Below are 114057 nucleotides of genomic sequence, written 5' to 3'. Positions count from 1 at the left end.
AGGTCCTTCGCTTCCTGCTCGGCCGAAAGCTTTTCGAAAACCGCGTATTCGGCACTGACGCCGGTCTCGAGCGCCTGCCGCTGGCGCCGGTTTTCCGCCAGCCGCGCCGAAAGCTCGCCATGTATGGTGAACTGCCGCTGGTCTTCCTCGGTCAACCGCTCGATTTCCAGATCGGCTGCAACCCGTTCGAAATCGGCGAGCTGGACACGAAGCTCGGCCTCGGCCTTGCCATCCGCCTGTTGGCGGAAACGATCGCGGCTCTCGACCAACCGTGCATTCAAGCGAGTGCGCTCGCGCAGCCGCGACAGTAGAGCGGGAAGATCTGTAGCCCCTGGCAGATCCGCGGTCAGATGATCCAGATCGGCCAATATGATCGTGAGAGCTTCCTCGTGGCGCGCGACCAATCCTTCCGCGTGCTGCCGATCCTCTTCAATGCCGTCGCGCCTCTTCAACTCGCCGCGCATGGCGTTGGCGCGCATATGCAGCGCTTCGGCTGCGGCATCCGGCGGCAGATGATCAAGCTCATAGCCTGCGCTGGCAGCGAGGGTTGCGAGCCGGCGCTCGAAATCCGCCATGTCGCGACGCATGCCATTGACGCGGCGCAGCCGGTTGTCGCGCTCCGCCAAAGCATCGGGCAGCTCTTCCCATGCCTTCAGGGCCACAGACGCCATTTCCAGCGTCGCATCCGTCGGCAGGCCAAGGGGCAGAACGGCCTTGCCGAACGCCTCGCGCCAATCGACATGCCGTCGTTCCAGCGCCTGCCGCTGCTCGTCAAACCGTGCCAGCCGGTCGCGCGCCGAGCTTATCTCGCCCTCCCGCGTGCGACTTTCGCTCCAGCGCTCAGCAGCCAGGCGCAGGTGCTTCCGCAATCCTTCGGCCATCGCCACGGGCGGCAGGCGGCTGCTCTTGTAGCCGGTCGCCTCCGCAATATCCTGCAGGGCTGGAGACACGCGCGCTTCGGCCAAGACATTCTCGTTCCGCCCATCGAGCAAGTCGCGCAGCGCCTTGCGCTCGCGCAACAACCCTTCGACCCCTCGCCGCCATTCCAACATAATCGACGGATCGAGCGCGGTGACGCCGCAGGCTTCGAAAAGGCGGGCAAAGGATGCCTGGGCATCCGCCAGTGCCTTCTCGTATCCTTGCAGCCGATCGGATACGTCCTCGCGCTCCCGTCTCAGCCGCACTTGACGCAGACGATAATCGGCATGGCGCGCGACGCGATCGGCATCCTTCAACGCGGCATCGGCGAGACGATCAGCCTCGGCAACGCTGACCGTCAGCGCTGCAATCGTCTTGGCGTCGGGAGAGTGACCGGCCGCCAGCATTTCCTGGATGGAAGCCCAGTGCCGATCGCGGCCTTCTCGCGCCGCAGCGATCTGTTCGCGCGTGACGATCGGCCCTGTGCCTTCGGCATCCGCCAGCACCCGTTCGATCTCGTTCAGTTGCTCATCATAACCGCGCAGCTTATCGCCAGCCTCGCGCGTCTTCGTGCGGGCCGCATCGATCGTTTCACGATGGGTGGCAATCTCGGCACTTTCCGGCAAGGGTGCCGCGAAAAGCGCGGCTATGTCACCGACCGGTGGCCGCAACCGCGCGGCCGCCTCGTTGAGATCGGCTTCCGTGCGGCGTATCTGCGTCTCCAGGGCGTCGAGACGGGCCAAGACGGAGAGGTCGCCGGCCAGTGCCTCCAATTGATCGATGTAAGGCCTCGGATCGATCAGGCGCCCGGCAAGGCTATCCTTTTCCAGTGCCGCCAGCTGCTTGCGCTCGCTGTCGGATTGTTCGGCCAGCACCTGCAGCTGACGCGAGAGCTGCCTGCCCTCCTCCACCAGTTCGGACAGGCGCGCACGATCCACATCGCTCGGCTGGAGCTTTTCCAATCGTTCGACATCGGGAACGCCCAGGCGGCGTGCAAGCTGCGCAAGTGCTGCTTCATAACCGGCGAGCTCCTGATCGACGCGCGGCAGATCCTGGCGCTGGCTGCGATAGTTGCCGGTATCGGCAAAGAGCTGTGTGATATCGCCCGATATCTGCAGCAGCGCGTCATCGACATGGATGCGGGCCAGGTCTTCCTCGGCACGAACGACCGTCTGCCGGGCCCGTCGCAACTCCTCTTCGGCAACCTGCTTGTCGCGCAGCTTGTGTTCGAGCCTGTCGGCAAAGCCATCCGGGATGGCGGAGAGATCGGCAAGGCCATCAAGCGCCATGCCTTCCGCGTCGATCTCGGCGAGCAGAGGCTGCAAGGTTTTCAGCTTCGTGAGCCGGTCCAGGGTCTGTCGCGTGTCATGACGCTCGGCCTGCAAACGCTGCAGCTCAGCCTCGAGGTCGGCTGCCTCCGCCAGCAGCTTCTTCCAGTCGCCGGATTTGAGTTCATGGTCGCGCTCGGCCTTGCGGGCATCTTCATAGCGGTCGAGGGCCTGGTAGAAGCTACGATCCTTCGAGCGCCTGGCCGCATAGACGCCATCGGCTTCCGCTTCCAGCGACTGGCGCAGCCGCGAAAGGCCCGTCAGGCCGGAAGCCGCCGAAAACAGCAGGCTGCCGATCTCGCCGCCGCTGCGCAGCATGGCGGTCGCCCCCTGTCGCAGACGTTGCGAATCAAGGCCGAAGGCGCGTTCGAAGACATCGCGGCTCAAATTGCCGAGGAACGGCGCAAGAACATCCTCGGCAAGCGGCGTCTCCTTTTCGTCGGGTGCAAGAAGTGTGCTCTTGCGCCCACGCCGGCGGCGGAAGGTGAGCCCAGTTCCGTCGCGCGCGCTGATCGCCGCGCCGATCCGCAAGGTGCCGGGCTCATGCAAAAAGCTTTGTTCGGCTGCGGCGGGAAAACCAAACAGCAGATCGGAAATCGCGCTCAGTGCGGACGACTTGCCTGCTTCGTTCGGGCCATAGATGACATGCAGCCTGGCGCCGGCACGGAAATCGAGCGTGCGGTCGGTCAGTGCGCCGTAGCGGAGAATATCGAGCCGGTCGAAACGCATATCAGCCTGCCCCCTGCCCGCGAGCCAGGAGCAATTGTCGCGCCTCTTCGATAAGAGCCCCCACGTCGTCATCCAATGGCTGTGCTGCCGCGCCAAGCCCGCCCGGCAGGCGCACCGCAATCTCATCGATAAGCCGACCCGCTTCTACAGCGATATCCGCGTCACCGGCATGCTCGGCCAGCAATTGGCGGAGATCGAGGGCGCCGTCTACGTCTACGATTTGCGCCACCGGCGGCTCCAGCCGCAGCTCCAGCTTTTCAAGCCAGATATCCTCATGTACGCGATGGCATGCAGCCTCGACCTCGTCGCGCCATTGCTGGCGGTTGGCCACTATCGCGCCGTGCAGCGGCGTGACACCGGAAAGCCGAATGCGTAGCGCCGTCATCCGCCCGGCCATGTCATCGGCGACCGGCTGCACTGCCTGCTCGACGCCGCGCAGGATCGCCGTCTGGTCGTCATCCGGGCCGATGACGATATCGACCTGTGCGAAACGCGCCTCGTCGACGATCAGGCGCTCATGTTCGATTCGGCCGTCTTCGACCCTCACCAGCACCGCGCCTTTGGCGCCGCGTTCGCGGATATTGCGGCCCTGCAGGTTGCCGGGAAAGATCACCAGCGGATCAAGCGCCACCACTTCGTAATCGTGCACATGGCCGAGCGCCCAGTAGTCATAGCCGCGCGAGCGCAGATCATCGACCGAGCAAGGCGCATAGGGCGCATGCGGCTCGCGGCCGGTGAGCGAGGTGTGGAGAATGCCTATGTTGAACCAGCCTGGCACGGGTGCGGGATAGGCGAGCGCCAGATTGTCGTTGGCCGAGCGCTCGGCAAAGCCCTGGCCATGCAGGGCCACCTGCAGCGCATCCAGTTTGACGCTGCCGGGCTTGCCGGTGGGGAATTCATGGACATTGGCCGGCAAGGTGATGGTCTTGGTGATGACGCTTGCCGCATCGTGATTGCCGCGCAGCAGATAGACCGGAATTCCGGCCCGCTCCAGCCGCGCCATCTCGCGGTTGAAGAACAGCCCGATCTTGTTGTCCTTCCAGTCGCCGTCATAGACGTCGCCTGCGATGACGAAGAAATCGACGCGCTTTTCGATTGCCAGCCCCACCAGCGTCGAGAATGCCTTGCGGCTGGCTTCCACGAAGACCGCGGCGACAGCGGCATCCTTCAACGCCAACCCCTGAAAGGGACTGCCAAGATGCAGATCGGCGGCGTGGATGAAGCTGAAAGAGGGCATGGGTTCCGATCGTCGTCAGATATCCGGTCTCCCCTTTTAAGGAAACGAAGGCGTAATGAACACCGCACTGCGCGCTTCATCCAACGGTTTCGTAAGCGGGTGGAAACTGTCATATTCCTCGCTCACGCGATTGCGATCCTGCATTGCCGGTGCACCCTTGTCGCGGGTTCGAGCGGCTGCTACTCCGCTGGCATTTCATGACCAATGAAGAGGAGACATCTCATGAGACATCATGCTTTCGGGCGGACATCCTTCAGCGTGACAGACGTCGGCTTCGGCGCCTGGCAGATCGGCGGCGCATGGGGCGATGTCAGCGAGGCCGACGGCCGTGCGGCGCTGAATGCCGCTCTCGACGCCGGCATGACCTTCATCGACACCGCCGACGTCTATGGCGACGGCCGCTCGGAAAAGATCATTGCCGATGTGCTGAAGGCCCGCGGCGGCCAGCGCCCGATGGTGGCAACCAAGGCCGGCCGCCGGCTGAACCCGCATGTCGCCGACGGCTATACCAAGGCCAATCTCGAAGGTTTCATCGATCGCAGCCTGAGAAACCTCGGCATCGAGAGCCTGGATCTCGTCCAGCTTCATTGCCCGCCGACCGAAGTGCTCTATCGGCCCGAGGTTTTCGCCGGTCTCGACGAGCTGCAGAAGGCCGGAAAGATCAGGGGATACGGCGTCAGCGTCGAAAAGGTCGAGGAGGCGCTGAAGGCGATCGAATATCCGGGCGTGCTCAGCATCCAGATCATCTACAATATCTTCCGCCAGCGCCCCGATCACCTGTTCTTCAAGGAAGCCAAGCGGAAGAACGTCGCGGTCATCGCCCGCGTGCCGCTGGCGTCGTGCCTGCTCTCCGGCAAGATCACCCGCGACACGCAATTTGCCAGCGATGATCACCGCAACTTCAATCGCCATGGCGAGGCCTTCGATGTCGGCGAGACCTTTGCCGGCGTTCCTTTCGAGGTGGGTCTGCAGGCGGTGGAAGAGGTGCGCAAGCTGGTTCCATCAGGCGCCAGCATGGCGGCTTTTGCGCTGCGCTGGATCCTGATGAGCGATGCCGTGACCGTCGTCATCCCCGGCGCACGCAATGCCGAGCAGGCCAAAGCCAACGCAGCCGCGGCCGACCTTGCGCCGCTGTCGGCCGACGTCATGGCGGCTACGCGCGAGATCTATGAGCGCCTCATCGCTCCGCACGTTCACCATCGCTGGTAAGCACAGCGGCTTCGCATAAGGGAGTGGCTGGCCTCATCCCCGGCCACTCCTGATATAAGGTATTTTTCGTCACCGGAGAAACAGAGCGACAGGAGCACCGAATACCAACAGGGTTCAAACCTGTCGGACAATGGTTCCGATCACGTTGGTAAGAATGCGCGCGGCGATGATGGCTGATAAACCGTCAATATCGGCAGGCGGATAGAATTCGACCAGGTCGAAGCCGGCAATCCTGGCGCGCTTGCCCAGACCCGCAATCAGATCGATTACCTGCGTATAGGTCAGGCCACCGGGCGTCCGCGCCGCTACCCCGGGCATAATCGAGGGATCGATGCTGTCGCAATCGAGGGTAACGACAACCTGCGCACCTTCTGGAATATGTTGCAGAGCGGCTTCAACGCCCTCAGCATGCACTTCGCGAGCCGTCACGAAACGACTGCCATAGCGCTGCGCGTCTTCGACTTCGGTAAGACGTGCGCTGCCGACGCTACGAAGAGCGACCTGAACCATGCCGCCAACATGCTGCATCTCGCTCGCCCGACGCATCGGGCTCGAATAGCCGTAGCGCTCGCCATGCAGCTCGTCTCGCCAATCGATGTGAGCATCGATCTGCAGTATCCAGACCGGTCCGCGATCCGCAAATCCGGCGAGGAAGGGGATCGTCACGGAACAATCGCCACCGATCATGATCGGTACGGCCGCTGACGCCAGTATCTCACGCGTCTTCGCCTCGATCAGGGCACGGTTTCCGGCATTGTCGTACATAGTGGTCGGGACGTTGCCGGCGTCGACACAGCACGGAGGCTTGCCGTTGAAAAGCGGTCCGCCGACATCGAAATCCCAGTGCTCGATCAGAGGCGCATCGACCTCGCTCGCAGAACGAATGGCACCAGCAGCCAAGACATAGCCACTGCTGTCCTTACCGGGATAGGTGCTGCCGTGGCCAGCTGCGAAAATGACCGCGCGGGGCATGCCGCCATCGGTTAGTTGATCGGGAAGGCCGAGAAAGGAAGGCGATGCGGTCATTTCTTGATGATCCCAATGGTCATTCGGCTGAAACGTCAACGTCAGGCATTCGAAAATACCCGGTGACGTTTTCTTCGCAAGAGAACGCACGGACCGTCCATCTTATTGGTCAGGGCTAGCGAACGAAATCCGGCCCTTCCCTACCTCAAAACGAAAAAAGGGGCCCGCCAAGCGGACCCCTCATGTTCAACACCCGCAAGGCAAACACCTCGCAGCGGGTGGAAACGAGATTAGCTGTTAACAGCGTCCTTCAGGCCCTTGCCAGGCGTGAACTTCGGCACGTTGCGAGCCGCGATATCAACCTCGGCGCCGGTGGACGGGTTGCGGCCCTTCGTGGCTGCACGGTGAGAAACGGTGAAGCTGCCGAAGCCAGCAAGGCGAATGTCGCCGCCCTTCTTCAGTTCAGCCTGCACGGCATCGAAAACAGCGTCAACAGCGGAAGCAGCGTCAGCCTTCGTGATACCGGCCTTCTCGGCCACTGCGGACACGAGCTCATTCTTGTTCATGTTTCCACCCCTTTCTCTGGTATGAAACGACTTATCTATAGCGGGGCGAAGAATACGAATGCTCTTACCCGCCGCAACCCCAAAAGCCCTGCAAATCAAGGAAAAGCAAGCGTTGCCATACGCTTTTCACAAAAAAAGACCGGCAAATTTGCCGGTCTTTTCGCCTTTTATGTCAATTCGACATAATTGAGGCAACAACGCTCAATGAGCGATCGTCGCGCCCACTTCATCCACGCCGTCAACGGTTGCGATCACTGGCGTTTCGACAGTGCCGTCCCATTCGATCGGCTCGGGCCGGCGAACCAGCGCGTGCTTGATCACCTCGCCCATGCGGGAGACCGGAACGATCTCCATGTTGTTCTTCACGTTGTCCGGAATCTCCGCCAGATCCTTGGCGTTTTCTTCCGGGATCAGAACCTTCTTGATGCCGCCGCGCAGTGCCGCCAGCAACTTTTCCTTCAGGCCGCCGATCGGCAGCACACGGCCGCGCAGCGTGATTTCACCGGTCATGGCGACATCCTTGGAAACCGGGATGCCGGTCATGATCGAGACGATCGCGGTTGCCATCGCGACACCGGCCGACGGGCCATCCTTGGGCGTCGCGCCTTCCGGCACGTGCACGTGGATGTCGCTCTTGTCGAAGAGCGGCGGCTTGACGCCGAAATCGACAGCGCGCGAGCGGACGTAGGATGCCGCCGCCGAGATCGATTCCTTCATGACTTCCTTCAGGTTGCCGGTGACCGTCATGCGGCCCTTGCCCGGCATCATCACGCCTTCGATCGTCAGCAGCTCGCCACCGACTTCCGTCCATGCGAGACCGGTGACGACACCGACCTGATCCTCGCCCTCGGCTTCGCCGTGGCGGAAGCGCGGAACGCCGAGATACTGGTCAATGTTCGCAGCGGTGACCGCAACGGACTTGGTCTTGCCCTTGATGATCTCGGTGACCGCCTTGCGGGCGAGCTTCATCAATTCGCGTTCGAAGTTACGAACACCGGCTTCGCGGGTGTATTGCTGGCTGATTGCCATCAGGGCGTCGTCGCTGACCGAGAATTCCTGCGGCTGCAACGCGTGTTCCTTAATGGCCTTCGGCAGCAGGTGCCGCTTGGCGATCTCGCGCTTTTCATCTTCGGTGTAGCCGGCGATCCGGATGACTTCCATGCGGTCCATAAGCGGCGCAGGGATGTTCAGCGTATTCGCCGTCGTGATGAACATCACGTCTGAGAGGTCATATTCGACTTCCAGGTAGTGATCCATGAAGGTCGAGTTCTGCGCCGGGTCCAGCACTTCCAGCAGGGCCGATGACGGATCGCCACGATAGTCCATGCCGAGCTTGTCGATTTCGTCGAGCAAGAAGAGCGGGTTGGACTTCTTGGCCTTCTTCATCGACTGGATGACCTTGCCGGGCATCGAGCCGATATAGGTGCGGCGGTGGCCGCGGATCTCGGCTTCGTCACGAACGCCGCCGAGTGCCATGCGGACATACTCACGGCCGGTCGCCTTGGCGATCGACTGGGCGAGCGAGGTCTTGCCGACGCCCGGAGGACCTACGAGGCACAGGATCGGGCCCTTGATCTTCGTCGCGCGGGCCTGGACGGCCAGATATTCGACGATGCGCTCCTTGACCTTGTCGAGGCCGAAATGATCCTGTTCGAGGATCTTCTCGGCATTGTTGAGGTCGGCCTTGACCTTCGACTTCTTGTGCCACGGGATACCCAGCAGCCAGTCGAGATAGTTGCGCACCACGGTGGCTTCCGCCGACATCGGGCTCATCTGCCGCAGCTTCTTCAGCTCGGCATCGGCCTTTTCCTTGGCTTCCTTCGACAGCTTGGTCTTGGAGATGCGCTCTTCCAACTCGGCCATCTCGTCGCGGCCTTCTTCGCCGTCGCCGAGCTCCTTCTGGATCGCCTTCATCTGTTCATTCAGATAGTATTCGCGCTGGGTCTTCTCCATCTGGCGCTTGACGCGCGAGCGGATGCGCTTTTCGACCTGCAGAACCGAAATCTCGCCTTCCATGAAGCCGAGCGCCTTTTCGAGGCGGCCCTTGACGCTGGTGGTTTCCAGCATCTCCTGCTTCTCGGTGATCTTGATCGACAGATGCGAGGCAACCGTGTCGGCGAGCTTAGAATAGTCATCGATCTGGCTGGCGGCGCCAACCACTTCCGGCGAAATCTTCTTGTTGAGCTTTACATAGCTCTCGAATTCAGAAACGACCGAGCGGCTCAGCGCTTCGAGCTCGACCTGATCTTCCTCCGGCTCATGCAAGACATGGCCAAGGGCCTCATAGAAGTCCTCGCGGCCGGTATACTCGTCGATCTCCGCACGCGCACGGCCTTCGACCAGCACCTTCACGGTGCCGTCGGGCAGTTTCAGCAGCTGCAGCACATTGGCAACGGTACCAACCCTATGGATCGCGTCCGGCGCAGGATCGTCGTCGCTGGCATTGATCTGCGTGACCAGCATGATCTGCTTGTCAGAGCCCATGACCTCTTCCAGCGCACGAATGGATTTTTCCCGTCCGACGAACAGCGGCACGATCATGTGGGGGAAAACCACGATGTCGCGCAACGGCAATACCGGATAGGCAATGCTCTCATTTGCCGCAGACGTTTTCTTAGTCATGTTATTTCCTTTCCGTCGTCCCGTTCCCGGGCTCTCTGCCGGCCTTAGGGGATTAGCCGGCTCTCTCACTTGGTTAACAAGTGGAGCTTCACATTGCCTATTTCAAGTCGCGCGCGACGCACTGTCGCCAGACAGCGATCCGCATATTTACGAGGAGGAACGCAACAACAAAGCACCGACGCCCGGCCACTCAAACACCGCCGACAAATCAGGATCCGAGGAAAAACGCCGGGCCCAAGCCCTATCCGTCGGATGCTCCAGAATCATGCCATCATGGCTGCAGCAGGCGCTCTTCACAACCGGGTTTGGCGGCGGTCCCACACGCTTATCCCAGACTTTATCAGCAAACTGCACGATTTTTCAAATAGAAAGGGGCCCGTCGACAACGAGCCCCTGATTCACGAACACAAATCGGATCGTTAGGCCGTCGCGTTGGCCTTTTCCTCCTGCCGATCTGCATAGATGTAGAGCGGGCGGGCCGATCCGCGGACCACTTCCTCGGAAATGACCACCTCGCGGACGCCTTCCAGAGCCGGCAGATCGAACATGGTATCGAGCAAGATCTTCTCCATGATCGAGCGCAGACCACGCGCGCCGGTCTTGCGCACGATCGCCCTCTTGGCAATCTCGCGCAATGCGTCCTCGTGGAAGGTCAGTTCAACGTCTTCCATCTCGAACAGGCGCTGGTACTGCTTGACGAGCGCGTTCTTGGGCTCGGACAGGATCTGGATGAGCGCGTCCTCATCCAGGTCTTCCAGCGTCGCCAGCACGGGCAGACGGCCGATGAATTCCGGGATCAGGCCGAACTTGACCAGATCTTCCGGTTCCAGCTCGCGCAGCACTTCGCCGACGCGGCGATCGTCCGGCGCCTTGACAGCAGCGCCAAAGCCGATCGAGGTCTTCTCGCCACGGGCGGAGATGATCTTGTCGAGACCGGCAAAGGCACCGCCGCAGATGAACAGGATGTTGGTCGTGTCGACCTGCAGGAATTCCTGCTGCGGATGCTTGCGTCCACCCTGGGGAGGAACCGAAGCGACCGTGCCTTCCATGATCTTCAGCAATGCCTGCTGCACACCCTCGCCCGATACATCGCGGGTGATCGACGGATTGTCCGACTTGCGGGAAATCTTGTCGACTTCGTCGATGTAGACGATGCCGCGCTGGGCGCGCTCGACGTTGTAGTCGGCAGCCTGCAGCAGCTTGAGAATGATGTTCTCCACGTCCTCGCCGACATAGCCTGCTTCCGTCAGCGTGGTCGCGTCGGCCATAGTGAAGGGCACGTCGATGATGCGGGCGAGCGTCTGAGCCAGATAGGTCTTGCCGCAACCGGTCGGACCGACAAGCATGATGTTCGACTTCGCCAGCTCGACATCGCCGTTCTTGGACGCATGTGCGAGGCGCTTGTAATGGTTGTGAACGGCCACGGACAGGATCTTCTTCGCCTGCCTCTGGCCGATAACGTATTCATCAAGAACCTTGATGATGTCCTGCGGTGTCGGAACGCCGTCACGCGACTTAACCATCGAGGATTTGTTTTCCTCGCGGATAATGTCCATGCATAGTTCAACGCATTCATCGCAGATGAAGACGGTCGGTCCGGCAATCAGCTTCCGGACTTCATGCTGGCTCTTACCGCAGAACGAACAATAAAGCGTGTTCTTCGAGTCGCCGCCGTTGCTGCCGCTGACTTTGCTCATATCACTTTCCTTCCAGCACGCCGTCAATTTCCAAGTTGAAATCGCGGTCCACTCTATGCATCCGCCGGACCTGCACCTCGTTATTAGCAGATCGCGGCGCCCTTCAGGGTACTGAACGCAGGCCCGACAAACGGAACTGCGTGGCAACGATCCCCCTCGAATGCCCGAATGCTATGTCATAAAAACGCTACATAGCACGAATGCCTACTATTACCGCGTTCCGTTCCACATTAAACCCCTATTCGATCACAAATGGGATAGAACTGTGGCGAGGAAGCCACCACCTCAAGGATAATCAAGAGGCGGCTTCACCTTCCATTTCGGTACGCGACGTCAGCACCTTGTCGATCAGACCCCATTCCTTTGCCTCATCGGAGGACATGAAATGGTCACGATCGAGCGTCTGCTCGACTTCTTCATATGTCCGGCCGCAATGCTTCACGTAAACTTCGTTCAGGCGACGCTTCATCTTGATGATGTCGCGCGCATGACGTTCGATGTCCGAAGCCTGCCCCTGGAAACCGCCGGACGGCTGGTGAACCATGATGCGGGAATTCGGCGTGGCGAAGCGCATATCCTTGTCGCCGGCGGCAAGCAGCAGCGAACCCATCGAGGCTGCCTGGCCGATGCACAGCGTCGAAACGGCCGGCTTGATGAACTGCATCGTGTCATATATCGCCATGCCGGCAGTCACGACGCCGCCCGGCGAATTGATGTAGAGCGCAATTTCCTTCTTCGGGTTTTCCGCCTCGAGGAAGAGAAGCTGGGCGCAAACCAACGTGGCCATATGGTCTTCGACAGGCCCGGTCAGGAAGATGATACGTTCCTTCAGCAGGCGGGAATAGATGTCGTAAGACCGTTCCCCACGGTTGGTCTGTTCAACAACCATCGGCACCAGAGCCATAGCTGTATCGACTGGATTTCTCATGTGCGTCCTTTACCAAGCTTGCCCCGGCGGCAAAAGCGCCGGGAATCGAATAAAATCCGTTACCCCTACATAGAGTGTCACTGCCCTGCACTTCAAGACGCACGAAAGCATAACCTCAAAAAGCACTAATGCCCTAGGAAGCGTTGACAAAGCATTTCTAATCGCCGCTTTCGCAATGCCAACCGGCCGGGTGTCGTGCCATGCGCAATTCACCGCTTTTCCCGACCGCAGGGTGAAGGAAGCATAAAGGACGGTGCCGGTACGGTGCAGGCGGCGGAAACGGCCAAAATTTACCAAGACACTTAAGGAACTTACCATCTTATTCGGCAAGGATAGACCAGTCGCAGGAACCGTCCGCTCTTTCGCGCCGACGGGTTGGCCCTGGCAAGGAGAAATGCTGATCGTGCTTAACATGACCACAGGGTTGATCATCTGGTGCTCGGAAGCCATCACCCTGGCGGCCGTATTTCTTCTTGCCTGGTGGCACGATCGCCGATCGCCCGCCTATCTGATGTGGGCGCTGGGCTTTATCGTGAATGCGATTGGATTTGCGCTGGTGGCGGCCCGCGGTTTCATTCCCGACATATTGTCGGTCGAGATCGGCAATGCGATCGCGCTGCTTGGCGAAAGCGCCTGGATTGCCGGCTTTCGATGGCTCGACAAGCGCAAGCTCGAATGGTCGGCCCTGCTGCCACCCGTCATCTGGCTGGTCGGCGTCAGCCTGCCATGGGTCAATGACAGCTTCGTCAATCGCATCATCGTCCATGACCTGGCCGGCGCGGTCGGCGCGACATTGCTCGCCTGTGCGGTCCGCCCCGCCGAAGGTCGGCGGGAACAGGCGCGCGGCCAGTTAGGCTTTGTGTTCATGGCTCTAGCCTGCCTTTGCTTCGTGTCCTCCGTCGGGATGGCACTGTTCGCTCCCACGCAGGAAGAGGCCTTAATCTATCGTGGCTATGTGGCGCTCGGCGATGCGCTGTTCATCACGGTCGCTGTCGCATTGATGGGCAAGTTGCTGATGGAGCGCGCGGAGCGTCGTTGGCGGGCAATTTCCATCACCGATACGCTGACCGGCGTTTTGAACCGCCGCGGCCTTCAAGACAGCTACGAGATTCTTGCTGGAGAGGGACAACGGCAGCCGCAAAAGCTCGCCGCGCTGTTGTTCGATCTCGACCACTTCAAGACGATCAACGATCGTTACGGACACCAGACGGGCGATCTCGTTCTCATCGAATTTGCACGCATCGCCCACCAGTTCGTGCCGCGCGGCGGCGCGTTCGGCCGCATGGGCGGCGAGGAATTCGTCGCCTTCGTCCCCATAGACGATCAGGCACAGGCCGAGGCGCTGGCGGAAACGATCCGCGCCGATTTCTGCCGCGTCCCGCTGCTCGCGGGTCGTTCCCTGGTGCCGGCGACGGTCAGCATCGGCGTGGCAATCATGCCGCGTGACACCGTCAGCTGGGATCGGCTCGTCTCCTCCGCCGACCGCGCGCTCTACGCCGCCAAGCGCGCAGGCCGCAATTGCATCATCGTCTTCGACGAAATGGAAATCGCAAAGACGGTCGACGCGCCGCCAGACACAGATGGCGGCGAACTGGTTCCGACACTCGATGACCAGATTCACGCCCTGCGACGCATGGGCAAGCTCGCCGGCATGTGACGGGCTTTTCCGGCGCGATTTATTCCGATAATCCTTGTCATCATGACCACATCTTCTCTCCTCTCCATCGATTCGGTGGCCCGCCGCGTCTCTCTCGACGCCCGCGATCCCGCCTTCTATACGAATCCCAATGCGGTCTACGCCGCCTTGCATGCTCAATGTCCCACCTTTTACTGGGAGGAGCAGAAACAATGGTATTTCATAGGCTATGACCATGTGAACGGGCTGCTGCGCGACCGCCGCTTCGGCCGCCAGATCCTGCACATCGCCACGCGTGAAGAGCTCGGCATGCCGGCACCTCTGCCGCATCTGAAGAATTTCGATCTTGCCGAACAGTACTCGCTCCTCGAAATCGAACCACCCGAGCACACGCGTCTGCGCACCCTCGTCAACCGCGCCTTCGTGTCCCGCCATGTCGAGAAGATGAAACCGGAACTGGCCGAGTTGGCCACCCGCCTGATCGACGGCTTCGAGAAGGACGGTGAAGTCGAGCTTCTGTCGGCCTTTGCCGACGTCATTCCCGTCACCATGATCGCGCGGATGATCGGCATACCGGAAGAAATGGGGCCACAGCTGCTGAAGTGGTCCCACGCCTACGTCCGCATGTACATGTTCGGCCGTACGGCTGCCGACGAAGACGCGGCGGATCAGGCCGCCAAGGAATTCGCCGACTATGTGAAAACCGTCATCCGCGAGCGCCGCGCCAATCCGCGCGACGATCTTTTGACGCACATGATCACCACCGAGCACAAGGGTCAGTATCTGACCGAAGACGAACTGGTGTCGACGACGATCGTGCTGCTCAATGCCGGCCATGAAGCGACGGTGCATCAGATCGGCAATTCCGTGCGCGTCATTCTGGAAAGCGATTATTCGCCGGCCGAGCTCTTCAAGGACGAGGCGACGACGGAACGAACGGTGGAAGAGACGCTGCGCATCTGCGCGCCCGTGCACATCTTCGACCGCTGGTGCCTGGAGCCGACGGAAATCGACGGGATCTCCTTTCAGCGCGGCGACAAGGTGGCGATGATCCTTGCAGCCGCCAATCTGGATCCGACGAAATTTTCCGATCCCCTCACCTTCAAGCCCGACCGCAACGAAGCACCCATCCTGTCGTTCGGCGCGGGTATCCATTTCTGCATCGGCGCGCCGCTGGCCCGGTTGGAATTGAACGTCGTGCTGCCGATCCTCTTCGAGCGCTTGCCTGGGTTGAAGCTCAAGAGGACGCCCGAGGTCAAGGACGTCTACCAATTCCACGGCCTGGACAAGCTCGAACTGACCTGGTGAGTTCGAGCCGCCCGCCAAAGGCGGGTTTTCGCAGCCCGCGGCGCGGCAACCGGCAAAATTCACGTCATGGCTAAAATGCAAAATGGCGCGTCCGACCGGCGCGCCATCTTAAATCTTGGGTTCAGGCGATGCCCGGACCGTATCAGCCGTAACGACCGGTGATGTAGTCTTCCGTGCGCTTCACCTTCGGCGCCTGGAAGATCTGCTCGGTCGGGCCGTATTCGATCAGGTCGCCGAGATACATGAAGGCGGTACTATCGGAGATGCGGCTCGCCTGCTGCATATTGTGCGTGACGATGACGATCGTGAAATCGCCCTTCAGCTGCGACACCAGTTCTTCGACCTTGGCCGTGGAGATCGGATCGAGAGCCGAAGTCGGCTCGTCCAGAAGCAAGACTTCCGGGCGTAGCGCGATGGCGCGGGCGATGCAGAGACGCTGCTGCTGGCCGCCGGAAAGGCCAAGTCCGCTCTGGTGCAGCTTTTCCTTCACTTCGCTCCACAACGCCGTTTCCGTCAGCGCCGCTTCGACGCGCACGTCCATCTCCGCCTTGGAAATCTTCTCATAGAGCCGGATGCCGAAAGCGACGTTTTCATAGATCGACATCGGGAACGGCGTTGGCTTCTGGAACACCATGCCGACCTTGGCGCGCAAATCGTTCAGATCGACGTCCTTGGTGAGAATATTGCGGCCGTCCAGCAGGATCTCGCCCGAAACCGTCTGGCCCGGATAGAGGTCATACATCCGGTTGAAGGTGCGCAGCAGCGTGGATTTGCCGCAACCCGAAGGGCCGATGAAGGCAGTGACCGCATTTTTGCGGATGTCCATATTCACACCCTTCAGAACGCGATGGCCGTTCTGATAGGTGAAATCGAGGTTCTTCACCTGAAGTTTCGCGAGCATGCCGAGATCCGACTGAGAAACGGCGTCCTTCCCCGGCTGTGCGTTGACGCTCTGGAAATTGTTGTCGCTCATGTTCATGGTTTCATTCCTATCGTTCGGCGGCTGCGTCATTGGCGACGACCACTCAAGACACGGGCAAGGATGTTGAGGGCAAGGATGGCAACAGTGATGATCAATGCACCGGCCCAGGCCAGTTGTTTGAGATCCTCGCCTGCATCGGCGGCGAGCGTGTTGATGGCAACCGGCAGCGTGGCGATTGGACCGGTCAGGTCTGCATTCATGAATTTGCTGTAACCGGCCGTAAAGAGAAGCGGTGCGGTTTCGCCGCTGATGCGGGCGACGGCCAGCAGGATGCCGGTGAGGATGCCCGTCCAGGCGGAACGGTAGACCACCATCATCATGGACTTCCAGCGCGGCGCGCCGAGCGCGGCGGTCGCCTCGCGAAGCGCGTTTGGCACCAGCAACAGCATGTCCTGTGTCGTGCGGTTGACGACCGGAAGGGCGATCAGCGCCAGCGCAAGGATGCCGGCGATGGCAGAGTTGCCGTGCATGGGCACGACCACCGCGCCGTAGACGAACACGCCGATGATGATCGAGGGTGCTGACAGCAAGATGTCGTTGAGGAACTTGGCAGCCTCGGCAAGTTTGCTGCCGTTGGCATATTCCACCAGATAGGTGGCGGCGAGAATGCCGATCGGCGCAGCAATCACGATGGCGAGGCCCGTGACCAGCACGGTGCCGTAGATTGCGTTGATCAGACCACCACGCGAGCCCTGGGCCGGGATCGACATGGTGAACACGTCGAGGCTGAGCGCCGATACACCGCGATAAAGGAGGGTCGCAAGGATTACGCTCAGAAAGAATATGCCGAGGACGGCCGCGATGAAGCACAAGACCATCATCACCCGGTTCTTCCCATAACGCCTCGACACGAGGTTCTGACGAATTGCATTGTCCATGGGTTTTTTCCTCAGAGCGAGTCGCCGCGGCCGATCATCCACCGCGCCGCCGCAAGCACGCAGAAGGAAAGGACGAACAGGAGCAGGCCGAGCGCAATCAGGCTCGACAATTGCAGACCGTCGGCATCGCCGAAGTTGTTCGCGATCTGGGCGGAAATGGTGGTGGACGGCGAAATGATCGACGATTGCAGACGGCTCACCGAGCCTATCACGAAAGTGACGGCCATGGTTTCGCCAAGCGCACGACCGAGGCCGAGCATGATGCCGCCTACGAGGCCGCGACGTGTATAGGGGATCAGGATGTGGCGAGCCACTTCCCATGTGGTCATGCCCATGCCGTAAGCGGATTCACGCAGCATCGGCGGCACGGTGGTGAACACATCGCGGGAGATCGCGGTGATGAACGGCAGGATCATGACGGCCAGCACGAGGCTTGCCGTCAACAGGCCGACGCCCGGCGCCGGCGGCTGGAACAGCAGGCCGATCAACGGCACCTGGCCGACCGTCATCATAAGGAAGGGCAGGATATAGGTCTGCATCAGCGGCACGAGAATGAACAGACCGACGATGCCGTAGATAATGGATGGAACACCGGCCAGAAGCTCGATGGCCGTACTGATCGGACGCCGCAGGCTGCCGGGGCAAAGTTCCGTGAGGAAGATGGCGATGCCGATGCCCAGGGGAATGGCAATCAGCATGGCGATGAACGAACTCACCAGCGTACCGACCACCGCAGGCACAGCACCATAGATATCGGCGGGAGCGCTCCACTTCGTGCCCCAGAGGAACGAAAACCCGAAGGCCTGGAAGGTTGGCAAGGCATCGATGACAAGAACCACAATGATTGCCAGCAGCAGAAGCACGACAAGAGCAGCCGAGCAAAGCGTCATAAAATAGAAAATCCGGTCCTGTCTCCGGAATTTTCTCGTGATGGCGGTGGTATCCAATGCCTGGAAGCCAGCCGTCTGAGTCGCGTCAGCCATCGATTTCCCCTTGTCCTGTCACGAAAGGCGGACAGGGCCAAACCCTGTCCGCCGCACTCTCATCCAGCACAAATTACTTCGTGCCAAAGTCCTTCTTCCAGGACTCTTCGACAACCTTGGCAACAGTTTCCGGAACCGGAAGATAGGACAGGTCGGTCGCGTCCTTCTGGCCCTTTTCATAGGACCACTTGAAGAACTTCAGCGCTGCTTCGTTCTGAGCAGGATCGGCCGGCTTCTTGTAGAGCAGAACCCAGGTCGAAGCTGCAATCGGCCAGCTCTTGTCGCCCGGCTGATTGGTGATGATCAGGTTGAAGTTCTTGGCATGGGCCCAATCGGCGTTGGAAGCTGCAGCCTTGAATGTGTCGAGGCTCGGCTCGATAACCTTGCCGGCCGCATTCTTCATCTTCGCGAAACCGATGTGGTTGGCGACGACGTAGGAATATTCAACGTAAGAGATCGAACCAGCTGTCTGGTTGACAGTGGTGGAAACGCCTTCGGAACCCTTGGCGCCGAAGCCGACCGGCCATTCGACCGCCGTGTTCGAACCAACCTTTTCCTTCCACTCCGGCGAAACCTTCGCCAGGTAGTCGGTGAAGTTGAAGGTCGTGCCCGAGCTGTCGGCGCGATAAACGACGGAGATCGGCCCGGAAGGCAGCTTAATGTCGGGGTTGAGGGCCTTGATGGCCGCATCGTCCCACTTGGCGATCTTGCCGAGGAAGATATCGGCCAGCGTCTTGCCGTCGAGAACGAGTTCGCCCGGCTTTACGCCAGCAACGTTATAGGAAACGACGATGCCGCCGGAGATCATCGGGAACTGGGCAATGCCGTTCTTCTCGAGATCAGCGTCGCTCATCGGCTTGTCCGAAGCGCCGAATACGATGGTCTTGTCGAGGAGCTGCTTGATGCCGGCGCCCGAACCGACGGACTGGTAGTTGACGACATTGTTCGTCGCAGCCTTATAGCCCTCGGCCCACTTGGACAGAACCGGCGCGATGAAGCTCGAGCCGGCGCCCGTGATGTCGGCAGCCATAGCCGAAGCGGCCATGGTGACAACCAGGCCAGCGGTCAGGCAAAGGGAACGGAGTTTCAGATTAAGCATAGTAGACTCACTTCCTCAAGTGAACAAAAGGATGGCGAGCAGAAGACCGGCACGGGGTACTCATTATAGATGACCTCCCCACCTCAATCTCCTGGCGACAAGGATGGCTCTAAAGACGCATTGTTTCAGTTTGATGACAGTTTAATGAAGCGCCAGTGACACAACCTGCAGCAATGATAGTGGCTATCCCGAAAGCACATGGAAAAGCTTGCCGTTCGGCGGAAAACATCGGCCTCCTTGTTTTGATTCAGGGGGCTTTCAGAGACGGATCACATAGTCCTTGCGAGTCGTTTCAATGACTTCCCACGTCCCCTTGAAGCCGGGCCTCAAGATCATGCGGTCGCCGGCGCGCAAATGAAAAGCCTCGCCGTTCTCTGCAGTTACCACCGAATAGCCGGAGAGGATATGAAAGTACTCCCACTCGTCATAGACGATTTTCCATTTGCCCGGCGACGCCTCCCAGATACCCGCGTAAAGGCCGCCATCGGCCTCATCGAGGTTCCAGGTGCGAAAGCTCGGAGTTCCCGAGACGAGCCGATCTGCGGCGGGCGCGCCGGTCTCCGGCTCGACGCCATCGATATTCAATCGCAGATATGCCGTCACAAATGCCTCCTGTCGATGCGCTTCGGCGGCAAAGCCGCAGCAGTCCACTGTCGCTGCCTTGCGATCGCGGGACCGAGACAAGCACGAAACGACGACCCATCAAAGATAGCCGGCAGGCTTTTTCAGCCCTTTATAGACGCGGCCCTCAGACTTTCGCCAGTGCCTGCTCTAGGTCGGCGATGATGTCCTTGACGTCTTCGATGCCCACCGACAGACGCACCACATCGGGGCCGGCGCCGGCGGCGACCTTCTGTTCGTCGGTCAACTGCTTGTGCGTCGTCGAGGCGGGATGGATAACCAGAGAGCGCGTGTCGCCGATGTTGGCGAGATGCGAGAAGAGTTCCAGTCCCTCCACCAGTCCCTTGCCCGCTTCATAGCCGCCTTTCAGTCCGAAGGTGAAGACCGATCCCGCCCCCTTCGGCGAGTAGCGCTGCTGCAGAGCATGGTTCGGATCATCCTCGAGCCCGGCATAGTTCACCCAGGCCACCTTCTCCTGCTCCTTCAGCCACCGCGCGACGGCAAGCGCATTGTCGGAATGGCGCTGCATGCGCAGCGGCAGCGTCTCGATGCCAGTCAGAATGAGGAAGGCGTTGAACGGCGAGATTGCCGGGCCGAGATCGCGCAGACCGAGGACGCGGCACGCAATGGCGAAGGCAAAATTGCCGAACGTCGCGTGCAGCACGACACCATTATATTCCGGCCTCGGCGCCGACAGCATCGGATAGTTGCCGGAAGCCGACCAATCGAAGGTGCCGCCATCGATGATGACACCACCCATGGAATTGCCGTGTCCGCCGAGGAATTTCGTCAGCGAGTGCACGACGATGTCGGCGCCATGTTCCAATGGCCGGATGAGATAGGGACTTGCCATGGTGTTGTCGACGATCAGCGGCAGACCATGCCTGTGGGCAACGGCGGCGATCGCGTCGATATCGACGAAGGTGCCGCCGGGATTGGCGAGGCTCTCGATGAAGATGGCGCGCGTGTGGTCATCGATCTGGGCTTCGAAGGTGGAGGGATCGGCTGAATCGGCCCAACGCACCCGCCAATCGAAATTCTTGAAGGAATTGCCGAACTGATTGATGGAGCCGCCGTAAAGCCTCTTGGCGGCGACGAAATTGTCGCCCGGCCGCATGATGGTGTGGAAGACGAGCATCTGGGCGGCATGACCCGAAGCGACCGCAAGTCCCGCCGTTCCGCCTTCCAGAGCGGCCACCCGCTCCTCGAGCACGGCCTGTGTCGGGTTCATGATGCGCGTATAGATATTGCCGAACTGCTGCAGCCCGAAGAGTGCCGCAGCATGATCGGCATCCTGGAAGACGAAAGATGTCGTCTGATAGATCGGCGTGGCGCGAGCGCCCGTCGTCGGATCCGGCTGCGCGCCTGCGTGGACGGCCAGCGTGTCGAAACCCGGATTGTTCGTCGGCATGATTTTTCCTCCCGCCAGTTTTATCTGTGACGGGGAAATCATAGCGCCTGGCGTATGAAAGTTAACCGCGAACTTTGCTGCACTTTCCGGCCCGCGGGAAAAACGTGCCCGCTTTCAGCCGGATCGCGCGATAAACGGCCACATGCCCGCAACTGCGCTTCCCGTCCGGTCAGGCAACCAGACGCGGATATTCGATGGCCGGGCAGCGGTCCATGACGACCCTGACGCCCGCGGCCTCGGCTCTAGCCGCCGCCGCGTCATCGCGCACGCCGAGCTGGCCCCAGATGACAGGCGGCCTTGGCTCAATCATGATGGTCTCCTCGACCACCGCGCGCAGATATTCGGGCGCCCGGAAAACATCGACCATGTCCACCGGCTCGGGAATATCGGACAGATGCGCATAGACCCACTGCCCGAGGATTTCCTTGCCGGCTTGCCCGGGGTTGACCGGAATGACACGATAACCCCTGTTCAGCAGATAGGCCATGACGCCATTGCTCGGCCGCGCCGGATTGGGCGAAGCGCCGACGAGCGCGATGGTCCTTACGGATAGAAGGATGTCAGCAATATAGGAATCATCATAATTATTATGGTTCATCACCAAGCCTCCCAACTCGATCACACTTGCGTTTTCGCCACAGATATAGAAACCGCGGCGGCAGTTTCCACGTATATATTACATTATAACAACTTCAGGGAGGATTAACCCGATGAAAAAGATCGTACTCCTGGGCCTGCTGATCACATCGGCAGCCTCGCCGGCGATGGCGATTTCGCGATATAACTCCATGTCCATGACCTGCGCCGAAGCCAGGGCGACCATCAGTCGCGAGCGCGCGGTGATCATGCGCTATCCGGCCAAAAGAACACCCAACATGACGCTTTACGATCGCTACGTCGTCAACAGCGATGCGTGCGACCTCGGCTACTATGCCTATCAGGATTATCTGCCGACGAAGGATCGCGCCTCCTGCCCTGTCTATACGTGTCGGCCGACCACTGATCTCGATGACGATGAATTGATTTTCCGGCGCTGATCATCATCAGCCAGGGCTGGTGATTGAATACAACCGTTTTCGATCACACAGACGGGCACGACCCTTGATTGCCTTAAGTATAGCGCGCTGCCGCCATGGCAGTCTGCGATAGCGCATTGATGCGCCTCAATTGGGAGTGTGTTCCAAAGCGCTTTCACCCGCTTTACCCCGGTCAACTCCAGCACGTTCTCATGAAATACAACTTCTGTTCACTATTCATTCATATTCAATTAGTAAAGTCTTATAAAAGAAGACCGAAAATGAGAACCGATTGCGAACACGCAATATATGCAAATTCATTAATTTTCCACAGAATATTTTTTGGTTCTTCGCCGACCTATACCGCAGGAAACATTGCATCAGGAGTTTTATACCTGAAACCATAACCCGCTTTTTCAAAGATTTATACCGTTGCCAACGCCAATCTCTGTAATATTCTTCGATATCTGCAATTTTATCCACAATATTTTGCGTTGCAGCAGGATCGGTCAGCGTTAACGGCCGCTCCATCGGGTCATGGCTGCACTAACAGATTGTGTAGTCATTTTTTTCAACGATGCAATGTGATGTCTCTTCGAGTAAGGCTGGCCTAATTCTACCCTTGCGTTCATATGGCATGTGATACTTGTTCGCGCCTCACACTCCAATAAATTGGTAATATCTAATTTTATAGGCATGCGTCGGAACATACGGCGAACCCATTTACTGACCTCGACAACCCGCCATCTGAACGTGCGGCGGCATGTTTGCGACTAGAACATCCCGTTGCTTTTTGTCGTATTACGGGTCAAATGGCAGTCACCTTCCCACAAAACATCAAGCTTTTGTCGGCCAGCGTTCATTTCAGAGGTTCCTGTGTCTTTCGACGTCATCGCTCTTGTCCTATTCGGTGCCTTACTGCACGCGACATGGAATGCGATTATCAAGGCGGGAACCGATAAGTCGCTGGATGCCGCACTGGTTTCGGCTGGTGGCGCGGTTGCGGCCCTGCCCTTGCTGCCGTTCCTGCCGCTACCGGCCTCCGCGGCCTGGCCGTTCATCGGCGCTTCGGCGATCCTCCAGTTCGCTTATTTCCAGCTTGTTGCGGCGGCCTACCGCGCCGGCGACATCGGCCTCGTCTATCCGCTGATGCGGGGTGTCGCCCCGTTGATCATCGTTTCCACAAGCAGCTTCATTCTCAAGGAGACGCTTTCGGGTGGCGCCCTGATCGGCACGATGACCATCTGCGCCGGGATATTGACGCTTGCCTTCGAGGCACGAAAAGGCAGCAGCCGCGCGATCGTGCTGGCGCTTGCCAACGCCGCTGTCATCGCGACCTATACCTATGTCGACGGCATCGGCGCGCGGATATCCGGCAATTCCATATCCTATACGCTGTGGATGTCGCTCCTGCCGCCGGTCCTTCTGTTTGCATGGGCAATCTCGCAGCGCGGCGTCAATGCCGTCGCCGCCCACATCCGCTACAATTGGTGGCGCGGGCTTATCGGCGGCGGCGGTTCGATCATCTCGTACGGGCTTGCCTTATGGGCGATGACCAAGGCTCCGGTCGCCATGGTTGCCGCCCTGCGCGAGACGTCGATCCTCTTCGCGCTGGTCATCTCAGTCGTCGTTTTGAAGGAGCGCTCGAGCATCTGGCGTTACGTCGCTGGCGCGATTATCGCCGCCGGCGTCCTGGTTTTGCGGCTGGGCTGACGCTCTCTGTATGAGGTATAATTATACCGCATATGTAACTAGTTGATTTCACTTATTTATTTTTGCAGCCGCCAAATTTCGATATGTTGACGTTGGCATCAGTTCGCTTTATAAGCCGCCACAGATCGCAGCCTTTCCGGGCTGCTTTCTTTTTGGCGTGCGTTTACACGCCAAATCAAGCAACAAGAAACGCCCTGACGCCTTCGGGTCCGGGGTCCTAAAAGAGAGTATTCGACATGGCAACCTTCTCCCAGAAGCCTGCAGAGGTGGAGAAGAAGTGGATTCTCATCGACGCCGAAGGGCTCGTCGTTGGTCGTCTCGCTTCTATCATCGCAATGCGTCTGCGTGGCAAGCATAAGGCTACCTTCACGCCGCACGTCGACGACGGCGACAACGTCATCGTCATCAATGCCGACAAGATCGTTTTCACCGGCAAGAAGTACGAAGACAAGGTTTACTACTGGCACACCGGTTATGCCGGCGGCATCAAGGAGCGTACGGCTCGTCAGATCATCGAAGGCCGCTTCCCGGAGCGCGTCGTCGAAAAGGCTGTCGAGCGCATGGTTCCCCGCGGCCCGCTCGGCCGTCGCCAGATGAAGAACCTGCGCGTCTACGCCGGCTCGAACCATCCCCATGAAGCCCAGCAGCCAGTCGTTCTCGACGTGGCCAAGCTCAACAAGAAGAACGTAAGGAGCGCCTGATAATGGCTGATCTCTCTTCCCTGAAGGATCTCGGCACGGTATCGGAAGCAGCTGCTCCCGTTCACGTCCGCAAGGTTGACTCGCTCGGTCGCTCCTACGCGACCGGCAAGCGCAAGGACGCTGTCGCTCGTGTATGGCTCAAGGCCGGCTCGGGCAAGATCATCGTCAACGGCAAGGACTACACGGCCTATTTCGCCCGTCCGGTTCTGCAGATGATCCTGCGCCAGCCGATCTTCGCCGCTGCTCGTGACGGCCAGTTCGACATCATCGCAACCGTTGCCGGCGGTGGTCTCTCCGGCCAGGCCGGCGCCGTTCGTCACGGCCTGTCCAAGGCGCTCACCTACTTCGAACCCGGCCTGCGCCCGGTCCTGAAGAAGGGCGGCTTCCTGACCCGCGACAGCCGCGTCGTCGAACGCAAGAAGTACGGCCGTGCGAAGGCACGTCGTTCGTTCCAGTTCTCCAAGCGTTAATCGCTTACCTGAGATCGGAATTTGGAAAGGCTGGGTGCGAACCCGGCCTTTTTTTTGTTTTTACACGTGCACGGCAAAAGTGCATATCTGTCGAGGCAAGTCATGCCTCCGATGGCATACTCGGGCCTTCTTCATGAGGAGTGCACACATGCTCAGATTCGCTTTGCCCATCTTGTTCGTGTTTGCCGGCATATCGCCAGCCCTTTGCGACGATGCCGGACAGGCATCGCCGCCAGACAAAGCGGCGGAAATGCAGAGCATGAAGGACTTTCTTCAGGCAAACTCCGATTGCCGCGAGTTCACCGATAGCTGTTCCTACTGCGTTGTGACCGATGGTCGCGCCGATTGCTCCACGCCGCAAATCGCCTGCGTGAAAAAGGAATATCAATGCACGGCCAGATCGGGCAAATAGGCGTTCGAGGCCCGCTCCCTCGCGATTCACACCGAAGCTCGCGAATCCCGTTCGCCCCAAGAGGCACGCCATGAGCATAGACAGACCATCGCATTTCGCGGATACGCCGCAGCCGCCCTATTACATCGTTTCCTTTTCCTCCATCCGCACGCCGGGAGACAACGGCTATGGAGCCATGGGCGAACGCATGGAGACGCTCGCACTGGCGCAGGACGGCTGTCTCGGGCTCGAGAGCGCGCGGGGCGCCGACGGCTTCGGCATCACCATCTCCTTCTGGCGGGACGAGGAAAGCATTCTTGCCTGGAAGAATGCCGTGTCGCATCTGGCAGCGCAGAAGCTCGGGCGCGAGCGTTGGTACGAGCAATATAAGGTTCGCATAGCGCGGGTAGAACGGGCCTATGATTTCCATGCGAGCAAAGGAGACGCCCTTGCCGAGCACGTCGATTGACCATGCCTTTACCGCGACAAACCTGACCTCGGCCGCCAGCGACCCGACCTTTGCCGGCGCGCTATCCTTCATGCGCCGCCGCTTTACAAAATCGCTCGAAGAGGTCGATGCCGTGGTCTGGGGCATACCCTTCGATGCCGCGACCTCCAACCGGCCGGGAACGCGCTTCGGGCCGCAGGCGATCCGCCGCGCCTCGGCCATCTTCGACAATGACCCGCAATATCCCTTCAATCGCGATCTCTTTGCCGAGATGTCCGTCATCGACTACGGCGACTGCCTGCTCGATTACGGCAATCATCAGGAAACGCCCGCCGCAATCGAGCGGCAGGCCGCGGCGATCCTCGACAGCGGCGCTTTCATGCTGACGCTGGGCGGCGACCATTTCATCACGTGGCCACTGCTGAAAGCGCATGCGGCCAAGCATGGTCCCCTGGCCCTTGTGCAGTTCGATGCGCATCAGGACACATGGTTTGATGACGGCCGACGGCTCGACCATGGTTCCTTCGTCGCCCGCGCTGTCCGCGATGGCCTCATCGATCCTGATCGCTCCATCCAGATCGGCATACGCACGCATGCGCCTGATGATTTCGGCATCCAGATTCTCTACGGCCATCAGGTGGAAGACATGAACGCCGCCGATATCGCCTCGACGATCATCTCCCACACCATGGGCGCACCCGCCTATCTGACCTTCGATATCGATTGCCTCGACCCCGCCTATGCGCCGGGTACGGGAACGCCGGTAGCCGGTGGCCCCTCCAGCGCGAAGATCCTCTCGACGCTTCAACGCCTGGATCAGCTCGACATCAGAGGCGCGGATGTCGTCGAGGTGTCGCCTGCCTACGACCATGCCGATATCACCGCCATTGCAGGGGCAACAGTAGCGATGTATATGCTCGGTCTCCACGCTGAAAGGCGTGCGGCTGGACGTTAGGGCATGATCCCGAAAAGTGTGAAACGGTTTTCGGATAAGATCATGACCAGACAATTGCAGCCGTTATCATTTTGAATCAACTCCATGGCAAACTGAGTCCGGAAATACTCTGAACCTATTGAAAGAGCAGGAATAAGATGGCACCGAAGATCTTCATCGATGGCGAACACGGAACCACGGGCTTGCAGATCCGCACGCGCATGGCCGACCGCCGTGATGTCGAACTCCTGTCCATTCCTGAAGCCGAACGGCGCAATCCCGCCATGCGCGAGGACATGCTGAACAGCGCCGATATCGCCATTCTCTGCCTGCCCGACGATGCGTCGAAGGAAGCGGTGAAAATGGTCGCGGCCAACAACAATGTCCGCGTCATCGACACGTCCACCGCCTTCCGTATCCATCCGGATTGGGCCTATGGCTTTGCCGAGATGGACAGCAATCAGGGCAACAAGATCAGGGCTGCGCGTTTCGTCGCCAATCCGGGCTGCTATCCCACAGGCGCGATCGGTCTCATCCGGCCGCTGCGCGCCGCCGGCATCATTCCGGCGGGCTATCCTGTGACGGTCAATGCCGTTTCAGGCTATACCGGTGGCGGCAAGCAGATGATCGCCCAGATGGAAAACCCCGATCATCCGGATGCGATCAACGCTCCGCACTTCCTTTACGGCCTGTCGCTGACCCACAAGCACGTGCCTGAGATGACGACCCATGGCCTGCTCGACCGTGCACCGATCTTCTCGCCATCCGTCGGCCGCTTCCCGCAGGGCATGATCGTGCAGGTGCCGCTGTATCTCGGCGATCTGGCTGAGGGTGCTACACTGGAAAGCATTCACGCCGCACTCTCAGCCCATTATGCCGGCCAGGACATCGTTCAGGTCGTCCCGCTCGACGAGAGCCGTGCCCTGCCGCGCGTCAACGCTGTCGAACTGGCGGGCAAGGACACAATGAAGCTCTTCGTGTTCGGTACGCCGGGCGCCGGCCAGGTCAATCTGGTGGCGCTGCTCGACAATCTCGGCAAGGGTGCGTCGGGTGCTGCGGTACAGAATATGGATCTGATGCTGAGCGCCTGAGGCGCCGAACGCCGGCCTACAAGCGGACACTCCAATGCACCCGGCCCGATCATCCCGTCGAGGATAGATCAGGCCGGGCTCCTTCGTGTCATGCAGAGATCCCCGTCAATTCGACAGTCTCCAAGCGCCTGCGGCCACAATTCCGCCTTGTCGCTAAATTAGCAGCCTCTACACAAAAAAGTGATCGGCTGTGATGCGGCGCGACCAATTGTCGGCCGGATTCATTCCTTAACCGCTTCGCTGGCCCGGATGATTGGGCCATCGAAGACACCGCTATTTTCAATCAATATTCAAGAATGAACCAGCGTAAAGGAATTGGTTACCATAATTCGGCATGCTTCCAGACAGTCGGCAGTGTGGTGGTCGTGATGCGGGTTCCGCGTCGAGACGCGTGTGCATCTGTGAGCCGGCATGGTGTCTGTGTAGTTTGGATAACGAGTATCATGGCGTTTGTGACCGATGGCTTCGGTAGCTTCAATTCGCGTTTCGGCTACGCCTCGCGACGGAAAAAATCCTTCAGCATCCGTCCCGGCACATTGGCCACCGGCGTCGCCGTGGTGGCCTTCGCCTGGGTCGCCGCCACGCTGATCACCACGCAATCGATGGTGCTGTCCCTCCCCGGCGCGACCAGCACAGCCAATGATTTTCTGACGCCGCGGGCATCCGCCTTCATCGTGCCGCAAGGCCACATGGCGCACCCTGCCCGCCTCTCCAGCCAGGTCGCATCGCTGAACGAGCGGAGCCGCTTCGGCAGCGCGCCGGCGAACGCACCGGTGGGCGGGGCAACCCATGCGCTGACGAAGGATGACGCAGTTCAGGCGAAGACCGCCAATCGGGACGCCGTGCGCTTGCAGCTGGCGAACGCTCTGGCGCAACAGACATCCGAGATCAAGCTGGCTCAAAGCGAGGCAGCGAGCATCAAGAGCGGCCGTGTCGAAGTGGCAGCCTCGCCGGAGGCAATCGACCATCTGCGCAAGGTGATCGCGGTCAACTTTGCCGCCGCGGTCCAATCACTGGCCCAAGTAAAATACGCCGCCGCCTCCATACCGGCGGTGGGTCCGGCAAACTCCGTTCCGGAGCCGGTCGCCGTTGCGTCGGCAGCCCCCGTTGCAAACCTGCCTGCAATTGCCGAAGCGACACCGCTGCCGGCCAAGGACGCCGATATCGCAATGGCGGAAGCTGTGCTGAGCGTGGTGCCGATGGCCCGTCCCGACCGCGAGCCGGAGGTACAGCGCACCAATATCCCAGCGTCAGCCGCCATCGCCAGGGCAACCATCAAGGATACCCCCGCGCAGCCACCGGCGCGTCTCATGGCCTATGCGAATCCGGACGACAGCTCCGTGCGCAAGACGAAGCCATTCCTCAATCCCTTTGCCGCCATCAGCCCGGGCGAAGGTACGGCCATCTACGACATCGAGGCGAAGACCGTCTATCTGCCGAGCGGCGAGCGTCTGGAAGCTCATTCCGGCCTCGGCTACATGCGTGACAATCCGCGTTATGTCGACCGCAAAAATACCGGCCCGACGCCGCCTGAGACTTATAAGCTGACGTACAGGGAAAGCCCGTTCCATGGCGTACAGGCGCTGCGCCTAACACCCACAGGCGGCTCCCGCGTCTATGGCCGCGACGGCTTGCTGGCTCATACGTACATGCTCAGAGGAGGCCGAGCAGAATCGAATGGCTGCGTGGTCTTTAAGGATTACAATCGCTTCCTCGCCGCCTTCAAGCGCGGTGAAATCAAGCACTTGAAAGTCGTGTCGCGGATGTCGTCGGCGGCAAGTGTCGCCTCAGCACGCTAAGAAGGATTGAATTGAGGCGCGAGGCGCCTCAATCTCCCACGACGATCGACGTCTGGCGCGGCAATTCGCCATAAAAGCCCCGCCAATTGGCGATCGCGAAACCAAAGACGATCAAAGCACCCGCCTGATGCGCCAATGCCAGGTGTAGGGGCACCTGCAGCAGCAGCGTGGTGATGCCGAGTATCGCCTGAATCAGCACAAGCAGGAACAGGACGACCGAGCGGCGTGCATGTGTCGTCTGCGGCGCTGCGCCCAGCGAAATGATCATGTTGATGGCGACGATGATGAACAGCGCATAGGCGCCGAGGCGATGGACGAACTGCACCGTCTTCGGATTTTCGAAGAAATTGATCCAGCCCGGCGACTGTACGAGCAATCCATCCGGGATTATAGCGCCATCCATGAGCGGCCAGGTGTTGTAACTCAGGCCGGCATCCAACCCGGCGACGAGAGCGCCGAGATAGATCTGAAATAGCGCCATAATGGCAATGAGGCCCGCCAGCTTCGCCGAATAGCGGGTCGGCGCCGGTTCGTTCGAATGCGGCGACAGCGCGCGCATGAACCACATGCAGGCGGCAAAGATCAGACAGGCGGTGACGAGATGGATGGCGAGGCGATACTGGCTGACGTCCGTGCGCGCCTCCAGGCCCGATGACACCATCCACCAGCCGATCGCGCCCTGCAGGCCTCCGAGCAGAAAGATACCGGCAAGCGGCAGCCAAAGCTTGCGTTCGACACGGCCGGTCAGGACGAAGAACAGCAGGGGTAGGCCGAAGATGATGCCGATGGCGCGCGCGAGCAGGCGGTGTGCCCATTCCCACCAGAAAATACCCTTGAACTCGCCGACTGTCATGTCCTTGTTCAGGAGCTGGAATTGCGGAATGCGCTTGTAGAGGTCGAATTCCTCCTGCCATTCCTGGGCATTGAGAGGCGGGATGACGCCGTGGATCGGCTGCCACTGGGTGATCGACAGGCCGGAATTGGTCAGGCGCGTCGCACCGCCCACCAGCACCAGGCCGAAGAGAACCAGCAGCACACAGGCAAGCCAGAGGCGGATGGCGCGGCGATTGCGGTCCTGGCGGACCACTTCCTTCAGTATAGCCTGTTCCGACGTGAAATTAGTGGCAGCCATGACGTCTCCCTTCGATCAGGCTGTTGATTTGCCCGATAGGGGCGTGCAAAACAAGTCCCGGGAGTTTGCGGCATGCCGTCGCGGCATGTCGTCGTAAGAGGAGAGACCACCCCGTGCCCCTTCGCCTGCGCAAATTCATAGGCATGATCCTGCTTGTGCTGTTGGTTGCAATCTATGCGATCGTTGCCATGATCGTTGCAGTGCGCACGCTCGGAGATCAACCCGGCTGGGTCCATTTCCTCTACTTCCTGTTCAGCGGCATCATCTGGGTGCTGCCGGCCATGGGGATCATCAAATGGATGGCCGGGCCGCGTCCGCAATAGCCGCTGCATTGGGCAATTTACGCAAGGCTAACCCTGATCCACGGGATATGCGCGCGGATCGTCCCATCTTAAGCCAAAAATAAGCCGCGACCCGCAAGACTGAGTTCGAACGCCGCCAGAGCGGAGAGGATCGGATGCAGACGCAAGAACGGGATATCGCCGTCACGGCCGTTGCCTTGGCAACGGGCGAGCGGAGCATGCCCGTTACAGCGCAGCCGGCTATGGGCGGCGGCTTCCGCATCGACGTCTTCGAAAGCATGGCCGCGCTCGAGGCCGAATGGCGCGCGCTGGAACGAGACGACCTGGCTTCGCTGCACCAGAGCTATGATTGGTGCTCGGCCTGGGTGGAGACCTTTCGGCATCCGCTGGCTATCGTTCGCGGCTCGCTTGGAGATCATACCGCCTTCATCCTGCCGCTGGAGATCATCCACGAACGCGGCGTGCGCCGCGCCGAATTCATCGGCACGCGCCATAGCAACATCAACACCGGCCTGTTCTCCGCCGAATTTCTGCAGGGCGCCGCCGAGGGCCTGACGTCCGCGCAGACGACGGCAGTCGCAGAAGCCCTGCGCGGCAAGGCGGATATCGTCATCCTGCGCAACGTGCCGCTCGACTGGCGCGGCCGCAGAAGCCCGCTTGCCTCGCTACCCGCCGTGGAAAACCAGAACCACGCCTTCCAACTGCCTTTCCTCGGCAGTTTCGAGGCGAGCCTGAAACAGGTGAACGCCAAGCGCCGCCGCAAGAAGTTCAAGCACCAGAGCCGTCTCCTCGATGCCAAGGGCGGCTATGACTATGTGAACGCCGCGCCCGATCAGCAGGATGCGCTGCTCGACCTGTTCTTCGAGCAGAAGGCGACCCGCTTCCGGGAAGCCGGCTTGCCCGACGTCTTTGCCCATGCGCCGACGCAAGCCGCTTTGCGCCGGCTGCTGCGTCATGGGAATGATGGCGTCGATGCCACGCTGCAGATGCATGCCCTCCGGCTCAAGGGCGAACATGAGGGGCACATTGCGGCGGTCGCGGCCCTGTCTCGCAAGGGCGATCACGTCATCTGCCAGTTTGCCTCGATCGACGAGGCGCTGGTTGCCGAGGCGAGCCCCGGCGAGTTGCTGTTCTGGTTGATGATCGAGCGTCTGCATCGCGAGGGCGTCGCCCTCTTCGATTTCGGCATCGGCGACCAGAACTACAAGCGCTCCTGGTGTCCGATGGAGACCACGCAGCATGATCTGTTCCTGCCGATATCCGGCATCGGCCATGTAGCGGCTCTGGCAGAACGAAGCATCACGCGCGCCAAGGCCGCCATCAAGTCCAACCGGCAGCTCTATGGCTTCATCCAGCGGCTGCGGGCCCGGCGGGGCGCGGGTCCGGCTGTGGCCGACGAGAACGACAGGGATTGATCACGCCGCGTCGCGCCGCGTATCCGGATCGAGCTCCTCGCGCCATCCGGACATCAGGATGATGTGCTCATAGCCAGCCTTCTGGAATTCCGCCATCGCTGCAATGAATTGGCCTTCGTCGGGCACCGGCATGGAGAGAATGATCTCCGTATCCTTGCTGCGCGTCAGTCGCGCGACGCCGGAAACATCGGCTGCGCCGCATTCGACAAGAACGATGTCGTAGGCGGACCCCAGCGCATCAAGGATCAGCGACAGCCGGTCGGCGCCGCGCATCGCACGACCAAGGTCGCTCATGCCCTGCGGCACGAGATGGGCGTCGGAGAGCCGATCGGGGTGGATCGTATCCGCAAAGGCGGCCTCGCCGCACAGCAGGTCGGTCACGCCTGAAAGTTCGTCGTGCTCGGCCATGAGCCGGGACGGGCAACCCGTTCCTGTCATGTCGACCAGCACGATACGGCTTCCGGCATCCGCAATCGTCCGTGCCAGCATCACCGTCGCTGTGGATCCGCTGTCACCGTTCGGGGATATGGCAATCGCCAGCCTGGAGCCGTTGGCGATCAGATAGTCGGCGACGGACTGGATGGAGAAATCCTCCTCGTCTTCCACTTCCTGAACCGCCGGCTTCGGCTTGAGCTCCGGATCGACTGACGCCGCCATCTCCTGCGCCAGGGTTTCGTCTGCCGGGACCGAAAGCATGCTTGCCGGCACATCGGCGCGCTTCACCATGGCCAGCGCCGGCGCCGTCTGGATATCAGGCTGAGGACGAGCGGGCATTTCCGGCGAAGCCTTCTCGTCGCGACCGACGGGCCGCAATGCGCGACCGCTGAACAGTTCCGCCAGCATGATGACGATGGCGGTCAGGATGAAGGTCGCCAATGCTGATACCACGACGATCGGGCCGACCTTCGGGAAATATGGATCGACCGGCTCGACCGCCTTCGAAACCACGCGGGCATCGGCCGGGCTCGAATTCTTGTCCACGCGGGAAGCAGCCTCGCGATAGCGGGCGAGATAGGTTTCCAGCAATTGCCGCTCCGCCGCGGCCTCGCGCTCCAGTGCATTGAGGCCGACCTCGTCTTCCCCTGCCCTGGCGCTATCGGCCTTCAGCGTGTTCGATTGCGCCAGCAGTTGCTGCTCGCGCAGCTGCGCCACCTTGGCTTCGTTTTCGATGCTGGCCAGAATCCTCTGGGTCTCGCGATTGATCTGCTGGCGGATGTCGACGAGCTGCGCCCGCAGGCTCCTCAGCCTGGGATGGCCATCCATCAGCGTCGTGGACAGATCCGAGATCTGCGATTCCAGGTTGGACTCCGTCGCTTTCAGCCGCTGGATTGCCTGCGAACCGGCGACATCGGCAAGCGTGTCGGTGGAGCGGCCGCTGGCGAGCGCGTTGCGCACCGCCTGGGCCCGCGCTTCGGCATTGGCCTTATCGCCGCGCACCTGCGCCAGCTGGCCTGAGATATCGCCAAGCTGCTGCGTTGCGAAATTGCCGTTCTGGCTCGTTTGAAGAAGCCCGTTGGCCGAGCGGTAGTCGGCGACCTTCTTTTCGGCCTCGCTGACCTTCTCGCGCAGACTGTTGATCTCCGGTTCCAGCCAGCGCGTCGCCTCGCTATTGGAATCGAGCTTGGCGCCGCTCTGCATCGAGAGATAGACCTGCGCCATCGCGTTCGGCACGCTGGCAGCAAGATCCGGATCGCGGGAGGTGAAGCTTATGCCGATCACGCGCGAACTGTTGATCTGGTAGACCTGCAGCCGGCTGGTGAAGGCATCCAGCATCCGCTCTTCCGGCGCCTTGTCGAGAGCACCGCGCTTCAGATGCAGCATGACGAAAATATCGGAAAGTGCGGAGCTCTTGTTGGCTGCGGCGAATTCCGGGTGCTCGGGGAGCTTGAGATTGGTAATGACCTGCTTGATCAGATCCGCCGACTGCAGGATCTGGACCTGGCTGGCGATGTTAAGCTCGTCGAGCAGAGGTGCCGATCCAGCGTCGTTGCCGGTCGTCGTCGTTGCAAAGGCCGGTGCACGCTGCTCGATCAGAATACGGGTCTCGCTGCGATACTCCGGCGAAACCACCTTGGCGAGGACAAATGCCAGACAGGCGCCTGCCAGCGTAATGACAATGACCCGCAATCGCCGCCGCCATACGGCGCGAAAGAGCTGCGCGAGATCGATGTCCACATCCTGCTGGGTGTTGTTGACACCGGACATATACAAGAACTCCATAATATAAAGCCGAAATTAATCGTAAACGACTATGGTAACCCAAGCGTTAATAGTATTTCGCATGCATCGCTTTCGATATGCCTAATATTTGCGAGAGAATTTTCTTGGCTATTTACCGACCGTTAACCCTAACGGATCGATAACGGCGACAGTGATTTTCCTCTCCTGTGAGCGCGAAATGCCCTTCGCAAAGCCAAAGATTGTTCTGGCACTCGGCATGGCTGCCGTGAGCGCCGCGCTCACCGGCTGCAACACCTATCAGCCTGCGCCGAAGGCCTTCAGCGAAGCCACGATTCAGCCATATACGCTGGATAGCGGCGACCGCCTGCGTGTGACCGTCTTCGATCAGCCAGGCCTGACGAACACCTTTACGGTCGACCAGGCCGGCTATATTGCCTTCCCGCTCATCGGCCAGGTCCCTGCCCGCGGCCGGACGTTGCAGCAGCTCTCCGGCCAGATCGCGCAGAAGCTTCGCCAGGGATATATCCGCGATCCCGACGTGACAATCGATGTCGATCGCTACCGCTCTGTCTATATCATGGGCGAGGTCGGCCAGCCGGGCCAATATTCCTATGTGCCTGGTATGACCGTGCAGAACGCCATAGCGGTCGCCGGCGGCTTCTCCAGCCGCGCCAACCAGGCCAATGCAGACGTCACGCGCAAGATCAACGGCCACGTGATGACCGGGCGCGTCGGCATCTCCGATCCGGTGCTGGCGGGCGATACGATCTATGTCAGAGAACGATTGTTCTGACAGCGCCCGATCATGGCAAAACCGCTCCGTATCCTCCATTGCTTCAGGTCTCCAGTCGGCGGGATCTTCCGCCACGTCCGCGATCTGGCGGAGGAACAGAGCAAAGCGGGACATGAAGTCGGCATCCTTTGCGACAGCCTCACCGGCGGGGAGCATGAGGACCGGCTGTTCGACGACATCGCCCCCTTTCTGGCACTCGGCGTGACCCGTCTGCCGATCCGACGTCAAATCAGCCTCTCCGACGCGACGACGCTTTGGCGCGGTTACAAGAAAATCAAGAGTTTGCGGCCGGATGTGCTGCACGGGCATGGCGCCAAGGGCGGCCTGCTTGCGCGCGTTCTCGGCTCGATCCTGCGGGTGAACAGGTATCGCGTAGCCCGCCTTTATACTGCGCATGGCGGCAGCCTGCATTTCTCGCGCAGCTCGCCACAGGGAATGCTGGTGCACAGCCTGGAGCGGATACTGGAATTTCTGACCGACGGTCTGATCTTCATCTGCGATTTCGAGCGCCGCACCTACGAAAGGAAAGTCGGCAAGCCGCGCACGCGCTCGGTCATGATCTACAACGGCATCAGCGAGAGGGATTTTCGCAATATACCCACACGATCGGACTCCGTGCATTTCGTCTATATCGGCATGATGCGGGACCTGAAGGGTCCCGATCTGTTTATGGACGCTTTCGCAAAGACAGAGCGGCGGATCGGCCGGCCACTATCCGCGCTGATGATCGGCGATGGTCCGGACAGGGACAGATACCGCGCCATGATGATCGAGCAGGGTCTCGGTCACCGTATCGGCATGCTGCCGGCCATGCGTGTACACGAAGCCTTTTCGATGTCTCAAAACGTCGTCGTTCCCTCGCGCGCCGAGGCCATGCCCTACATCGTTCTGGAAGCGCTTGCGGCAGGAAAGACGGTGATCGCTTCGCGCGTCGGCGGCATTCCCGAGGCGCTCGGAGAAAATAGTGCGGCGCTCGCCGAACCCGACGACGCCGACGATCTGGCGCGCGTCATGGCCGAAGCGATCACGGAACCGGGCTGGGGCAGCCGCAACATGCCGAATATCCCGGCGATCCGCTCGGCCTTTTCAGCCTCCGTCATGGCAAGAGATACTTTGCACCTGTATCATAATATACTTGGATTAGACGGAGAACATTAGAATACAAGCAAGTGGTGTAAGCGTTTTTTAGCTGATATCTGCTAGGCCAATTCCGGTAACGACCGGATGAATTGCCATGAACAACATCGACAAGTCCGAGCAGTTTAACTTGGACAATATTCGCAAGCAGGTTTCCGAAATCCGCACACGTGGCGCCGAAGAAGCCCGCAGCGAGCGTCCGGCCGGCGAAATCAATGCCTATGCGCTGCAGATCGCCGAACAATTTCGCGAAGGCAATCAGACGCCGGCCATCATCATAGGGCAATATCGGCTCTTCGAATTCCTGTCGCTGCTTGCCGTCGGCCTGGCGATCCTCTTCTTTGGAATGACGACGGATGGTCATCCCTTCCTCTCGAAAGCCGTGGTGACCGTCGCGCTCAGTGGCCTCGCGATCGTCTTTCTGCAGGTCGCCGACGCATACCAGATCCCGATTTTGCGTGCGCCGCAGCGTTTCCTGCAACGAATTCTCGGGCCATGGGCAGCGGCCTTCATCGTCATGACCCTTGCCCTCCTCCCGTTCGACGTCAACAATATCTATTCGTTCCGCCTTCTCGGCATCTGGTTCGCGACAGGCGCGGTGTTTCTTTTGGTTGCTCGCCTGGTCTTCGCATACGGCATCCGTCATTGGGCCCGCAACGGCGTCATGGAAAGACGCGCCGTCATCGTCGGCGGCGGCGAGCCGGCCAAGGAGCTGATCCGCGCGCTCGAGCATCAGATTGACAATGATATACGCATCTGCGGCATCTTCGATGATCGCGGCGAAAAGCGCTCGCCCGTCATGGTCGCCGGTTATCCGAAGCTGGGCACGGTTTCCGAGTTGGTCGAGTTCGCTCGGCTCACGCGCATAGACATGCTGATCATCGCGCTGCCGATCAGCGCCGAAGAACGCATTCTGCAATTGCTCAAGATGCTCTGGGTGCTGCCCGTCGACATTCGGCTTGCTGCGCATGCCAACAAGCTGCGCTTCCGCCCGCGCGCTTATTCGCATGTGGGCGCCGTGCCGATGCTCGATATCTTCAACAAGCCGATCCGCGATTGGGATGGCGTCGCCAAGCGCATCTTCGATGTCCTCTTCAGCGTGCTGGCGCTTACGCTTCTTTGGCCGATCATGCTCGGCGCGGCGATTGCCGTGAAGACGACGTCGAAAGGGCCCGTATTCTTCATGCAGAAGCGCCACGGCTTCAACAACGAGATCATCAAGGTCTTGAAGTTCCGCTCCATGTATACGCACATGAGCGACCCGACCGCCCGCAACGCCGTCACCAAGAACGATCCTCGCGTCACGCCTGTCGGACGCTTCATCCGCAAGACCTCGATCGATGAGCTGCCGCAGCTCTTCAACGTGTTGCTTGGCAATCTCTCGCTCGTCGGCCCGCGACCGCATGCCGTGCTCGCCGCCAGCCACAATCGCACCTATTCCGATGTCGTCGAAGGTTATTTCGCTCGCCATCGCGTCAAGCCCGGCGTGACCGGCTGGGCACAGATCAACGGTTGGCGGGGCGAAATCGACAGCGACGACAAGATCAAGTTCCGTACCGCATACGACCTCTATTACATCGAGAACTGGTCGCTGGCGTTCGATCTGAAGATCCTCTTCCTGACACCGTTCCGTCTGCTCAATACGGAAAACGCCTATTGACCGCGATCGACCTCCCATCGTCTCGCGTCGCGCAGCCGCAGCTCGCCACAATACGGCTGATCGGAACGGCTGGCGTCGCCTTCGGAGTGTTCCTGTCGGGCTTCGTGATCGCGGAACCCGCCCCCTATGAGCTGTGGCTCGCCTTTCTCATCGGCACCTGGTTCATTCTCGGGCTGAAGATATCCCGCAGCGTCGCGCCGCTTCTGGCCCTGTTTCTGGCCTTCAATGTCGGCGGCATGCTGTCGATCACGCAGATGCGCAATCTCGACGCCAGCGACCATCTCGACGGTCCTGTCTATATCGCCGTCTCCACCTTCCTGGCACTCAGCTCCGTCTTCTATGCTGCCATCATCGAGGACGGTGAAAAGCGGCTGAAGCTGATCTTCAATACCTGGGTCGTGGCAGCGCTGATCACGGCGAGCCTCGGTATTCTCGGCTATTTCCACGCCGTTCCCGGCTTCGATATCTTCACCCGCTACGACCGCGCGATGGGTGCGTTCCAGGATCCGAACGTCTTCGGTCCCTATCTGGTGACACCGAGCATATACCTCATGCACGGTATCTTGATCGGCGATCTGAAGAAGGCGCCGATCAAGGGCATCTGCCTGTTCATTCTGGCCTTCGGCATCTTCCTCTCCTTCTCCCGCGCCGCCTGGGCCCTGTTTGCCTTCGCCTCGGCGATGCTGATCTTCTGTATGCTGCTGAAGCACCGCAGCAACGCATTCCGGCTGCGCATCCTTGTCATGTCGCTGACCGCGATCATTCTCATGGTCGTCCTGCTCGTCGTCGCGCTGCAATTCCATCAGGTCAGCGACCTGTTCTCCACGCGTACCCAACTCGTGCAGGACTATGACGGCGGCCACCTCGGCCGTTTCGAACGTCATCGCATCGGCTTCATGATGTCCATGGAGCGGCCGCTCGGCATAGGGCCACTGGTCTTCGGCAAACTCTTTCGCGAGGACGAGCACAATACCTGGCTGAAGACGCTGACCACCTACGGCTGGCTCGGCTTCTTCTGCTGGGTCAGCATGATCTGCTGGACCATCTATATCGGCTTTCGCAATCTCCTGAAGGAACGGCCCTGGCAGCCCTACGTGATGATCGCCTGGATCGTCATTCTCGGCCATGTCGGCATCGGCAATGTCATCGATACCGACCACTGGCGCCATCTCTACATGTTGATCGGCATCGTCTGGGGCTGCGGCGCCCTCGAGCGGAAGTATCAGCGTAGCTCGAGCCGAAGGGAAGCAGCACCGTGAACATTCATAGTGGCACCAAGCGTCTGTCGCTGCTGCAGGTTCTCGAGCCGAGCGGCGGCGGCTCCGGACGGCATTTCCTCGATCTGTGCCGGGCGATGCAGCGGCGCGGTCATTCGGTGACCGCCGTCTATTCGCCGCTGCGCGCCGAGGCCGCCTTCGTCGCAGAGCTCGAAGGCATGGGCCTCGACAACGTCATTCCGCTTGCCATGCGGCGCGCTCCGGGTCCCTGGGATGTCACCGCATGGTGGCATCTGCGCAAGATCGCAGCCCTTAATGGACCGTTCGATCTGATCCACGGCCATAGCTCGAAGGCCGGGGCATTGACACGATTGCGGCTGCCGGGACGACATGTGCCGGTCCTTTACACGCCGCACGCGTTTCGCACCATGGACCCGACGCTCGGCTCGAGGGGCCGATTGATCTATGGCGGCATCGAGCGCTTTCTCGGCAGCCGGCTGACCGACCGCCTGATCTGCGTCTCCCGCGACGAATATAACCATGCGCTGTCGTTGGGCATTCCCGAAGCGCGTCTGCGCATCGTCGTCAATGGCGTCAGTGCACCGCCAACCAGCCAACGCGCTGCCATCCGCACCCGCTACGGTATCCCTCAGGACGCCCTCCTCTTCGGTTTCGTCGGCCGATTGACCCCGCAGAAAGCGCCGGAGCGGCTTGTCAAAGCTTTTTCCCGCATCGCCCATGGCTTGCCGCAGGCGCATTTGTTGATGATCGGGATCGGGGAACTTGCGGAAGCCGTCAACGACATGATCAGGGCCGCCGGGCTGGCGCACCGCGCCCGCCTTGACGGCAGCATACCGGGCGTTACCGCCATCGATGCGTTCGATGTCGTTGTTATGCCGAGCCGATATGAAGCAATGTCCTATGTAATGCTGGAAGCGGCGTCGGCAGGAAAGCCGCTGGTACTGGCCGATGTCGGCGGCGCGCGCACGGTGCTGGAGCCCGATAGGAACGGTTACATCGTACCGAACAGCGACGATCCCGCGGAACTTGCCGCCGCGATGTCGCACTTTGCCGACCCCAATCTGCTGGCACGCATTGCCGCCGAAGCACGCCGCCGCAAGGACGGCTATACGCTCGACGGTATGGCCGATGCGACCGAGGAGATCTATTGCGACCTGCTCGGCTATCCCGCCCCCGTTCGCCTGGAACGGCAGGAAAAAGTCCCGTTGCCTGAGATCGCCAAAGAGCGGACGAAGAGCGCTGCCGCATTCTAAACTCGAACGCGGTTTCCATCCGAAATGAGTTCCGATTTTCCGGCTTATGCGATACAGTTAAACCATGATTACATCAGCACAATTACGCGGCGCGCGCGCCATGCTCGGACTGACGGCGGAGACGCTCGCCAGCGAGAGCAAGCTTCCGGTGTCGACGATCGAAGCCCTGGAAACGGATGCCAATTCCGCAGATGCCAAGGCGCTTGCCACGGTTCGCTCCGTCCTTGAAACCCGGGGCGTGCTATTCCTTGCCAGCGGCGGCGATGACGCCGGCGGCGCCGGCGTCCGCTTCAAGCATTGGGCCGAGGATGGCAGCATCCGGCCGGAAAACCTGAACGCCACCAATGATGATTGACGGCCGGAGCGGTTATGCGTTTCGCCGAACCGCTCTACGGCATTGTTTTTCAGCAATTCCAGACGGCAAACCGCCGCAATTTTCTTACGGTGGCTCTAGGCCGCTAGCCCCCAGCTCTTGACCAGTTGCTCCGGCGCGGAAACGGCCGCGGCCAGGATGAAGCGCTCGGTATCGTTTGCCGGTTCCCGGCCCTCGATGACCGAACCGACCGGCAAGCCATGGCCGAAATCGTTCAGCGTGACGAGTTCCAGGATCATGTTGCCATAATCGTCGCGCCATTCGCGCCGCTCGCCGCCTTCGAAAAGGCGCAGGCGGCCCTTGGTCTGCGGACGATCGCGCACGGCAAGCCACTGAGCGACCGACGCTTCCGCGTTGGCAAAGGACACGACATCGTCGGCATCGCCATGCCAGATGGAAACAACGGGATAGCTGCGGGCATTCGGAGAGACCTCGCGAACGAGATCGGCCCATTTTTCGGCCGTACGCGTGGAGCCGCGATGCATGACATCCATAGCCGACATGGCATCGCGGGCGGCTCCAAAAGGCAAGCCGCCGATGACGGCACCCGCGGCAAACAGCTCCGGATAGGTCACAAGCAGCGCCGCGGCCATGGCGCCACCGGCAGACAGACCCATGACGAAAATCCTGTTATCGTCGATCTCGTGCAGCCGTCGGCTGGAATCGATCATCTCGCGGATGGAACCGAGCTCGCCACGGTCGCGCGTCACCATGCTCGGGCGAAACCAGTTGAAACACAGATTGGGATTGTTCGACGTCTTCTGCTCGGCGTAAAGCACGGCAAACCCGTGCTGACGAGCTAGAGCCGACCAGCCGCTGGCGCGATCGAAATCCTCGGCATTCTGATGACACCCGTGCAGGACGACGACGAGCGGCATCGGCCCTTTGATGCCCGGCGGCACATATTCGAGCATGCGAAGATCGCCTGGATTGCGACCGAACCACAAGACTTCCGTCAGTTGCTGCGGCACCGGGCGCGTGGAGACGCGACGACGCGGTGGCGGAGATTGCGGCCGTGTCGCCGGAAACATGAGCTGCGGCAGCTCGACGGAATCGACAAGCAGGCGGCGAAGCCGGCTCGGAACTTTGAAATTCATCATGGACCTTTCAGATTCTCCGCGCCCGCCGCTAGTGGTTTTCCTCCGTCGCGGCAGCCGCGCACTGTCCCCAGGGGGCTCAGTGACATCGAGAGACAGACTCTCTTTGTGCAATGCAGCAAATATAGGATGGCGGTGCAGCTTCGAACAGGCACAAAGCATCATTGCTGCTATGTGAAATCAGCTTAAATCGATTAGATTCAGGGCCATAAAAAAACGCGGTTGTGTCAGAAATAAGCCCTTGCAAGCGCAAGAAGCTTGGCGTCGTCCTTCACGCCCTGACGGTAAAGCTGGATGATCAATGCACCCAGACGCTCGGCTTCCGGACTGCGCGGGTTCATGCCACGATCCTGACAGACAGCGTCAAGCACCTTCTCCAGACGGTCGAGATCGTCCGAAAACAAAGGTAAATCCCGTGGATGTATGGGGGTTTCCAACATTTGCGCTGCCTCGTCCTTCGGGCAGAAGCACGCAACAACTTCGCCGGTGCCCGCTAATACCCGACGATACCACTAGACTATGCTCCTTGGCCGCGGGCTTGGCAAGAAAGCTTTTGCGCGATCGCCGCCACTAATGCATTTCTGATTCGCAAACCGGGCGGCAATCCCGCCAACGCTACAATTTTAAGTTACGCCATCACCAAGCCTTCATCCGCATTTGCGACAACGGCGCAAACGGAGAGATGATATGACCAGATTTTTTATCCCGGCCATTGTCGGCCTGTTACTCGCCAGCACGGCCCTGCCGGCCCTTGCACAGAACTTTCAGAACCTTCCCTTGCGCAATCCTCGTCAGCCGCCGGAAGGATATATTTCCGTGCAGTCGGGAATATCGCTTTCCTATTCGGTACCGGACGGCGACAACGAGGAGCAGCAGGAGAAGGCTTTGAAATTCTTCTACAAGATCGCCGCGAGCAGCTGCGCGACCTTGCTCGATACCATTGCCGATGCCTGCGAGATCAGCACGATGTCGAGCAATACCTCGGTCAACAGTCTCGACGGCCGCGGGCCGAGGCTCTCGGTAAACGGACAGGTGACGATGTCGGTCAAACTGAAGCCAGCCACCGCACCAGCGAAATAGGAATCCCTGCTCCCGATAGTCAATGATGCGAAAGCCAACGGATCGGTAAGAAATCGCGGCGATAATCCCCTCGCAATTGAGGGATGGTACCATGGCGAAAGCGAAACGACGCGCTCGGCGCAAGCCGCAATCCAGGGCGGGCAATTCGATGTGGCTGTGGGGTGTCGTCGGCCTGGCGGCCGTGGCCGGCATCTACGCCTATCAGCATCGCAAGGAGATGCCGTCGATGCTCGCCCATGCAGGCGCGGTCGCTGCCATGCCGCATGTGGCACAGGAAGCGCCGGTGCCGGCAACCAGGCCGAAGGTAAAGACCGTCGCGGTCGCTCCGGAACCGCGTGCGACATCCGCCCTGCCCGTGCCGCCAGCCGCCATTCCCGTCGCGATGCCGATCAGCAGGATGTCGATCGAACGGCCAGTGCCCGGCTTACGGGCCCAGACCGGCGGCCGGTTTGTGCTTTGTGGCGCCGGCTCGGGCACGAACTGCGTGGTTGATGGCAACACGTTCTGGCAGGATGGCGTCAGGATCCAGCTGGCCGACATTGACGTGCCATACACCGATGCCGCGCGCTGCCCAAGCGAGAGGCAGAAGGCCGCGGCCGCGAAACTGCGGCTGCAGACCCTCCTCAATGACGGAACCTTCGTACTTTCCGGCAGCAATCGCAGCGATGACCAGAATGGCGGCAAACTGCGCATCGCCATGCGCGCGGGCCGCTCGATCGGCGATCAACTCGTCTCAGAAGGACTCGCGCGGCGCTGGACGGGCCAGCCATCCTCGTGGTGCAGCTAAATCACTGGAAATTCGATTGGGAGCTCAAGGAGATAAATGGTCGGGGCGACAGGATTTGAACCTGCGACCCCTTGACCCCCAGTCAAGTGCGCTACCGGGCTGCGCTACGCCCCGACCTGCCGAAACGGCTTGTTTCGTTTAGAGTTTAGAGTTTCGCGACGCAAGCGAAAAGTGGCGGGCCGCTCAGAAAAAGTTCCGGCTCAACGGCACTCGCGTCTCGGCCCCCGGCTCGGTTGATAGCTATTGTCCGAGGCGCGGTAGGAGCTGTAGCGGCTTGCGCAGGCGCGGGCATGGCCGTCGTAATAGCCTCGGGCGCGTTGCCCGCTGAACAGCGTGCCTGTCACGAAGGATTTGAAGAGCACGCCGCTGTCCGAATTGTCATCATAATAGCTATCGGAACCATGACGCCGATGGCCACCGCTCCAGTGATTATGATTGTGCCAATGGCCATGGCCGTGAACCTGAATGACGTCGGACTTTTCAGGCACCGACAGTGCCGGCATGGTGATGGCACCGGCCGGCATGGCGGCACCAGCCGCCAGCAGCAAACCAAAGCCCATGGCAGTCATCGACCTGGCAATCGTAAACATATGCGCCTCCTTCGAAATCCGGCAGCGGCGCCAAGCACATATGCGTGAGACAGCCTTGTCGCCGAACGCTTCAATATTACCTCTATATAGTGATTTGGACCCAAGCTCACAGATGCCCTTTCGTCTTTATTGCGAGACGGAATTAAGAGAATAAGAAGCGATCGGAAAGTTGAGGCAATGAAACCCCTGATAGCCCTGATGCTATGCGCACCGCTGCTTGCCGCATGCACCACAGCCCAGCCATTGGAGCCGATTCCCGGCAGTATTACCTATCACGGCCAGCCGCACATGAAGCTGACGCAATCGCCGCCCGGCACGCGGCTGCAGCATCACTTCACCAATCAATGGGGTCAGGATGTCTTTGAAACCTACATCATCCAGCCTGACCGCAGCCTGAAGCTGGTCAGCCGGGAGGAGATGACTCAGCCGTTCTAAGAGCGACCGGAAACATGAAAACTCCACCAGCGGGAGAAGCCGGCGGAGTTTTTGTTTCGACATGTGAGCGATCGGGCTATCGCGATGCCTACCAGCAGCGATAGCAGCGACGGTAATACGGGCGGTCATAATAGCCGCGGTGATGGTGATCACTGGCTGCGGCGCCGACAAGAACACCACCGATGATACCGGCGGCGGCAAGAGCGGCTGCCTGATTTTCAGCTTGCTGCGCCTGGACGCGATTTGCCTGGTAAGTGGCGCCGACGCAGCGATTGTAGCGCTGCGAACCGGGGCGGAAACCCTGTGACTGGCACGTCATTTCAGCATTCATCGCAGATTCCTGCGGTGTCTGACAACTCGATAGAATAGTGGTTACGGCGACGAGGCTCGCCGCTACGGTGGCACGTATACGCATATTCCCTCCGACAATTTATAGTACAACCCGGGACAGGGAAATACAGCCAACGGTAAGTCTTAGCAAGCCAATGCCGTCAGGCAACGCGCAAAAAACCGGCAGAATCCCTCAAAATCACGCGCAAAGATGGTATCGTGCTTAACGGGTTCAGCCCGTCAACGGGAGCGGCAAAACAAAAGGCCCCGCCTGGCGGCAGGGCCTTGAGATCCGCTTGCGTCTGCGGCCTTACTCGAAAGGCCGAGACATCCGGTTCATTTCCGATCAGAAATTCCGCTCGAAACGGAGGATACCGGCGACGGTATCGTCGTTGATGAAGTCGTAGTGAACGTAGGTCAATTCCGGCTCGATCAGGAAATCCTTGACCGGGTTGAACTTGAGGTTCGTGGTCGCCTCGAAGATCTTCGATTCGGTATAGGCAAGCTGCAGATTCCACTTCAGCTTGTCGTTGACTGGAACGCCGACGCCACCCCAAACTGCCCAGTCACCCCAGCCGCACTTGGCCGCATTGACCGCACCGCTCGACGTCGTGCAAGCGGAGACGTCCTGGTTGGTGCCGGCATACTTGTTCAGCTTGTCGCCGTCCGTGTTCCAGCCACCCATCAGGAAGGCTTCCACAGCGCCGAATTTGGCATCGATGCGCGCCTTGATGGCGCCTTCTTCGACGATGGAATCATAACCGCCGACGACCTTGAAGCCCCAGTTACCCACCTTGTAGCCGAAGCCGGCGACGGCATCGGGAGCGTAGTGGTTGGACTTGTCGTCCGTCCACCAGCCAGCGCCATAAGATGCACTGCCGTCGGAGGTGGAGTAGCTGTCTTCGAGCGAGACCACAGCCGTGAAGCCGTTGCCCGCATCGTAGTTGTAGGTCAACTGGTTCAGTTCGTACGGGCCGTCATAGATCACGTCGTCGTTGATGACGTCGCCAGCGTAACCAACGTATAGGTTGTACTGCGAATCGAGCTTACCAACCGTGAAGCCGCCGAGGCTGATATTGGCGAACAGCAGCTTGGCGCTGGTCGCATTTCCATCGTTCCACTCCCAACGGAAGATGGTGTTGGTCTTCAGCGGACCGTATTCGGTGTCGGTCGCAGTATCGACATTGAGTTCCACACGCTCATGCCACATCGTGCCGACCCGGCTGTTCGGATTGTAGGCGTCGTACCACTCGCCTTCGGTACGGACCTTGCCGCCGACTTTCAGGCAGGTTTCGGTACCGGGGATATAAAAATAACCGGTGCCGTAGGCATCGCAGATGCGGACATATTCAAGCGGCTCGGGCTCGGCCGCAACGATTGCGTCAGCAGCGTGGGCAGCGCTCGCTGCGGCGATGGCAGCGGCGGAGCCAAGAAGAAGGCTCTTGATGTTCATGATGTCTCCATTCGACTATCCATCAGGGATGGACCTCAAGGCAGATAACATCACACCCCTCCATGGCCTAACTGGCTGTTCCCCTATTAAAGGGCGAAGCACGAGGCTTCGGTTTCAAACTGAACCCGCCGCCAAAGTCGGACAAGTTAATAAGGCTGCCGAACTATTTTTTACAACGCAAAAGGGTAGCAAATGTGACAAAAATATCACGCACTGTAGCTGACTATATGGGCGAGCATCCCGATGCTTTCCCAAAGGTGCGCAACACAAGCATACACATGTTTCGGCTGCACTTCCGTTGAAAAACGCAAGGCATGCCCTTGGACACTCTACCGAGCAACGCTGGCGATGCCGCCGACCGGACTTCGCTCTATCGCACCTGATCGAGCAGACGTTTACACTCCAGCAGGTCATAGAGCGTTTCCTGAAGCAACGCCCGATCCTCCTTGCCGACACTGGACTTGCCGAGCGAGACATCCGGCACGCCGTCCTCCCCGCTGACGAAATTAAAGAAACGACGGCTTATCGGCGCCTTGGCGCGCCCGACAATCTGGTCGTCTTCCGGATTGGTAGAACCGACACGCGGTTCGACCGGAGCAGGCTCCTGCGCCGCCCCGGCAAGTGCCTCGACGCTGGCGAGATCCCCGTGCCCGACGGCGATAACGAACTTGTTGCCGTTGGTTTTCAGAAGCTTCTGAACGCCTTTGATCGTATAGCCGTGATCGTACAGCAGATGGCGGATGCCATTCAGGAGGTCGACATCCTCCGGCCGGTAGTAGCGCCTGCCGCCGCCACGCTTCATCGGCTTGATTTGCAGAAAGCGTGTTTCCCAGAACCGTAGGACATGTTGCGGCAGGTCAAGGTCTTCGGCAACTTCGCTGATCGTGCGAAATGCATCCGGGCTCTTGTCCATCATCATACTCCCACAGCGCAACTACGGCGCCATTCGCGCCAAATCACGCAAGACCTGATATTGGCGCCGCATCCTATCATGATGCGACTCACCATATTTCAACGGTTTGCCAGGAGAAATTCAAGTCATCTCTTCGGCCGCTACACAAGCAAACTGCAAAAAGCCAGAGAAATACATCCAAAAAGCGTCGCATCGCAGGCACCCTGCCGATGGGAAACAAATGGCGTGAACGGATCAGGAGGCCGGATTTACCGGTCTGGCTTTCGCCTTGCGGCTCGCATGAGCCTTGAGGATGCGGGTCTTCAGGACGTTGGATGCCTTGAAAGTCATGACGCGCCGTGGAGAGATCGGAACTTCCTCGCCGGTCTTCGGATTTCGCCCGACGCGTTCATTCTTATCACGCACCTGAAAAGTCGCGAATGAGGAGAGCTTTACGGTTTCTCCACGCACGATGGCGTTGCAAATTTCATCGATAACTGTCTCGACGAGTTCCGCCGACTCCGTCCGGGAGAGACCGACTTTCCGGAATACCGACTCCGCCAGATCTGCGCGCGTCACTGTCTTGCCCGTCATAGCTCCCCGCCCATATTGATAGGTAATCTTATTCAAGCCGTACGAGACTATTGCCCTTGCGCCAAACGGTCAAGCTCTTGTTCGGAATCGGCTTTTAGAGATGAGGCCTACCAGCGCAGCAGCACTGCGCCCCAGGTGAAACCGCCGCCCATGGCTTCCAGCATGACCAGATCGCCCTTCTTGATTCGTCCGTCGCCAGCAGCAACCGCGAGGGCCAGCGGGATCGAAGCGGCCGACGTATTGCCATGGAGATCGACGGTGATCACAACCTTCTCGGGAGCAATTCCGAGCTTTTTGGCGGACCCATCGATGATGCGCCTGTTCGCCTGATGCGGCACCAGCCAGTCAAGGTCGTCAGCCGTCGCGCCGGCGGCCTTAAAGGCAGCCTCGATAACGTCGGTGATCATGCCGACTGCGTGTTTGAACACCTCGCGTCCCGCCATATGCAGCACGCCGACCGTTCCCGTCGAGGAGGGACCGCCGTCGACATAGAGCTTGTCCTTGTGGGCACCATCCGAACGCAGGCTTGCCGTCAGCACGCCGCGGTCACGGTTTGTGCCGCTCCCTTCGCCTGCCTCGAGGATCAGCGCACCGGCGCCGTCACCGAAGAGAACGCAGGTCGTGCGGTCGGTCCAGTCGAGGATGCGGGAGAACGTTTCGGCGCCGATGACAAGCACGCGCTTGGCAAGGCCGCCGCGAATGTAGGCGTCGGCGGTCGTCACGGCATAGACGAACCCGGTACAGACGGCCTGGACGTCGAAGGCGAAGCCATGATGCATGCCGAGCCGGTTCTGGATATTCACCGCTGTGGCGGGAAACGTGTTGTCTGGCGTCGAGGTGGCGACGATGATCAGATCGAGATCGTCGGGCGTCAGCCCGGCGTTGGCGAGGGCGGCGCGTGCCGCCTGCTCACCCAACGAAGCCGTGGTTTCGCCTTCGCCTGCAATGTGGCGCTGGCGAATGCCAGTGCGCTGGACAATCCAGTCGTCGTTGGTGTCGACAACCTGTTCCATCTCTGCATTGGTCATGACACGCTTGGGGAGCGCCGCCCCAAATCCGCGGACAACTGAACGGATCATTCTGCTTATACCCCGTCGCTCATGCCGCTTCCGGCCCGATGGGGGGCAGCCGTTTAGCATGATACTTCTTCAAATCGTTTTCGATTTTCTGCGTAAGCCCGTTCTTGGCCATGTCGTAGCCGACATCGATGGCGGCTGCAAAGGCTTCCGCATTCGCGCCACCGTGGCTCTTGATGACAATGCCGTTGAGGCCGAGGAAAACGCCGCCATTGACCTTGCTGGGGTCCAGCTTCTCGCGCAGCAGGTCGAAAGCTCCCTTGGCGAAGATATAGCCGATGCGGGCCAGCAGCGTGCGCGTCATCGCCGAGCGCAAATAGGAACCGATCTGCTTTGCCGTACCTTCCGCAGCCTTCAGGGCGATGTTGCCGGAGAAGCCTTCCGTGACCACGACATCGACCGTACCCTTGCCGATATCGTCGCCCTCGACGAAGCCGGAATATTCCAGCGATTCGAGATTGGCCTCGCGGATCAGGCGGCCGGCATCCTTGACCTCCTCCTGCCCCTTGATTTCTTCGACGCCTACATTGAGCAGGCCGACGGTCGGGCGCTCGATCTCGAAAAGCGCGCGTGCCATTGCACCGCCCATCAGGGCAAAATCAAGCAGCTGCTGCGCATCCGCGCCAATGGTGGCGCCGACATCGAGCACGATGCTTTCGCCGCGCAGCGTCGGCCAGATTGCGGCGATCGCCGGACGTTCGATATTGGCCATGGTGCGCAAGCAGAATTTCGCCATTGCCATCAGCGCCCCGGTATTGCCGGCAGACACCACGACGTCGGCGGCCCCCACTTTCACCGCTTCGATGGAACGCCACATGCTGGACACGTAGCGGCCGCGGCGCAGCGCCTGGCTCGGCTTCTCGTCCATGCTGATGGCAACATCGCATTCGTGAAAGGCAGATCTTTCCCGAAGCTTCGGATATTTGGCAAGGATCGCCTCGCAGCGATCCTTTTGTCCATACATGAGGAAAGTGATGTCGGGATGCCTATCCAGCGCCTTGGCCGCGCCGGGAACAACAACCTCAGGGCCGAAGTCGCCACCCATTAGGTCAAGAGAAATTCTGATCACGCGTCCCTAGTCCTTTTTGTCCGCCGGGCCTGGCGAATTTGGCGTCAAAATACCGTTTTCTCCCTCGGTTACAACTGAATTGTGCTCAGTTGCCATCGGAGTCTATTCCTTTTTCCAGTCTTTCAGAACGGCGAATGGGGAAGGTTTCCTGTCATTTTCGCCGGCGTCTTCGATGTGTCCTTCGAACTCGACATCGGGCTTGCGCGGATAAGGGTCGATGGCAAGCGCCGCGAACTCCGCAACGACCGCACCGGCATCGATCGTGTCGCCTGTGAACGTGTCGGGAAGGTCCGGTCCATCGGGATCGAGCACCATTTCACCCGCAGCCACCGAGGGCGCGCGCGCCAGCTTGGAATCCTCAGGTACGAAAATATGCTCGAAATTCTCGTCGATGTCAGATTCGACCGGATCAAGCGTGACGACGCACGCCTGGACGAGCTTTGCCCTTACATTGCCCTTGATCCGCACGCCGTCACGCTTCCAGCGCGAGATCTTCAGATCCGCTTCGAGCTTTTCCACGGAAAGGACATCCCAAAGCGCCGCCAAGCCCGCAAGTTCGCGATCATCCGCCTCGACATGCACATCCACCGGATTGGCGGAGATATGGCCAACCTTCACCGGATAGGAAAACGGCGTTTTATCGGAGTTGTGTGTTTTCATTTTTTGCCCCTTAACCTACCTTTTGGCCGAGCTTGCCTGGCTGCGGCAGCGTCGCCGAGCCCGTGGCGATATCGGCCTCCGTCACGGCGGCCAAATGCGCCTCGGCGTCCATCATCCAGTCGGCCAGCGCCGCCATCGAGGCTCCCTCGTCCGTCTTCGGATAGATGTTGCGACGAAGTGCTGCGGCAAGTGCAGCACGATCATTGCCGTCCATGGCCGTCGCATAACTTTCGAGCCGCCCGTAAAACATGCCGGCGAGTTTCTTCATGCGCTTCGGCACGCTGTTGTCACCAATTCCAAGCTCGCGGATCGAATAGTCGATATCCTCGAAAAACGCATCGACGATTTCCTGTGCAAGCTCCTGGCCGCTGGTCGCGGACGATCGCGCCCGCCGGAAAAAAAGGATCATGACAACCGAAAGCAATTCGAAGCGCCCCATCACCGTATCCGGCACGTTGTAGCCGGTATAGAAAACCGGCTCGCGCGCCATCGATGTCAGGGCCTCATATTGCCTGACGACGATGATCTGATTGTGATTTCTTTTGCGGAATAGCCCAAAAATCATGAAAATTCCCGGAATTGGCTCCTTCAGAGCGCCCCGTTTTTGCTTGGCCTTGTTGCATCCACGCCAAAGCTGGTTTACCGAAGCAGGCGCGAATTGCAATGCCGTTTGTGCCCGCTTCAAGGCTCCCGCCCTTACCTTCATCACCCTGTGGATGTCGGTGAAGAAGAGTGACGAACAACACCATTGTAGCTTTTTCCATCGCGGAAAGGCCACAATGATGTGCGCAGCAAGATCATACCGGCCGCTCGGCCATCGGATTGATTCATTAGGGGAGATGAGATGTCGTTGACCAGACGGTATTTCAAGTCTGACATTACTTTCAGCAGCAGTGCCGCCATCGCCCTGGTGATTGCGACCGTAGGACTTACGGCTTGCCAGACCGGCGAGGTCATGAACAACGGCTACATCTTCGATCAGCAGTCGCTCGCCCTTGCGCCTGTCGGCTCGAGCCGCGAGCAGGTGCTGCTGTCGCTCGGTACGCCCTCAACCACAGCGACCTTCGACGGCGAGGTTTTCTACTACATCTCCCAGAAGCGCACGCGCGCCGCCGCCTTCATGAAACCGAAGCTGGTCGACCAGAACATCCTGGCGATCTATTTCGACAAGGACGGTATCGTGAAGCAGGAAGCCAACTATACGCTGAAGGACGGCAGGGTCTTCGACATGATCAGCCGTACGACGCCGACCGGCGGCCGCGATATCACCTTCCTGCAGCAGATCCTGCAGGGCGGCGGCCAGGGCGTGAACGGCGCGAGGAACTTCCTCAACAACCTCAACCCGGGCCAATAGGCCGGGAAGATGCTCCAACGAAAAACCCGCGAGGCATAGCGCCTCGCGGGTTTTCTTTATGCGTTCGGTTTTCTTCGGCTAGAGCGGATGATTTTAGGTCGAACCGACCTAAAATCCGAATCCGCTCCACACTTTTCGGCATCACGCTCTATCCGGCAAGGACGGCCAGCAGCAGCAATGCAACGATATTGGTGATCTTGATCGCCGGATTGACAGCCGGGCCGGCCGTATCCTTATAGGGATCGCCGACGGTATCGCCCGTCACCGACGCCTTATGCGCCTCCGAGCCCTTCAGATGGCGCGTGCCGTCCTTATCGACGAAGCCATCCTCGAAGCTCTTCTTGGCGTTGTCCCAGGCACCGCCGCCTGACGTCATGGAAATGGCGACGAACAGGCCATTGATGATGACGCCGAGCAGCGACGCGCCGAGTGCGGCGAAGGCCGAAGCCTTGGAGCCGGAGATCAGAAGCACGCCGAAATAGACGACGATCGGTGCCAGCACCGGCAGCAGCGACGGAATGATCATCTCGCGGATGGCCGCCTTGGTCAGAAGGTCGACGGCGCGGCCGTAATCGGGGCGTTCGGTGCCCTGCATGATGCCTGGTTTCTCGCGAAACTGCCTGCGCACTTCTTCCACGATCGAACCGGCAGCCCGGCCGACGGCCGTCATGGCGATGCCGCCGAAGAGATAGGGAATCATGCCGCCGAACAGCAACCCGGCAACGACGTAAGGGTTGGAGAGATCGAAGGAGATCGCGCCCACATTGGCGAAATAGGGGAATTGATCGCCATGGGAGGCAAAATATTTCAAGTCGTTCGAATAGGCGGCAAACAGCACCAGCGCGCCGAGACCGGCCGAACCGATGGCATAGCCTTTCGTCACCGCCTTGGTGGTATTGCCGACGGCGTCCAGCGCATCGGTCGACTTGCGCACTTCCGGCGGAAGATGCGACATTTCAGCAATGCCGCCGGCATTGTCGGTCACCGGGCCGAAGGCATCGAGCGCTACGATCATGCCGGCAAGCCCAAGCATGGCCGTCACGGCGATACCCGTGCCGAACAGGCCGCCGAGCTGATAGGTGGCGAGAATGCCGCCGACGATGACGAGCGCCGGCAGTGCCGTCGATTCGAGCGAGACGGCCAAGCCCTGGATGACGTTGGTGCCGTGGCCAGTGACAGACGCCTGAGCGATGGAATTGACCGGCCGCTTGTTGGTGCCGGTGTAGTATTCGGTGATGACGACGATCAGCGCCGTGACGATCAGCCCGACGATGCCGCAGAGGAACAGCTTCGTTCCGGTGATATCGAAACCTGCGACAGTGCCGATCGAACCCCAGCCGATGGTCAGCGACGTGGCGACTGCGAGGCCGACGATCGACAGGAGACCCGTGGCGATCAGCCCCTTGTAGAGCGCGCCCATGATCGAACCGTTGACGCCGAGCTTGACGAAGAAGGTGCCGATGATCGAGGTAATGATGCAGGTGCCGCAGATCGCCAACGGATAGATCATGGCGGAGTCAAGCATCGGCGTGCCGGCGAAGAAGATCGCGGCGAGAACCATAGTAGCGACCACAGAGACCGCATAAGTTTCGAACAGGTCGGCCGCCATGCCGGCGCAATCGCCAACATTGTCGCCGACGTTGTCAGCAATGGTCGCGGGGTTGCGCGGATCGTCCTCTGGGATACCCGCTTCTACCTTGCCGACGAGATCGCCGCCGACATCTGCGCCCTTGGTGAAGATGCCGCCGCCAAGACGGGCGAAGATCGAAATCAGCGACGCGCCGAACCCGAGCGATACCAGAGCGTCGATGACATCGCGCGAGCCCGGCTCATGACCGAGAATATCGGTCAGCACATAGAAGTAGATGGAGACGCCGAGCAATGCGAGGCCGGCAACCAGCATGCCGGTGATGGCGCCCGACTTGAAGGCGATATCGAGACCGGCCGCCAGGCTATGCGACGAGGCTTGAGCCGTGCGGACGTTGGCGCGCACGGAGACGTGCATGCCGATGAAGCCGGCAGCGCCCGAGAGAATCGCGCCGATCAGGAAACCGAAAGCGGCTTCGGCAGACAATAGAAGCCAGGCTGCAATGAAAACAATGACACCGACAATTGCGATGGTTCTATATTGACGCGCCAGATAGGCTTGGGCGCCTTCCCGAATATAACCCGCAATCTCCTGCATGCGCGCATTGCCCTGATCGGCAGCAAGCACCGACCGGGTCGTCCAGATGGCGTAAACCACCGAGAGCAGCCCGCACGCTATAACACCTAAAAGAATTGACATTTCGCTTTTTCCCTCCAAAAAAGCCGGCGGTTCACTCCTCGCCCGGCCGCCTGCGACAACCGTGACCGCCCTCCTCCAAGACGACCGACAGATGTGCAATGCGAGATTGCTGTTGGGAAAACGTCGCGTCAAGACCGCCCGCGGGTAAAACACCCGCTGGAGGTTCAAAAGAATATCCGTAACTGAAATCAGGCGCGAACGAAGGAAACGAAAGTGCAAACCGCAGCGGTCAGCGCCTCCAAGGAAGCCTATTTCTTGGCTTCGCCGCGAACCTGCTTGGCGATTCGGTCGAGCACGGCGTTGACGAGTTTCGGCTCGTCCTCTTCGAAGAAGGCGTGGGCGATCTCGACATATTCGGTGACGATGACCGGAACCGGCACGTCCTTGCGGTCGAGAAGCTCGAATGTGCCGGCGCGCAGGATAGCGCGCACGGTGCTGTCGAGACGCGACAGCGCCCAGTCGTCCTGAAGGGCGGAGCCGATCAGCGGATCGAGCCGGGTCTGCTCGCGCACGACGCCTGATACGATGGAGCGAAACCAGGATGCGTCGGCCTTCAGGTAGGTCTCGCCATCCAGTTCCTGTCCGAGACGGTGTGCCTCGTATTCGGCCACCACCTCCAGCACGCCGGTTCCGCCGATATCCATCTGATAGAGCGCCTGAACGGCGGCAAGGCGAGCTGCCCCTCGCTGGTTCGCGGGCTTTGCCGGTCGCTCGTTATCCTGATTGCTCATGAACTTATGCACCCAACTTTTGTCTCAGCGCGATCATCGTCAGCGCCGCGCGGGCGGCAAAGCCGCCCTTGTCCTTTTCCGAGCGACGCGCACGCACCCAGGCCTGATCGTCATTCTCGACGGTCAGGATGCCATTGCCGATCGCAAGCGATTCACTGACGGCCAGATCCATCAGCGCGCGCGAGGATTCGTTGGCAACGATGTCGAAATGATAGGTTTCGCCGCGAATGACCATGCCGAGAGCGACATAGCCATCATATTGCGTGCCATCATTGTCCGCACCGTCGAGAGCCATGGCGATCGCAGCCGGAATTTCCAGCGCGCCCGGCACGGTGACGACATCATAGGTCGCGCCAGCCTCTTCGAGGGCGGTCTTGGCGCCGTCGAGCAGGGCATCGGCCATATCGTCGTAGAAGCGGGCTTCGACGATGAGGATATGGGCATTGGGAGAGCTGGACATATATCACCTGCGAATTGAGAGGGGGCGGCACCTTGCTAGGCCGGGTCAAACCACGGCGGGCCTCGCTTGGCAAGTGTTTTTCAATGGCCGCCGCCGATTCTAGCCCTATTTGGGGGCCATCGGAACAGCCATGGAAATTGTGGCTTCCGCGCACCCAACTGCTTCGATAATAATTCCGGACCTGGGAAGGGTGAGGCTCATGACGAAAAAATCCAGACCCGCCGTCAATGTCGGCGAACTTCAGTTGGATCATTGGCAACAGGGGAGCTTCTTCGCCGGCAGCGACACCTCCTTCGGTGCGTTGCTCGGCCTGAAAGACATCGGCATCAGCTACAACGAAGTGCCCCCCGGCAAATCGGGCTGTCCATTTCACAATCATCATGTCGAAGAGGAACTCTTCGTCATTCTCGACGGCGAAGGCGACTATCGCTTCGGCGATCAGCGCATCCCCGTCAGCAAAGGCGATGTGCTGGGCGCTCCGACCGGCGGCCCGGAGACTGCGCATCAATTGATCAATACCGGCCCCGCGGTGCTGATCTATCTCGCGATTTCGACCAAGGCGCAGACGGAAATCGTCGAATATCCGGACTCGGGCAAGTTCCTGGCGAAAACCTATCGGGGCGGCGAAGCGGCATTCCGGGTCATCGGCCGCGCCGCCAACGTCGACGTGGACTACTGGGATGGCGAGCCCGGCGCATCGAACGACTGATCACACCCACGGAAATACATACCTGATAGCAAAGACATCATAACTACATGACCATGATTCCGACATTGACGACTGAACGACTTCTGCTCCGCGGCCACAGGCTGGACGATTTCGACGAATTCACAGCCATCTGGAAACAAAAGGACCTTGTCCGCTTTATCGGCGGTGAGTCGCCCACGCGCGAGCAGGTCTGGGCGCGCCTGCTGCGCTATGCCGGCATGTGGCATCATCTCGGCTTCGGTTTCTTTGCCGTAGAGGAGCGCGAAAGCGGCAGGCTCATCGGCGAGGTCGGCTTTCTCGATCTGCATCGAGATATGAGCCCGACGACGGAAGGCACGCTGGAAGCGGGCTGGAGCATCACGCCGCCGATGCAGGGCAAGGGCTATGCCACGGAAGCCGTGAGCGCGGCGATTGCCTGGGCGGACAAACAGTTCGCAGGCCGACGCATGACTTGCATCGTCGACCTGGAAAATACGCCGTCCCTGCGCATCGCGGAAAAGGTCGGCTTCCGCCGGATCGGCGAAGTGAACTACAAGGACAAGCTCAACGCCATGTTCGAGCGATAGATGCGAAACCGATCGCCACTCCAGAAAGTGTAACGAAGATGGCTTCGCAGGAGCTCTTCTCGATCAAGGCCTACGAGCCGGCCGATGCGCAAGCCACGATCGAGATTTTCCTCCGAGCCGTTCGCGAGGTTGCGTCGAAGGACTACAATCCGGCGCAAATCGCTGCATGGGCGAAAGTCGATGACATCGACGTCTGGGCGCAATGGCGCGCGAGCCGACCGACCTGGCTTGTAATGAACGGCTCGGTGGCAATCGGCTTTGCCGATCTGAAGGCGGACGGTTGCCTCGACATGATGTTCGTCCACCCCGATCATCAGGGCAAGGGTGTTGCCAGCTTGCTGCTTACAACGGTGGAAGCAGCTGCCCGCAATCAGGAGCTTCCGCGAATTTTCACGGAAGCCAGCCTGACTGCTCGCCCCTTCTTCGAGCGACGCGGCTTTGTCATGATGGCTGCGCAGCAGGTGGAAAAGCGTGGGCAGACGCTGACGAACTTTCGCATGGAAAAGACGCTTGCACGAAACGGCTGATCGCCTTGCAGGCCGATCGACTGAATCTGCTTGCGCTCGCAACGCCGAGAAGGGGCATTCATGGGCACCCCTACTCCGCTACCGCGTGACGTTCACCCTTCACGAGCGACCGGAAATTCAGCCAGCCGAGCGGCATAGCGCGCCATGGTATCGACTTCGAAATTGACGAAATCCCCCGCCTTGCGCTCGCCCCAGGTGGTGACTTCCAAGGTGTGGCGGATCAGCAGCACGTCGAAGTCGGTGCCGTCGACGGCGTTGACCGTGAGCGACGTGCCGTCGAGCGCAATAGACCCCTTGGGCGCGACGAACTTGGCAAGATGCGCCGGCGCGCGCAGGCGATAGCGGGTCGCATCGCCTTCCGCCGTCACGGAGAGAATTTCCGCCTTGCCGTCGACATGGCCGGAAACGATGTGGCCGCCGAGCTCGTCGCCGATCTTCAGCGAGCGCTCGAGATTGATCTTGGCTCCGGCTTCCCAGGTGCCGATGGTGGTCAGCCGCAGGGCTTCCTCCCAGGCTTCTACCTCGAACCAGCGTCCATTGCTGCCCTCCTGCGGCAATCCGGTGACCGTCAGGCAGACGCCGGCATGGGAAATCGAGGCGCCCATGTCGATCGTGGTCGGATCGTATTTGGTAGCAACGCGCAGCTTGATGCCTTCCTTGAGCGGAGAAACGGATTCGACCGTGCCGACATCGGTGACAATTCCGGTAAACATCAAAAACCTCTTTCGTATTCGTCGCAGCGATCGTCGCCGAACTGGCTCTCGCTGATATGCATGAAACTGGGTGGGATATTGGATTTGACGATAGGCGATTCAATACCGCCTTCGCCGATATCGGCCGGCCCCTGGAACAGCAGGATGCGGTCGACCAGATCAGCATCGAGGAAACGTCGCGCAGTCTTCGCGCCACCCTCGACCAGCAGGGAGGAAATCCCCCGCGTGCCCAAGGCTTCCAGCAACTCTCCCGGCTCGCCCGAATTAGACTGCAACACCTCGACGCCGGCGGCATCGAGAGCGGCACGGCGGCCTAAAAAGGCGCTGTCGGTATTCTCGTCGAAGGGTGGCGGATGGCCGGCAACGGCGATGACCGGATATTGCCGCGCCGTCCTCACCAACTTGCTGCCGAGCGGAAGCTGAAGATCTTCATCGATGACGACGCGCAACGGCGAGCGGTCCTCAAGGCCGGGAAGCCGACAGGTCAATTCCGGATCGTCCGCTATCGCCGTGCCGATGCCGACGAGAATGGCGTCGCTTTCGGCACGCAGCATCTGCACCTGGGCGCGAGCGATATCGCCGGTGATGCGCACCTGCCCCTCGCCTGTCCTGCCGATCATTCCATCGGCGGAAATAGCAAGCTTCAGAGTTACATAGGGCCTGTTTCTCGTCTGGCGCATGAGGTATCCTGCCAGAGACCGCCTGCCCTCTTCCTCCAGAATGCCTGTATCGACTTCAATGCCGGCGTCGCGCAGCATCTTGATGCCGCGCCCGGAAACGCGCTGATCAGGATCCGTGACGCTGATCACGACGCGCGCGACGCCATAGGCGATCAGCGCCTCGGCGCAGGGCGGCGTCTTGCCATAATGCGAGCAGGGTTCGAGCGTCACATAGGCCGTGGCGCCCCTCGCCGCCTCGCCCGCCTCGGCCAGAGCCTGGGGCTCCGCATGGGGGCGGCCACCGACTGCCGTGACGCCACGGCCAATGACCACGCCGTCTTTGACGACAAGGCAGCCGACGGATGGGTTGGTGGAGGTCAGCCCGAGATGCGTGCGCGACAGGCGGATTGCCGCAGCCATGAAACGCTCGTCCTCGGACCGCTGCGTCATGTCAAGGATCCAGCGGATCGCGGGCGATCTTGGCGTTGATCTCGTTGATCACATGCTCGAAATCCTCGGCATGCGAAAAATCGCGATAGACCGAGGCATAGCGCACGAAGGCGACATCATCGAGGGTCTTCAGCGCCTCCAGCACCTGGAGGCCGATCTGTTCCGAGCTGATTTCCGTCTCACCGGAGCTTTCGAGGCGGCGAACGATGCCGGAAACGGCGCGTTCGATACGGTCACGGTCGACCGGACGCTTGCGCAGGGCGATCTCGAAGGACCGCACCAGCTTGTCGCGATCGAAGAGCACCTTGCGGCCGGTCTTCTTGATGACCATCAGCTCGCGGAGCTGCACGCGCTCGAACGTGGTGAAACGGCCGCCGCAATCGGGACAGATCCGCCGCCGGCGGATGGAGGTATTATCCTCCGCCGGGCGCGAATCCTTGACCTGGGTATCTTCCGTACCGCAATAGGGGCAGCGCATCCGCCCTCCTCAGCCCATATAGCCGTACATCGGGAAGCGGTCCGTGAGCTTGACCACCTTCTCGCGCACAGCGGCCTCGACGGCAGCATTGCCTTCATCCGAATTGGCAACCTTCAGTCCGTCGAGCACTTCGATGATCAGATTGCCGATTTCGCGGAATTCGGCTTCCTTGAAACCGCGCGTCGTGCCGGCCGGGGTGCCGAGACGGACGCCGGAGGTGACGAAAGGCTTTTCCGGATCGAATGGAATGCCGTTCTTGTTGCAGGTGACGTAAGCACGGCCAAGAGCGGCCTCGGCGCGCTTGCCGGTGGCATTCTTCTTGCGCAGGTCGACCAGCATCAAGTGGTTGTCGGTGCCGCCGGAGACGACGTCGACGCCGCCGGAGATCAGCGTTTCGGCCAGCGCCTTGGCGTTCTTGACGATCTGCGCGGCATAATCCTGGAATTCCGGCTGCAGCGCTTCGCCGAGCGCCACGGCCTTGGCGGCGATGACATGCATCAGCGGGCCACCCTGCAGGCCGGGGAAGACGGCCGAATTGAACTTCTTGGCCAGATCCTCGTCATTGGTGAGGATCATGCCGCCGCGCGGGCCGCGAAGCGACTTGTGGGTCGTGGTCGTCGCAACGTGGCAATGCGGGAATGGCGACGGATGCTGGCCACCGGCGACGAGGCCGGCGATATGGGCCATGTCGACCATCAGGTAGGCGCCGACGCTGTCGGCGATCTCGCGGAAGCGCTTCCAGTCCCAGATGCGGGAATAGGCGGTGCCGCCGGCGATGATCAGCTTCGGCCTGGTTTCCTCGGCCTTGCGTTGAACCGCCTCCATGTCAAGCAGGTTGTCACCTTCGCGTACGCCGTAGGAAACGACGTTGAACCACTTGCCGGACATGTTGACCGGCGAACCATGCGTCAGATGACCGCCCGAATTGAGATCGAGACCCATGAAGGTGTCGCCGGGCTGCAGCAGCGCCAGAAATACGGCCTGGTTCATCTGCGAGCCGGAATTCGGCTGGACGTTGGCGAAGTTGACGCCGAACAGCTTCTTGGCGCGCTCGATGGCAAGCTCTTCGGCGATATCGACGAACTGGCAGCCGCCATAATAGCGCTTGCCCGGATAGCCTTCGGCATATTTGTTCGTCATGATCGAGCCCTGCGCTTCCAGCACGGCGCGGGAAACGATGTTTTCCGAGGCGATCAGTTCGATCTCATGCCGCTGGCGACCCAATTCCTTGCCGATCGCGCCGAAGATTTCCGGATCGGTATCGGCAAGCGAGCGATTGAAGAAAGGTTCGGTGAACGGATTGGTCATCGTGAAAGCTCCTGAACGGGCCGGAACGGCAATGCAATTGGTATTAGCGTCAGGGTCGCGCGAGGGCAATACGATCAGCGACATTTGCTGGGCATTCTACGCTGAGGGGTGCCAGCCAATGAAAAAGCCGCATCCAGGGACGCGGCTTCGATCTCAATTGCGGTTGGAAGCCGATTATTGAACCGGCTGCTCCATGCCCTGCGTCGTTTCGAGCGCGAGCTCGGAATTGCCGTCGAGATTATAGATATCGTCGCGGAACTGGACGATACCGTCGGCAGCGCTCCACGCGGAGATATAGACGAAATAAACCGGCACTTCCGTCGCAAGCGTAATCGGCGTGTTGACGCGGGTGGAGATGACCTGCTCGATGTGCTGGCGTGGCCAGCCGGGCGTTTCGGTCAGCAGCCAGGTCGCCAGGTCGCGCACGTTCTGAACGCGCACACAGCCCGAGCTATCGAAACGCATCAGCTTGTTGAACAGGCCCTGCTCCGGCGTGTCGTGCATATATTCGTTGTTGGGGTTATGGAAGTTGATCTTCGTGGACGCCATGGCGTTGGTCTTGCCCGGGTCCTGACGGAACATCAGGTCCGGAGCCTTGTCCGAATTCCAGTCGATCGTCTCAGGCGCAACTTCCTGGCCCTTGCCGTCGAGAAGGCGGATATTGCTCCTCGTCAGGTAGGTCGGATCCTTCCGCATCAGCGGCATGATGTCCTTGATGATGATGGAGCGCGGCGCCGTCCAGTAGGGGTTGAGGATGACCTCGTAGATCTTTGAATTGATGATGTGCGTCGGGCGCGATTCCCGGCCGACGATCGCTTCGTGACGCAGCGCCACCTGGCCATCCTGCACGGCTTCGACACGGGTTGCCGGGATGTTGACCATGACATGACGGCGACCGAGATCGGACGGGAACGTCTGGAGGCGAACGAGGTTGGTATTCAGCTGCTGCAGGCGGACATTGGCCGAGATGTTCATCGCCTTCAGCGTGAAATCGCCGAGGACGCCATCCGGCGGAAGACCGTGGCGGGCCTGGAAACGCTTGACGGCACCGTCAACGTAGGAATCGAAGGATGAGGAAATACCCGCCTCGCGCGGCAAGTCTCCCGTGACCATCAGATGCTGGCGCAGCGACTGCACGGCGGGATCGGTGACGCCGAGCTGCATGGACTGCTGGCTCGTCGGATTGATCTGCGGCCAGCCGCCATTGGCAACGATGCTCTGATACCGGGCAATCGCCTGCTGGATGTTCGGTACGGAATCAGGGCCGAGGATTGGCGTGTTCGACTGGACGGCGGCTGCCGTGCGTGCCGCGGCCTTGGCGTCGAACTGGTCGTCCCAATTGCCGCGAGAACGGTCGTTGATCAGCGCCTCCAGCGGAGTCGCGTTTTGCGCAAGGGCCGGCGCAGCCAATGCGGCAGCGCCAAAAGTTACGGCCGACCGCAGGAAAGAGCGGCGCGAAAAGGGTTCAATTCCGTTTTTCTTCGACATATCCCAACCGTTCAGCGCTGCGATCCAATTATGCGCAGCCTAGAGAGGAAGCAGTAAATAGCGCGGCTTGCGCCAAGTAACGCAGCTCAGTATCGATCCGTTCCCGTAAAGCACCATCAAAAACTTCGCCACGAACTATCACAATGTTGCGAAGCGAAGGCACAGGAAGATCGAGATTTGAGAACGCCGCTTGCCGTCGGTTTCCGCTGTCATAGCAATATGGCCAATTCGTGTCGCCCGGCATGAAACTTGCCTTGCCGTGCTGCCGCGACAGAAGAGTCATATTGCAATTGCTAAAATACCACAGTTATCCGCGGTTCATAACCTGTCCTGACCTGCCGTCAATGGTACAACCGCTTTGCACGGCACATGTAACAGAAGCTGAAGAGCGGTCGTGGCAAAAAGCGCACAATTAGGGGGCCTACGACGCGTTCAAGCCGGACACGCAGGGAACGTGTCCAGCTTGTTTTACTGGAAGGTCTTACGGTTGATCCGTCGCCGTTACTTACAGGCGGTACATGATCGAGTCGTTCCAGAAGCGGTCGAGGCGCTGCAGGAGCTTGTTCATCTGGGTGAATTCGTCGGTGCCGATGCCGCCGACCTTGTCGATCGAGCCGATATGGCGCTCATAGAGCTTCGCAACGGTTTCGGCGATGTCCTGGCCCGTTTCCGTCAGGCTGATGCGGACCGAGCGACGGTCGATGCGCGAGCGCTGATGGTTGATGAAGCCGAGATCGACCAGCTTCTTGACGTTGTAGGAAACGTTGGAGCCGAGGTAGAAACCGCGGGAGCGCAGTTCGCCGGCCGTCAGTTCGGAATTGCCGATGTTGAAGAGGAGCAGCGCCTGGACGGCATTGACGTCGTCGCGACCCTGGCGGTCGAACTCGTCCTTGATCACATCGAGGAGACGACGGTGAAGGCGCTCCACCAGGTGAAGGGATTCCATGTACAGGCCCCGGATGTCATCAACCTGCTGATCCCGAGCATTCGAAACTGCCTGCGGCTTGATTTTCGTGTTCATCATGACTTGGCCTCACTCTGTTTTGTTTGGCGGTGTCGTTTTCTTCCCGCCTTGAGTGAGACCCTATCGAATACACATAAAATTCTACTTAAACTGCAGGCTTAACAGCATCTTACCGCGAAGTCTTGGTGTCTCAAGGTAAATCAACCATTACCTGCTGCTGCCGGCGACGCCGCTTCTCCTGCCACAAAAGGATGCGGAACAGGCAATAAAGCACGGCCACGCAGGCATGCAAGATCATGATCAGCGGATTGGATCCGAATATCTCCGGCCAGACGCCGTACATCAATCCCTGCCCGCCCGCGGCCAGCACCCAGATGACCGGACCCCAGGATACCGTCAGCCACAATCCGAGTGCCGCAACGGGGAAGACGACGGCAAGCCCGGCGCTGGCGACCTTCCACGGCAGATCGAGCAGATCGAAGCGCGCATGGCCACCAAGCGAATAGCCGACCAGCATCGCCCAATATTGCAGGCCGAGCCAGAAGCACGCGATCGCAATCAGCCGCAGGAACAGCACGAACAGAATGTCCGTCAGCGAATTCTTGGGTACGGTCGAAGAATCAGGTTCCATGCGCGAACAATACGTAGGAGGCACTCGCCTCGCCAGAGCGATCTTGGCTGCGGCCTTTCGCCGGGTTTTGAATCCTGGGGACAGCGTGATAGGTACGCTGCCTATACAATAAGGCCATAGATAGACGAAGAAGGACGGCGGCACCATGGAGAACAAGACGCACCTCGTTGATGAGATTACCGGGCATCGGCGCATGCGGCGCAACCGCAAGGCCGACTGGACCCGCCGCCTGGTGCAGGAAAACAGGCTCGCCGTCGACGATCTGATCTGGCCGATCTTTCTCATCCCCGGCACCGGCATCGTGGAGCCGATCCCCGCCATGCCAGGCGTCAATCGCATGACTGTGGACAAGGCGGTGGAAGCGGCGAAGGAGGCGGCCGACCTCGGCATTCCAGCGCTCGCCACCTTCCCGAACATCGAGATGGAACTGCGCGACGAAACAGGCTCGAACAGCCTCGAGAAGAACAATCTCATCAATCTTGCCAGCGCGGCGATCAAGAAGGCGGTGCCGAACATCGGCGTCATCACCGATGTCGCTCTCGACCCCTTCACCAGCCATGGCCATGACGGCATCCTGCGCGGCAACGAGATCGTCAACGACGAGACGGTCGAGCAGGTCGCGCGCGCGGCCGTCTATCAGGCGGATGCCGGCGCCGACATCATCGCGCCTTCGGAGATGATGGACGGGCGCATCGGCGCGATCCGCCACGCTCTTGACGCCGCCGGCCATCAGAGCGTCGGCATCATGAGCTATGCGACAAAGTTCACCTCGGCCTTCTACGGCCCCTACCGCGAGGCGATCTCGACTGGCGGCCTGCTGAAGGGCGACAAGAAGACCTATTATATCGACCCGGCAAACGGCACCGAAGCCGTGCGGGACGCGGCACTCGACGTCGAGGAAGGCGCCGACATGCTGATGGTCAAGCCGGGCCTGCCCTATCTCGACATCTGTTGGCGGCTGAAGGAGGCATTCGGCCTTCCGACCTTCGCCTATCAGGTCTCCGGCGAATACGCGATGATCAAGGCGGCCGCCGCCAACGGCTGGATCGACGGTGACAAGGTGATGCTGGAAACCCTCCTCGCCTTCAAGCGCGCGGGCTGCGACGGCATCCTCACCTATTTCGCGATGGATGTGGCGAGGCATCTGGCAAAGAAATAGTTTCCAGCCATACGCCTGCCGCATGCTTATTGTATTTGCCGGACCTCATACCATATGTTCGGCAAATGTTTCTCTACTGCGCCGCGCGTCCTGGCGGACGCGCAGAGGTCGCGGTAGATTCTTTAATCTGCGCATAAGCCTTTCCTTAAATCTGGACGATCGAAGGAGTTATGCGCGAAGGAGGAAAAGTGATGAGCCTGAACCCTAGCCCGCTTTATGCAGCACCGGACGACTGGCGCGCCTATAGTGGCGTGCTGAGCCGGCGCATCTTCGCCTTCATCGTCGACTATGTCATCGTCGCTCTGCTCTGCATCCCGGCGGCCGTGGTGCTGTTCTTCGTGTCGATCCTGACGTTTGGGCTCGGTTTCTTCCTTTATCCGGCGCTCTTCATCATCGTTGCCGGCCTCTATTTCGGCTGGACGCTTGGTGGGCCTTATCAGGCTTCGCTCGGCATGCGCGCGATGGGCCTGACGATGGTGCGCGTCGATGGCCGGCGGATGGATTTCCTGACCGCGATCGTCCATCTGGCGCTGTTCTGGATACTCAATTCCGTCCTGACGCCGCTTATTCTGCTGGCGGGCCTCTTCACCGATCGCAGCCGCCTGGTGCACGACCTGTTGCTCGGCACGGTCATCGCCCGTACGGCATAAAACGGGGCGCCAGCCGCAACATAGGATTCGATCCCTGCGGAGACTGTTGGCCCGCAGAAACACGCTTTTACGCATGGTCAATTAGGAAACTGTGTTCTTTACCAAAGGACGTAGTTGACGTTTTCTAAACTTGGGCCATGCTTGTAAAAAACCGGTGCCGGTAAAAGGGGCAATCAACGGCAGATGAATACGCAGTCGACGCCATCTCCGCAGTTTTACCTGACGGCACCCGCTGCCTGTCCGTATTTGCCGCACGAGATGGAACGCAAGGTCTTCACACACCTTGTCGGCCCGCGCGCTGCCGAGATGAACGATATTCTGACCCAAGGCGGCTTCCGCCGTTCCCAGAACATCGCCTATCGCCCCGCCTGCGAAGCCTGCCGGGCCTGCATATCGGTGCGCATTCTCGCCCAGGAATTTGAAGCCAGCCGCTCGATGAAGCGGGTGCTGTCCACGAATAGCGACGTCATCGCCACCGAATTTCCGGCACAGCCCTCGAGCGAGCAATATTCCCTCTTCCGCCGTTATCTCGACTATCGCCATCAGCAGGGCGGCATGTCCGACATGACCGTGCTGGACTATGCCATCATGGTCGAGGACACGCACGTCAACACCCGCATCATCGAATATCGCCGGCGCGAAGAAGGCTCGGGCCTGGAGCAACGCCCGAAAGGCGAGCTATTGGCGGCGGCGTTGACCGACGTGATGAGCGACGGGCTGTCGATGGTCTATTCCTACTTCAATCCCGATCACGACCAGCGGTCGCTCGGGACCTTCATGATCCTCGATCATATCAAGCGGGCGAAGGCGCTCGGGCTGCCGCATGTCTATCTCGGCTATTGGGTCAAGGGCTCCCGCAAGATGGACTACAAGACACGTTTCCAACCTCAGGAACATCTGACGCCGCGCGGCTGGGAGCGTTTCGATCCTGCCACGAACGCCGACGACGGCAGCATCCGCTGAATGTTCTCCAATCTCTCCGATCACAGGAAGGGCCTGTTGCTGACCACGTTCGGCGGTTTGGCCTTGTCGATGGACATACCGTTGATCCGCCTTTCCAGTGGTGACGTGTGGTCGGTGCTGTCAGCACGCAGCCTGGCAACGATCGTCGTGGCACTGACCGTCCTTGTGATCATCCGACGCGTTACCGGCTCGTTGCGAAGTGTGCTGCCGGGCTGGCTCGGGCTTCCCGTCGGCCTCTTCTACGGCCTGACGACCATCACCTTTCTTCTCGCCGTCTATTACACGACGGCGGCGAATGTCGTGTTCATCATCGCGCTCAATCCGATGTTCACGGCGCTTCTTTCGTGGATCTTCCTCAAGGAGCGCCCGGCCCTTTCGACTTTCGTCACCATGGCCGTCATGCTCCTGGGCGTCGGCCTGATCGTCGGAGACGGCATGGAGGGCGGTCATCTGCTGGGCGATGCGCTTTCCGTACTGGCGTCTTTCTCCATCGCCTGTGCGATTACCATCGGCCGCGCCTCGCGGCGCGATATGGGCTTCGCATCGCTGCTATCGGCTGTCATTCCGGCCGCAGCCGGGCTTTATCATCTCGTTCCTTCAGGCTTTTCCATCGACCAACCCGGCTGGATTCTTCTCGACGGCGCAGTGCTGATGCCCCTCTCCTTCTGGTGCCTTGCGACAGGCACGCGCTTTCTTTCAGCGCCGGAAGTAGCGATGTTCTATCTGCTGGAAACGATCCTGGCGCCGATCTGGGTCTGGCTGATCTTTGCCGAAGCGCCGACCAACATGGCTCTGGCCGGCGGGGCCATACTGATCCTCGCGCTCGGCGCCCATTCGCTTTGGCAGGCGCGGGTCAGGACCCGAGCGGCGATCGCCGGATGATGCCCTCAGGTTGATATCCCCGCTCCCCACCTCTACAGTTTCGTCGTTGCGGTGGCCGCCGGAGAGATTGATGAAGAAGGCGCGACGCGTTTCCTACGTGACGTCTGCATCCCCTATACCGATTGATCCCTGACGCACCACCCGGCCCTTCGCTAGGGCTCAAGGCGTTCGTCGCTGCAATCGACCCACCGGGTCGATTGCTCGGGCTTCGCCCGATCGCTACTCACCCTGAAAACTTACCGCTTCTGGGGAAGCCCTTCGGTACGGCCCTGCCGGCGCCGGCGCGATCGCCCAGCCATTCCGCCAGCTCGTCCCTGGTCTTGGTGAAGGTCCGGCCGGCACTGTCTTCCCACGTCAGCCCGTCCGCAATGGCAAAGCACCTGATGTCAGCGACGCCGCCATCCTTGTAGCGCTGCAGACGCACGCCCTTGCCGCGCGACATTTCCGGCACCTGCGACAGCGGGAAGATGACCATCTTGCGGTTCTCGCCGACCACCGCGGCGTGATCACCGGAGACCGAAACCAGAAGCTTCGTCTCGTCCGGGTAGGACACGTTCATGATCTGCTTGCCCTTGCGGGTATTGGCGACCAGTTCCGCCTCGGGCACGATGAAGCCGTTGCCTGAGGTCGAGGCGATCAGTTGCTTGCGCTGCGGCTCGTGGACGAAGGCCGTCAGCACGTCCTGATCGTTCTCCATGTCGACCATGATGCGCAGCGGCTCGCCATGGCCGCGGCCGCCCGGCAGCTTGTCACCGCCGAGCGTATAGGCCTTGCCGCCCGTCGTGATGATCAGGATCTTATCCGTCGTCTGCGCCGGGAAGGCAACCTTCAGCCCATCGCCCTCCTTGAAAGTGAGCGACGACGTATCGGAAATGTGGCCCTTCAGGGCGCGGATCCAGCCCTTTTCCGAGACGACGACGGTGATCGGTTCTTTCTCGATCATCGCCTGCTGGATCGCGGCGTCGTCGGCCTCGGGCGCCTCAGCGAACTGCGTGCGGCGACGACCGATCTCGGTTGCCTTGGCGAATTTCTTCTTCACCTCGCCGATTTCCCAGGCGACCGTCTGCCACTGCTTCTCTTCCGAGGCGAGCAGCGATTCTATATCGGTCTTTTCCTTGGTCAGGCCGTCGAACTCCTTGCGGATCTCGAACTCTTCCAGCTTGCGCAGGGAGCGCAGCCGCATGTTGAGGATCGCCTCGACCTGATTGTCCGTGAGCCCGAACCGCTCCATCATCACAGGCTTCGGCTCATCCTCCTCGCGGATGATGGCGATGACCTCGTCGATGTTGAGGTAGGCGATCAGGAAGCCGCCGAGGATTTCGAGCCGCTTTTCGATGGCGGCGAGCCGGAAGCGCGACCGACGCAGCAATACCTCGCGGCGATGGTCGAGCCACTCCTTCAGCACCTCGTTCAGTGCCATGACCTTCGGGATGCGGCCCATGGACAGGACGTTCATGTTGAGCGGGAAGCGGCTCTCCAGCTCCGTCAGCTTGAACATCGATTCCATCAGGATCGTCGCATCGACGGTGCGGCTCTTCGGTATCAGGACGACGCGGATGTCCTCGGCGGATTCATCGCGAATGTCTTCCAGAAGCGGCAGCTTGCGTGCCAGCAGCAGCTCGGCGATCTTCTCGATCAGCCGTGACTTCTGCACCTGGAACGGAATTTCCGTAACGACAATCTGGTAGCCACCGCGGCCGAGATCCTCGATCTCCCATTTGGCGCGGACGCGAAATCCCCCGCGGCCCGTCCTGTAGCTTTCGATGATGCTCCGGCGATCGTCGATAATGATGCCGCCCGTCGGAAAGTCCGGGCCGGGAATATACAGCTCCACCAGTTTCTCGACGGTGGCTTCGCGGTCCTTGATCAGATGTAATGCCGCGTCGCAAAGCTCATGGGCGTTGTGCGACGGAATGGAGGTCGCCATGCCGACGGCGATGCCGGAAGAGCCGTTGGCGAGCAGATTGGGGAAAGCACCCGGCAGAACGACGGGTTCGGAATTCGACTCGTCGTAGGTATCGCGGAAATCGACCGCATCCTGGTCGATGCCTTCGAGCAACAGCTCGGACACCGCCGTCATCTTGGATTCGGTGTAGCGCATCGCGGCCGGGCTATCGCCGTCGATATTGCCGAAATTGCCCTGGCCGTTGACCAGCGTATAGCGCTGCGAGAAATCCTGCGCCAGACGGGCCAACGCGTCATAGATCGATTGGTCGCCATGCGGGTGATAGTTACCCATCACCTCGCCGACGATCTTGGCGCATTTGCGGAAGGCCGAATTGGGACGCAATCCCATTTCGCTCATCGCATAGACGATGCGGCGGTGCACCGGCTTCAGGCCGTCGCGCACGTCCGGAAGTGCACGGTGCATGATCGTCGACAAGGCATAGGCCAGGTAGCGCTCTTCGAGCGCGGCCTTCAGGTCGACCGGAAGGATGCTGTCGTCGTCGCCGCCACCAGGCGGTAAAAGATTTTGTCCCATGATCCTTGACTATCGAAAATACCGATTCCCGGCAAGAAATCCGCTGAAAGCACCTGTGGATGAAGCCCGTTCAACGCGGGTTGCGATACCGAAACAGACATATTTTTGCTGCACTCGCTCGCAACCTCATTGTCATTGGAATTTTGGAAAAAGACCAATATAAAACACCGCGGTACACGCTCAATCTGTACGCCCCGCCTACAACACCACCGGCTCAAAGAGGAAACGCCATCATGACTTTCTATCGGACAACGCGGCTGATGCTGTGCAGCGCCGCAATCTTGTCTATCGCCAGCTCGGCCTTTGCGCTTGATGGCAACGACCTCCTGAAGAAGATCAACGATGTCTACGGACAGCAAGGCGGCTCGATTGCCGCTAATGGCGTCGACATCGACGGCACCACCGTGACGCTGAAAGGTGCCAGCTTCAAGGCAGCGGGGATGCAGGACAGCATTCCGCTGGGCGACATCACCATGAGCGACGTTGAGGAAGAAGACGGCGGCTACACGATCGGCGAAGTCGCCTTTCCGGATGTTGATATCGATAAGGACGGTGTCGCCATCGCCGCCGCCGATCTCACACTGAGCGGTGTCGAAGTACCGGCCGACGCAACCAAGGGCGATCTCGGCTCGCTGCTGTTCTACAAGAGTGCGCATGCCGGCACCTTGTCCGTCACCAAGGACGGCGCCGAGGTGTTCTCGATCGAGAACGCCGACGCGACGATGACCAAGCGCGACGACAAGTCGGGCCTCGACTTCGATGCGAAGATCAACGGCGTCAAGGCCGACCTCAGCAAGGTCGACGACCCGAAGGCCAAGGATGCGATCGCCGCGCTCAACCTGCAGGAGATCAATGGCGCGATCGCCATGAAGGGCAGCTGGGCGATCGGGCCAGGCACGATCGACATCACCGAATATTCCTTCGATTTCAAGGATATCGGCAAGCTCAACCTGGCCTTCAGCATTTCCGGCTACACGCCAGCCTTCGCCAAGTCGATGCAGGATGCGCTAAAGACGGTACGTGCCAATCCGAACCAGCAGGAAGCACAGCAGTCGGCGGGTCTCGCGATGCTGGGCCTTCTCCAGCAGCTGACCTTCAACAGCGCCCAGATCCGCTTCGACGACGCGTCGATCACCGCTCGCGCACTTGATTTCGCCGGCAAGCAGCAGGGCGTCACCGGCAAGCAGCTGGCCGATACGCTGAAGGCGATGACGCCGATCATGATGGCGCAGCTCAACGTTCCGGAACTGCAGAACGCCGTGTCTACGGCTGTCAGCGCCTATCTCGACAATCCGAAGAGCCTGACGGTTACCGCCGCTCCGGGCAAGCCGGTTCCGGTGCCGATGATCATCGGTGCCGCCATGGGCGCCCCGCAGTCGATCCCGCAGGTCATCGGCCTCAAGGTTTCGTCGAACGATTGATCGGCCTTTCATCTGGCAATTCAGGAACCCGGCGATCTCTGTCGCCGGTTTTTTTCGTCTTCAACGATCGGCCGGTTGCTGAAGCTGATATTTTCGAAGCTCACTGGTCGCATGCCCGATCAGGGCGAGCAGTTCGTCCGTAGTGGCGCCATCCCGCGCCTGAACGGACATGCCCTGCACGATCGCTCCCAGAAAACGCGCAAGCGAGCGCGCATTGGTATTCGCCCGCATATCGCCCTCCGCCATGCCGCGTTCGATCCTCGTCGTGAACACATCCAGCGTCTGCCGGCGCATCGACGAGACATGATGGGCGATCGGCTCGTTCTCCTCGGCACAGTTCAGCACCGCCGTCGAGATCATGCAGCCTTTCGGATGTTCCGGCGCCGTGAAGATCTTTGCAGAATTCGTGAGGAAGCGCTCGAAAGCGCTCACCGTATCCACGTTCGCCTCAAATGGATTGCCGGGTTCAGGCCGGGGCATGCGCCGATACTGCTCGAGCGTCTCGCGATAAAGCTCTGCCTTCGAGCCGAAGGCCGCGTAGAGGCTTTGCGGCGTAATCCGCATCGCGGCTGTCAGATCCGCGATGGAGGAGCCATCGTAGCCGTGCTGCCAAAATGTATCGCGCGCAGCGGCAAGAACCGTTTCGCGATCGAAGGCGGGCGGGCGACCGCGCTTGCGCGATGAAGAATTTTCCGTCTCTTTTCTATTTTTCACAATGGTCACTCTAGAATTATTTCCCGATCTGGTTTATTCAGGAATGGTCATTGTGATTATAGAAGGTTTTGCCCCATGAGTCTTCCCCTGGAAAATTCCGCGCGCCCGAGCGACGGCGGCCTTGCTGAAGGCGTTGATGCCGCAATTCAAGCCGCCCTGGCGGATAAGAGGCTGGTCGGAGCGGTTGTCCTGATCGCAAAGGACGGAGAGCTGGCCTATCACCGCGCCGCCGGTCTGGCGGACCGAGAAAACGATGTGGCAATGCAGGAAGATGCGATCTTCCGCCTTGCCTCCATCACCAAGCCCATCGTCACCATTACCGCCATGCGGCTTGTCGAACAGGGCCGCATCGGGCTCGATGATCCGATCACCAAATGGCTGCCGGATTTCCGGCCCCGCCTGCCCGACGGGAGCGAGCCGGTCATTCGCATCCGGCACCTCCTCACGCACACGTCCGGGCTGGGTTACACCTTCGCCGAGGAGCAGGACGGTCCTTATCATCGTGCCGGCGTATCCGACGGTCTCGACACACCGGGCCGTTCGATTGCGGACAATCTCCAGCGCCTCGCAACCGCACCCCTTCTCTTTGCACCTGGCGAAGGCTGGCAGTATTCCCTAGCGATGGATGTGCTTGGCGGCACCATCGAAAAGGAAACCGGCGGCAATCTCGACACGGCAGTCGCGGAACTGGTCATGAGACCGCTTGGGCTTTCCGACACTGCCTTTTCGGTGCGCGACCGCAACCGCCTCGCTGCGGCCTATATGAATGCGGAGCCCGAACCGCAGCGGATGGGGGATGAGGCGATTATGCCCATACTCGATGGCACGATCCGCTTTGCGCCGGACAGAATTTTCGATCCCGGTTCCTATCAGTCCGGCGGCGCGGGCATGGTCGGTACGGCGAGCGACGTGCTCGCCATCCTCGAAACCGTGCGCAAGGGCGGTGCTCCGCTGCTGTCAACCGATACCGTGAAGGCCATGATGGCCGATCAGGCGGGTGGCCATATGCAGCCGCAGCAACCCGGCTTCGGTTTCGGCTATGGCTGGTCCGTCGTTGTCGACCCTGTCGAGGCGCAGGTCCCCTTCTCCGCAGGCACAATCAAATGGGGCGGCGTCTATGGCCATAGCTGGTTCATCGATCCTAAGAAAAAGCTGACGGCCGTGGCGCTGACCAACACGGCGCTCGAGGGTATGTGGGGCCAGTTCACCATCGATCTTCGCGACGCGATCTACGCCGCACTCTAGGCTCCAACAAAACACGAAAAGGTCGCCGGGTTTTGCATTTCATGAAAATGGACGCTGCGAAAGCATGAGCCATTACGCTTTTGCAAACAGCCCAGATGAAGCTCAAAATACCGAATTCCGAATACAACTATTATTGGAATTTCGATGACATATTGCTAGAGATTGCAATACAATGCGCAATCCAGCCGTGTAGATCAACATCTTTTAGTCGAGACGCTCAGCCATGATTCTCTATCGCGCAACCCAGCTGATCGCAGTCAGCGCGGGACTTGCGTTCTTTGCCAACTCCGCCTTCGCGTTGGATGGTGCCGACGTCCTAAAGAAGCTTAACAATGCGATAGCCGCGCAAATAGGCGACTCGATCGAGGCCGGAAACGTCGATGTTAACGGTTCAACCGTCGTCCTAAAAAACGCGATATATACGCGAGGAAGAACCGGGTTTGCCCTCGGCGATGTCACGATGACTGGCGTGGCCGAACGGGCGGGCGGTTATACAATCGAGAAGGTGCTCATTCCCGATGTTACAACAGAGCAAAAAGACTTTAGTGCCAGGGCAGCGGGACTCAGGGTGGACGATCTCGAGATTCCCGCGAATGCGATGCTGAGTGATATCGACTCGGTATTCACTTATCACGCACATGCTGGCCCGGTGTCCTCTCTAAAAGTCGGTGAAAAGTTTTTCTCCATATCCACTGCCAATTCTGTCTCAACGAAACGTCCGGACAGAAAAGGCGTCGATTCCAGCTTCACAATCGACGGAATTGTCGCCGATCTCTCCCTTGCTCAAATGCCAGTAAGCTCTGAAGCAATTAGATATTTTGGGCTGCAAAACCTGCACGCAACATTTTCCATGAAAAGCAGCTGGGAGCTTTCGACCGGCAAGTATGATCTGACGGACTACACGATCGATCTGGAGAATATGGGGAAGCTGAATGTACAGCTCAGCTTCTCGGGCATCACCCCGGGACTCTACAACACTACGGTTGCACTTTACTCCTCCATGACCGGCGCCAAGGACGATGAGAATACCAAAAATGCTAAATACTTGCTGGCTCTCGCATTCGTTCAACAATTGACGTTGAATAGCGCGCAGATCCGTTTTGACGATGCGTCAGTCACCAACCGCGCGCTCGACTACGTGAGTCAATGGGACCATGTGACGCGTGCACAATCTGCGAACCGCTTCGCTAAAGAAATGCTGGCGTTAACAGCAGAGCTTGATATTCCCGATCTCCAAAGGATGCTTTCAGGAGCGATTATTGAATATTCCAATAATCCCGGAAGCCTGACGTTTAGCGCAACCCCCGCCCAACCCATCCCGATGTCGACGGTCATCGAAGCAGCGAGAAACGCAAAAGAGTCGATCCCAAAGATGATCGGCCTGAAGATCACATCAAACGACTAGGCTGGTCGTCGAATTAAGCACAAAAAACCCGGCGATTTCGGTCGCCGGGTTTTGCATTTCATATGGCCTGAAAGGCTCAGTCCTTCTTGACCGGCGGCACAGGACGGATGGCCAGTTCGCGCAGCTGCGTCGGCGTTGCAGCCGATGGGGCGCCCATCAAGAGATCCTGTGCCTGCTGGTTCATCGGGAACAGCGAGATCTCGCGCAGGTTCTTCGCGCCGACCAGCAGCATGACGATACGGTCGATCCCGAAGGCAGCGCCACCATGCGGAGGCGCGCCGTACTGGAAGGCGCGGTAGAGGCCGCCGAAGCGCTCCTCGACATCAGCCTGGCTGAGGCCGACCTTTTCGAAGGCGGCGACCATGGTTTCCGGTGACTGGTTACGGATCGAGCCCGAAGCGATTTCGAAGCCGTTGCAGACGGCGTCGTACTGATACGCCTTAATCGTGAGCGGATCCTGGTTCTGGAGCGCCTCAAGGCCGCCCTGTGGCATCGAGAACGGGTTGTGAGCGAAATCGATCTTCTTGTCTTCCTCGCTCCATTCGAAGAACGGGAAGTCGACGATCCAGCAAAGCTCGAAACGGTCGCGGTCGATCAGGTTCAGCTCGTCAGCGGCGCGGTTGCGGGCCTCTCCGGCGAACTTGTAGAACTTGGCGGGGTCACCGGCGACGAAGAAGCAGGCATCGCCGTCGTCAAGGCCAAGCTGGGTGCGAATCGCATCGGTGCGTTCCTCGCCGATGTTCTTGGCGAGCGGGCCGGCGCCCTCGAGCTTTTCGCCTTCCTTGCGCCAGAAGATATAACCGAGGCCCGGCTGGCCCTGGCTCTGCGCCCAGGCGTTCATACGATCGCAGAACGCACGCGAACCACCGGTCTTGGCCGGGATGGCCCAGACTTCGACCTTCGGGTTCGATGCGATCATGTTGGCGAAGACCTTGAAGCCCGAGCCGGCGAAATGCTCGGTCACCGCTTCCATGACGATCGGGTTGCGCAGGTCCGGCTTGTCCGAGCCATACTTGCGGATGGCGACGTCATAGGGGATGCGCGGCCACTCCTTGGTGACCGGCTTGCCCTCGGCAAATTCCTCGAACACCTGGGTCATCAGCGGGCCCATCGTGTTCCAGACGTCTTCCTGCGTCACGAAGCTCATTTCGAGGTCGAGCTGATAGAACTCGCCCGGCAGACGGTCGGCGCGCGGGTCTTCGTCGCGGAAGCATGGGGCAATCTGGAAGTAACGGTCGAAACCGGCGACCATCAGCAGCTGCTTGTACTGCTGCGGCGCCTGCGGCAGCGCATAGAAGGTGCCGGGATGGATACGGCTCGGCACGAGGAAGTCGCGCGCGCCCTCCGGCGACGAGGCTGTGAGGATCGGGGTCGTGTATTCGGTAAAGCCGACGTCACCCATGTGGCGGCGCATGGAGGAGATGACCTGCGTGCGCTTGACGATGTTCTTGTGGAGCGTGTCGCGGCGCAGATCGAGGAAGCGATACTTCAGGCGAACGTCTTCCGGATAGTCCGGCTCGCCGAAAACAGGCAGCGGCAATTCCTTGGCGGCGGAGAGCACTTCGATCTCCTGAGCATAGAGCTCGATCTCGCCGGTCGGCATGGTCTTGTTGACGGTGTCTTCCGTGCGCGCCTTCACCAGGCCGTCGATGCGGATGACCCATTCGCCGCGCACGGTTTCGGCGAGCTTGAAGGCCGGAGAATCGGGGTCGGCGACGACCTGGGTGATGCCGTAGTGATCGCGCAGGTCGATGAACAGCACGCCGCCATGATCTCGGACGCGATGAACCCAGCCGGAAATGCGGACAGTCGAACCGACGTCGGACTTGCGCAGGGCGGCGCATGTGTGGCTGCGATAGCGATGCATAATTATATATCCTGGACTTGGCGGGCCGCGGCGAAAGGACATGCAAGCCCCTCGCCTGCCGACGAGAAAATCGGGCGGAAAAGCGCATGGCGCGCCCGATTTGTCAAGGCTCGAACGCCGGAAGTCGACTTAAAGCTGTTTCATCCGCCGCCTATCCCGACATCCGCAAGTAGCTGCTGCGGCAGTTTGGCTAGCGCAGTGCTATTGCTGAATACCAAGGTCAACTTTAAACAGGCATCCATATCTCATCGTTCCGGAGCCCGGCATGCCGATCCTTACCCGTCGCAATCTCTTGAAAGCTTCCGCCGTGGCCAGCGCCTATGGTATCGGCATCGGTATCGCGAGCAGGTTTGCCGACAAAGCGGTGGCGGCTGAGCCGCGGGTGCTGAAGACGGCCAGGATCCAGGCCAATCTGACGGATGGCGGGGCGACCAGGGACGTCCTGACTTATGGCGACGGCGGCATGCCGCCTGTCGTGCGCATGAAAAAGGGCGAATCCTTCGCCGCCCGCCTGATCAACGGCATAGACGATCCGACCACGATCCATTGGCACGGCATCCGTCTGCCGAACAACATGGACGGCGTGCCCTTCCTCACGCAGCCCTATGTCTATACCGGCGATCATTTCGACTATGCCTTCACGCCACCCGATGCCGGCACATTCTGGTATCACCCGCACTGCAACACGCTGGAGCAGATGGGTCATGGAATGACCGGCGTGATCGTCGTGGAAAATCCAAAGGATCCGGCATTCGATTCGGAAGTGGTGCTCAATCTGCGCGATTGGCGGCTGGGCGGCGACGGCCAGTTCATCGCGCAGTTTCGCCCGCGCGATGCGGCCAAATCCGGCACTTACGGAACGGTGCGAACAGCGAACTGGCAGCAGCAGCCGCAATATGACGCTCCCTCCGGCGGCCTGGTGCGCCTGCGTGTTGCCATCACCGATGTCACGCGCATCTATTCCTTCCGCCTGGATGGTGGCGAGGCGACCGTGATCGCCATCGACGGCAATCCGGTGCCGCAGCGCTTTCCGCTGGATCTCCTGCAGCTGGGACCGGGCCAGCGGCTGGAGCTGGCCGTGCGCATGCCTGATAGCGAGGGAGCGATCGTCAAGCTGGAGGATATCAAAGGCACCGACCCGAAGGTGCTCGCGACGCTACGCTCGGTGGGCAGCTCGTTGAAACGCGACGTCCGCGATCTGGCGCCGCTGGAAGACAATCCGGTTAAGAAGGCCGACCTCGGTTCGGCAACACACCTTCCGCTGATCCTGAGCTCCACGGCCGAGAATACGGCTGACAACAGCATCTGCGGTTCGCTCGGCTACAGTTTCTGGGCGATCAACAAGGTGCCGTGGCCGGGCGACACTCCCGACCCGACCGCCCCGCTTGCCGAGCTGAAGCTGGGCAAGAGCTATGTTATCGACATGGAGAACGTCACGCCGCATAGCCATCCCATTCATTTGCACGGGATGAGCTTCACGGTCATCTCCTCCTCGACGCGGCAGGTGCAGCCGTTCGTGTCCGACACCTATCTGATCCAGCCGGACGAGAAAGTGCAGCTCGCATTCGTCGCCGACAATCCTGGCGATTGGCTGCTGCATTGCCATATCATCGAGCATCAGAAGACCGGGATGACCAGCTACGTGCGCGTGGCCTAAGGCAAGGCCGCAAACCGCTTTCGATCCGGATTGTGCGGTCGAAATGGCATCGCTCCGGATAATTTCAACCAAAAGCGAAATGCGGCAAGAGCTTTGTCCGCGAAAGTATTGACATATCCGGCTGAAAGGAGAAGGAAGTTAAGCAACTGTTTTATCGATGAATGTGTTGAGATGATCGAAACTACCGCCCAATTGGAGGCGGCCTGCCAAGAGCTGGCCAAGTCGGAATTCATTACCATCGATACGGAATTCCTGCGAGAAACGACCTTCTGGCCGGAGCTGTGTTTGATACAGATGGCGAGCCCGACGACCGAGGTACTGGTCGACCCACTGGCCAAAGGGCTGGACCTTCAGCCGTTTTTCGAGCTGATGGCAAATCCGGCTGTGCTGAAGGTTTTTCACGCCGCGCGCCAGGACATCGAAATCATCTTCCATCGCGGCAATCTCATTCCGCATCCGATCTTCGACACGCAGGTCGCCGCAATGGTTTGCGGCTTCGGCGATTCCGTCTCATACGACCAGCTCGTCAGCCGCATCAAGAATGTACATATCGACAAGTCCTCGCGCTTCACGGATTGGAGCCGGCGGCCGCTCTCGGAAAAGCAGCTCGACTACGCGCTCGCCGATGTTACCCATCTGCGCGACGTCTATCTTTCGCTCGACGAACAGCTGAAGCGAGAAGGCCGTGCCTCGTGGCTGCAGGAGGAGATGGCAATTCTCGAGGCGCGCGAGACTTACGACCTGCACCCCGACGATGCCTGGCAGCGCCTGAAGATGCGGTTGCGCAAGCCGCAGGAACTGGCAATCCTCAAATATGTGGCGGCATGGCGCGAACGCGAGGCGCGCGCGCGCAATGTTCCTCGCGCCCGCGTGCTGAAGGATGACGCGATCTACGAAATCGCCCAGCAGCAGCCGAAGGACAGCGAAGCACTTGCCCGACTGCGCACCATCCCGAAAGGCTGGGAGCGTTCGACTGCCGGCGCGGCCGTGATCGAGGCGATCAATGAAGCCCTGGCGCTGCCGAAGTCCGACATGCCGCATCCGCCGCGCCATCAGCAGGCTCCGGAAGGCACGGCTGCCGCCGCCGAACTGCTGAAGGTTCTGTTGAAACTGATCGCCGAAAAGCACGGCGTCGCGCCGAAAGTGATCGCCAACAGCGAAGACCTCGACAAGATCGCGGCCGAAGGCGAGAACGCCGAGGTGGCTGCCCTCACCGGCTGGCGACGCGATCTCTTCGGCGAAACGGCCTTGCAGCTGATTCAAGGCCAGGTGGCCCTGCGTTTCGTCGGAAAGCGGGTTGAAACGGTCATCCTCTAGCCGCGACATTATCCTTTCCCAGCGCGCTGCGATTGCGTATGATTCGCGAACGGAGATGCTGGTTGCCACCACGATTGCGCCGCAAATCTCGTGGAATGAACGTCTGATGCAGTCGTTATATTCGATGGCGCAGAAGTGTTGTCGGCGCAGTCCCGCGTCGATGACGGGCGTCTTTTTTCGGCGGAAAAGTGAATGGGTATTCTCCATTCGGTGCGCAACTGGATCCTTACATCACTGCTTGTCGCTTCGACCGGCGTTGTCTACGGCATAGTGTTTTTTCCGCAGGCGCCGATGTATATCGGTGCGATCTTTGCACTGTTCTGCGGCATGCCGCTGCTGGCCTTCGAACGCCGCATGATCCTGGCGCGGCTGAACGTATGGATGCATCGCCTGCCGACCCCCGCCTTTATCCTTTCAGCCCTCATCGTCGATTTCGCCTTGATGAGCGTCGGCTATGCCATGGCAGGCAGTATTCTGAAATTGCTCGGTCTTGTCGAAGGCTCGTGGGAAGACCTCACGCTGTTGAAAATAGACGTCTACATCTATGCCGTCATGGTAACGGCCGTCATCATTTTCGTCGGTCGCGTGCGGGAGCTGCTCGGCCGCGACGTCTTTCTCAGCCTGCTGACTGGCCGATATCGCAATCCGGTGCAGGAAGAGCGTATATTCCTTTTCATAGATCTCGTCGGATCCACCGCTTTTGCCGAGGAGCACGGCGACCTGAAAACACAAGAGTTTCTGGGCGCGGTGTTCGGCGCGCTTGCCGAACCGGTATGGCGGCATAAGGGCGCGATCGACGACTATATCGGCGACGCCGCCATCATCACCTGGCCGCTTCGCCGCGGCATCAAGAATGCCAATTGCGTGCGCTGCGTCTTCAATATCCTCAACGATATCGAAGCGAACTCGGAGACGTGGTTGAAATCCTATGGCAGGGTGCCGCGCCTGAGAGCGGCCCTGCATGGCGGCAGCATCGTCACGGCGGAAATCGGCGTCGACCATCACAAGATCGCCTATTTCGGCGACACCGTGAACATCGCCTCCCGGCTGGAGCAGCTCTGCAAGACGCTGGAGCGCCAGGTGCTGATTTCGAGCGACCTTGCCAGACGGCTGGAGCTTCCCGAGACGATCATCAAGGAAGACCTCGGGGAGCATGCCGTTCGCGGACGCGATCAGCACCTCGGCGTCATCGCGCTTCACACGCAAAGCCGGCAAGCCATCAAGACAGTCCGCGGCAGATTGTAAGCAATGCAAAGCATCGGCTGTATGTTCGGCATCGATGCACGCCTGAGCTTCACATCCTATGGGTTGTCCACAGTCACCAAATCTTCACCCAAGCGTTAATTCGTCGACATGGCTCGCCTGTTAAGCGGGATTGTTTTCGCCAATCCTGGCCAACAAGGTGACATGATGACTCGAATCCTTTCCGCCTCAACGGCATTGTTCATTCTGCTTGCCGCTTCGGCCCATGCCGACGAAAAGCAATTTCCGGCGAAGCTTGCCGGGCAAGCCATCCTGCCCGCCAACACAATTATCGCCGCTCCGGCCGATGCACCCGACTTCCTGAAAACGTCAGGCAAATTCACGACGCCGGATCGCAAGCGCACGGACGCTCTCGGCACCGTGCCCGGCAAGGACGGCGCCCGCGTGACCGATCTGAAGCTGCCCTTCGACGGCCAGCCTATCCAGGGTTTTTCCGGCATCAAGGCCATGCCTGACGGCACCTTCTGGACGCTGTCGGACAACGGCTTCGGCTCCAAGCAGAATTCCAGCGACGCCATGCTATTCCTGCATCAGCTCAAGTTCGACTGGGACAATGGCAAGGTCGATGTCGTCAAGAACCTGTTCCTGTCCGATCCGAACAAGAAAGCCCCCTTCCCGATCGTCCTCGAAGGCTCCGACAAGCGCTATCTTACAGGCTCCGATTTCGATATCGAATCGATCCAGCCGGTCGCCGACGGCTTCTGGCTCGGCGATGAATTCGGTCCCTATCTGCTGAAGTTCGATACAAATGGTCAGCTGACCGACGTCTTCGCCACGACAGTCGACGGCAAGCCGGTCATGTCTCCGGACAACGCCCTGCTGCAGCTGCCGGGCAACCCGACGCAGAAGATGCCGGCCTTCAACCTGAAGCGTTCGGGCGGCTTCGAAGGCCTTGCCCTGTCGAAGGACGGCTCGAAGCTTTACGGCCTGCTGGAAGGCGCGATCTACAAGGATGACGGCCAGATGGAAAGCGTCGACGGCCACACCGCCATCCGCGTCATCGAGTTCGACGTCGCCTCGAAGGGCTGGACCGGCCGCAGCTGGCTTTATCCGTTCGCGGACAAGGGTGTGTCGATTGGCGACTTCAACATGCTCGACGAGACGACGGCCCTGGTGATCGAACGCGACAACGGCGCCGGCACGAAGGACAAGGCCTGCGCCGATCCCAAGCAGCCGAAGCCGGATTGCTTCGAGGCTCCCGCCGAGCTGAAGCGCGTCTACAAGATCGAGTTCAGCGACGCCAATGTCGGCAAGTCCGTTCGCAAGATCGGCTATATCGATCTGCTGCGCATCGAGGACCCGGACCACAAGCGTCGCCAGGGCGGCGGCGAAGGCTTCTACGACATGCCCTTCGTCACCATCGAGAATGTCGACCGCGTCGATGCCACGCATATCATCATCGGCAACGACAACAACCTGCCCTTCTCGGCTGGCCGCGCCGTCGACAAGGCTGACGACAACGAGTTCAGCGTTCTTGAAGTCGGCGATTTCCTGAACGCGAAGTAAGCACAATGAAACCGCCTCTCCCTGCCGTGCGGGGAGAGGCTTCAATCCCATGCAACACAAAGCTTATTCGAAGCAGAAGGCCAGGCGGCGATTGGTGAGCTTGCCGAGCTGCTGCAGGCGGCCGTCCAGCCTCTCGCCGGCAAAGTCGTGATATTCGGCCGGAACGACGAATTCGAGATCGAGATCAGGCTTTGTCGAACGGCGGAACGACAGGTTGCGGACGATACCGGGCATCGAGGCCGAGAATAGGTAGACGACGCGCAACAGGCCGCCGAGCAGCTTGGCGCGTTCGATGTAGAGCGGCGTAGCGATCGTTGCCAGCGGCTCGGTCGCACCGTCGTCGTTCAATCCCTCGAAACGATAGTAATTGGCAAGCGCGATGAAGGCGCGGCCGGCATGGGTGATGCCGACGAAGGACGTATGGGCGATGATATTCAGCGCCTGCAAGCCACGATAATCCGGATGGGCGCGCCAGCTTATATCGGCAAGCAGGCAGGCTGCCTGGCGATAGCGGCTTTCCTCGTCGGTCTCGGTGATCCCGAAGAAGGGCATCATCCGCCCGGTCCAATCGGCAAGCTCGCGGGCATGTTCCGGCGAGCGCGCGCGCAGGATAGCAAGCTCGCCGGCGGCGGTGAGCAGCGGGTCGCTGTTGCGCTCCGCCTCCGTCAGCAGCGAATAAAGATAACCTTCGCGAACCCCCTGAGCGGAGAAGGAGATGACGGACGGCTTCATGGCCGTCAGCACTTCGCGCATGGCGACAGCACCGAAGGGCAGCAGCGAACGGCGATGCTTGGACACCGCCTGAAACGCCGGATCCTTCGAATCCTTCGCTTCGACGATCTGATCCAGGAAACGCAGCATCTCATCGAGCGGCACTTCATAGCCCTGCATCATGTGCAGCGGATATTTGCGGATTTCCATGTGCAGCTTGGCGACGCTTCGCCATGTACCGCCGACCGCGTAGAACGTGCGGCGCTCGCCCTTGCTCAGTAATTTCGCGGTCTTGACATGCTTGCGCGCGAAGCCGCGCGCCTTATCGATCGAGCCACCGGCATATTCGGACAGACGCAGGCCGCCGAGCGGCAGCGTGATGCCCTTGCCGATCTCGTGGTCCTTGATGTCGATCAGCTCCAGCGAGCCACCGCCAAGATCCCCGGCAATGCCATCGGGGTGGAAGAAACCGCTGATGACGCCGAGTGCGGAGAAACGTGCCTCTTCTTCGCCCGAAAGCACGCGCACCTTGCGCTGAAGAATGGCTTCGGCCTGGTGAATGAACTGCGGACCGTTGCTCGCTTCGCGCGCCGCGGCGGTCGCCAGAACATAGATGGTCGATGCACGCGCCTGATCGGAGAGCGCCTTGAAACGATGCAGGGCCGCAAGCGCCCGCGCCACGCTTTCCTCGTCCATCTTTCCGGTCAGTGCTATGCCTTTTCCCAGGCCGCAAAGCACTTTCTCGTTGAAAAGGATGGTCGGTGACCGTGAGTGGCCTTCATAGACGACAAGACGGACCGAATTCGACCCGATATCGACGACGGAGACCGGGGCAATACCGGGAAGGCGCCCCTGGGCTTCTGATTCAACCATGCAGGTCCAGTTTTATTTGTTGCGGCCCGACAACAGCCCAGCGATCAGTTTCGGCGCACTGGATTTCAAGGCTTCACCCCGGCCGGACAGGCTGGGATTGGTCATGAAATACTGCTGCGCATTGAAAGGCTCTTCTCCCTTGCGCACTTCCGTGCGCCGTGAAGTACCGTCCGGCAATATCTCGTAGCTTTGCTGATTGTCAATGATATTGCCCAGCATGATCTGCGAAAGCACCTGTTCATGCACGGTCTTGTTGGTGAGCGGCACAAGGGTTTCGACACGGCGATCGAGGTTTCTGGGCATCATGTCGGCTGAGCCGATATAGACCAGCGCCTTGTCCGACGGCAGGCCCTGACCATTGCCGAAACAGAAGATGCGGCTGTGCTCAAGGAAGCGCCCGATGATCGACTTGACGCGGATATTCTCGGAAAGACCAGGCACCTGCGGACGCAGGCAGCAGATGCCGCGCACGACAAGATCGATCTCGACGCCGGCATTGCTGGCGCGATAAAGCGCGTCGATGATGTCGGGATCGACAAGCGAATTCATCTTCATCCAGATCGCCGCCGGGTGGCCGTTCTTGGCAAATTCGATCTCTCCCTCGATATGCTGGAGGATGCGGGTGCGAAGCGTGTAAGGCGAAACCGCGATCTTCATGTCATGTTCCGGCTCGCCGTAGCCGGTGATGAAGTTGAAGATATTCGCCATGTCATGGGCGATCTTCGGATCGCAGGTGAAGTATGACAGGTCAGTGTAAATCTTTGCGGTGACCGGATGGTAGTTGCCGGTGCCGAGATGGCAATAGGTGCGCAGCTTGCCGTCCTCGCGGCGCACGACCATCGACATCTTCGAATGGGTCTTGAGTTCGATGAAGCCGAACACGACCTGCACACCGGCGCGCTCCAGATCGCGTGCCCAGCGGATGTTTGCCTCTTCATCGAAACGGGCCTTGAGCTCCACCAGGGCCGTTACCGATTTGCCGAGGTCGGCGGCGTCGATCAACGCACGCACGATCGGGCTGTCGTTCGAGGTACGGTAGAGCGTCTGCTTTATCGCCAGAACGTCAGGATCGCGCGCAGCCTGGAGAAGGAACTGGACGACCACGTCGAAAGATTCGTAAGGGTGGTGGACCACCATGTCCTTTTCGCGGATGGCGGCGAAGCAATCGCCGGCGTGTTCGCGGACGCGCTCAGGAAATCGCGCATTGTAGGGCTCGAACCGCAGATCGTCGCGCGGGGCCCTGCAGATCTCGGAGAGCGTGTTGAGCGCCAGCAGGCCCGGCAGAACCGCGATGCGGTTTCCCGGCACGTTCAACGATTCCACCACGAACTGGCGAAGCTCGAGCGGCATCTCGGAATCGGTCTCGATGCGGATCACCGAGCCGCGGCGGCGGCGCTTCAGCGCGGTTTCGAAGAAGCGCACCAGATCTTCGGCTTCTTCCTCGACTTCGATATCGCTGTCTCGGATCAGGCGGAACGTACCCGAACCCTGCACTTCGTAGCCTGGATAGAGCCGGTGGATGAAGATGTTCACCACATCTTCAAGCGTGATGTAGCGAATGACGTTGCTCGCGTCCGGCAGCCGGACGAAGCGGTCGAGCGCCGGCGGCAGGCGCAGCAGCGCCGTCATCGGCTCGCGGCCGTTCATGCTCTTCAGCTGCAGCGCGATCGAGAAGCCGAGGTTCGGAATGAACGGGAACGGATGGGCCGGATCGATGGACAAAGGCGTCAGAACCGGGAAGATCGCCTGTTCGAATTCGGTGTGGAGCCATTGCCGGTCGGCCTCGGAAAGGGCGGCGGGACGGACGATCAGAATATCTTCCTTGGCAAGATATTGCTGCAGGACGGCGAGCGAGGCCTGCTGCTCCATCTGCAGATTGTCGATCTCACGCAGGATATCATCGAGCTGCTCGGCCGGCGTTTTGCCATCCGGCGTGCGCACGAGGATTTTCTGGCGGACCTGACCCTCGAGGCCGGCGACGCGCACCATGAAGAATTCGTCGAGGTTGGCGGCGGAAATGGAGAGGAAGCGGACACGCTCGAGAAGCGGATGCGCCGTGTTCAACGTCTCCTCGAGGACGCGGCGGTTGAACTGCAGCCAGGAAAATTCGCGGTTGATGAAGCGTTCAGGGCTGCTCAGCAGCTCGTTGATCGGAGGAGTGGCCTCCGGGGTCTCTTGGCTGGCGTCCTGATGTTCCGTTAGTGCCGAGTCCATGTTCCACCTACCCTCATCTCTAACCCATGTGCCACGTATATCAGTTTGACGACGGAACTGTGACAGCTCGACGTCGGCTCAATCCGGCTGACCGGAATTGCCCAGTTCATTCAATACTTCAGCGACCAGTACTCGTGTAATCCTCGTGCCTCGCCCCAGCGCCAGCCGGTCCAGCCGGTCGACGATCAGCTGCGCGGCGCTCATGGAACGCTCCATTCGATTGACGATATAAAGGACGAGTTTATCATCGATATAAAGCTGGCGGTCGGCAAAGAGTTTTACGATGACTTGCGACAGCAATTCCTCGTCCGGCTCGCCGATCTCGACCACCGTCGCAGCCTTGAGGCGGGAGCGCAGATCGGGCAGCGTGACCGGCCATGACATCGGCCAGAGCCGCGTCGTCATCAGCAAGCTGGTGCCGTTCTCCCTAACGCTGTTGATGACATGGAAGAGCTCGGTATCGTCGAAGCCCAGGCGATCCACATCCTCGAAAATGACCGGGCCGTTTGCGGCAGCAACGGCGGCGTCCGAGCCCGCCACGGGATGGATTGATATCGCGCCGCATCTTTCACTCCAGATACTGGCAAGATGCGATTTGCCCGAGCCGATGGGACCCGCCAGGATCACCACCGGCGACGGCCAATGCGGCCAGGAATCGACGATCTTCACCGCCGCGCTCAAGGGATCGGCGACGAGCAGGTCGTCGCGACCGCTTGCGGGGTCGTGCGTAAAAGCCAAGGGTAGCTGTTCGGCGGGTTTGCGCCTCACATCAGCATTCTTTGCGTCTGTCATGTCTAGTTATTCTCGGGCTTTCCGGCCTTGGCTCTGCGCGCCTTGCCGGCTTCCGAGCGTCCGTAATAGAGATCGCTCTGAAGGTATCGCGAAAGGGCGAAACGAACAAGGACGCCGCAGGCGGCGGCGGCCGGAACTGCGACCAGCAGACCGACGAAGCCGAAGAGAGCGCCAAAGGCGAAAAGCGCAAACATCAGCCAGACGGGATGCAAGCCGACGCTTTCGCCCACGAGCTTCGGCTGCAGCACGTTGCCCTCGAGGAATTGGCCGGTGAAGAAGACGGCGAGCGTCAGGCCGACCCAGAGATAGTCGGGCCAGAACTGGACCAGCGCCACTCCAACAGCCAGAATGAGGCCGACCAGCGAACCGACGTAGGGTATGAAGCTTATCATGCCGGTGAACAGGCCGATCAAAAGGCCGAAGTTCAAGCCGACGAGCGAAAGACCGACGCCGTAATATATGCCGAGAATGATGCAGAGCGAGCCCTGCCCGCGAATGAAGCCCGCGATCGCCTGGTTGACCTCCGTTGCGATCTGACGGACGGTGGCGACGTGGTCGCGCGGTATCCAGTCATCCACCTTGGCGATCATCCGGTCCCAGTCGAGCAATATGTAGAATGCGACGACCGGCGTGACGACCAGCAGCGAGATGATGTTGACGAGGGCCTTGCCGGAGCTCCAGATCTGCGCAAACAGACCGCCGACAAAGCTCAGGCCATCGGACATTATGCTGGAGAAATTGTCCTTGATCGCGCCGAGCTGATTGCGGATCCAATCGGGCAGCACCATCGTCTGCGCCTTGGCGACGAGCTGCTGCATTTGCTGCACATAGGCCGGTATCTGCTGGATGAAATCGTTGAACTGATTGATGATGATCGGAATGACGATCGTCAGCGCCAGCGCGAAGACCAGCACGAATGAGACAAGAATGACCACCGTCGCCATCAGGCGGCTGAGGCCGATCCTTTCGAGCCGGTCGGCGACCGGATCGAGAAAATAGGCAACCGCCATGCCGGCTATGAACGGCAGCAGGATCGTGCTGAAGAGATAAAGAAAGCCGATGAAGACGACGAGCACGATCACCCAGAAAGTGAGTTGCCGCTTGAGGCTCGCCCCGCTGACTTTTTGCTCCATCGACTTCCCCGCTGTTTCCGACCCGTCTGCCGCTTGCTTAGGACATAGGATGATGCTGCAATTATGGTCAAGCCTGCGGCCGGAAATCGGCCTGTTGCGCTGTGAAGCGGGGAAAATCGAGGGGTTGGCCGCCCTTGCGCCTTGCATAAACGCCCCTATCATGCAATGGCGACCCGATCAGAGCCCTGTCGCGACGGAAGGGCGGCCATCGGAGGCGGAAGCATGAGCCAGTCTGGAAAAAACGGTCTGACCTATAGCGACGCGGGCGTCGATATCGATGCCGGCAATCTGCTGGTCGAAAAGATCAAACCCGCCGTGCGCTCGACGCGCCGTCCCGGCGCCGACGGCGAAATCGGCGGCTTTGGAGGTCTCTTCGATCTCAAGGCCGCAGGCTTCACCGATCCGGTGCTGGTCGCCGCCAACGACGGCGTGGGCACCAAGCTGAAGATCGCCATCGATGCGAACTATCATGACACCGTCGGCATCGACCTCGTCGCCATGTGCGTGAACGACCTCGTCGTCCAGGGTGCGGAGCCGCTGTTCTTCCTCGATTACTTCGCCACCGGCAAGCTCGATCCCGATCAGGGCGCGGCGATTGTCGGCGGCATCGCGGCCGGCTGCCGCGAGGCGGGCTGCGCACTGATCGGCGGCGAGACGGCTGAGATGCCGGGCATGTATTCCGACGGTGATTACGATCTGGCGGGCTTCGCCGTCGGCGCGGCCGAGCGCGGCCAGTTGCTGCCATCGGGCGACATCGCCGAAGGCGACATCATTCTCGGCCTCGCCTCCTCGGGCGTGCATTCCAACGGCTTCTCGCTGGTGCGCAAGATCGTCGAGATTTCCGGCCTCGACTGGGACGCGCCCGCGCCTTTCGCAGAAGGCAAGGCACTTGGCGAAGCGCTGCTGACGCCGACGCGCATCTATGTGAAGCCCCTGCTGAAAGCCATCCGCGAGACACATGCTCTCAAGGCGCTCGCCCATATCACCGGTGGCGGCTTTCCCGAAAATATCCCGCGCGTGCTGCCGAAGCATCTGGCTGCCGAAATCGATCTTGCCGCCGTCAAGGTGCCGCCGGTCTTCTCCTGGCTCGCCAAGACGGGCGGCGTCGAGGCCAAGGAAATGCTGCGCACCTTCAACTGCGGCATCGGCATGATCGTGGTCGTGGCGGCAGACAATGTTGCAGCCGTGAAGGCAGCGCTCGAAGCCGAAGGCGAGGCTGTGGTAACACTTGGCCGCATGATTGCTCGCACCGAAGACGCTGGAGGCACGGTCTACAAGGGTACGCTCGCTCTATGAACACGCCGCGCAAACGCGTCGTCGTCTTCATTTCCGGCGGCGGCTCCAACATGATGGCCCTTTTGAAGGCGACGGCGGCTCCCGACTATCCGGCTGAGATCGTCGCCGTCATCGCCGACAAGGCGGATGCCGGCGGACTGGCAAAAGCTGCTGCCGAGGGCATCGCCACCTTCGCCTTCGTCCGCAAGGATTTTACCAGCAAGGACGCCCACGAAGAGGCGATCCTTTCGCAGCTGGAAGCCTTGTCGCCCGACATCATCTGCCTTGCGGGCTACATGCGGCTGCTTTCCGGCCGCTTCATCCAGCGCTATGAAGGTCGGATCATCAATATCCACCCTTCCCTGCTGCCGCTCTTTCCCGGTCTGCACACGCATCAACGCGCCATCGACGCCGGCATGCGCGTTGCCGGCTGCACAGTCCATTTCGTCACCGAAGGCATGGACGAAGGCCCGGTGATCGGCCAGGCGGCCGTGCCGGTGTTGACCGGCGATACGGCGGACGCATTGGCTGCCCGTGTGCTGACGGTCGAACATCAGCTCTATCCGCAATCCCTGCGGCTGCTCGCGGAAGGCAAAGTCGGGATGGAAGACGGCAAGGCCATCAGCCTTGCCAGAACAGCTGCCGCCCATGGACGGCAGGTCGTGTCACTGCTTGGGGACATGGCTTAAATAGAGAGTTATGGAGCCGAACGGCGCCCTAATTCGCCCCTTCGATTTTCTCTTCAAGCCGCAATCGCCATCAGCGGATGCATCGTGCCGTCGCTATAGACGATGCGGCCGCCGCGGAAGGTCGCGCGAATGCGATGAACCGAGCCGGGTTCGACGGCAACCAGATCGGCAAGCTGGCCGACGGCGATCTCGCCGCGATCATTGAGGCCGGCCGAACGGGCAGCATTGGCGCTTGCCATGGCAACCGCCGCCGGCAGGCCACCGCCAACAACCTCCGCAATCTTGAAGATCGCCGGCACGAAAGCGGCCGGATGATAATCGGCGGCGATGATGCCGAGCAAGCCGGCGCGGGCAGCGTCCAGGGCGCTGAGATTGCCGGACATGGACTGACCGCGCAGCGCGTTCGGCGCACCCATCAGCGTCCAGAGGCCGCGGCGGCAGGCCTCTTCGGCGGCCGGTCCCGTTACTGGAAACTCGCTGATGGTCACGCCGAGATCGTGCATCGCCGCCACTTTCTCGGCGCTGTCGTCATCATGCGAGGCGAGCGACAGCTTGTGCTTCAGCGAAAGCTCGACCACATCGTGCAGCTTGCGTTCGATTTCCGGATCCTGGCGCTGGGCGATGCGCTTCGCCACGACTTCCTCGGCAGCCTCGCGCGACATGGCGCGACGCTCGGACATGCTGCGGATGTAGCTCTCGATATCGTTGTACTGCCCCTGCCCAGGCGTGTGGTCGGTCAGGGAGACCATGTCGATGTCGCCGTCCTTCAAAAGCCGCTCCAGGGTCAGCGCCGCGCCCAGATTGGTAATTTCATAGCGGGCATGAACGCGGTGATCGATCAGGAGGTCATTGCGCAAGCTGTTGATGCCGCGGATCACAGCCGAGGTGGTTTCGAGCGAACGGACGTGACCGTAGACGCTTTCGGTCGCAAAGGAGAGCGCGGCAAAGGCCGTGGTGACGCCAGCGGCGGCCAGCTTCTTGTCCAGCTCGTGAATGCCGAAATCGATCGGCATCATGGCGTTCGGCCGCGGCGCGATCTCGCGCTCAATCATATCGCAATGCAGATCGACGAAACCGGGCATCAGCAGGCGTCCGCCGCCATCGAAGGTCACCTGCTCCACCGGCTCGGAGCGGATTTCGGCAATCACGCCATCCTCGATGCGCACGGCACCCCGGTCGACGACTTCATTGGGAAGAACGAGCGTGAAATTGCTGAGCCACATCGGCTTTCTCCTGAAACAGTGTCTATCATCTGAAAGGCACGGACACGTCCGGACGTCTTCGGCCAGCACGCCCCGGTAGTCTCGATTCGTGACACGGTGATGAAGGCGGCAGCATAGTTTTGGGCCCAGTTCCCTGACTTCGACGGACCTACTTCAGGCTCGCCCTGTTCAGGGCCGCCCATTGCAGCAGAATGACCGTCTTGGCATCGTGGATATCGCCCGCCTCGATCATTGCCATCGCATTGGACAATCGAATTTCCATCACCTCGATATCCTCATGCTCCTCGGCAAGCCCACCGCCATCGGCGACCCGATCGGACGTATCGATCACGGCAGCGAAAAAATGGATGATCTCGGTCACGGCACCCGGCGAGGTCATCGCCTTGAAGAGAAATCGGACATCGCGCACGCGAAAGCCGGTCTCCTCCATGGCCTCGCGCCGGATCGCTGCCTCCGGCTCGTCGCCATCGAGCAGGCCGGCGGGCACTTCGATCATCCATGCCGGCAGGCCGGCAAGCTGCGACGGCAGACGGTATTGCCGGACGAGCACGACCGTCTCACGGGCGGGATCGTAGAGCAGGATGCAGGCGGCCGGCGTGCGGTGATAGATCTCGCGCTTCAGGCGATGCTTCTCGCCGCGCGAATCCGTGTAGTCGACATCATAGCTGCTGAGCCGGGTCCATTGATCCGCCAACGTCTTCTCGTTGACGATTTCGGCTTTCGCCTTTCCGAATTCGCTCATGCCATATCCTTGCGCAGCCATACCTTGTTATCGTGAACGGCCGCACCGCCGTAGGGCGCGACCGGATCGGCGCCGGTGAGGACGTTGATGCCCTCGCCATCGACATGGGCCTTATTCGGCCAGAGACCCTCGGCGATCAGCACACCCGGCTTCACCTCTGTCGTCACGCGCGCATGGAGGCGGATGTCGCCTCTCGCATTGCCGATGCGGACCAGATCGCCATGGATGACATCGAGTGCTGCGGCATCGGCCGGATTGATCATCACCTCGGGGCGGCCTTCCTTCTGCCGCGACGTCCTGGTTTCCGCGAAGCTCGAATTCAGAAAGTTGCGCGACGGCGAGGTGGCGAGCCTGAACGGATGATCCGGATCGGCCACTTCGATGACATCGACCTGATCCGGGAATTCCGGCAACTCCACATGAGGACCGAGCAATCCGACTGACGCAGGCGGGCGGTTTGGGGCCGGCTGGTTGACCCAGTCCGGGCGGAACCGGAACTTGCCGTCGGGATGGCCAAAGCCGTTCAGAAAATGCGCGTCCTTGAAAGCCGGCTGACGATCGAACCATTTATGCTCGAGGAAATAATCGTAATCCGGCAGGTCGCTCATCGACAGAACCCGGTCGATCATTTCGCGGGCGGAAAAGCCGAAGCCGGGGCGATCTGCGACCCCAAGACGCTTGGCCAACTCCTCGATGACGAAGAGATTGCTGCGCACGGTCGGCGGCGGCTCGACCAGCTTCGGGCCAAGAAGAATATGGTTCTGGCCGCCGGCGCGGTAGATGTCGTCATGCTCGACGAACATGGTGGCGGGAATGACGATATCGGCCATCTCGGCCGTGTCGGTCATGAACTGCTCGTGCACGGCAACGAAGAGATCGGAACGGGCAAAGCCGCGCTTCACCAGCCTTTGCTCGGGCGCGATGTTCACCGGATTGGTATTCTGGATCAGCATGGCCGTCACCGGCCCGCGATGGCGAAGCGCCACGGCATCGCCTGTCAGCGCCCGGCCGATCTGCGACTGGTCGATCATGCGGATATCCAGATCCTTCATGGACCGGCCGGTCAGCTCGCTCGCGTCCATGCGGAAGATATCGCTGTTCGAATGAAAGGCGCCGCCGCCCTCATATTGCCAGGAACCGAGAACGGTGGCGATCGAGGCGGCCGCATGCATGGCGATGGCGCCGTTGCGCTGGCGCGTGAAACCGTAACCGAGACGGAAATAGGTTTTCTTCGTCGTCCCCACCAGCTTTGCGAAGGCCTCGATCTCATCCACCGAAAGGCCGGTAATGCCAGCTGCCCAGGCCGGGGTCTTCGACTTCAGATGTTCTTCGAGGCCTGCCGGATCATCGGCATATCTGGCCATGTAGGCGCGGTCGGCATAGCCATCGCGGAAGGCGATGTGCATGACGGCGCAGGCGAGCGCCGCATCCGTGCCGGGTTTGACGATCAGCGCCAGATCGGCCTGCTTCATCGTCGGATTGTCATAGATATCGACGACGACGATCTTGGCGCCGCGCTCCTTGCGGGATTTGACCGCGTGGGTCATCACATTGACCTGCGTCGCGACCGCATTCGTGCCCCAGATGACGACGCAGTCGGTGCGGCCCATCTCCCGCGGATCGGGGCCGCGCAGCACGCCCGTCGCCATGGTGAAACCGGTCCAGGCCGGATTGGTGCAGATCGAGGAAAAGAAGCCGGAATAACGTTTCGCATGGCGAAGGCGATCGATGGAATCGCGTTGGACCCAGCCCATGGTGCCGGCATAAAAATAAGGCCAGATCGCCTCGCTGCCGTCCTTGGCTTCGGCCTTGACGAAAGCCTCGGCGATCTCGTCCAGCGCATCGTCCCAGGAAATCTCCTGCCAACGCCCCTCGCCCTTGGCGCCGGCGCGGCGCAGCGGCTTCATCAGACGATCGGGATGATAGAGGCGCTCGGCATAGCGGGCGACCTTGGCGCAGATGACGCCGGCCGTGTAGGAATGATCATTGGCGCCACGGACGCGACCAATCCGGCCGTCGTCCGTCAGATCGATCTCCAGCGCGCAGGTTGACGGACAGTCATGCGGACAGGCCGTGTGACCAATGCGGGATTTGGCTTGAATAGGGGTCGCAATGTTCATGATGTTTCTATATTTCAAGCGATGACCGGCCACTAGGGATAATCCGGCCCATCGCAACAATTCATGCGGACTTCACCGACAATGAACTATCGGCATATCTATCACGCGGGCAACTTCGCCGATGTGCTCAAGCACTCGGTGCTCGCCCGCCTCGTCCGCTACATGCAGAACAAGGACAAAGCGTTCCGTGTTCTGGACACCCATGCCGGCATCGGGCTCTACGATCTCTCTTTGGAGGAAGCGCAGAAGACCGGGGAATGGCAAGATGGTATCGGCCGGCTGCTCGAAGCGGAACTCGTGCCCCAGGTCGCGGATTTGCTGGAGCCCTATCTGACCGCCGTTCGCGAGCTCAATCCCGAAGGCGGCCTGCAATTCTATCCCGGTTCGCCGAAGCTCGCCCGCATGCTGTTCCGTCCGCAGGACCGGCTATCAGCCATGGAGCTGCACCCCGAGGACTTCCAGCGGCTGCACCGGCTGTTCGAAGGCGACCACCATGCGCGCATCACCGAGCTTGACGGCTGGCTGGCGCTCGGCGCGCATCTGCCGCCGAAAGAAAAGCGCGGGATCGTGCTGGTCGACCCGCCCTTCGAGGAAGACGGCGAATATGAGCGGCTGGTCGGCGGCTTGGCGAAAGCCTGGCACCGCTTTCCCGGCGGCACCTATTGCCTCTGGTATCCGATCAAGAAGGACGCGCCGATCAAGCAGTTTCACGAAGCACTGCAGGCATTGGAGGTGCCGAAGATGCTCTGCGCGGAGTTGACGGTCAAAAGCGACCGCGGCTTCGCCGGGCTTACCGGCTCCGGCCTCATCATCGTCAATCCGCCCTTCACGTTGAAGGACGAGTTGCATGCGCTGTTGCCGGCGCTGAAGGATCTGCTGGCGCAGGACCGTTTCGCCTCGCAACGCGCCTTCTGGCTGCGCGGCGAACATTGAATTTCCTCCCGCCCATCCCACAGGTGATCCCATGAGACTTCTCTGCTCGTCCACCTCCCCCTTTTCCAGCAAGGTGCGCATGGCGGCCCGCCATCTCGGCATCAAACTCGAGGAGATCCGCGTCGATACCAATGCCGGGCCGGCGCTACTCGTCGACAACAATCCGCTGGGCAAGATCCCGACCTTGCTGACCGACGATGGCGACGCCATTTTCGACAGCCGCGCCATCATGCATTACTTCGACCGGCAGGAGGGTGGCCTTTATCCTTCCAAGAAGGGTAAGCGCACCGAGGCTGAAGTTCTGGAAGCGCTGTGCGACGGTACCATGGAGTGCCTTCTGTCGATTGTTTACGAGCGGCGCCTCCGCGAACCCGAAAAGCAGCACCAGCCTTGGATCGATCGGCAGTGGACGAAGGCAAGCCGCGCGCTCGCCCACCTAGATGCAGAGCCACCGAAGATCGGCAAGAAGCTGCATGCGGGACATTTCGCGCTTGCCTCCCTTATCGGCTATCTGCAGCTCCGCTTCGAAGGCCAATGGGAGGCGGACCATGCGGAGCTTATCAACTGGGCGAGCAAGTTCGAAAAGCATTTCCCCGACTATCCGGCGATGAAGCCGCAGGCCTGACGCCGTCTCGCTTAGCTCCAGTATACATCGCCGTTCCTCACGAAATCGACAAAGGCGCGCAAGGCCGTCGGTAATTGCCGACGGCTCGGATAATAGAGGAAGAAGCCGGAATAGTAGGGGCACCAGTCCTCCAGCATGCGGATCATCCGGCCATCCTACCTTTCTCTCCTGCAAGCGAATTCCACGCTGCCAACCGACAAAGGAGAAAGTCATGGGTGCTTGGTTCATCACAGGTGCACCGCGCGGCTTCGGCGCTCTCATCACCCAGGAAGCCCTCACCCGCATAAATATTCAGAAGCATGAAATAGAAAAAGCCGGGGCAAGAGCCCCGGCTTTTTCTTCATTCCATACTGTCAAGTGATTAGAACTTCACGCCGATACCGACCTTGACGCTCTGCTCGTCGAAGCCGCGCGAGAAGCTGCCGGAGTCGAGGTTGAAGGTCTTCTTGCCGTAGTCGGTGTAACGGTACTCAAGGCGAGCCGTGATGTTGCTGGTGATGAAGGTTTCAGCACCTGCACCGACCGTGTAACCAACAGCCGTCTTGCTTTCAGACGAGGTATCGTCCGAGAGCTTGTTCTGGCCGAGCGCCAGACCAGCCGTGCCATACAGCATGAACGGGTTGAAATCGTAACCGAGACGGCCGCGAACCGAGCCATTGACGCCGTTCTTGGCAGTCAGGCCATTGCGGGACGTCTCCGAGTCGGCGTAACCGAGGTCACCTTCGACACCGTATACGATCTGTCCCTGCTGCCAGTTGTAGCCGGTGAAGGCACCACCGCCGAAGGCGTAGGTGTTGCCGGTGCGGTTGAAGTGACCCTTGTTCCAGTCGCCTTCGCCACCGATGTAGAAGCCGGACCAATTGTTGACGACCGGAGCTGCTTCCTGAGCGACGGGCGGCTGCGGAACCTGCTCAACAGCGTCGGCAGCCTGAGCTGCGGTGTAGCCGCCGAGAGCGAAAGCGGAGACCATGAGGGTCGTTACGAGAGTACGCATACTTTTCTCCTTTCAGTCCCGTGTGCTTCGTCTACAATCTTTGACTTCGAAGCGTCACGAGCAATTAAAATAAATCCCTCCCGGATCGAGATTGAAATTGGAGTGCAAATGAGGAATTGGAAGAGCCAAAATATGATATCATTGTGGCACAGACATGGCTGAATTTCGATGTTGCTTCAGCGCAACAGAGGAATTGTTAACCATAACCAATGGTTAAAGCATGTATACTTATTTTAATCTAAATATATCTCAAGATCTACATAAGAGATGTCAAGAGCGTCATTCGCTCAAGCACCTTTTCATATGGTGTATCGACGCCCTATATGAGCTTCGATTGGGTAACGACGAGAAGAAGGCGGTATCTTGAGCCAGGAAGAACTTCGCACGGCATTGATAACGGGCGCATCAAAAAGAATAGGCAGGGCAATAGCCGAGGATCTGTCGGCCAATGGCTTCGCGGTGGCGCTGCATGCCAACCAATCCTTCGCCGAGGCGGCGGAAATCGTGGCGAAATTGCAGCAAATGGGCAGGAAGGCGATTGCGATCAAGGCCGACCTGCAAGATTTGGGCGAAACGTCAACCCTCGTCGAGAAAGCCGCGGCCGCCCTAGGTCCGCTTGATTTGCTGGTCAACAATGCCTCGGCTTTCCTCGGCGATTCCGCCCAGCGTTTCGATGCTGAAGCCTTCGAGGCGCATTTTGCCGTGCATGTCCGCGCGCCCTCAATGTTATCAGCCGATTTCGTCCGGCAGCTTCCCGAGCCCAATCCGGGATTGATCGTCAACATGATCGACCAGAGGGTCTGGGCGCTCAACCCGCGCTTCTATTCCTACACGCTGTCGAAGGCGGCCCTTTGGACGGCGACCCAGACGATGGCGCAGAGCTTTGCCCCTCGCGTCCGCGTCAACGCGATTGGCCCGGGGCCGACGGTGCGCAGCGCGCGACAGTCGGAAGAGGACTTTCAGGCCCAGATCGACGGCCTCATATTGAAGGCCGCGCCGGGGCTCGGAGAATTCGGCCGCACCATCCGCTTTCTTTTTGACACGCCCTCGATCACGGGCCAAATGATAGCGCTCGACGGCGGCCAGCATCTTGCCTGGGAAACGCCTGATGTGGCGGAGAGTGCGGAATGAATGGAAGAAAGCTGCCCGATGGCGGCATTCTCTACGACGAATCAGAGGATATAGAAGACGACATCGAGGTAGAGGGCGATGCCGCCGCCTCGCCTGTCGTGCCCGTCGACTGGAACGAAGGCGGCAAGAACGAGACCGGCTTGCGCGGCGCGGAACTGATCGCTGAATTCGTCAAGCGCCTACCGAACAATCCCGGCGTCTACCGCATGTTCAACGAAGCCGGCGACGTGCTCTATGTCGGCAAGGCACGCAGCCTGAAGAAGCGTGTCGCCAACTATGCCATGGGCCGGGTGCATTCCAACCGCATCGCCCGCATGGTGCGCGAAACCGCCAACATGGAGTTCGTCACCACCCGCACAGAAACCGAAGCGCTGCTGCTGGAAGCGAATCTGATCAAGCGCTTGCGGCCGCGCTTCAACGTCTTGCTGCGCGACGACAAGTCCTTTCCCTATATTCTGATCACCGGCGACCATCGCGCACCAGCCATTTTCAAGCATCGCGGCGCCCGCGCCCGCAAGGGCGACTATTTCGGCCCGTTCGCCTCGGCCGGCGCCGTCGGCCGCACCATCAATTCGCTACAGCGCGCATTCCTCATCCGCACCTGTGCCGACAGCGTTTTCGAGACGCGCACCCGGCCCTGTCTGCTCTACCAGATCAAGCGCTGTTCCGGGCCCTGCACGCATGAGATCAGCGATTCGGGCTATGCAGAATTGGTGCAGGAGGCGAAGGATTTCCTTTCCGGCAAGAGCCAGAACGTCAAGGCCCATATGGCCGAGGAGATGAACGCCGCCGCCGAGGATCTCGATTTCGAGCGCGCCGCCGTCTTTCGCGACCGGCTGGCGGCGCTGTCGCACGTACAGAGCCATCAGGGCATCAATCCGGCCGGCGTCGAGGAAGCCGATATCTTCGCCATCCATCACGAGGGCGGCATCTCCTGTATTCAGGTCTTCTTCTTCCGCACCGGCCAGAACTGGGGCAATCGAGCCTATTTTCCCAAGGCCGACCCATCACTGTCAGGCGCCGAAGTGCTGAACGCCTTCCTGGCGCAGTTCTACGACGACAAACCGGTGCCCAGGCAGATTCTTCTTTCGGAGACGGTCGAGGAAATCGAGCTGCTGGCGGCAGCGCTCAGCGAGAAGACCGGCCACAAGGTCTCGATCCTCGTGCCGCAGCGTGGCGAAAAACGCGATCTGGTCGATCATGTCGTTGCCAATGCCCGCGAAGCGCATGGTCGCAAGCTTGCGGAGACGGCTTCGCAATCGCGGCTGCTAGAGGGGTTCAAGGAGACCTTCAAGCTTCCTTACGTGCCGCAGCGCATCGAGATCTACGACAACTCCCACATCATGGGCACGAATGCGGTCGGTGGCATGGTTGTGGCCGGGCCGGAAGGTTTCGTCAAAGGCCAGTACCGAAAGTTCAACATCAAATCGACCGACATCACGCCCGGCGACGACTTCGGCATGATGCGCGAAGTGATGACAAGGCGCTTCTCCCGCCTGCTGAAGGAAGAGGGCAAGCCCGACCGCAGCGCTGCGACGGAGGCTCCCGCCGCCGATGCAGCCGACCAGCCCTTCCCCGCCTGGCCTGATATCATCCTCATCGATGGCGGCCAGGGGCAGATGACAGCGGTGCGGGCCATTCTCGAGGAGTTGGGAATCACCGACAGCGTCATCGCCATCGGCGTCGCCAAGGGTGTCGACCGCGACGCCGGACGCGAGCGCTTTTTCGCCCCTTCCCGCGAGAGCTTCACCCTGCCGCCGCGCGATCCCGTGCTCTACTTCATCCAACGCCTGCGCGACGAAGCCCACCGTTTCGCCATCGGCTCGCATCGCGCCCGGCGCAAGAAGGAGATGATCAAGAATCCGCTGGATGAAATCGGCGGTATCGGCCCGTCGCGCAAGCGGGCATTGCTGCAGCATTTCGGCACCGCCAAGGCCGTATCGCGCGCCGCCCTGTCCGACCTGATGGCTGTGGAAGGCATATCGGAAGCCGTAGCACGGCAGGTCTACAACCATTTTCATGAAGACACCGCGAAATAAAAAGCCGGTCGCAAATTCCACGCAATGACGGTGAAAGAACAGAAAGAATGTTGACGATAGGGTAATCAAACCATCATCTAGGCGTGATCCCAAAAAGTGCGGAGCGGTTTTTGGATAAGATCATGCTCAATCAAATGGCTGGAGCGAGATGAGGCTTTGACAAAGGCTCACCGAGATCTGCCGACACAACCGAAACGAAACGATTTCCATGGCTTCGCGCGCTTACAGCATTCCCAATCTGCTTACCTACGGCCGCATCCTCTGCGTACCCCTGATCGTCCTGTGCTTCTTCGTCGAGGGCAAGCTGGAAGGTTCCGATTTCGCGCGGTGGGTCGCGCTCTGGATCTTCGTGATCGCCTCGCTCACCGACTTTCTCGACGGCTATCTCGCGCGCATCTGGAATCAGACCTCGAATATCGGCCGCATGCTGGATCCGATCGCCGACAAACTGCTGGTCGCCTCGATCCTGCTGCTGGTGGCGGCCGACGGCACGATCGCCGGCTGGTCGCTCTGGGCGGCGATCATCATCCTCTGCCGTGAAATACTGGTATCCGGCCTGCGTGAATATCTTGCCGCCTTGAAGGTGAGCGTTCCCGTGACTCGGATCGCGAAATGGAAGACGACGGCACAGCTCGTGGCCATCGCCTTCCTGCTGGCTGGGCCGGCCGGCGACAAGGTGCTACCCTATACGACGGAGATCGGCATCGTCCTGCTCTGGGTCGCGGCGCTGCTGACCATCTATACCGGCTACGATTATTTCCGCGCCGGCCTGAAGCATATCGTGGACGATGAATGATGACGAAGCTCGTCTATTTCGCCTGGGTGCGCGAGCGGATCGGCAAGGCCGAAGAGGAGATCTCTCTTCCCGCCGAGGTGATCACCGTCGGTGATCTCCTCAACCACTTGAAGACCTTGGGGGAAGAATACGAGACAGCGCTTCAGTTTCCGGAAGCGATCCGGGTCGCCATCAACATGGAACATGCCGATCACGACGAGCCGATCGCCGGTGCGCGCGAGATCGGGCTGTTCCCACCGATGACTGGAGGGTGAGCTGATGGCCGTGCAGCCGCTCGTCCGCGTTCAGCAAGAAGATTTCGATCTCCAGGCCGAGATCGACAGCCTCACGCAGGGACGGCTGGATATCGGCGCAGTCGTCACCTTTTCCGGGCTCTGCCGCGACGAAGGGGGCACGCTCGGCGCGCTTGAGCTGGAGCATTATCCCGGCATGGCGGAGGCGGAAATCAGCCGCATCGCCGACCTCGCCATCGAGCGCTTCGGCCTTTTCGGCCTGACCGCCATCCATCGCTACGGCAAGATCGCACCAGGCGAAAACATCGTCCTCGTCATTGCCGCCGCACCGCACCGGCAGGCAGCGTTCGACGGCGCCAATTTCGTCATGGACTTCCTGAAGACTTCGGCTCCCTTCTGGAAGAAGGAACATGCCAAGGACGGCAAGGAGGGCGATTGGGTTTCGGCCAGGGATGCCGACGATGCCGCCCGCGCCAAATGGGCCGCGAAGAAATAGGCCTCAGGGAACGACCCGCTCGCGCCGGCTCAATACCAGCAGCAGCACGAGCAGCGAGAAGATGACGAAGTCGCGCCACAGGAACGGGCCGTAGGCGCCCCACATCGTTTCCCCCAGACCGAGCAGCGCCGCACCGCCCGCCGACTTCAGCGGGTCGGAATAGCCCCCGACGGCCGCGATCATCAGAACCTTGAGCCCGAACATCAGCCCGGCGCCGAAATCCATCGTTCCGTAATAGGAGGTGGCCAGTAGCCCACAGATGGTTGCAACCAGTGCCGAGGCGACATAGGCCATCAGGAAGACGCGGTTGGCACTTGTGCCGCAAAGCTCAGCGGCCAGCGCGTCGTCGGTCACCGCGCGCCAGATGCGGCCCCAGCCGGTGCATCTAAGGACATAGGCGCCGGCGAGGATCACCAGGATCATCAGCGCCGTGTTGAGCAGTTGGATCTCGGTGAGCGTCACCCGGAAATCGCCGCTATCCCAGAAGACGATAGCGCCATTCAGAAAAGGTGGCAGCCAGATGCCGCGCGTGTTGGAGGCAAGCCGCGCCGTCTCCATCAGGATGATCATCATGCCGAGTGCTGCGACGATGATCGTATTCGGCGACTTGCGCGACAGCGGTAGCATGATCGCGCGGCCGACGAGAAAACTGGTGCCCAGCGTATAGACGGCCGCGGCGATGGCGCCGAAGACGAAGGCAGCCGGCAGGATCAGATACATCCTAGTGTAGCCGACGTCGGTGAACAGCACCAGCATCTGGCCGGCGAAGGCGAAGAGCGCTCCATAGGTGATATCGGCCCGCTTCATGACCCCGAAGGCGATGGCATAGCCGAAGGCAAGCGCGGCATAGAGCGCGGCGAGCGGAACGGCATTTGCCAATTGCTGCAGAAGATAGGCCATGACCCCTCCGAGGACAGGCAAATAGTAACTGGCAAAATCAATTTTACCAGTTATAATTTTCAGCATGAGCTTTTCCTGGACCCCACATCGCTTTTCCGGTGGCGCCTTGGCGCTCGATGTCGCCAACAGCGTGATCCTGCGTCATGACGACGAACGGCGGATCGACCGCTTCGAGGGATCGGGGCAGATGGAAAGCTTTCCGAAAGCAGCCGCGAATTTCTGTGCCGAGCGGGCGCTGTTCGGCGATATCCTGCCGGTGCGGCAGGAAAACAAGGCCGCTTTCATCGGATTGCGCGAGGCGATCGACCGCTACTTTCGTGCCCGCGTGCTCGGCGGCGGAGCCGATGCGCTGCTCGCCGACCTGCTGGCGGCGCTGGCGCAGGTCCTGCGGCGAGCCTCCTCCGATGGACTGGAGGCAGCGACGGTGCATTCCACGCTGCGCCTGATCGCCATGCCCGACCCGGAGCGGATGAAGATCTGCCGCAACTGCGGCTGGCTGTTCATCGATCGCAGCAAGAACAAAAGCCGCGCCTGGTGCGACATGGCGGTCTGCGGCAACCGCGCCAAGGCAAGCCGGCACTACCGGCGCAAGAAAGAGGAGACTGCGCCATGATTATCCGAACGATCCTGCTGACAGCCATGATCGCGGGGCTGGCGCTTGGAGGCTGCCAGAGAAAAGACGATGAGGGCCCGACCCAGCTCAGCGGCCGCCTCTTCATATTCAACTATCGCGTGGCGACCGCCAGCTACATGATCACGCTGAAGAAGATCGCCCCGATCCCCGAGGGAACGACGGCCGTCGCGGAATTCGAAAATCCCGCCGGGGGCGACCCCCTTGTGGTTCGGCAGAAGATCTATACCTTCTGGGACAAGATCACGCTCGAAAGCCCGGATCTGCGCTGCGTGCGCAAGGATCGCGCCTATTCCGTCTCGATCAAGCTGGTGGATGCAAGCGACAAGACGATCCAGACGATCAAGACCGAGGTGAAATCCGACCTTGACCAGACCGTGCTGCCGACAAAACCGCTCGTCGTCGGCCCGGTCTACACCGCCAATCCGGATGTCTTCAAAAGTGACGGCAGCATCGACTATGGGCACGATGCCGCCTGCCCGGCATGAAAAAAGCCGGGATGCAAAATCCCGGCTTTCTTGAGTCAATTCAAATCGTTCAGCGCAAGCGCTGAAAGTCCGATTCAGCCGACGATTTCAGTTTCGGAGAACCAGTAAGCGATTTCGACAGCAGCCGTTTCCGGAGCGTCGGAGCCGTGAACGGAATTTTCGCCGATCGACAAAGCGTGGATCTTGCGGATCGTGCCTTCAGCGGCGTTGGCCGGGTTGGTTGCGCCCATGATTTCGCGGTTCTTCAGGATGGCGCCTTCGCCTTCCAGAACCTGAACGACGGTCGGGCCGGAGGTCATGCCTTCGACGAGTTCGCCGAAGAAGGGGCGTTCCTTGTGGACAGCGTAGAAGCCTTCGGCTTCGCGCTTGCTCATCCAGACGCGCTTGGAGGCGATGACGCGCAGGCCATTGTCTTCAAAAATCTTGGTGATGGCGCCGGTCAGATTGCGCTTCGTTGCATCCGGCTTGATCATCGAGAAAGTACGTTCAATCGCCATGGGTCCGTTCCTTGTAATCAGAGAAAAGTGGGCGGTCTTTACCCGCCCCACAGCCCGAAAACAAGGGGGACAGCCCAATTTCACGCCGCTGTCACAGTACGGACGGTCGATTCGCAAGCGACTAAGCGGCGAAGCAACCGTTCATTAGCGGACTTCGCGGATGGTCCGGTTCATTTGCTCAATTCTGGTTCGGACTGATCTCATAGCCATGGAGGAGAAGCCATATGCTCAGACATTTCAAAATGCTTGCCGACTACAATCGTTGGGCCAATGTTCAAGTCTACGATGCCGCCGCCCGGCTCAGCGATGCGGAATTTCACGAGGATCGCGGTGCCTTCTTCGGCTCGCTGCATGGAACGCTGAACCATCTGCTGGTGACGGACCGGCTGTGGATGCACCGTTTCAGTGGAACCGGCGAGCCACCGGCGGCGCTGGGTGTCGTTCTGCATAACGATCTTACAGCGCTCCGAGAGATGCGCGAGGCCGAAGATCGGCGCATCATCGATTGGGTGGAGACGCTGAATGCCGCCATCCTTGCGGCCGACATCACCTATACATCCGTCCTTCGGCCGGGCGCGATCATACATCCGCTCCATCTGGCGATTGCACATATGTTCAATCATCAGACCCATCACCGCGGCCAATGCCACATGATCCTGACAACGCTGGGCAAGCCATCGCTGGTGCTGGACCTCTTGCATTTCCTGCGCAGTGAAGGGCGGCAGTGGATGTAAGCCATAGGCGAACCGCGATCCCTTCGATGCGATCAGGCGTTGCTCAAGCCGCTAATTTTATTGTCCGATCACGCGGATAGGCGGTTTCGTTCATGTTGCCTTAACCTGCGCGCCTGCAAGTTGGAGAGATATATGAGCCAAGTGGCAGTCAGAGAGCAGGCATGAAGAGTTCGCAGACTGGCGTTTCCGCGTCTTCCATCGGCAATGATGACAGTGAATCAGAAACCGAGCTCGAGACCATCGGCCGCTTCATGACGCGGCTGAAGGTCAGGAACCTGCCGCGCAACTATCAGCTCTTTCACGAGGCGCTCTATGGCCAGGATCGCTGTCTTGCCAGCGAGATCGAGGCGCTCGGCCCACACCCCTCGCAAAGCAAGCTCGATGAGATCGGCCTGAAGCATCGCCTTGTCAGCCATTGCGGGCTGGTCGCGCGGAAATCCGAAAGCGATGCGGCCGACATGCTGCGCGAGGTGGCGGATCAGCTTGCCAAAGGGCTGAAGAAGAAGCGGCATTTTGCCCGCGGGGTCGGGACGGCGCCGAATGCCAGCGCCGCCCTGGACAGCCTCCACGCGTCGCTGAGCAATCTCATGCTCTATGAGACCGAGCTGATCGAGAGGTTGAAGAACTGCGCGCACCTGTCGGAGCCCAAGCGGCGCGCAGACGCCTGAACGCTCTCGCACTCTTGCCTTCGGCGCCGAGTTCGGCCAAAACCGCGCCATGATTTCGATTTCAGACCTTTCCGCCCGCATTGCCGGCCGCCTTCTCATCGACCATGCCAACGTGACGCTTCCGGCGGGCACGAAGGCCGGCCTCGTCGGCAAGAATGGAGCGGGCAAATCCACGCTGTTCAGGATCATTACAGGCGATTTCGCCGCCGAAAGCGGCTCGGTTTCGATCCCGCGCAACGCGCGCATCGGCCAGGTCGCGCAGGAAGCACCCGGCACGGAAGAGCCGCTGATCGATATCGTGCTCGCGGCCGACAAGGAGCGAGCAGCACTGCTTGCTGAAGCCGAGACGGCAACCGATCCGCATCGCATCGCCGACATCCAGACGCGGCTTGCCGATATCGGCGCGCATTCGGCCGAAGCGCGTGCTGCCAGCATCCTTGCCGGCCTCGGCTTCGATCACGAGGCGCAAAAGCGCCCCGCCTCCTCGTTTTCCGGCGGATGGCGCATGCGTGTTGCGCTCGCTGCGGTGCTGTTTTCCGAGCCGGACCTTTTGCTGCTCGACGAGCCGACGAACTATCTCGACCTCGAAGGTACGCTCTGGCTGGAAGATTACATCCGCCGCTATCCGCACACGGTCATCATCATCTCGCACGACCGCGACCTCCTGAATACGGCGGTCAACGCCATCGTCCATCTCGATCAGAAGAAGCTCACCTTCTATCGCGGCTCCTACGACCAGTTCGAGCGGCAGAAGGCGGAGGCCGACGAACTGCAGACGAAAGCCAAAGCGAAGAACGACGCGGCACGCAAGCATCTGCAGAGCTTCATCGATCGTTTCAAGGCCAAGGCTACGAAGGCGCGGCAGGCGCAATCACGCGTCAAGGCACTGGAGCGGATGGGGACTGTCGCCGCCGTCATCGAAGATCATGTGATGGGCTTCAGCTTTCCGGAACCCGAAAAGCAGCCCGCATCGCCCATTATCGCCGTCAGCGGCGGCGCGGTCGGCTATGAGCCCGGTAAGCCGATCCTGAAACGCCTCAACCTGCGCATCGACGCTGAAGACCGCATCGCCCTCCTCGGCTCCAACGGCAACGGTAAATCCACCTTCGCCAAATTCGTCTCTGGCCGGCTCGATGCCGATAGCGGTGATGTGAAGCTGGCACCGAGCCTGAAGATCGGCTTCTTCGCCCAGCACCAGCTCGATGATCTCATGCCGAACCAGACGGCTGTCGAGCATGTCCGCCGCCGGATGCCCGAAGCACCGGAAGCGAAGGTGCGCTCTCGCGTCGCGCAGATGGGCCTGGCGACGGAGAAGATGGACACGCAGGTCAAGGATCTCTCTGGCGGCGAGAAGGCGCGGCTGCTGATGGGCCTTGCCGCCTTCGACGCGCCGAACCTGCTGATCCTCGACGAGCCGACGAACCATCTGGATATCGACAGCCGCAATGCGCTGATCCAGGCGCTGAACGATTATTCCGGCGCAGTCATCCTCATCTCGCACGACCGCCACCTGATCGAGGCGACGGTCGACCAGCTGTGGCTGGTGCGCGACGGCACCGTTTCCACCTTCGATGGCGACCTCGAAGATTACCGCAGCCTCGTCGTCGCGAGTCCGAAGCCGAGGGATGACAAGGCCAAGGCGAACGGCAACGACGATTCCGTCTCCAAGGCGGATCAGCGCAAGCTCAATGCGGAACGCCGCGCTTCGCAGGCACCGCTCAAGAAAAAGATCAACGAAATCGAATCCTTGACCGCCAAGCTTGAGAAATTGATTCAGACGCTTGATGCAGAACTTGCAGATCCCGCTCTTTACGAGAAGGCGCCCGCCAAGGCTGCTGAGAAGGCAAAACAGCGCGCGGATGCCGCTGAAAAGCTCGCCGCAGCCGAGGAACAATGGCTGGAACTTTCATCGGAATATGAAAGCGCCATCGCCGGCTAGTGCGCGTGAATTCTTAATGGTTTCGGAGCCGATCCTAACCGATCATTAACCATAACTACGGAAAGTACGCCCAACCTTCATTGACATAAGTGTTGAGCGATTCCGATGAACTACCGTGTTTTACTGGCTGGCCTTGCCGTGTCCCTGGCTCTGGGAGGATGCGCCACGAAACCGGGCAATGAAGCATCGCTCAAAACCGGCTATGCGGCCGAAGAGCCGCGCCACAAGCCGCTGAAAGCCAATGATCCGGTCGAGATGGAGCCGAACAAATGGCTCGTCGCCGATCTTGAGACCAGAGACGTGGCGAGCATAAATGGCCCGCACAATCTCGCTGGCCGGACGCTGGAAGTCTCTTCGCTCAAGGACGTCAGGCTGGCCGACAAGGAAGTCATCCTGACGTTCGATGACGGCCCTGCCCCCGGCAAGACCGAACGCATTCTCGCCACGCTCGACAAGTTCGGCGTCAAGGCGACGTTCATGATGGTCGGCGAAATGGCGCAAGCCCACCCGGCGATCGCCCGGGAAGTCTTCGCTCGTGGCGACACCATCGGCAGCCATACCTTCCGCCATCCCGACCTCGACAAGATGAGCTTCGACATGGCGATGGCCGAGATCGCCAAGGGCAAGAATGCCGTCTCCAAGGTCATTGGCACCGAAATACCCTTCTTCCGCTTCCCCTACCTCGCCGACTCCAAACGCCTGCGGGCCGCCGTCGCCGCTCGCGACATGATCGTCATGGACGTCGATGTCGACAGCAAGGACTATTTCACTTCCACGCCAGCTTCTGTCACGGCGCGAACGATAAAGCAGCTACAGGCGCGCGGCCGCGGCATCATCCTGATGCATGACATCCACCAGCGTACCGTGACCATGCTGCCGGCCCTTCTGATCCGCCTCGAGAAGGAGGGATACAAGGTCGTGACGCTCAAGTACAAGCACGCTCCGGCACCGGCGACCAATCTCGTCGCCCAGGCCGATATCAAGTTCACGCGCTGAGGGCCCGAAGCCGGAGAACGGTTTCCTGAGATAAACATCAGTCAGTGGTTGCAAGATCTTCGGATGCGCTTGAAAGGCGCCGAGCGGCATGATTAGTTGCGGCGTGATCACGAAGAGCGGGCCAGCCCGCCCGCTCGTATCCGGGGGGAGTAACAGATGGATCGTCGTTCATTTCTGAGGAAAGCCGGCGTGGCCGGCGCCGGCTCGGTTGCAGCCGCAGCCCTTGCTGCTCCGGCCGTTGCCCAGAGCAATCCGAAAATCAATTGGCGCCTGACTTCGTCGTTCCCGAAATCGCTCGATACGATCTACGGCGGCGGCGAAGTGCTGTCGAAATACGTCTCGGAAGCAACGGACGGCAATTTCAACATCCAGGTCTTCGCGGCCGGTGAAATCGTGCCCGGCCTGCAGGCCGCCGACGCGACCTCGGCAGGCACCGTCGAGGCCTGCCACACAGTTGCCTATTACTATTGGGGCAAGGACCCTGTCTGGGCACTGGGCGCAGCCGTTCCCTTCGCCCTCAATGCCCGCGGCATGAATGCCTGGCAATATCACGGCGGCGGCATCGACCTGTTCAACGAATTCCTGGCAACGCAGGGGCTGATCGGCTTTCCCGGCGGCAATACCGGCGTGCAGATGGGTGGCTGGTTCCGCAAGGAGATCAATTCGGTTGCCGACCTCAAGGGCCTGAAGATGCGCATCGGCGGCTTTGCCGGCAAGGTGGTGGAGCGCCTCGGCGTCGTGCCGCAGCAGATCGCCGGCGGCGACATCTATCCGGCATTGGAAAAGGGCACGATCGACGCAGCCGAATGGGTCGGCCCCTATGACGACGAGAAGCTCGGCTTCTACAAGGTCGCACCCTACTACTACTATCCCGGCTGGTGGGAGGGCGGCCCGACCGTGCATTTCATGTTCAACAAAGCGGCTTATGAGGGCCTGCCGAAGGCCTATCAGTCGCTGCTGCGCACCGCCTCCCAGGCGACCGACGCCAACATGCTGCAGAAGTACGATTATCTGAATCCTGCCGCCATCAAGCGCGTCGTCGCCGAAGGCGCCAAGCTGCGTCCGTTCAGCACGGAAATCATGAACGCCTGCTTCGAGAAGTCGAACGAGGTCTATGCCGAAATGGAAGCCTCGAACCCGACCTTCAAGAAGATCTGGGAATCGATCAAGGGCTTCCGCGGCCAGCATTATCTCTATGCGCAGGTCGCTGAGTATAGTTATGACGTCTACATGATGACGTTGCAGCGCGCCGGTAAGATCTGATCAGCGAACTGGAAACAAGAGACCCCGGAGCGGCGCTCCGGGGTTTTTCTTTGCCCTGGCCGAAGGCAATCCAACATGCCTATAACGACCGCCTTCAATTGAATGATGGCGGTTGGCTGAGATCATTGGCCGGCGGATTTGGCTGCCCGCCGCCCTGCCCGGCCGGCTTGTCGCTCGGCGGACCGCCCCCCGGAAGCTGCAGGCCCGGCAGGCCGAGGCCGCCGCCATTGTCCTGGCCGGGTGTGCCGAAGCCCGGTACTTCGATCTTGATCGTATTGGGGTCAAGCCCGGTGCCCGCGCCCTTGTAGTGCATGACCATCTGCGGGAACGTGATCGTCAGTGCCACCATCAGCACCTGGATGCCGACGAACGGCACCGCCCCCCAATAGATCTGACCGGTCGTTACCGGAGCCGTATTTTTGCCCGTGACCTTGTCGAGATAGGGCACCTTTGCCGCGACCGAGCGCAGGTAGAACAGCGCGAAGCCGAAAGGCGGATGCATGAAGCTCGTCTGCATGTTGACGCCAAGGAGAACGCCGAACCAGATGAGGTCGATGCCCAGCTTATCGGCGGCGGGTGCCAGCAGCGGCACGATGATGAAGGCCAGCTCGAAGAAATCGAGGAAGAAGGCCAGCACGAAGACCAGGAGATTGACGGCAATCAGGAAGCCGACTTCGCCGCCCGGCAGCGACACCAGCAGATGCTCGACCCAGACATGGCCGTTGACCCCGTAGAAGGTCAGCGAGAACACGCGCGAGCCGATCAGGATGAACAGCACGAAGGAAGAAAGGCGCGTGGTCGACGCCAGCGCCGAGCGGACGACGTCCATGGACAGCCGGCCCTTGGCCGCCGCCATGACCAGCGCGCCCACTGCCCCCATCGCTCCGCCCTCGGTCGGCGTCGCGATGCCGAGGAAGATAGTGCCGAGCACGAGGAAGATCAGCGCCAATGGCGGGATCAGCACGATGATCACCTGCTGCGCCAGCCGCGACATCAGATTGAACTTCATCGTCTTGTCGATGACGGCGATGGCGTAGATGAAGGCGACGCCCACAGTTGCACCGAGAATATCGGCGTTTCCCCCGTAGATCGGCGTCAGATAGACATGGGCGGCATAGGCGACGCCGGCGCAGACCAGCAACGCGACGAAAAGCGAGGTCACGCCGGAGCCGAGCGAGCGCGCCTCTTTCGGGAGTGCCGGCATCGAGTTCGGCCTGATGATCGACATGACCAGCACATAGAGCATGTAAAGGCCGGTCAATATGAGGCCTGGGATCAGTGCCCCTGCATACATATCGCCGACCGAGCGGCCGAGCTGGTCAGCAAGCACGATCAAGACCAGCGACGGCGGAATGATCTGCGCCAGGGTGCCGGAGGCGGCGATGACGCCGGAGGCCACCCGCCGGTCATAGCCGTAACGCAGCATGATCGGCAGCGAGATAAGGCCCATGGCGATAACCGAAGCCGCAACGACGCCGGTGGTGGCGGCAAGCAGTGCGCCCACGAAAATCACCGCATAGGCAAGCCCACCGCGGATCGGGCCGAAAAGCTGGCCGACTGTGTCGAGCAAGTCTTCGGCCATACCGGAACGCTCCAGCACGATGCCCATGAAGGTGAAAAACGGGATTGCCAGCAGCGTATCGTTGGACATCACGCCCCAGAACCTATCCGGCAGCGCATTGAGGAGCGGCCATGACAGATTGATGGAACCGCCCGAATAGGGTGCGAGTTCGACGCCGATCCAGAAGAACAGGAGACCGTTGGCGGCGAGAGCGAAGGCGACGGGATAACCGATCAGCAGGAAGATGATCAGCGAGGCGAACATGATCGGCGCCATGTTCACAGCAATGAATTCCATCATCGGCGCGCCTCCCCTATCGGCGTTTCCACCTCGAGGGGCGCATGCGTCGGCACATAGGGATTTGGATCCTCCATATCACCGCGCATGACGGCAATCTTCTTGATAATCTCGGAGATACCCTGCAGCGCCAACAGGAAGAAGCCGGCCAGCAGTAGTGCCTTGCCCGGCCAGATGATTAGGCCGCCCGCGCTGGAGGAAACCTCACCGGACATGACAGACATGCGCACGTAGGGCACGAGGTCATAGACCATCAGCAGTGCGAACGGCATGAGGAACAGGCAGTGGCCGATGAGATCGATCCAGTGCTGCGCCCGGCGCGGGAGCGAGCCATAGACGATATCGATGCGGATGTGCTCGTTCTGCCGGAGCGTGTAGGCGGCGGCGAGCATGAAAGCGGCGCCGAACAGATACCATTGCGCCTCCAGCCAAGCATTGGACGAGATGTTGAACATTTTACGGACAATGGCATTTCCGGCACTGACCAATACGGCGACCAGAATGAGCCATGAGACTGATTTTCCAATGATCTCAGTCGCATAGTCCACGATTCGGCTGAAGCCGAGCAATGTTTTCATGATTTCCCCCCGCGGCGGTCTTTCCCAGGATCTCTTGCCGCGCACAGGCAGAGTGCCGATTTCAAGCGGTGAATCAAGAGCCCGAGCCGGTTTTCCAAGTGTGATGATGGCTCCGGTACAATGCCCGCGCGTAAAGCCGAGCGCACGCATTTACAATTTGCCGCCCTTGCCCGCATGCGGCATTCTGATAAAGATCGCATCAATAATCATACTAATCGAGAGACACCCATGTCCCCCATCAACCTTGCTATTGTCGGCGTCGGCAAGATTGTCCGCGACCAGCACCTTCCATCCATCGCGAACAATCCGGATTTCAAGCTGGTCGCCACAGCAAGCCGTCATGGCACCGTCGAGGGCATTCCGGCCTTCACGACCATCGAGGCCATGCTCGACGCAGTGCCGGCAATCGACGCCGTCTCGCTCTGCATGCCGCCGCAATATCGCTACGAGGCTGCCTACAAGGCGCTTTCGGCCGGCAAGCACGTCTTCCTGGAAAAACCGCCGGGCGCGACGCTGAGCGAAGTTGCCGATCTCGAGAATCTCGCAAAGACCAAAGGCGCCTCACTCTTTGCGAGCTGGCATTCGCGCTATGCGCCTGCCGTGGAGGCCGCCAAGGCTTTCCTCGCCGACACGACCATCCGCAGCGTCCATGTGATCTGGAAGGAAGACGTCCGCCACTGGCATCCGAACCAGGAATGGATTTGGCAGGCCGGCGGACTCGGCGTCTTCGATCCTGGCATCAATGCGCTGTCGATCGTCACCCATATTTTTCCGGCGCTCTTCCTGACCGGCGCGACACTGGAATTCCCGGAGAATCGCGATTCGCCGATCGCGGCCGATCTGCACTTCAAGAGCGGCCAGGGTCTGCCGGTTCATGCCGAATTCGACTGGCGCCAGACCGGCAAGCAGAGCTGGGATATCGTCGCCGAGACGGATGCGGGCCAGATGGTTCTTTCAGAAGGCGGCTCCAAGCTTTCCGTGAATGGCGAACTGACTTTCTCGGCGCCTGAAGCCGAGTATCCCTCGCTCTATCGTCGCTTTGCCGAGATCGTCAAAGCCGGTGTCTCCGATGTCGACGTTTCGCCGCTGCGTCACGTCGCCGACGCCTTCATGCTCGGTAAGCGCAAGTTTGTGGAAGCGTTTCACGATTGATCGCATTCCCCGATGTGAGATAGGCTACGCAGTATACTAGCTTAGCGCATTATCACATCGGGGAGTTGCCGATGGTATCGGAACGTGAACAATCCTTCGGCCTTGGCGTCCGCAATAAGACAGTCAAACTTGCGGAGCCGAACCAGAAATGGCACGAGGCCTATTTGCTGGAGGAGGCTGCCATTCGCGGCGCTCTCGGCGACCTTGCCATCGAGATCCAGCATTTTGGCAGCACCTCCATCCCGGAAAT

The 114057-nt window shown here is 60.2% G+C and carries 111 protein-coding genes, 1 tRNA gene and 1 pseudogene (2 of these 113 only partly in view); 58 read left to right on the top strand and 55 right to left on the bottom strand.

The genetic code is table 11. The features are described 5' to 3' along the window. Together FHT28_RS05140 and FHT28_RS05135 are read right to left on the bottom strand one after the other, a co-directional pair. Positions 1-2975, bottom strand: partial view of a YhaN family protein gene (locus FHT28_RS05140; protein WP_168595741.1) — the 5' portion only. It extends 484 nt beyond the left edge of the window; only the first 2975 of its 3459 coding nucleotides appear in the window; the start codon lies at positions 2973-2975; the stop codon falls past the left edge of the window. Between the two features lies 1 nt (position 2976). After that, positions 2977-4212 (bottom strand): DNA repair exonuclease, encoded by a 1236-nt coding sequence (locus FHT28_RS05135; protein ID WP_168595740.1) that lies wholly within the window; start codon positions 4210-4212, stop codon positions 2977-2979. A 222-nt stretch (positions 4213-4434) separates the two neighbouring features. Between FHT28_RS05135 and FHT28_RS05130 the strand changes: the two genes are divergently transcribed. Next, positions 4435-5421 (top strand): aldo/keto reductase, encoded by a 987-nt coding sequence (locus FHT28_RS05130; protein WP_168595739.1) that lies wholly within the window; start codon positions 4435-4437, stop codon positions 5419-5421. Positions 5422-5535: 114 nt separating this feature from the next. Here FHT28_RS05130 and FHT28_RS05125 read toward each other — a convergent pair whose 3' ends face one another. The 5 genes from FHT28_RS05125 to clpP form a co-directional block, all read right to left on the bottom strand. After that, entirely contained in the window at positions 5536-6447 is a 912-nt protein-coding gene (locus FHT28_RS05125; RefSeq protein ID WP_168595738.1) for an agmatinase, read from the bottom strand. Positions 6448-6677: 230 nt separating this feature from the next. After that, entirely contained in the window at positions 6678-6953 is a 276-nt protein-coding gene (hupB, locus tag FHT28_RS05120; RefSeq protein ID WP_034507562.1) for a DNA-binding protein HupB, read from the bottom strand. Positions 6954-7154: 201 nt separating this feature from the next. Then, entirely contained in the window at positions 7155-9575 is a 2421-nt protein-coding gene (gene lon / locus FHT28_RS05115; protein ID WP_034507564.1) for an endopeptidase La, read from the bottom strand. Positions 9576-9994: 419 nt separating this feature from the next. Beyond that, positions 9995-11272, bottom strand: a complete 1278-nt coding sequence (gene clpX / locus FHT28_RS05110; RefSeq protein ID WP_034507566.1) for an ATP-dependent Clp protease ATP-binding subunit ClpX — start codon at positions 11270-11272, stop codon at positions 9995-9997. Between the two features lie 295 nt (positions 11273-11567). Beyond that, the gene (gene clpP, locus FHT28_RS05105; RefSeq protein ID WP_037194184.1) at positions 11568-12200 is read right to left on the bottom strand and encodes an ATP-dependent Clp endopeptidase proteolytic subunit ClpP; all 633 of its coding nucleotides are present in this window, start codon (positions 12198-12200) and stop codon (positions 11568-11570) included. A gap of 394 nt (positions 12201-12594) precedes the next feature. On the opposite strand from clpP, the gene FHT28_RS05100 reads away from it, so the two are divergent. Both FHT28_RS05100 and FHT28_RS05095 read left to right on the top strand, forming a co-directional pair. Further along, positions 12595-13857, top strand: coding sequence for a GGDEF domain-containing protein (locus tag FHT28_RS05100; RefSeq protein WP_210255675.1), 1263 nt, complete (start codon positions 12595-12597; stop codon positions 13855-13857). 42 nt (positions 13858-13899) lie between these two features. Beyond that, on the top strand, positions 13900-15144 hold the full coding sequence (locus FHT28_RS05095) for a cytochrome P450 (protein ID WP_168595736.1): 1245 nt from the start codon (positions 13900-13902) through the stop codon (positions 15142-15144). Positions 15145-15286: 142 nt separating this feature from the next. Here the strand turns inward: FHT28_RS05095 and pstB are convergent, their stop codons facing one another. The 7 genes from pstB to FHT28_RS05060 form a co-directional block, all read right to left on the bottom strand. Continuing rightward, the gene (pstB, locus tag FHT28_RS05090) at positions 15287-16045 is read right to left on the bottom strand and encodes a phosphate ABC transporter ATP-binding protein PstB (protein WP_202032638.1); all 759 of its coding nucleotides are present in this window, start codon (positions 16043-16045) and stop codon (positions 15287-15289) included. A 107-nt stretch (positions 16046-16152) separates the two neighbouring features. Continuing rightward, a complete protein-coding gene (gene pstA, locus FHT28_RS05085) occupies positions 16153-17004 on the bottom strand; it encodes a phosphate ABC transporter permease PstA (RefSeq protein ID WP_051963349.1) in 852 nt (283 codons plus the stop codon). Between the two features lie 11 nt (positions 17005-17015). Further along, entirely contained in the window at positions 17016-17987 is a 972-nt protein-coding gene (gene pstC / locus FHT28_RS05080; RefSeq protein WP_037194180.1) for a phosphate ABC transporter permease subunit PstC, read from the bottom strand. Between the two features lie 73 nt (positions 17988-18060). Next, positions 18061-19086 carry a phosphate ABC transporter substrate-binding protein PstS gene (pstS, locus tag FHT28_RS05075; RefSeq protein WP_037194178.1) on the bottom strand — a complete coding sequence of 342 codons (1026 nt, stop codon included), beginning with the start codon at positions 19084-19086 and terminating at the stop codon, positions 18061-18063. Between the two features lie 258 nt (positions 19087-19344). After that, a complete protein-coding gene (locus FHT28_RS05070) occupies positions 19345-19689 on the bottom strand; it encodes a cupin domain-containing protein (protein ID WP_037194428.1) in 345 nt (114 codons plus the stop codon). A 145-nt stretch (positions 19690-19834) separates the two neighbouring features. Next, entirely contained in the window at positions 19835-21118 is a 1284-nt protein-coding gene (locus FHT28_RS05065) for an O-acetylhomoserine aminocarboxypropyltransferase (protein WP_037194176.1), read from the bottom strand. 169 nt (positions 21119-21287) lie between these two features. After that, positions 21288-21716, bottom strand: a complete 429-nt coding sequence (locus FHT28_RS05060; RefSeq protein ID WP_037194426.1) for a CoA-binding protein — start codon at positions 21714-21716, stop codon at positions 21288-21290. Positions 21717-21828: 112 nt separating this feature from the next. Here FHT28_RS05060 and FHT28_RS05055 point away from each other — a divergent pair, with 112 nt between their 5' ends. The 9 genes from FHT28_RS05055 (at position 21829) to FHT28_RS05015 (ending at position 29681) form a co-directional block, all read left to right on the top strand. After that, positions 21829-22155: a hypothetical protein gene (locus FHT28_RS05055; protein WP_037194174.1), complete on the top strand. Its 327-nt coding sequence runs from the start codon at positions 21829-21831 to the stop codon at positions 22153-22155. An 855-nt stretch (positions 22156-23010) separates the two neighbouring features. After that, positions 23011-23847, top strand: coding sequence for a DMT family transporter (locus FHT28_RS05050; RefSeq protein ID WP_168595735.1), 837 nt, complete (start codon positions 23011-23013; stop codon positions 23845-23847). A gap of 236 nt (positions 23848-24083) precedes the next feature. After that, a complete protein-coding gene (gene rplM / locus FHT28_RS05045; protein WP_034507580.1) occupies positions 24084-24548 on the top strand; it encodes a 50S ribosomal protein L13 in 465 nt (154 codons plus the stop codon). 2 nt (positions 24549-24550) lie between these two features. Next, complete coding sequence (rpsI, locus tag FHT28_RS05040; protein WP_037194169.1) at positions 24551-25018, top strand: 30S ribosomal protein S9; 468 nt, start codon at positions 24551-24553, stop codon at positions 25016-25018. Positions 25019-25166: 148 nt separating this feature from the next. Beyond that, on the top strand, positions 25167-25430 hold the full coding sequence (locus tag FHT28_RS05035; RefSeq protein WP_168595610.1) for a hypothetical protein: 264 nt from the start codon (positions 25167-25169) through the stop codon (positions 25428-25430). Positions 25431-25500: 70 nt separating this feature from the next. Further along, positions 25501-25878: an antibiotic biosynthesis monooxygenase gene (locus tag FHT28_RS05030; RefSeq protein ID WP_168595734.1), complete on the top strand. Its 378-nt coding sequence runs from the start codon at positions 25501-25503 to the stop codon at positions 25876-25878. Then, complete coding sequence (gene speB / locus FHT28_RS05025; RefSeq protein WP_168595733.1) at positions 25859-26812, top strand: agmatinase; 954 nt, start codon at positions 25859-25861, stop codon at positions 26810-26812. The genes FHT28_RS05030 and speB overlap by 20 nt, the downstream gene beginning before the upstream one ends. Before the next feature lie 137 nt (positions 26813-26949). Continuing rightward, on the top strand, positions 26950-27882 hold the full coding sequence (gene argC / locus FHT28_RS05020) for an N-acetyl-gamma-glutamyl-phosphate reductase (RefSeq protein WP_168595732.1): 933 nt from the start codon (positions 26950-26952) through the stop codon (positions 27880-27882). A gap of 443 nt (positions 27883-28325) precedes the next feature. After that, positions 28326-29681 carry a DUF2778 domain-containing protein gene (locus tag FHT28_RS05015; protein ID WP_168595731.1) on the top strand — a complete coding sequence of 452 codons (1356 nt, stop codon included), beginning with the start codon at positions 28326-28328 and terminating at the stop codon, positions 29679-29681. A 28-nt stretch (positions 29682-29709) separates the two neighbouring features. Here FHT28_RS05015 and FHT28_RS05010 read toward each other — a convergent pair whose 3' ends face one another. Continuing rightward, the gene (locus tag FHT28_RS05010; protein WP_168595730.1) at positions 29710-30813 is read right to left on the bottom strand and encodes a COX15/CtaA family protein; all 1104 of its coding nucleotides are present in this window, start codon (positions 30811-30813) and stop codon (positions 29710-29712) included. Positions 30814-30926: 113 nt separating this feature from the next. Here FHT28_RS05010 and FHT28_RS05005 point away from each other — a divergent pair, with 113 nt between their 5' ends. Together FHT28_RS05005 and FHT28_RS05000 are read left to right on the top strand one after the other, a co-directional pair. Next, positions 30927-31136, top strand: a complete 210-nt coding sequence (locus FHT28_RS05005; protein ID WP_037194153.1) for a DUF2842 domain-containing protein — start codon at positions 30927-30929, stop codon at positions 31134-31136. A 134-nt stretch (positions 31137-31270) separates the two neighbouring features. Further along, complete coding sequence (locus tag FHT28_RS05000; RefSeq protein WP_168595729.1) at positions 31271-32530, top strand: GNAT family N-acetyltransferase; 1260 nt, start codon at positions 31271-31273, stop codon at positions 32528-32530. On the opposite strand, the gene FHT28_RS04995 is transcribed toward FHT28_RS05000, so the two are convergent. Next, positions 32531-34735, bottom strand: coding sequence for an exopolysaccharide transport family protein (locus FHT28_RS04995; RefSeq protein WP_168595728.1), 2205 nt, complete (start codon positions 34733-34735; stop codon positions 32531-32533). A gap of 193 nt (positions 34736-34928) precedes the next feature. Between FHT28_RS04995 and FHT28_RS04990 the strand changes: the two genes are divergently transcribed. The 6 genes from FHT28_RS04990 (at position 34929) to FHT28_RS04965 (ending at position 41147) form a co-directional block, all read left to right on the top strand. Further along, a complete protein-coding gene (locus tag FHT28_RS04990; RefSeq protein WP_037194147.1) occupies positions 34929-35504 on the top strand; it encodes a polysaccharide biosynthesis/export family protein in 576 nt (191 codons plus the stop codon). A 12-nt stretch (positions 35505-35516) separates the two neighbouring features. Then, positions 35517-36662: a glycosyltransferase family 4 protein gene (locus FHT28_RS04985; protein ID WP_168595727.1), complete on the top strand. Its 1146-nt coding sequence runs from the start codon at positions 35517-35519 to the stop codon at positions 36660-36662. Positions 36663-36738: 76 nt separating this feature from the next. Beyond that, positions 36739-38301 carry an undecaprenyl-phosphate glucose phosphotransferase gene (locus FHT28_RS04980; RefSeq protein ID WP_047552996.1) on the top strand — a complete coding sequence of 521 codons (1563 nt, stop codon included), beginning with the start codon at positions 36739-36741 and terminating at the stop codon, positions 38299-38301. Further along, positions 38298-39560, top strand: a complete 1263-nt coding sequence (locus tag FHT28_RS04975; protein WP_047639204.1) for an O-antigen ligase family protein — start codon at positions 38298-38300, stop codon at positions 39558-39560. The genes FHT28_RS04980 and FHT28_RS04975 overlap by 4 nt, the downstream gene beginning before the upstream one ends. Beyond that, positions 39557-40792: a glycosyltransferase family 4 protein gene (locus FHT28_RS04970; RefSeq protein WP_113108485.1), complete on the top strand. Its 1236-nt coding sequence runs from the start codon at positions 39557-39559 to the stop codon at positions 40790-40792. Before FHT28_RS04975 ends, FHT28_RS04970 begins: the two co-directional genes overlap by 4 nt. Positions 40793-40856: 64 nt before the next feature. Continuing rightward, positions 40857-41147 (top strand): helix-turn-helix domain-containing protein, encoded by a 291-nt coding sequence (locus FHT28_RS04965; RefSeq protein WP_037194136.1) that lies wholly within the window; start codon positions 40857-40859, stop codon positions 41145-41147. Between the two features lie 95 nt (positions 41148-41242). On the opposite strand, the gene FHT28_RS04960 is transcribed toward FHT28_RS04965, so the two are convergent. Continuing rightward, the gene (locus FHT28_RS04960; protein ID WP_246704800.1) at positions 41243-42265 is read right to left on the bottom strand and encodes a PHB depolymerase family esterase; all 1023 of its coding nucleotides are present in this window, start codon (positions 42263-42265) and stop codon (positions 41243-41245) included. A gap of 224 nt (positions 42266-42489) precedes the next feature. Further along, positions 42490-42702, bottom strand: coding sequence for a hypothetical protein (locus FHT28_RS04955; protein ID WP_034507606.1), 213 nt, complete (start codon positions 42700-42702; stop codon positions 42490-42492). 247 nt (positions 42703-42949) lie between these two features. Here FHT28_RS04955 and FHT28_RS04950 point away from each other — a divergent pair, with 247 nt between their 5' ends. After that, positions 42950-43342 carry a hypothetical protein gene (locus FHT28_RS04950; protein ID WP_168595726.1) on the top strand — a complete coding sequence of 131 codons (393 nt, stop codon included), beginning with the start codon at positions 42950-42952 and terminating at the stop codon, positions 43340-43342. Positions 43343-43433: 91 nt separating this feature from the next. Further along, on the top strand, positions 43434-44129 hold the full coding sequence (locus FHT28_RS04945; protein WP_168595725.1) for a thermonuclease family protein: 696 nt from the start codon (positions 43434-43436) through the stop codon (positions 44127-44129). Positions 44130-44166: 37 nt separating this feature from the next. On the opposite strand, the gene FHT28_RS04940 is transcribed toward FHT28_RS04945, so the two are convergent. Continuing rightward, positions 44167-44243, bottom strand: a tRNA-Pro gene (locus tag FHT28_RS04940). Positions 44244-44329: 86 nt separating this feature from the next. Then, positions 44330-44719, bottom strand: a complete 390-nt coding sequence (locus FHT28_RS04935) for a BA14K family protein (RefSeq protein ID WP_113118926.1) — start codon at positions 44717-44719, stop codon at positions 44330-44332. A gap of 177 nt (positions 44720-44896) precedes the next feature. Between FHT28_RS04935 and FHT28_RS04930 the strand changes: the two genes are divergently transcribed. Next, positions 44897-45154: a hypothetical protein gene (locus FHT28_RS04930; protein ID WP_037194127.1), complete on the top strand. Its 258-nt coding sequence runs from the start codon at positions 44897-44899 to the stop codon at positions 45152-45154. An 88-nt stretch (positions 45155-45242) separates the two neighbouring features. Here the strand turns inward: FHT28_RS04930 and FHT28_RS04925 are convergent, their stop codons facing one another. The 9 genes from FHT28_RS04925 to FHT28_RS36795 all read right to left on the bottom strand — a co-directional run bounded on the left by FHT28_RS04925 (position 45243) and on the right by FHT28_RS36795 (position 51977). After that, positions 45243-45485, bottom strand: a complete 243-nt coding sequence (locus FHT28_RS04925) for a hypothetical protein (RefSeq protein WP_246704799.1) — start codon at positions 45483-45485, stop codon at positions 45243-45245. Positions 45486-45830: 345 nt separating this feature from the next. Next, entirely contained in the window at positions 45831-46937 is a 1107-nt protein-coding gene (locus FHT28_RS04920; protein WP_037194124.1) for a porin, read from the bottom strand. Positions 46938-47307: 370 nt separating this feature from the next. After that, positions 47308-47856, bottom strand: coding sequence for a MerR family transcriptional regulator (locus FHT28_RS04915; protein ID WP_037194122.1), 549 nt, complete (start codon positions 47854-47856; stop codon positions 47308-47310). 228 nt (positions 47857-48084) lie between these two features. Further along, positions 48085-48423 carry an integration host factor subunit alpha gene (locus tag FHT28_RS04910; protein ID WP_034507623.1) on the bottom strand — a complete coding sequence of 113 codons (339 nt, stop codon included), beginning with the start codon at positions 48421-48423 and terminating at the stop codon, positions 48085-48087. Between the two features lie 107 nt (positions 48424-48530). Next, a complete protein-coding gene (locus FHT28_RS04905; protein WP_047552977.1) occupies positions 48531-49502 on the bottom strand; it encodes a beta-ketoacyl-ACP synthase III in 972 nt (323 codons plus the stop codon). A 19-nt stretch (positions 49503-49521) separates the two neighbouring features. Continuing rightward, positions 49522-50568: a phosphate acyltransferase PlsX gene (gene plsX, locus FHT28_RS04900; RefSeq protein ID WP_034507627.1), complete on the bottom strand. Its 1047-nt coding sequence runs from the start codon at positions 50566-50568 to the stop codon at positions 49522-49524. A gap of 102 nt (positions 50569-50670) precedes the next feature. Beyond that, positions 50671-51228 carry a DUF177 domain-containing protein gene (locus FHT28_RS04895; protein WP_112441766.1) on the bottom strand — a complete coding sequence of 186 codons (558 nt, stop codon included), beginning with the start codon at positions 51226-51228 and terminating at the stop codon, positions 50671-50673. A 10-nt stretch (positions 51229-51238) separates the two neighbouring features. Next, a complete protein-coding gene (locus FHT28_RS04890) occupies positions 51239-51793 on the bottom strand; it encodes a ubiquinol-cytochrome C chaperone family protein (RefSeq protein WP_047553349.1) in 555 nt (184 codons plus the stop codon). Beyond that, on the bottom strand, positions 51732-51977 hold the full coding sequence (locus tag FHT28_RS36795; RefSeq protein WP_156143630.1) for a hypothetical protein: 246 nt from the start codon (positions 51975-51977) through the stop codon (positions 51732-51734). Before FHT28_RS36795 ends, FHT28_RS04890 begins: the two co-directional genes overlap by 62 nt. A gap of 95 nt (positions 51978-52072) precedes the next feature. On the opposite strand from FHT28_RS36795, the gene FHT28_RS04880 reads away from it, so the two are divergent. After that, positions 52073-52582, top strand: coding sequence for an outer membrane protein assembly factor BamE (locus tag FHT28_RS04880; protein WP_037194113.1), 510 nt, complete (start codon positions 52073-52075; stop codon positions 52580-52582). A gap of 148 nt (positions 52583-52730) precedes the next feature. On the opposite strand, the gene FHT28_RS04875 is transcribed toward FHT28_RS04880, so the two are convergent. The 3 genes from FHT28_RS04875 to FHT28_RS04865 all read right to left on the bottom strand — a co-directional run bounded on the left by FHT28_RS04875 (position 52731) and on the right by FHT28_RS04865 (position 56060). Beyond that, positions 52731-54869 carry a sodium-translocating pyrophosphatase gene (locus FHT28_RS04875; protein WP_037194111.1) on the bottom strand — a complete coding sequence of 713 codons (2139 nt, stop codon included), beginning with the start codon at positions 54867-54869 and terminating at the stop codon, positions 52731-52733. Between the two features lie 248 nt (positions 54870-55117). Beyond that, a complete protein-coding gene (nusB, locus tag FHT28_RS04870) occupies positions 55118-55600 on the bottom strand; it encodes a transcription antitermination factor NusB (protein ID WP_004122322.1) in 483 nt (160 codons plus the stop codon). 4 nt (positions 55601-55604) lie between these two features. Then, a complete protein-coding gene (locus FHT28_RS04865) occupies positions 55605-56060 on the bottom strand; it encodes a 6,7-dimethyl-8-ribityllumazine synthase (protein WP_037194107.1) in 456 nt (151 codons plus the stop codon). A 199-nt stretch (positions 56061-56259) separates the two neighbouring features. Here FHT28_RS04865 and FHT28_RS04860 point away from each other — a divergent pair, with 199 nt between their 5' ends. From FHT28_RS04860 to FHT28_RS04850, 3 genes are read left to right on the top strand one after another with little or no spacing between them, the layout of a single operon-like run. Further along, on the top strand, positions 56260-56769 hold the full coding sequence (locus FHT28_RS04860) for a cupin domain-containing protein (RefSeq protein WP_168595724.1): 510 nt from the start codon (positions 56260-56262) through the stop codon (positions 56767-56769). Positions 56770-56816: 47 nt separating this feature from the next. Beyond that, a complete protein-coding gene (locus FHT28_RS04855; RefSeq protein ID WP_168595723.1) occupies positions 56817-57335 on the top strand; it encodes a GNAT family N-acetyltransferase in 519 nt (172 codons plus the stop codon). Between the two features lie 38 nt (positions 57336-57373). Further along, entirely contained in the window at positions 57374-57862 is a 489-nt protein-coding gene (locus tag FHT28_RS04850) for a GNAT family N-acetyltransferase (RefSeq protein ID WP_168595722.1), read from the top strand. A 92-nt stretch (positions 57863-57954) separates the two neighbouring features. Here the strand turns inward: FHT28_RS04850 and FHT28_RS04845 are convergent, their stop codons facing one another. The 7 genes from FHT28_RS04845 to FHT28_RS04815 all read right to left on the bottom strand — a co-directional run bounded on the left by FHT28_RS04845 (position 57955) and on the right by FHT28_RS04815 (position 64553). Continuing rightward, entirely contained in the window at positions 57955-58575 is a 621-nt protein-coding gene (locus FHT28_RS04845; RefSeq protein WP_037194097.1) for a riboflavin synthase, read from the bottom strand. Then, positions 58575-59684, bottom strand: coding sequence for a bifunctional diaminohydroxyphosphoribosylaminopyrimidine deaminase/5-amino-6-(5-phosphoribosylamino)uracil reductase RibD (gene ribD, locus FHT28_RS04840; RefSeq protein WP_047552967.1), 1110 nt, complete (start codon positions 59682-59684; stop codon positions 58575-58577). Before ribD ends, FHT28_RS04845 begins: the two co-directional genes overlap by 1 nt. 1 nt (position 59685) lies before the next feature. Then, complete coding sequence (gene nrdR / locus FHT28_RS04835; RefSeq protein WP_034487306.1) at positions 59686-60162, bottom strand: transcriptional regulator NrdR; 477 nt, start codon at positions 60160-60162, stop codon at positions 59686-59688. A 9-nt stretch (positions 60163-60171) separates the two neighbouring features. After that, positions 60172-61470 (bottom strand): serine hydroxymethyltransferase, encoded by a 1299-nt coding sequence (gene glyA, locus FHT28_RS04830; protein WP_037194091.1) that lies wholly within the window; start codon positions 61468-61470, stop codon positions 60172-60174. Between the two features lie 174 nt (positions 61471-61644). Next, positions 61645-62958: a L,D-transpeptidase family protein gene (locus tag FHT28_RS04825; protein ID WP_047552963.1), complete on the bottom strand. Its 1314-nt coding sequence runs from the start codon at positions 62956-62958 to the stop codon at positions 61645-61647. A gap of 505 nt (positions 62959-63463) precedes the next feature. Next, positions 63464-63979 (bottom strand): MarR family winged helix-turn-helix transcriptional regulator, encoded by a 516-nt coding sequence (locus FHT28_RS04820; RefSeq protein WP_037194421.1) that lies wholly within the window; start codon positions 63977-63979, stop codon positions 63464-63466. 133 nt (positions 63980-64112) lie between these two features. After that, positions 64113-64553, bottom strand: coding sequence for a DUF6163 family protein (locus FHT28_RS04815; RefSeq protein WP_037194086.1), 441 nt, complete (start codon positions 64551-64553; stop codon positions 64113-64115). A 145-nt stretch (positions 64554-64698) separates the two neighbouring features. Here FHT28_RS04815 and hemB point away from each other — a divergent pair, with 145 nt between their 5' ends. The 5 genes and pseudogenes from hemB to FHT28_RS36030 all read left to right on the top strand — a co-directional run. Next, positions 64699-65712 (top strand): porphobilinogen synthase, encoded by a 1014-nt coding sequence (hemB, locus tag FHT28_RS04810; RefSeq protein WP_092572790.1) that lies wholly within the window; start codon positions 64699-64701, stop codon positions 65710-65712. Between the two features lie 191 nt (positions 65713-65903). Further along, on the top strand, positions 65904-66362 hold the full coding sequence (locus tag FHT28_RS04805) for an RDD family protein (protein ID WP_037194080.1): 459 nt from the start codon (positions 65904-65906) through the stop codon (positions 66360-66362). Positions 66363-66545: 183 nt separating this feature from the next. Beyond that, on the top strand, positions 66546-67325 hold the full coding sequence (locus FHT28_RS04800; protein ID WP_047639196.1) for an arginyltransferase: 780 nt from the start codon (positions 66546-66548) through the stop codon (positions 67323-67325). Next, positions 67326-68207, top strand: a complete 882-nt coding sequence (locus FHT28_RS04795; RefSeq protein ID WP_047639195.1) for a DMT family transporter — start codon at positions 67326-67328, stop codon at positions 68205-68207. A gap of 27 nt (positions 68208-68234) precedes the next feature. Beyond that, positions 68235-68333: pseudogene (locus FHT28_RS36030) on the top strand (type II toxin-antitoxin system death-on-curing family toxin); the annotation flags it as partial. 97 nt (positions 68334-68430) lie between these two features. Here the strand turns inward: FHT28_RS36030 and parC are convergent. Next, entirely contained in the window at positions 68431-70689 is a 2259-nt protein-coding gene (gene parC / locus FHT28_RS04785; RefSeq protein WP_168595721.1) for a DNA topoisomerase IV subunit A, read from the bottom strand. A 233-nt stretch (positions 70690-70922) separates the two neighbouring features. On the opposite strand from parC, the gene FHT28_RS04780 reads away from it, so the two are divergent. Next, positions 70923-72110: a hypothetical protein gene (locus FHT28_RS04780; protein ID WP_037194071.1), complete on the top strand. Its 1188-nt coding sequence runs from the start codon at positions 70923-70925 to the stop codon at positions 72108-72110. Between the two features lie 60 nt (positions 72111-72170). Here the strand turns inward: FHT28_RS04780 and FHT28_RS04775 are convergent, their stop codons facing one another. Then, positions 72171-72833 carry a TetR/AcrR family transcriptional regulator gene (locus tag FHT28_RS04775; protein ID WP_348644968.1) on the bottom strand — a complete coding sequence of 221 codons (663 nt, stop codon included), beginning with the start codon at positions 72831-72833 and terminating at the stop codon, positions 72171-72173. 66 nt (positions 72834-72899) lie between these two features. On the opposite strand from FHT28_RS04775, the gene FHT28_RS04770 reads away from it, so the two are divergent. Both FHT28_RS04770 and FHT28_RS04765 read left to right on the top strand, forming a co-directional pair. Continuing rightward, positions 72900-74069, top strand: a complete 1170-nt coding sequence (locus FHT28_RS04770; RefSeq protein ID WP_047552951.1) for a serine hydrolase domain-containing protein — start codon at positions 72900-72902, stop codon at positions 74067-74069. A gap of 223 nt (positions 74070-74292) precedes the next feature. Continuing rightward, the gene (locus tag FHT28_RS04765) at positions 74293-75474 is read left to right on the top strand and encodes a hypothetical protein (RefSeq protein WP_168595719.1); all 1182 of its coding nucleotides are present in this window, start codon (positions 74293-74295) and stop codon (positions 75472-75474) included. A gap of 76 nt (positions 75475-75550) precedes the next feature. Here the strand turns inward: FHT28_RS04765 and aspS are convergent, their stop codons facing one another. Further along, entirely contained in the window at positions 75551-77341 is a 1791-nt protein-coding gene (gene aspS / locus FHT28_RS04760; RefSeq protein WP_047552945.1) for an aspartate--tRNA ligase, read from the bottom strand. Between the two features lie 265 nt (positions 77342-77606). On the opposite strand from aspS, the gene FHT28_RS04755 reads away from it, so the two are divergent. The 4 genes from FHT28_RS04755 (at position 77607) to FHT28_RS04740 (ending at position 83084) form a co-directional block, all read left to right on the top strand. Continuing rightward, positions 77607-78998 (top strand): multicopper oxidase family protein, encoded by a 1392-nt coding sequence (locus tag FHT28_RS04755; protein WP_047552942.1) that lies wholly within the window; start codon positions 77607-77609, stop codon positions 78996-78998. Between the two features lie 171 nt (positions 78999-79169). Then, positions 79170-80315, top strand: a complete 1146-nt coding sequence (gene rnd, locus FHT28_RS04750) for a ribonuclease D (RefSeq protein WP_047552939.1) — start codon at positions 79170-79172, stop codon at positions 80313-80315. A gap of 192 nt (positions 80316-80507) precedes the next feature. Next, positions 80508-81560 (top strand): adenylate/guanylate cyclase domain-containing protein, encoded by a 1053-nt coding sequence (locus FHT28_RS04745; RefSeq protein WP_047552936.1) that lies wholly within the window; start codon positions 80508-80510, stop codon positions 81558-81560. 165 nt (positions 81561-81725) lie between these two features. Then, positions 81726-83084, top strand: coding sequence for an esterase-like activity of phytase family protein (locus FHT28_RS04740; RefSeq protein WP_168595857.1), 1359 nt, complete (start codon positions 81726-81728; stop codon positions 83082-83084). Positions 83085-83147: 63 nt separating this feature from the next. On the opposite strand, the gene ppx is transcribed toward FHT28_RS04740, so the two are convergent. From ppx to FHT28_RS04720, 4 genes are all read right to left on the bottom strand, one after another. Beyond that, complete coding sequence (ppx, locus tag FHT28_RS04735; protein ID WP_037194056.1) at positions 83148-84668, bottom strand: exopolyphosphatase; 1521 nt, start codon at positions 84666-84668, stop codon at positions 83148-83150. Between the two features lie 12 nt (positions 84669-84680). Beyond that, complete coding sequence (locus FHT28_RS04730; RefSeq protein ID WP_168595718.1) at positions 84681-86882, bottom strand: RNA degradosome polyphosphate kinase; 2202 nt, start codon at positions 86880-86882, stop codon at positions 84681-84683. Between the two features lie 78 nt (positions 86883-86960). Further along, complete coding sequence (gene hdaA / locus FHT28_RS04725) at positions 86961-87674, bottom strand: DnaA regulatory inactivator HdaA (RefSeq protein ID WP_092572793.1); 714 nt, start codon at positions 87672-87674, stop codon at positions 86961-86963. A gap of 2 nt (positions 87675-87676) precedes the next feature. Continuing rightward, positions 87677-88807: an AI-2E family transporter gene (locus FHT28_RS04720; RefSeq protein WP_037194049.1), complete on the bottom strand. Its 1131-nt coding sequence runs from the start codon at positions 88805-88807 to the stop codon at positions 87677-87679. A 222-nt stretch (positions 88808-89029) separates the two neighbouring features. Here FHT28_RS04720 and purM point away from each other — a divergent pair, with 222 nt between their 5' ends. Together purM and purN are read left to right on the top strand one after the other, a co-directional pair. Next, positions 89030-90103, top strand: coding sequence for a phosphoribosylformylglycinamidine cyclo-ligase (gene purM, locus FHT28_RS04715; RefSeq protein WP_168595717.1), 1074 nt, complete (start codon positions 89030-89032; stop codon positions 90101-90103). After that, positions 90100-90771 (top strand): phosphoribosylglycinamide formyltransferase, encoded by a 672-nt coding sequence (gene purN / locus FHT28_RS04710; RefSeq protein ID WP_047552924.1) that lies wholly within the window; start codon positions 90100-90102, stop codon positions 90769-90771. The genes purM and purN overlap by 4 nt, the downstream gene beginning before the upstream one ends. 53 nt (positions 90772-90824) lie before the next feature. Here purN and FHT28_RS04705 read toward each other — a convergent pair whose 3' ends face one another. The 3 genes from FHT28_RS04705 to FHT28_RS04695 form a co-directional block, all read right to left on the bottom strand. Further along, positions 90825-91994, bottom strand: a complete 1170-nt coding sequence (locus tag FHT28_RS04705) for an alpha-D-ribose 1-methylphosphonate 5-triphosphate diphosphatase (RefSeq protein ID WP_168595716.1) — start codon at positions 91992-91994, stop codon at positions 90825-90827. Between the two features lie 148 nt (positions 91995-92142). Further along, complete coding sequence (locus FHT28_RS04700) at positions 92143-92736, bottom strand: NUDIX domain-containing protein (RefSeq protein ID WP_168595715.1); 594 nt, start codon at positions 92734-92736, stop codon at positions 92143-92145. Next, entirely contained in the window at positions 92733-94856 is a 2124-nt protein-coding gene (locus FHT28_RS04695) for a molybdopterin oxidoreductase family protein (RefSeq protein ID WP_246703065.1), read from the bottom strand. The genes FHT28_RS04700 and FHT28_RS04695 overlap by 4 nt, the downstream gene beginning before the upstream one ends. 81 nt (positions 94857-94937) lie before the next feature. On the opposite strand from FHT28_RS04695, the gene FHT28_RS04690 reads away from it, so the two are divergent. Then, complete coding sequence (locus FHT28_RS04690; RefSeq protein WP_168595713.1) at positions 94938-95789, top strand: 23S rRNA (adenine(2030)-N(6))-methyltransferase RlmJ; 852 nt, start codon at positions 94938-94940, stop codon at positions 95787-95789. A gap of 31 nt (positions 95790-95820) precedes the next feature. After that, on the top strand, positions 95821-96414 hold the full coding sequence (locus FHT28_RS04685; RefSeq protein WP_092572799.1) for a glutathione S-transferase: 594 nt from the start codon (positions 95821-95823) through the stop codon (positions 96412-96414). An 11-nt stretch (positions 96415-96425) separates the two neighbouring features. Here the strand turns inward: FHT28_RS04685 and FHT28_RS36645 are convergent, their stop codons facing one another. After that, entirely contained in the window at positions 96426-96560 is a 135-nt protein-coding gene (locus FHT28_RS36645) for a hypothetical protein (RefSeq protein WP_280951366.1), read from the bottom strand. A gap of 65 nt (positions 96561-96625) precedes the next feature. Between FHT28_RS36645 and FHT28_RS04680 the strand changes: the two genes are divergently transcribed. Further along, positions 96626-96775, top strand: a complete 150-nt coding sequence (locus tag FHT28_RS04680) for a hypothetical protein (protein WP_162730999.1) — start codon at positions 96626-96628, stop codon at positions 96773-96775. On the opposite strand, the gene FHT28_RS04675 is transcribed toward FHT28_RS04680, so the two are convergent. Beyond that, positions 96776-97408, bottom strand: coding sequence for an outer membrane protein (locus tag FHT28_RS04675; RefSeq protein WP_047552905.1), 633 nt, complete (start codon positions 97406-97408; stop codon positions 96776-96778). Positions 97409-97771: 363 nt separating this feature from the next. Here FHT28_RS04675 and FHT28_RS04670 point away from each other — a divergent pair, with 363 nt between their 5' ends. The 5 genes from FHT28_RS04670 (at position 97772) to FHT28_RS04650 (ending at position 102103) form a co-directional block, all read left to right on the top strand. Next, positions 97772-98539 carry an SDR family oxidoreductase gene (locus FHT28_RS04670; RefSeq protein WP_037194031.1) on the top strand — a complete coding sequence of 256 codons (768 nt, stop codon included), beginning with the start codon at positions 97772-97774 and terminating at the stop codon, positions 98537-98539. Beyond that, a complete protein-coding gene (gene uvrC, locus FHT28_RS04665; protein ID WP_037194028.1) occupies positions 98536-100578 on the top strand; it encodes an excinuclease ABC subunit UvrC in 2043 nt (680 codons plus the stop codon). Before FHT28_RS04670 ends, uvrC begins: the two co-directional genes overlap by 4 nt. A 208-nt stretch (positions 100579-100786) precedes the next feature. Further along, positions 100787-101374, top strand: a complete 588-nt coding sequence (pgsA, locus tag FHT28_RS04660; RefSeq protein WP_037194026.1) for a CDP-diacylglycerol--glycerol-3-phosphate 3-phosphatidyltransferase — start codon at positions 100787-100789, stop codon at positions 101372-101374. Then, on the top strand, positions 101374-101628 hold the full coding sequence (gene moaD / locus FHT28_RS04655; RefSeq protein WP_034487384.1) for a molybdopterin converting factor subunit 1: 255 nt from the start codon (positions 101374-101376) through the stop codon (positions 101626-101628). The genes pgsA and moaD overlap by 1 nt, the downstream gene beginning before the upstream one ends. A gap of 4 nt (positions 101629-101632) precedes the next feature. Further along, positions 101633-102103 (top strand): molybdenum cofactor biosynthesis protein MoaE, encoded by a 471-nt coding sequence (locus FHT28_RS04650; protein ID WP_092572801.1) that lies wholly within the window; start codon positions 101633-101635, stop codon positions 102101-102103. A gap of 3 nt (positions 102104-102106) precedes the next feature. Here the strand turns inward: FHT28_RS04650 and FHT28_RS04645 are convergent, their stop codons facing one another. Beyond that, the gene (locus FHT28_RS04645) at positions 102107-103003 is read right to left on the bottom strand and encodes a branched-chain amino acid ABC transporter permease (protein WP_168595712.1); all 897 of its coding nucleotides are present in this window, start codon (positions 103001-103003) and stop codon (positions 102107-102109) included. Between the two features lie 64 nt (positions 103004-103067). On the opposite strand from FHT28_RS04645, the gene FHT28_RS04640 reads away from it, so the two are divergent. Together FHT28_RS04640 and FHT28_RS04635 are read left to right on the top strand one after the other, a co-directional pair. Beyond that, positions 103068-103616 carry a CGNR zinc finger domain-containing protein gene (locus FHT28_RS04640; RefSeq protein WP_168595711.1) on the top strand — a complete coding sequence of 183 codons (549 nt, stop codon included), beginning with the start codon at positions 103068-103070 and terminating at the stop codon, positions 103614-103616. Beyond that, positions 103613-104122 carry a hypothetical protein gene (locus tag FHT28_RS04635; RefSeq protein ID WP_168595710.1) on the top strand — a complete coding sequence of 170 codons (510 nt, stop codon included), beginning with the start codon at positions 103613-103615 and terminating at the stop codon, positions 104120-104122. The genes FHT28_RS04640 and FHT28_RS04635 overlap by 4 nt, the downstream gene beginning before the upstream one ends. Before the next feature lie 74 nt (positions 104123-104196). On the opposite strand, the gene ndk is transcribed toward FHT28_RS04635, so the two are convergent. Further along, on the bottom strand, positions 104197-104619 hold the full coding sequence (gene ndk, locus FHT28_RS04630) for a nucleoside-diphosphate kinase (protein WP_034487391.1): 423 nt from the start codon (positions 104617-104619) through the stop codon (positions 104197-104199). 224 nt (positions 104620-104843) lie between these two features. Between ndk and FHT28_RS04625 the strand changes: the two genes are divergently transcribed. The 5 genes from FHT28_RS04625 to FHT28_RS04605 all read left to right on the top strand — a co-directional run bounded on the left by FHT28_RS04625 (position 104844) and on the right by FHT28_RS04605 (position 110219). After that, complete coding sequence (locus FHT28_RS04625) at positions 104844-105353, top strand: DinB family protein (protein WP_168595709.1); 510 nt, start codon at positions 104844-104846, stop codon at positions 105351-105353. Positions 105354-105514: 161 nt separating this feature from the next. Beyond that, positions 105515-106021 carry a hypothetical protein gene (locus tag FHT28_RS04620; protein WP_168595708.1) on the top strand — a complete coding sequence of 169 codons (507 nt, stop codon included), beginning with the start codon at positions 105515-105517 and terminating at the stop codon, positions 106019-106021. A 49-nt stretch (positions 106022-106070) separates the two neighbouring features. After that, positions 106071-107960: a ribosomal protection-like ABC-F family protein gene (gene abc-f, locus FHT28_RS04615; protein ID WP_168595707.1), complete on the top strand. Its 1890-nt coding sequence runs from the start codon at positions 106071-106073 to the stop codon at positions 107958-107960. A gap of 105 nt (positions 107961-108065) precedes the next feature. After that, on the top strand, positions 108066-108956 hold the full coding sequence (locus FHT28_RS04610; RefSeq protein WP_168595706.1) for a polysaccharide deacetylase family protein: 891 nt from the start codon (positions 108066-108068) through the stop codon (positions 108954-108956). A 156-nt stretch (positions 108957-109112) separates the two neighbouring features. Further along, entirely contained in the window at positions 109113-110219 is a 1107-nt protein-coding gene (locus tag FHT28_RS04605) for a TRAP transporter substrate-binding protein (RefSeq protein ID WP_037194005.1), read from the top strand. Positions 110220-110313: 94 nt separating this feature from the next. Here FHT28_RS04605 and FHT28_RS04600 read toward each other — a convergent pair whose 3' ends face one another. Both FHT28_RS04600 and FHT28_RS04595 read right to left on the bottom strand, forming a co-directional pair. Then, on the bottom strand, positions 110314-112080 hold the full coding sequence (locus FHT28_RS04600) for a TRAP transporter large permease subunit (RefSeq protein ID WP_037194002.1): 1767 nt from the start codon (positions 112078-112080) through the stop codon (positions 110314-110316). After that, a complete protein-coding gene (locus FHT28_RS04595) occupies positions 112077-112655 on the bottom strand; it encodes a TRAP transporter small permease subunit (protein ID WP_168595705.1) in 579 nt (192 codons plus the stop codon). The genes FHT28_RS04600 and FHT28_RS04595 overlap by 4 nt, the downstream gene beginning before the upstream one ends. Before the next feature lie 228 nt (positions 112656-112883). Between FHT28_RS04595 and FHT28_RS04590 the strand changes: the two genes are divergently transcribed. Together FHT28_RS04590 and FHT28_RS04585 are read left to right on the top strand one after the other, a co-directional pair. Further along, complete coding sequence (locus FHT28_RS04590) at positions 112884-113807, top strand: Gfo/Idh/MocA family oxidoreductase (protein WP_168595704.1); 924 nt, start codon at positions 112884-112886, stop codon at positions 113805-113807. Positions 113808-113878: 71 nt separating this feature from the next. Then, positions 113879-114057 carry the 5' end (the start) of a GrpB family protein gene (locus FHT28_RS04585; protein ID WP_037193997.1) on the top strand. It continues 367 nt past the right edge of the window, so only the first 179 of its 546 coding nucleotides appear in the window; the start codon lies at positions 113879-113881; its stop codon lies off the right edge, out of view.

The sequence above is a fragment of the Rhizobium sp. SG570 genome (assembly GCF_012275345.1).
Lineage (GTDB): Bacteria > Pseudomonadota > Alphaproteobacteria > Rhizobiales > Rhizobiaceae > Rhizobium > Rhizobium lusitanum.
This window is presented reverse-complemented; position numbering and strand designations above follow the sequence as displayed.

Coding starts and splice junctions, on each gene's coding strand:
- FHT28_RS05135 (WP_168595740.1), bottom strand. CDS start 4,212: ATGCCCTCTTTCAGCTTCATCCACGCCGCCGATCTGCATCTTGGCAGT.
- FHT28_RS05130 (WP_168595739.1), top strand. CDS start 4,435: ATGAGACATCATGCTTTCGGGCGGACATCCTTCAGCGTGACAGACGTC.
- FHT28_RS05125 (WP_168595738.1), bottom strand. CDS start 6,447: ATGACCGCATCGCCTTCCTTTCTCGGCCTTCCCGATCAACTAACCGAT.
- hupB (WP_034507562.1), bottom strand. CDS start 6,953: ATGAACAAGAATGAGCTCGTGTCCGCAGTGGCCGAGAAGGCCGGTATC.
- lon (WP_034507564.1), bottom strand. CDS start 9,575: ATGACTAAGAAAACGTCTGCGGCAAATGAGAGCATTGCCTATCCGGTA.
- clpX (WP_034507566.1), bottom strand. CDS start 11,272: ATGAGCAAAGTCAGCGGCAGCAACGGCGGCGACTCGAAGAACACGCTT.
- clpP (WP_037194184.1), bottom strand. CDS start 12,200: ATGAGAAATCCAGTCGATACAGCTATGGCTCTGGTGCCGATGGTTGTT.
- FHT28_RS05100 (WP_210255675.1), top strand. CDS start 12,595: ATGCTGATCGTGCTTAACATGACCACAGGGTTGATCATCTGGTGCTCG.
- FHT28_RS05095 (WP_168595736.1), top strand. CDS start 13,900: ATGACCACATCTTCTCTCCTCTCCATCGATTCGGTGGCCCGCCGCGTC.
- pstB (WP_202032638.1), bottom strand. CDS start 16,045: ATGCTCGCGAAACTTCAGGTGAAGAACCTCGATTTCACCTATCAGAAC.
- pstA (WP_051963349.1), bottom strand. CDS start 17,004: ATGGACAATGCAATTCGTCAGAACCTCGTGTCGAGGCGTTATGGGAAG.
- pstC (WP_037194180.1), bottom strand. CDS start 17,987: ATGGCTGACGCGACTCAGACGGCTGGCTTCCAGGCATTGGATACCACC.
- pstS (WP_037194178.1), bottom strand. CDS start 19,086: ATGCTTAATCTGAAACTCCGTTCCCTTTGCCTGACCGCTGGCCTGGTT.
- FHT28_RS05065 (WP_037194176.1), bottom strand. CDS start 21,118: ATGCCGACGAACAATCCGGGTTTCGACACGCTGGCCGTCCACGCAGGC.
- FHT28_RS05060 (WP_037194426.1), bottom strand. CDS start 21,716: ATGAACCATAATAATTATGATGATTCCTATATTGCTGACATCCTTCTA.
- FHT28_RS05055 (WP_037194174.1), top strand. CDS start 21,829: ATGAAAAAGATCGTACTCCTGGGCCTGCTGATCACATCGGCAGCCTCG.
- rplM (WP_034507580.1), top strand. CDS start 24,084: ATGGCAACCTTCTCCCAGAAGCCTGCAGAGGTGGAGAAGAAGTGGATT.
- rpsI (WP_037194169.1), top strand. CDS start 24,551: ATGGCTGATCTCTCTTCCCTGAAGGATCTCGGCACGGTATCGGAAGCA.
- FHT28_RS05035 (WP_168595610.1), top strand. CDS start 25,167: ATGCTCAGATTCGCTTTGCCCATCTTGTTCGTGTTTGCCGGCATATCG.
- FHT28_RS05030 (WP_168595734.1), top strand. CDS start 25,501: ATGAGCATAGACAGACCATCGCATTTCGCGGATACGCCGCAGCCGCCC.
- argC (WP_168595732.1), top strand. CDS start 26,950: ATGGCACCGAAGATCTTCATCGATGGCGAACACGGAACCACGGGCTTG.
- FHT28_RS05015 (WP_168595731.1), top strand. CDS start 28,326: ATGGCGTTTGTGACCGATGGCTTCGGTAGCTTCAATTCGCGTTTCGGC.
- FHT28_RS05010 (WP_168595730.1), bottom strand. CDS start 30,813: ATGGCTGCCACTAATTTCACGTCGGAACAGGCTATACTGAAGGAAGTG.
- FHT28_RS05000 (WP_168595729.1), top strand. CDS start 31,271: ATGCAGACGCAAGAACGGGATATCGCCGTCACGGCCGTTGCCTTGGCA.
- FHT28_RS04995 (WP_168595728.1), bottom strand. CDS start 34,735: ATGTCCGGTGTCAACAACACCCAGCAGGATGTGGACATCGATCTCGCG.
- FHT28_RS04990 (WP_037194147.1), top strand. CDS start 34,929: ATGCCCTTCGCAAAGCCAAAGATTGTTCTGGCACTCGGCATGGCTGCC.
- FHT28_RS04985 (WP_168595727.1), top strand. CDS start 35,517: ATGGCAAAACCGCTCCGTATCCTCCATTGCTTCAGGTCTCCAGTCGGC.
- FHT28_RS04980 (WP_047552996.1), top strand. CDS start 36,739: ATGAACAACATCGACAAGTCCGAGCAGTTTAACTTGGACAATATTCGC.
- FHT28_RS04965 (WP_037194136.1), top strand. CDS start 40,857: ATGATTACATCAGCACAATTACGCGGCGCGCGCGCCATGCTCGGACTG.
- FHT28_RS04960 (WP_246704800.1), bottom strand. CDS start 42,265: ATGATGAATTTCAAAGTTCCGAGCCGGCTTCGCCGCCTGCTTGTCGAT.
- FHT28_RS04955 (WP_034507606.1), bottom strand. CDS start 42,702: ATGTTGGAAACCCCCATACATCCACGGGATTTACCTTTGTTTTCGGAC.
- FHT28_RS04950 (WP_168595726.1), top strand. CDS start 42,950: ATGACCAGATTTTTTATCCCGGCCATTGTCGGCCTGTTACTCGCCAGC.
- FHT28_RS04945 (WP_168595725.1), top strand. CDS start 43,434: ATGGCGAAAGCGAAACGACGCGCTCGGCGCAAGCCGCAATCCAGGGCG.
- FHT28_RS04935 (WP_113118926.1), bottom strand. CDS start 44,719: ATGTTTACGATTGCCAGGTCGATGACTGCCATGGGCTTTGGTTTGCTG.
- FHT28_RS04930 (WP_037194127.1), top strand. CDS start 44,897: ATGAAACCCCTGATAGCCCTGATGCTATGCGCACCGCTGCTTGCCGCA.
- FHT28_RS04925 (WP_246704799.1), bottom strand. CDS start 45,485: ATGAATGCTGAAATGACGTGCCAGTCACAGGGTTTCCGCCCCGGTTCG.
- FHT28_RS04920 (WP_037194124.1), bottom strand. CDS start 46,937: ATGAACATCAAGAGCCTTCTTCTTGGCTCCGCCGCTGCCATCGCCGCA.
- FHT28_RS04915 (WP_037194122.1), bottom strand. CDS start 47,856: ATGATGATGGACAAGAGCCCGGATGCATTTCGCACGATCAGCGAAGTT.
- FHT28_RS04910 (WP_034507623.1), bottom strand. CDS start 48,423: ATGACGGGCAAGACAGTGACGCGCGCAGATCTGGCGGAGTCGGTATTC.
- FHT28_RS04905 (WP_047552977.1), bottom strand. CDS start 49,502: ATGATCCGTTCAGTTGTCCGCGGATTTGGGGCGGCGCTCCCCAAGCGT.
- FHT28_RS04895 (WP_112441766.1), bottom strand. CDS start 51,228: ATGAAAACACACAACTCCGATAAAACGCCGTTTTCCTATCCGGTGAAG.
- FHT28_RS04890 (WP_047553349.1), bottom strand. CDS start 51,793: ATGATTTTTGGGCTATTCCGCAAAAGAAATCACAATCAGATCATCGTC.
- FHT28_RS36795 (WP_156143630.1), bottom strand. CDS start 51,977: ATGGTGTTGTTCGTCACTCTTCTTCACCGACATCCACAGGGTGATGAA.
- FHT28_RS04880 (WP_037194113.1), top strand. CDS start 52,073: ATGTCGTTGACCAGACGGTATTTCAAGTCTGACATTACTTTCAGCAGC.
- FHT28_RS04875 (WP_037194111.1), bottom strand. CDS start 54,869: ATGTCAATTCTTTTAGGTGTTATAGCGTGCGGGCTGCTCTCGGTGGTT.
- nusB (WP_004122322.1), bottom strand. CDS start 55,600: ATGAGCAATCAGGATAACGAGCGACCGGCAAAGCCCGCGAACCAGCGA.
- FHT28_RS04865 (WP_037194107.1), bottom strand. CDS start 56,060: ATGTCCAGCTCTCCCAATGCCCATATCCTCATCGTCGAAGCCCGCTTC.
- FHT28_RS04860 (WP_168595724.1), top strand. CDS start 56,260: ATGACGAAAAAATCCAGACCCGCCGTCAATGTCGGCGAACTTCAGTTG.
- FHT28_RS04855 (WP_168595723.1), top strand. CDS start 56,817: ATGACCATGATTCCGACATTGACGACTGAACGACTTCTGCTCCGCGGC.
- FHT28_RS04850 (WP_168595722.1), top strand. CDS start 57,374: ATGGCTTCGCAGGAGCTCTTCTCGATCAAGGCCTACGAGCCGGCCGAT.
- FHT28_RS04845 (WP_037194097.1), bottom strand. CDS start 58,575: ATGTTTACCGGAATTGTCACCGATGTCGGCACGGTCGAATCCGTTTCT.
- ribD (WP_047552967.1), bottom strand. CDS start 59,684: ATGACGCAGCGGTCCGAGGACGAGCGTTTCATGGCTGCGGCAATCCGC.
- nrdR (WP_034487306.1), bottom strand. CDS start 60,162: ATGCGCTGCCCCTATTGCGGTACGGAAGATACCCAGGTCAAGGATTCG.
- glyA (WP_037194091.1), bottom strand. CDS start 61,470: ATGACCAATCCGTTCACCGAACCTTTCTTCAATCGCTCGCTTGCCGAT.
- FHT28_RS04825 (WP_047552963.1), bottom strand. CDS start 62,958: ATGTCGAAGAAAAACGGAATTGAACCCTTTTCGCGCCGCTCTTTCCTG.
- FHT28_RS04820 (WP_037194421.1), bottom strand. CDS start 63,979: ATGAACACGAAAATCAAGCCGCAGGCAGTTTCGAATGCTCGGGATCAG.
- FHT28_RS04815 (WP_037194086.1), bottom strand. CDS start 64,553: ATGGAACCTGATTCTTCGACCGTACCCAAGAATTCGCTGACGGACATT.
- hemB (WP_092572790.1), top strand. CDS start 64,699: ATGGAGAACAAGACGCACCTCGTTGATGAGATTACCGGGCATCGGCGC.
- FHT28_RS04805 (WP_037194080.1), top strand. CDS start 65,904: ATGAGCCTGAACCCTAGCCCGCTTTATGCAGCACCGGACGACTGGCGC.
- FHT28_RS04800 (WP_047639196.1), top strand. CDS start 66,546: ATGAATACGCAGTCGACGCCATCTCCGCAGTTTTACCTGACGGCACCC.
- FHT28_RS04795 (WP_047639195.1), top strand. CDS start 67,326: ATGTTCTCCAATCTCTCCGATCACAGGAAGGGCCTGTTGCTGACCACG.
- parC (WP_168595721.1), bottom strand. CDS start 70,689: ATGGGACAAAATCTTTTACCGCCTGGTGGCGGCGACGACGACAGCATC.
- FHT28_RS04780 (WP_037194071.1), top strand. CDS start 70,923: ATGACTTTCTATCGGACAACGCGGCTGATGCTGTGCAGCGCCGCAATC.
- FHT28_RS04770 (WP_047552951.1), top strand. CDS start 72,900: ATGAGTCTTCCCCTGGAAAATTCCGCGCGCCCGAGCGACGGCGGCCTT.
- FHT28_RS04765 (WP_168595719.1), top strand. CDS start 74,293: ATGATTCTCTATCGCGCAACCCAGCTGATCGCAGTCAGCGCGGGACTT.
- aspS (WP_047552945.1), bottom strand. CDS start 77,341: ATGCATCGCTATCGCAGCCACACATGCGCCGCCCTGCGCAAGTCCGAC.
- FHT28_RS04755 (WP_047552942.1), top strand. CDS start 77,607: ATGCCGATCCTTACCCGTCGCAATCTCTTGAAAGCTTCCGCCGTGGCC.
- rnd (WP_047552939.1), top strand. CDS start 79,170: ATGATCGAAACTACCGCCCAATTGGAGGCGGCCTGCCAAGAGCTGGCC.
- FHT28_RS04745 (WP_047552936.1), top strand. CDS start 80,508: ATGGGTATTCTCCATTCGGTGCGCAACTGGATCCTTACATCACTGCTT.
- FHT28_RS04740 (WP_168595857.1), top strand. CDS start 81,726: ATGACTCGAATCCTTTCCGCCTCAACGGCATTGTTCATTCTGCTTGCC.
- ppx (WP_037194056.1), bottom strand. CDS start 84,668: ATGGTTGAATCAGAAGCCCAGGGGCGCCTTCCCGGTATTGCCCCGGTC.
- FHT28_RS04730 (WP_168595718.1), bottom strand. CDS start 86,882: ATGGACTCGGCACTAACGGAACATCAGGACGCCAGCCAAGAGACCCCG.
- hdaA (WP_092572793.1), bottom strand. CDS start 87,674: ATGACAGACGCAAAGAATGCTGATGTGAGGCGCAAACCCGCCGAACAG.
- FHT28_RS04720 (WP_037194049.1), bottom strand. CDS start 88,807: ATGGAGCAAAAAGTCAGCGGGGCGAGCCTCAAGCGGCAACTCACTTTC.
- purM (WP_168595717.1), top strand. CDS start 89,030: ATGAGCCAGTCTGGAAAAAACGGTCTGACCTATAGCGACGCGGGCGTC.
- purN (WP_047552924.1), top strand. CDS start 90,100: ATGAACACGCCGCGCAAACGCGTCGTCGTCTTCATTTCCGGCGGCGGC.
- FHT28_RS04705 (WP_168595716.1), bottom strand. CDS start 91,994: ATGTGGCTCAGCAATTTCACGCTCGTTCTTCCCAATGAAGTCGTCGAC.
- FHT28_RS04700 (WP_168595715.1), bottom strand. CDS start 92,736: ATGAGCGAATTCGGAAAGGCGAAAGCCGAAATCGTCAACGAGAAGACG.
- FHT28_RS04695 (WP_246703065.1), bottom strand. CDS start 94,856: ATGAACATTGCGACCCCTATTCAAGCCAAATCCCGCATTGGTCACACG.
- FHT28_RS04690 (WP_168595713.1), top strand. CDS start 94,938: ATGAACTATCGGCATATCTATCACGCGGGCAACTTCGCCGATGTGCTC.
- FHT28_RS04685 (WP_092572799.1), top strand. CDS start 95,821: ATGAGACTTCTCTGCTCGTCCACCTCCCCCTTTTCCAGCAAGGTGCGC.
- FHT28_RS36645 (WP_280951366.1), bottom strand. CDS start 96,560: ATGATCCGCATGCTGGAGGACTGGTGCCCCTACTATTCCGGCTTCTTC.
- FHT28_RS04680 (WP_162730999.1), top strand. CDS start 96,626: ATGGGTGCTTGGTTCATCACAGGTGCACCGCGCGGCTTCGGCGCTCTC.
- FHT28_RS04675 (WP_047552905.1), bottom strand. CDS start 97,408: ATGCGTACTCTCGTAACGACCCTCATGGTCTCCGCTTTCGCTCTCGGC.
- uvrC (WP_037194028.1), top strand. CDS start 98,536: ATGAATGGAAGAAAGCTGCCCGATGGCGGCATTCTCTACGACGAATCA.
- pgsA (WP_037194026.1), top strand. CDS start 100,787: ATGGCTTCGCGCGCTTACAGCATTCCCAATCTGCTTACCTACGGCCGC.
- moaD (WP_034487384.1), top strand. CDS start 101,374: ATGACGAAGCTCGTCTATTTCGCCTGGGTGCGCGAGCGGATCGGCAAG.
- FHT28_RS04650 (WP_092572801.1), top strand. CDS start 101,633: ATGGCCGTGCAGCCGCTCGTCCGCGTTCAGCAAGAAGATTTCGATCTC.
- FHT28_RS04645 (WP_168595712.1), bottom strand. CDS start 103,003: ATGGCCTATCTTCTGCAGCAATTGGCAAATGCCGTTCCGCTCGCCGCG.
- FHT28_RS04640 (WP_168595711.1), top strand. CDS start 103,068: ATGAGCTTTTCCTGGACCCCACATCGCTTTTCCGGTGGCGCCTTGGCG.
- FHT28_RS04635 (WP_168595710.1), top strand. CDS start 103,613: ATGATTATCCGAACGATCCTGCTGACAGCCATGATCGCGGGGCTGGCG.
- ndk (WP_034487391.1), bottom strand. CDS start 104,619: ATGGCGATTGAACGTACTTTCTCGATGATCAAGCCGGATGCAACGAAG.
- FHT28_RS04625 (WP_168595709.1), top strand. CDS start 104,844: ATGCTCAGACATTTCAAAATGCTTGCCGACTACAATCGTTGGGCCAAT.
- FHT28_RS04620 (WP_168595708.1), top strand. CDS start 105,515: ATGAAGAGTTCGCAGACTGGCGTTTCCGCGTCTTCCATCGGCAATGAT.
- abc-f (WP_168595707.1), top strand. CDS start 106,071: ATGATTTCGATTTCAGACCTTTCCGCCCGCATTGCCGGCCGCCTTCTC.
- FHT28_RS04610 (WP_168595706.1), top strand. CDS start 108,066: ATGAACTACCGTGTTTTACTGGCTGGCCTTGCCGTGTCCCTGGCTCTG.
- FHT28_RS04605 (WP_037194005.1), top strand. CDS start 109,113: ATGGATCGTCGTTCATTTCTGAGGAAAGCCGGCGTGGCCGGCGCCGGC.
- FHT28_RS04600 (WP_037194002.1), bottom strand. CDS start 112,080: ATGATGGAATTCATTGCTGTGAACATGGCGCCGATCATGTTCGCCTCG.
- FHT28_RS04595 (WP_168595705.1), bottom strand. CDS start 112,655: ATGAAAACATTGCTCGGCTTCAGCCGAATCGTGGACTATGCGACTGAG.
- FHT28_RS04590 (WP_168595704.1), top strand. CDS start 112,884: ATGTCCCCCATCAACCTTGCTATTGTCGGCGTCGGCAAGATTGTCCGC.